Source organism: Streptomyces sp. H27-H5 (assembly GCF_026627505.1).
Lineage (GTDB): Bacteria > Actinomycetota > Actinomycetes > Streptomycetales > Streptomycetaceae > Streptomyces.
Genome location: NZ_JAPNLK010000022.1, coordinates 1 through 98,854, shown reverse-complemented (window position 1 = coordinate 98,854; position 98,854 = coordinate 1). Strand labels below are relative to the sequence as shown.

96 protein-coding genes and 2 pseudogenes are annotated in these 98,854 nt (G+C 72.2%); 54 read left to right on the top strand and 44 right to left on the bottom strand.

Annotated elements, in window-relative coordinates:
- Positions 1-328: 328 nt before the first annotated feature.
- The gene (locus tag OTB19_RS14065) at positions 329-1,003 is read right to left on the bottom strand and encodes a pyridoxine/pyridoxamine 5'-phosphate oxidase (protein WP_267798486.1); all 675 of its coding nucleotides are present in this window, start codon (positions 1,001-1,003) and stop codon (positions 329-331) included.
- A 126-nt stretch (positions 1,004-1,129) separates the two neighbouring features.
- On the bottom strand, positions 1,130-2,335 hold the full coding sequence (locus OTB19_RS14060) for a thiolase C-terminal domain-containing protein (protein ID WP_267798485.1): 1,206 nt from the start codon (positions 2,333-2,335) through the stop codon (positions 1,130-1,132).
- 135 nt (positions 2,336-2,470) lie between these two features.
- Here OTB19_RS14060 and OTB19_RS14055 point away from each other — a divergent pair, with 135 nt between their 5' ends.
- The 3 genes from OTB19_RS14055 (at position 2,471) to OTB19_RS14045 (ending at position 4,534) form a co-directional block, all read left to right on the top strand.
- On the top strand, positions 2,471-2,713 hold the full coding sequence (locus OTB19_RS14055) for a hypothetical protein (RefSeq protein ID WP_267798484.1): 243 nt from the start codon (positions 2,471-2,473) through the stop codon (positions 2,711-2,713).
- Between the two features lie 103 nt (positions 2,714-2,816).
- The gene (locus OTB19_RS14050) at positions 2,817-4,058 is read left to right on the top strand and encodes an acyl-CoA dehydrogenase family protein (RefSeq protein ID WP_267798483.1); all 1,242 of its coding nucleotides are present in this window, start codon (positions 2,817-2,819) and stop codon (positions 4,056-4,058) included.
- Positions 4,058-4,534 (top strand): nitroreductase family deazaflavin-dependent oxidoreductase, encoded by a 477-nt coding sequence (locus OTB19_RS14045; RefSeq protein WP_267798482.1) that lies wholly within the window; start codon positions 4,058-4,060, stop codon positions 4,532-4,534. Before OTB19_RS14050 ends, OTB19_RS14045 begins: the two co-directional genes overlap by 1 nt.
- A 176-nt stretch (positions 4,535-4,710) precedes the next feature.
- Here OTB19_RS14045 and OTB19_RS14040 read toward each other — a convergent pair whose 3' ends face one another.
- The gene (locus OTB19_RS14040) at positions 4,711-5,358 is read right to left on the bottom strand and encodes a TetR family transcriptional regulator (RefSeq protein ID WP_053681170.1); all 648 of its coding nucleotides are present in this window, start codon (positions 5,356-5,358) and stop codon (positions 4,711-4,713) included.
- Positions 5,359-5,764: 406 nt separating this feature from the next.
- On the opposite strand from OTB19_RS14040, the gene OTB19_RS14035 reads away from it, so the two are divergent.
- From OTB19_RS14035 to OTB19_RS14025, 3 genes are all read left to right on the top strand, one after another.
- Complete coding sequence (locus OTB19_RS14035; RefSeq protein WP_267798481.1) at positions 5,765-6,577, top strand: VOC family protein; 813 nt, start codon at positions 5,765-5,767, stop codon at positions 6,575-6,577.
- A 209-nt stretch (positions 6,578-6,786) separates the two neighbouring features.
- Complete coding sequence (locus OTB19_RS14030) at positions 6,787-9,219, top strand: PQQ-binding-like beta-propeller repeat protein (RefSeq protein WP_267798480.1); 2,433 nt, start codon at positions 6,787-6,789, stop codon at positions 9,217-9,219.
- Between the two features lie 56 nt (positions 9,220-9,275).
- Positions 9,276-9,770 carry a peptidylprolyl isomerase gene (locus tag OTB19_RS14025; RefSeq protein WP_053681176.1) on the top strand — a complete coding sequence of 165 codons (495 nt, stop codon included), beginning with the start codon at positions 9,276-9,278 and terminating at the stop codon, positions 9,768-9,770.
- Positions 9,771-9,871: 101 nt separating this feature from the next.
- Here the strand turns inward: OTB19_RS14025 and OTB19_RS14020 are convergent, their stop codons facing one another.
- Complete coding sequence (locus OTB19_RS14020; protein ID WP_267798479.1) at positions 9,872-10,714, bottom strand: NAD(P)H-binding protein; 843 nt, start codon at positions 10,712-10,714, stop codon at positions 9,872-9,874.
- Between the two features lie 126 nt (positions 10,715-10,840).
- Between OTB19_RS14020 and OTB19_RS14015 the strand changes: the two genes are divergently transcribed.
- Positions 10,841-11,344 (top strand): MarR family winged helix-turn-helix transcriptional regulator, encoded by a 504-nt coding sequence (locus OTB19_RS14015; RefSeq protein ID WP_267798478.1) that lies wholly within the window; start codon positions 10,841-10,843, stop codon positions 11,342-11,344.
- Positions 11,345-11,371: 27 nt separating this feature from the next.
- Here the strand turns inward: OTB19_RS14015 and OTB19_RS14010 are convergent, their stop codons facing one another.
- Both OTB19_RS14010 and OTB19_RS14005 read right to left on the bottom strand, forming a co-directional pair.
- Positions 11,372-11,998 carry a hypothetical protein gene (locus OTB19_RS14010; protein WP_267798477.1) on the bottom strand — a complete coding sequence of 209 codons (627 nt, stop codon included), beginning with the start codon at positions 11,996-11,998 and terminating at the stop codon, positions 11,372-11,374.
- 140 nt (positions 11,999-12,138) lie between these two features.
- Entirely contained in the window at positions 12,139-12,582 is a 444-nt protein-coding gene (locus tag OTB19_RS14005) for an SRPBCC domain-containing protein (RefSeq protein ID WP_267798476.1), read from the bottom strand.
- A gap of 632 nt (positions 12,583-13,214) precedes the next feature.
- On the opposite strand from OTB19_RS14005, the gene OTB19_RS14000 reads away from it, so the two are divergent.
- Positions 13,215-13,493 carry a hypothetical protein gene (locus tag OTB19_RS14000; protein WP_267798475.1) on the top strand — a complete coding sequence of 93 codons (279 nt, stop codon included), beginning with the start codon at positions 13,215-13,217 and terminating at the stop codon, positions 13,491-13,493.
- Between the two features lie 42 nt (positions 13,494-13,535).
- Here OTB19_RS14000 and OTB19_RS13995 read toward each other — a convergent pair whose 3' ends face one another.
- The 3 genes from OTB19_RS13995 to OTB19_RS13985 all read right to left on the bottom strand — a co-directional run bounded on the left by OTB19_RS13995 (position 13,536) and on the right by OTB19_RS13985 (position 15,999).
- A complete protein-coding gene (locus OTB19_RS13995; protein WP_267798474.1) occupies positions 13,536-14,312 on the bottom strand; it encodes an enoyl-CoA hydratase/isomerase family protein in 777 nt (258 codons plus the stop codon).
- Positions 14,309-14,728, bottom strand: a complete 420-nt coding sequence (locus OTB19_RS13990) for a Zn-ribbon domain-containing OB-fold protein (protein ID WP_267798491.1) — start codon at positions 14,726-14,728, stop codon at positions 14,309-14,311. The genes OTB19_RS13995 and OTB19_RS13990 overlap by 4 nt, the downstream gene beginning before the upstream one ends.
- A gap of 119 nt (positions 14,729-14,847) precedes the next feature.
- Positions 14,848-15,999: a lipid-transfer protein gene (locus OTB19_RS13985; RefSeq protein ID WP_053681191.1), complete on the bottom strand. Its 1,152-nt coding sequence runs from the start codon at positions 15,997-15,999 to the stop codon at positions 14,848-14,850.
- Positions 16,000-16,092: 93 nt separating this feature from the next.
- Between OTB19_RS13985 and OTB19_RS13980 the strand changes: the two genes are divergently transcribed.
- The gene (locus OTB19_RS13980) at positions 16,093-17,925 is read left to right on the top strand and encodes a FadD3 family acyl-CoA ligase (protein ID WP_267798473.1); all 1,833 of its coding nucleotides are present in this window, start codon (positions 16,093-16,095) and stop codon (positions 17,923-17,925) included.
- 72 nt (positions 17,926-17,997) lie between these two features.
- On the opposite strand, the gene OTB19_RS13975 is transcribed toward OTB19_RS13980, so the two are convergent.
- Positions 17,998-18,744, bottom strand: coding sequence for a class I SAM-dependent methyltransferase (locus OTB19_RS13975; RefSeq protein ID WP_267798472.1), 747 nt, complete (start codon positions 18,742-18,744; stop codon positions 17,998-18,000).
- Positions 18,745-18,853: 109 nt separating this feature from the next.
- On the opposite strand from OTB19_RS13975, the gene OTB19_RS13970 reads away from it, so the two are divergent.
- On the top strand, positions 18,854-19,636 hold the full coding sequence (locus tag OTB19_RS13970) for an IclR family transcriptional regulator (protein WP_267798471.1): 783 nt from the start codon (positions 18,854-18,856) through the stop codon (positions 19,634-19,636).
- A gap of 192 nt (positions 19,637-19,828) precedes the next feature.
- Here OTB19_RS13970 and OTB19_RS13965 read toward each other — a convergent pair whose 3' ends face one another.
- Positions 19,829-20,020 (bottom strand): hypothetical protein, encoded by a 192-nt coding sequence (locus tag OTB19_RS13965; protein ID WP_267798470.1) that lies wholly within the window; start codon positions 20,018-20,020, stop codon positions 19,829-19,831.
- Between the two features lie 173 nt (positions 20,021-20,193).
- Complete coding sequence (locus tag OTB19_RS13960) at positions 20,194-23,313, bottom strand: AfsR/SARP family transcriptional regulator (protein ID WP_267798469.1); 3,120 nt, start codon at positions 23,311-23,313, stop codon at positions 20,194-20,196.
- A gap of 143 nt (positions 23,314-23,456) precedes the next feature.
- On the opposite strand from OTB19_RS13960, the gene OTB19_RS13955 reads away from it, so the two are divergent.
- Positions 23,457-24,677 carry an amidohydrolase family protein gene (locus OTB19_RS13955; RefSeq protein WP_267798468.1) on the top strand — a complete coding sequence of 407 codons (1,221 nt, stop codon included), beginning with the start codon at positions 23,457-23,459 and terminating at the stop codon, positions 24,675-24,677.
- A gap of 226 nt (positions 24,678-24,903) precedes the next feature.
- Positions 24,904-25,794, top strand: coding sequence for a trypsin-like serine peptidase (locus OTB19_RS13950; protein WP_267798467.1), 891 nt, complete (start codon positions 24,904-24,906; stop codon positions 25,792-25,794).
- Positions 25,795-25,975: 181 nt separating this feature from the next.
- On the opposite strand, the gene OTB19_RS13945 is transcribed toward OTB19_RS13950, so the two are convergent.
- The 3 genes from OTB19_RS13945 to OTB19_RS13935 all read right to left on the bottom strand — a co-directional run bounded on the left by OTB19_RS13945 (position 25,976) and on the right by OTB19_RS13935 (position 28,503).
- Positions 25,976-26,416, bottom strand: a complete 441-nt coding sequence (locus OTB19_RS13945; RefSeq protein WP_267798466.1) for an NUDIX hydrolase — start codon at positions 26,414-26,416, stop codon at positions 25,976-25,978.
- 207 nt (positions 26,417-26,623) lie between these two features.
- Positions 26,624-27,235, bottom strand: a complete 612-nt coding sequence (locus OTB19_RS13940; protein ID WP_267798465.1) for an RBBP9/YdeN family alpha/beta hydrolase — start codon at positions 27,233-27,235, stop codon at positions 26,624-26,626.
- A gap of 152 nt (positions 27,236-27,387) precedes the next feature.
- Complete coding sequence (locus OTB19_RS13935; RefSeq protein WP_324290521.1) at positions 27,388-28,503, bottom strand: ABC transporter permease; 1,116 nt, start codon at positions 28,501-28,503, stop codon at positions 27,388-27,390.
- On the opposite strand from OTB19_RS13935, the gene OTB19_RS13930 reads away from it, so the two are divergent.
- Complete coding sequence (locus OTB19_RS13930; protein WP_267798492.1) at positions 28,502-28,666, top strand: hypothetical protein; 165 nt, start codon at positions 28,502-28,504, stop codon at positions 28,664-28,666. The genes OTB19_RS13935 and OTB19_RS13930 overlap by 2 nt on opposite strands.
- Here the strand turns inward: OTB19_RS13930 and OTB19_RS13925 are convergent.
- Together OTB19_RS13925 and OTB19_RS13920 are read right to left on the bottom strand one after the other, a co-directional pair.
- Positions 28,659-29,540, bottom strand: a complete 882-nt coding sequence (locus tag OTB19_RS13925) for an ABC transporter ATP-binding protein (protein ID WP_324290520.1) — start codon at positions 29,538-29,540, stop codon at positions 28,659-28,661. The genes OTB19_RS13930 and OTB19_RS13925 overlap by 8 nt on opposite strands.
- A complete protein-coding gene (locus OTB19_RS13920) occupies positions 29,537-30,235 on the bottom strand; it encodes an HlyD family efflux transporter periplasmic adaptor subunit (RefSeq protein ID WP_267798464.1) in 699 nt (232 codons plus the stop codon). The genes OTB19_RS13925 and OTB19_RS13920 overlap by 4 nt, the downstream gene beginning before the upstream one ends.
- Before the next feature lie 91 nt (positions 30,236-30,326).
- On the opposite strand from OTB19_RS13920, the gene OTB19_RS13915 reads away from it, so the two are divergent.
- Together OTB19_RS13915 and OTB19_RS13910 are read left to right on the top strand one after the other, a co-directional pair.
- On the top strand, positions 30,327-30,725 hold the full coding sequence (locus OTB19_RS13915) for an ATP-binding protein (RefSeq protein ID WP_420716838.1): 399 nt from the start codon (positions 30,327-30,329) through the stop codon (positions 30,723-30,725).
- 31 nt (positions 30,726-30,756) lie between these two features.
- A complete protein-coding gene (locus tag OTB19_RS13910) occupies positions 30,757-31,590 on the top strand; it encodes a L,D-transpeptidase family protein (RefSeq protein ID WP_267798463.1) in 834 nt (277 codons plus the stop codon).
- On the opposite strand, the gene OTB19_RS13905 is transcribed toward OTB19_RS13910, so the two are convergent.
- Positions 31,568-32,215 (bottom strand): hypothetical protein, encoded by a 648-nt coding sequence (locus tag OTB19_RS13905; RefSeq protein ID WP_267798462.1) that lies wholly within the window; start codon positions 32,213-32,215, stop codon positions 31,568-31,570. The two genes, OTB19_RS13910 and OTB19_RS13905, sit on opposite strands and share 23 nt — an antisense overlap.
- Before the next feature lie 233 nt (positions 32,216-32,448).
- Here OTB19_RS13905 and OTB19_RS13900 point away from each other — a divergent pair, with 233 nt between their 5' ends.
- The 5 genes from OTB19_RS13900 (at position 32,449) to OTB19_RS13880 (ending at position 38,939) form a co-directional block, all read left to right on the top strand.
- Positions 32,449-33,396, top strand: a complete 948-nt coding sequence (locus tag OTB19_RS13900; RefSeq protein WP_267798461.1) for an LLM class F420-dependent oxidoreductase — start codon at positions 32,449-32,451, stop codon at positions 33,394-33,396.
- 16 nt (positions 33,397-33,412) lie between these two features.
- Positions 33,413-34,198 carry an SDR family NAD(P)-dependent oxidoreductase gene (locus OTB19_RS13895; protein WP_267798460.1) on the top strand — a complete coding sequence of 262 codons (786 nt, stop codon included), beginning with the start codon at positions 33,413-33,415 and terminating at the stop codon, positions 34,196-34,198.
- 106 nt (positions 34,199-34,304) lie between these two features.
- Positions 34,305-35,432, top strand: coding sequence for an LLM class flavin-dependent oxidoreductase (locus tag OTB19_RS13890; RefSeq protein ID WP_267798459.1), 1,128 nt, complete (start codon positions 34,305-34,307; stop codon positions 35,430-35,432).
- A gap of 298 nt (positions 35,433-35,730) precedes the next feature.
- Positions 35,731-37,470 carry an N-acyl-D-amino-acid deacylase family protein gene (locus OTB19_RS13885; protein ID WP_267798458.1) on the top strand — a complete coding sequence of 580 codons (1,740 nt, stop codon included), beginning with the start codon at positions 35,731-35,733 and terminating at the stop codon, positions 37,468-37,470.
- Positions 37,467-38,939: an aldehyde dehydrogenase family protein gene (locus OTB19_RS13880; RefSeq protein WP_267798457.1), complete on the top strand. Its 1,473-nt coding sequence runs from the start codon at positions 37,467-37,469 to the stop codon at positions 38,937-38,939. Before OTB19_RS13885 ends, OTB19_RS13880 begins: the two co-directional genes overlap by 4 nt.
- 68 nt (positions 38,940-39,007) lie before the next feature.
- Here the strand turns inward: OTB19_RS13880 and OTB19_RS13875 are convergent, their stop codons facing one another.
- Genes OTB19_RS13875 through OTB19_RS13865 form a run of 3 tightly spaced genes read right to left on the bottom strand, consistent with a single transcriptional unit; the run spans position 39,008 to position 41,398 of the window.
- A complete protein-coding gene (locus OTB19_RS13875; RefSeq protein ID WP_267798456.1) occupies positions 39,008-40,864 on the bottom strand; it encodes a hypothetical protein in 1,857 nt (618 codons plus the stop codon).
- A complete protein-coding gene (locus tag OTB19_RS13870; RefSeq protein WP_267798455.1) occupies positions 40,861-41,169 on the bottom strand; it encodes a hypothetical protein in 309 nt (102 codons plus the stop codon). The genes OTB19_RS13875 and OTB19_RS13870 overlap by 4 nt, the downstream gene beginning before the upstream one ends.
- 40 nt (positions 41,170-41,209) lie before the next feature.
- On the bottom strand, positions 41,210-41,398 hold the full coding sequence (locus tag OTB19_RS13865; RefSeq protein WP_267798454.1) for a hypothetical protein: 189 nt from the start codon (positions 41,396-41,398) through the stop codon (positions 41,210-41,212).
- 271 nt (positions 41,399-41,669) lie between these two features.
- On the opposite strand from OTB19_RS13865, the gene OTB19_RS13860 reads away from it, so the two are divergent.
- Positions 41,670-43,229: an APC family permease gene (locus tag OTB19_RS13860; protein WP_267798453.1), complete on the top strand. Its 1,560-nt coding sequence runs from the start codon at positions 41,670-41,672 to the stop codon at positions 43,227-43,229.
- Positions 43,230-43,381: 152 nt separating this feature from the next.
- On the top strand, positions 43,382-43,678 hold the full coding sequence (locus tag OTB19_RS13855) for a hypothetical protein (RefSeq protein WP_267798452.1): 297 nt from the start codon (positions 43,382-43,384) through the stop codon (positions 43,676-43,678).
- Between the two features lie 15 nt (positions 43,679-43,693).
- Here OTB19_RS13855 and OTB19_RS13850 read toward each other — a convergent pair whose 3' ends face one another.
- On the bottom strand, positions 43,694-44,092 hold the full coding sequence (locus OTB19_RS13850; RefSeq protein WP_267798451.1) for a VOC family protein: 399 nt from the start codon (positions 44,090-44,092) through the stop codon (positions 43,694-43,696).
- A 133-nt stretch (positions 44,093-44,225) separates the two neighbouring features.
- Positions 44,226-44,744 carry an FBP domain-containing protein gene (locus tag OTB19_RS13845; protein WP_267798450.1) on the bottom strand — a complete coding sequence of 173 codons (519 nt, stop codon included), beginning with the start codon at positions 44,742-44,744 and terminating at the stop codon, positions 44,226-44,228.
- Positions 44,745-44,893: 149 nt separating this feature from the next.
- Here OTB19_RS13845 and OTB19_RS13840 point away from each other — a divergent pair, with 149 nt between their 5' ends.
- Positions 44,894-45,229, top strand: coding sequence for a hypothetical protein (locus OTB19_RS13840; RefSeq protein WP_053678895.1), 336 nt, complete (start codon positions 44,894-44,896; stop codon positions 45,227-45,229).
- A 12-nt stretch (positions 45,230-45,241) separates the two neighbouring features.
- Here the strand turns inward: OTB19_RS13840 and OTB19_RS13835 are convergent, their stop codons facing one another.
- Together OTB19_RS13835 and OTB19_RS13830 are read right to left on the bottom strand one after the other, a co-directional pair.
- Positions 45,242-45,484 (bottom strand): DUF397 domain-containing protein, encoded by a 243-nt coding sequence (locus tag OTB19_RS13835; protein ID WP_267798449.1) that lies wholly within the window; start codon positions 45,482-45,484, stop codon positions 45,242-45,244.
- Positions 45,481-46,317 (bottom strand): helix-turn-helix domain-containing protein, encoded by an 837-nt coding sequence (locus tag OTB19_RS13830; RefSeq protein WP_267798448.1) that lies wholly within the window; start codon positions 46,315-46,317, stop codon positions 45,481-45,483. Before OTB19_RS13830 ends, OTB19_RS13835 begins: the two co-directional genes overlap by 4 nt.
- Positions 46,318-46,444: 127 nt before the next feature.
- On the opposite strand from OTB19_RS13830, the gene OTB19_RS13825 reads away from it, so the two are divergent.
- Positions 46,445-46,885 carry an ATP-binding protein gene (locus OTB19_RS13825; protein ID WP_267798447.1) on the top strand — a complete coding sequence of 147 codons (441 nt, stop codon included), beginning with the start codon at positions 46,445-46,447 and terminating at the stop codon, positions 46,883-46,885.
- Between the two features lie 54 nt (positions 46,886-46,939).
- Positions 46,940-47,455 carry a DinB family protein gene (locus tag OTB19_RS13820; RefSeq protein ID WP_267798446.1) on the top strand — a complete coding sequence of 172 codons (516 nt, stop codon included), beginning with the start codon at positions 46,940-46,942 and terminating at the stop codon, positions 47,453-47,455.
- Positions 47,456-47,559: 104 nt separating this feature from the next.
- Here OTB19_RS13820 and OTB19_RS13815 read toward each other — a convergent pair whose 3' ends face one another.
- Complete coding sequence (locus OTB19_RS13815; RefSeq protein ID WP_267798445.1) at positions 47,560-48,111, bottom strand: hypothetical protein; 552 nt, start codon at positions 48,109-48,111, stop codon at positions 47,560-47,562.
- A gap of 108 nt (positions 48,112-48,219) precedes the next feature.
- A complete protein-coding gene (locus OTB19_RS13810; RefSeq protein ID WP_267798444.1) occupies positions 48,220-49,080 on the bottom strand; it encodes a TIGR03619 family F420-dependent LLM class oxidoreductase in 861 nt (286 codons plus the stop codon).
- Positions 49,081-49,226: 146 nt separating this feature from the next.
- Here OTB19_RS13810 and OTB19_RS13805 point away from each other — a divergent pair, with 146 nt between their 5' ends.
- Entirely contained in the window at positions 49,227-49,490 is a 264-nt protein-coding gene (locus tag OTB19_RS13805) for a hotdog fold domain-containing protein (RefSeq protein WP_267798443.1), read from the top strand.
- 90 nt (positions 49,491-49,580) lie between these two features.
- Here the strand turns inward: OTB19_RS13805 and OTB19_RS13800 are convergent, their stop codons facing one another.
- On the bottom strand, positions 49,581-50,891 hold the full coding sequence (locus OTB19_RS13800) for an ADP-ribosylglycohydrolase family protein (RefSeq protein ID WP_267798442.1): 1,311 nt from the start codon (positions 50,889-50,891) through the stop codon (positions 49,581-49,583).
- Positions 50,892-51,124: 233 nt separating this feature from the next.
- Between OTB19_RS13800 and OTB19_RS13795 the strand changes: the two genes are divergently transcribed.
- On the top strand, positions 51,125-51,802 hold the full coding sequence (locus OTB19_RS13795; protein WP_267798441.1) for a tyrosine-protein phosphatase: 678 nt from the start codon (positions 51,125-51,127) through the stop codon (positions 51,800-51,802).
- Between the two features lie 88 nt (positions 51,803-51,890).
- Here the strand turns inward: OTB19_RS13795 and OTB19_RS13790 are convergent, their stop codons facing one another.
- The 3 genes from OTB19_RS13790 to OTB19_RS13780 all read right to left on the bottom strand — a co-directional run bounded on the left by OTB19_RS13790 (position 51,891) and on the right by OTB19_RS13780 (position 55,697).
- A complete protein-coding gene (locus OTB19_RS13790; protein ID WP_267798440.1) occupies positions 51,891-54,482 on the bottom strand; it encodes a bifunctional FO biosynthesis protein CofGH in 2,592 nt (863 codons plus the stop codon).
- A 40-nt stretch (positions 54,483-54,522) separates the two neighbouring features.
- Positions 54,523-55,305 (bottom strand): SDR family oxidoreductase, encoded by a 783-nt coding sequence (locus OTB19_RS13785; protein ID WP_267798439.1) that lies wholly within the window; start codon positions 55,303-55,305, stop codon positions 54,523-54,525.
- Between the two features lie 134 nt (positions 55,306-55,439).
- Positions 55,440-55,697, bottom strand: a complete 258-nt coding sequence (locus OTB19_RS13780; RefSeq protein WP_267798438.1) for a hypothetical protein — start codon at positions 55,695-55,697, stop codon at positions 55,440-55,442.
- A gap of 243 nt (positions 55,698-55,940) precedes the next feature.
- Here OTB19_RS13780 and OTB19_RS13775 point away from each other — a divergent pair, with 243 nt between their 5' ends.
- Complete coding sequence (locus tag OTB19_RS13775) at positions 55,941-57,704, top strand: lytic transglycosylase domain-containing protein (RefSeq protein WP_267798437.1); 1,764 nt, start codon at positions 55,941-55,943, stop codon at positions 57,702-57,704.
- A gap of 189 nt (positions 57,705-57,893) precedes the next feature.
- Here the strand turns inward: OTB19_RS13775 and OTB19_RS13770 are convergent, their stop codons facing one another.
- Positions 57,894-58,097, bottom strand: a complete 204-nt coding sequence (locus OTB19_RS13770) for a cold-shock protein (protein ID WP_015610594.1) — start codon at positions 58,095-58,097, stop codon at positions 57,894-57,896.
- Between the two features lie 236 nt (positions 58,098-58,333).
- On the opposite strand from OTB19_RS13770, the gene OTB19_RS13765 reads away from it, so the two are divergent.
- The 4 genes from OTB19_RS13765 (at position 58,334) to OTB19_RS13750 (ending at position 63,168) form a co-directional block, all read left to right on the top strand.
- Positions 58,334-59,197 carry a menaquinone biosynthetic enzyme MqnA/MqnD family protein gene (locus tag OTB19_RS13765; protein ID WP_267798436.1) on the top strand — a complete coding sequence of 288 codons (864 nt, stop codon included), beginning with the start codon at positions 58,334-58,336 and terminating at the stop codon, positions 59,195-59,197.
- A gap of 294 nt (positions 59,198-59,491) precedes the next feature.
- Positions 59,492-61,204 carry a serine/threonine-protein kinase gene (locus tag OTB19_RS13760; protein WP_267798435.1) on the top strand — a complete coding sequence of 571 codons (1,713 nt, stop codon included), beginning with the start codon at positions 59,492-59,494 and terminating at the stop codon, positions 61,202-61,204.
- Between the two features lie 88 nt (positions 61,205-61,292).
- Positions 61,293-62,492 carry a cyclic dehypoxanthinyl futalosine synthase gene (mqnC, locus tag OTB19_RS13755; protein WP_053678921.1) on the top strand — a complete coding sequence of 400 codons (1,200 nt, stop codon included), beginning with the start codon at positions 61,293-61,295 and terminating at the stop codon, positions 62,490-62,492.
- Positions 62,493-62,505: 13 nt separating this feature from the next.
- Positions 62,506-63,168, top strand: a complete 663-nt coding sequence (locus OTB19_RS13750; RefSeq protein WP_267798434.1) for an imidazolonepropionase-like domain-containing protein — start codon at positions 62,506-62,508, stop codon at positions 63,166-63,168.
- On the opposite strand, the gene OTB19_RS13745 is transcribed toward OTB19_RS13750, so the two are convergent.
- Positions 63,134-63,454, bottom strand: a complete 321-nt coding sequence (locus OTB19_RS13745) for a helix-turn-helix domain-containing protein (protein WP_267798433.1) — start codon at positions 63,452-63,454, stop codon at positions 63,134-63,136. The two genes, OTB19_RS13750 and OTB19_RS13745, sit on opposite strands and share 35 nt — an antisense overlap.
- 44 nt (positions 63,455-63,498) lie before the next feature.
- Entirely contained in the window at positions 63,499-64,428 is a 930-nt protein-coding gene (locus tag OTB19_RS13740; RefSeq protein WP_267798432.1) for a DUF3152 domain-containing protein, read from the bottom strand.
- A gap of 244 nt (positions 64,429-64,672) precedes the next feature.
- Between OTB19_RS13740 and OTB19_RS13735 the strand changes: the two genes are divergently transcribed.
- Both OTB19_RS13735 and OTB19_RS13730 read left to right on the top strand, forming a co-directional pair.
- On the top strand, positions 64,673-65,365 hold the full coding sequence (locus tag OTB19_RS13735) for a demethylmenaquinone methyltransferase (protein ID WP_267798431.1): 693 nt from the start codon (positions 64,673-64,675) through the stop codon (positions 65,363-65,365).
- Positions 65,366-65,371: 6 nt separating this feature from the next.
- Positions 65,372-66,373: a glutaminase gene (locus tag OTB19_RS13730; protein ID WP_420716837.1), complete on the top strand. Its 1,002-nt coding sequence runs from the start codon at positions 65,372-65,374 to the stop codon at positions 66,371-66,373.
- 22 nt (positions 66,374-66,395) lie between these two features.
- On the opposite strand, the gene OTB19_RS13725 is transcribed toward OTB19_RS13730, so the two are convergent.
- Positions 66,396-66,914, bottom strand: a complete 519-nt coding sequence (locus OTB19_RS13725; protein WP_267798430.1) for a GNAT family N-acetyltransferase — start codon at positions 66,912-66,914, stop codon at positions 66,396-66,398.
- A gap of 97 nt (positions 66,915-67,011) precedes the next feature.
- On the opposite strand from OTB19_RS13725, the gene OTB19_RS13720 reads away from it, so the two are divergent.
- Complete coding sequence (locus OTB19_RS13720) at positions 67,012-68,295, top strand: geranylgeranyl reductase family protein (protein ID WP_267798429.1); 1,284 nt, start codon at positions 67,012-67,014, stop codon at positions 68,293-68,295.
- Positions 68,296-68,355: 60 nt separating this feature from the next.
- Here OTB19_RS13720 and OTB19_RS13715 read toward each other — a convergent pair whose 3' ends face one another.
- From OTB19_RS13715 to OTB19_RS13700, 4 genes and pseudogenes are all read right to left on the bottom strand, one after another.
- Complete coding sequence (locus OTB19_RS13715) at positions 68,356-68,805, bottom strand: DNA-binding protein (RefSeq protein ID WP_267798428.1); 450 nt, start codon at positions 68,803-68,805, stop codon at positions 68,356-68,358.
- Between the two features lie 102 nt (positions 68,806-68,907).
- A complete protein-coding gene (locus OTB19_RS13710; protein WP_267798427.1) occupies positions 68,908-69,261 on the bottom strand; it encodes a hypothetical protein in 354 nt (117 codons plus the stop codon).
- 46 nt (positions 69,262-69,307) lie between these two features.
- A pseudogene (locus tag OTB19_RS13705) lies at positions 69,308-69,901 on the bottom strand (ABC transporter permease); the annotation flags it as partial.
- A gap of 673 nt (positions 69,902-70,574) precedes the next feature.
- The gene (locus OTB19_RS13700; RefSeq protein ID WP_267798426.1) at positions 70,575-71,450 is read right to left on the bottom strand and encodes a C40 family peptidase; all 876 of its coding nucleotides are present in this window, start codon (positions 71,448-71,450) and stop codon (positions 70,575-70,577) included.
- Positions 71,451-72,252: 802 nt separating this feature from the next.
- On the opposite strand from OTB19_RS13700, the gene OTB19_RS13695 reads away from it, so the two are divergent.
- The 14 genes from OTB19_RS13695 to nuoN are packed head-to-tail and all read left to right on the top strand — an operon-like array spanning position 72,253 to position 88,209.
- On the top strand, positions 72,253-72,612 hold the full coding sequence (locus OTB19_RS13695) for an NADH-quinone oxidoreductase subunit A (RefSeq protein WP_053678945.1): 360 nt from the start codon (positions 72,253-72,255) through the stop codon (positions 72,610-72,612).
- 15 nt (positions 72,613-72,627) lie between these two features.
- On the top strand, positions 72,628-73,182 hold the full coding sequence (locus tag OTB19_RS13690; protein WP_053678947.1) for a NuoB/complex I 20 kDa subunit family protein: 555 nt from the start codon (positions 72,628-72,630) through the stop codon (positions 73,180-73,182).
- Complete coding sequence (locus OTB19_RS13685) at positions 73,179-73,919, top strand: NADH-quinone oxidoreductase subunit C (protein ID WP_267798425.1); 741 nt, start codon at positions 73,179-73,181, stop codon at positions 73,917-73,919. Before OTB19_RS13690 ends, OTB19_RS13685 begins: the two co-directional genes overlap by 4 nt.
- Positions 73,919-75,244 (top strand): NADH-quinone oxidoreductase subunit D, encoded by a 1,326-nt coding sequence (locus OTB19_RS13680; RefSeq protein WP_267798424.1) that lies wholly within the window; start codon positions 73,919-73,921, stop codon positions 75,242-75,244. Before OTB19_RS13685 ends, OTB19_RS13680 begins: the two co-directional genes overlap by 1 nt.
- Before the next feature lie 50 nt (positions 75,245-75,294).
- Complete coding sequence (gene nuoE / locus OTB19_RS13675) at positions 75,295-76,113, top strand: NADH-quinone oxidoreductase subunit NuoE (protein ID WP_266950650.1); 819 nt, start codon at positions 75,295-75,297, stop codon at positions 76,111-76,113.
- Positions 76,113-77,462, top strand: coding sequence for an NADH-quinone oxidoreductase subunit NuoF (nuoF, locus tag OTB19_RS13670; protein WP_267798423.1), 1,350 nt, complete (start codon positions 76,113-76,115; stop codon positions 77,460-77,462). The genes nuoE and nuoF overlap by 1 nt, the downstream gene beginning before the upstream one ends.
- Positions 77,459-79,966, top strand: coding sequence for an NADH-quinone oxidoreductase subunit G (locus OTB19_RS13665; RefSeq protein ID WP_267798422.1), 2,508 nt, complete (start codon positions 77,459-77,461; stop codon positions 79,964-79,966). Before nuoF ends, OTB19_RS13665 begins: the two co-directional genes overlap by 4 nt.
- On the top strand, positions 79,963-81,333 hold the full coding sequence (gene nuoH, locus OTB19_RS13660) for an NADH-quinone oxidoreductase subunit NuoH (RefSeq protein WP_267798421.1): 1,371 nt from the start codon (positions 79,963-79,965) through the stop codon (positions 81,331-81,333). Before OTB19_RS13665 ends, nuoH begins: the two co-directional genes overlap by 4 nt.
- Positions 81,326-81,949, top strand: a complete 624-nt coding sequence (gene nuoI / locus OTB19_RS13655) for an NADH-quinone oxidoreductase subunit NuoI (RefSeq protein WP_267798420.1) — start codon at positions 81,326-81,328, stop codon at positions 81,947-81,949. Before nuoH ends, nuoI begins: the two co-directional genes overlap by 8 nt.
- The gene (locus OTB19_RS13650; protein WP_267798418.1) at positions 81,946-82,758 is read left to right on the top strand and encodes an NADH-quinone oxidoreductase subunit J; all 813 of its coding nucleotides are present in this window, start codon (positions 81,946-81,948) and stop codon (positions 82,756-82,758) included. Before nuoI ends, OTB19_RS13650 begins: the two co-directional genes overlap by 4 nt.
- Positions 82,755-83,054 (top strand): NADH-quinone oxidoreductase subunit NuoK, encoded by a 300-nt coding sequence (gene nuoK / locus OTB19_RS13645; RefSeq protein WP_267798417.1) that lies wholly within the window; start codon positions 82,755-82,757, stop codon positions 83,052-83,054. Before OTB19_RS13650 ends, nuoK begins: the two co-directional genes overlap by 4 nt.
- 13 nt (positions 83,055-83,067) lie before the next feature.
- Positions 83,068-84,963: an NADH-quinone oxidoreductase subunit L gene (gene nuoL / locus OTB19_RS13640; protein ID WP_053678966.1), complete on the top strand. Its 1,896-nt coding sequence runs from the start codon at positions 83,068-83,070 to the stop codon at positions 84,961-84,963.
- Position 84,964: 1 nt separating this feature from the next.
- Positions 84,965-86,557, top strand: coding sequence for an NADH-quinone oxidoreductase subunit M (locus tag OTB19_RS13635; RefSeq protein WP_267798415.1), 1,593 nt, complete (start codon positions 84,965-84,967; stop codon positions 86,555-86,557).
- A gap of 23 nt (positions 86,558-86,580) precedes the next feature.
- Positions 86,581-88,209 carry an NADH-quinone oxidoreductase subunit NuoN gene (gene nuoN / locus OTB19_RS13630; RefSeq protein ID WP_267798487.1) on the top strand — a complete coding sequence of 543 codons (1,629 nt, stop codon included), beginning with the start codon at positions 86,581-86,583 and terminating at the stop codon, positions 88,207-88,209.
- A gap of 56 nt (positions 88,210-88,265) precedes the next feature.
- On the opposite strand, the gene OTB19_RS13625 is transcribed toward nuoN, so the two are convergent.
- The 3 genes from OTB19_RS13625 to fahA all read right to left on the bottom strand — a co-directional run bounded on the left by OTB19_RS13625 (position 88,266) and on the right by fahA (position 90,939).
- The gene (locus OTB19_RS13625) at positions 88,266-88,865 is read right to left on the bottom strand and encodes a Uma2 family endonuclease (protein WP_267798414.1); all 600 of its coding nucleotides are present in this window, start codon (positions 88,863-88,865) and stop codon (positions 88,266-88,268) included.
- A gap of 99 nt (positions 88,866-88,964) precedes the next feature.
- Positions 88,965-89,579 carry a hypothetical protein gene (locus OTB19_RS13620; protein WP_267798413.1) on the bottom strand — a complete coding sequence of 205 codons (615 nt, stop codon included), beginning with the start codon at positions 89,577-89,579 and terminating at the stop codon, positions 88,965-88,967.
- A 136-nt stretch (positions 89,580-89,715) separates the two neighbouring features.
- On the bottom strand, positions 89,716-90,939 hold the full coding sequence (gene fahA, locus OTB19_RS13615) for a fumarylacetoacetase (RefSeq protein WP_267798412.1): 1,224 nt from the start codon (positions 90,937-90,939) through the stop codon (positions 89,716-89,718).
- A gap of 141 nt (positions 90,940-91,080) precedes the next feature.
- Between fahA and OTB19_RS13610 the strand changes: the two genes are divergently transcribed.
- On the top strand, positions 91,081-91,887 hold the full coding sequence (locus OTB19_RS13610) for an HAD family hydrolase (RefSeq protein ID WP_267798411.1): 807 nt from the start codon (positions 91,081-91,083) through the stop codon (positions 91,885-91,887).
- A 43-nt stretch (positions 91,888-91,930) separates the two neighbouring features.
- On the opposite strand, the gene OTB19_RS13605 is transcribed toward OTB19_RS13610, so the two are convergent.
- Both OTB19_RS13605 and OTB19_RS43625 read right to left on the bottom strand, forming a co-directional pair.
- On the bottom strand, positions 91,931-93,934 hold the full coding sequence (locus OTB19_RS13605; protein ID WP_267798410.1) for a CocE/NonD family hydrolase: 2,004 nt from the start codon (positions 93,932-93,934) through the stop codon (positions 91,931-91,933).
- A 31-nt stretch (positions 93,935-93,965) separates the two neighbouring features.
- Positions 93,966-95,220, bottom strand: a pseudogene (locus OTB19_RS43625) (peptide MFS transporter).
- 190 nt (positions 95,221-95,410) lie between these two features.
- Here OTB19_RS43625 and OTB19_RS13585 point away from each other — a divergent pair.
- The 4 genes from OTB19_RS13585 (at position 95,411) to OTB19_RS13570 (ending at position 98,624) form a co-directional block, all read left to right on the top strand.
- On the top strand, positions 95,411-96,421 hold the full coding sequence (locus tag OTB19_RS13585) for a polyprenyl synthetase family protein (protein WP_267798408.1): 1,011 nt from the start codon (positions 95,411-95,413) through the stop codon (positions 96,419-96,421).
- Between the two features lie 252 nt (positions 96,422-96,673).
- The gene (locus OTB19_RS13580; protein ID WP_267798406.1) at positions 96,674-97,888 is read left to right on the top strand and encodes a LolA family protein; all 1,215 of its coding nucleotides are present in this window, start codon (positions 96,674-96,676) and stop codon (positions 97,886-97,888) included.
- 119 nt (positions 97,889-98,007) lie between these two features.
- Positions 98,008-98,211, top strand: a complete 204-nt coding sequence (locus OTB19_RS13575; protein WP_229886015.1) for a hypothetical protein — start codon at positions 98,008-98,010, stop codon at positions 98,209-98,211.
- A complete protein-coding gene (locus OTB19_RS13570) occupies positions 98,208-98,624 on the top strand; it encodes a hypothetical protein (RefSeq protein ID WP_267798405.1) in 417 nt (138 codons plus the stop codon). Before OTB19_RS13575 ends, OTB19_RS13570 begins: the two co-directional genes overlap by 4 nt.
- Positions 98,625-98,854: the final 230 nt, after the last annotated feature.

The following is a 98,854-nucleotide window of genomic DNA, read 5'->3' as shown; positions in this document are numbered from 1 at the left end:
ACGCGCCACACATCCCACTTCTACGTCCCGGCCAACACCCCACCCCGTCCCCGCCCCCGACCAACCGTCCGACCCCCGTCAATCCAGCCTCACCGGCCGGTCCGGCTAATCCAGCCCCGCCGGCGTTGGAGGCGCGGGTCCGGGCCACCCTCCCGGTCCGGGTCCGGCCAATCCAGCCTCGCCGGCCGGTCCCGCAACCCCAGCCTCGCCGGCGTTTGAGGCGCGGGTCCGGGCCACCCTTCCGGTTCGGGTCGGCAATCCAGCCTCGCCGGCGTTTGAGGCGCGCGGCGGAGTCCCGTTGGGCTCGGTGGGGGACGGGCCCGTCCCGTCAGGGCCAGAGGAGGGTTCGGGTCCAGGGGGTGGTGGGGGTGCGGCGGTAGTGGAGGCGGGTGTGGCGGCGGGCCGCGTCGCCCTGGAAGAACTCGGCCTCCGTCGCGTCGAGCACGTACCGCGTCCACGTCGGCGCCACCGCGTCCGGCTCGGCGCCCGCGCGCGCCCACGCCGCCGCCGAGGCTTCGGCCAGGTCCGCGAGGGAGGGCAGGACCTCGCTCTGGTGTCCCGTCAGCGCGGCGGCGAGCGCGCCGCGGGACCTGACCGCGAGGTCCGCGCGGCTTTCCTCGGGTCCGCACGCCGTGACCCGGCCGCGGAGGCGGATCTGCCGGCCCACCGCGGGCCAGTAGAAGCCGAGGGCGGCGTCCGGTCGGGCCGCGAGCTGTCGGCCCTTCACGCTGGTGGCGTGCGAGGCGAAGTGCCAGCCCCGCTCGTCGGCGTCGTGCAGCATCAACGTGCGCACGTCGGGGCGCCCTTCGGCGTCGACCGTGGCCAGGGTCATCGTGTGCGGTTCGAGCTGCCCGGCCTTGGCGGCGTCCACGAGCCACTCACGGAAGAGGGGGAGCGGGTCGGTCGGTGCCGTGTCCGGGTCGAAGGTGGGCAGCCGGGTGTCCCACACGCGCAGGGAGTGGAGGGTGGCGTGGAAGTCGGCGTCGCTCTTCTCACTGGTCATGGCGCCATCGAACACCATCGCATCAACGGGTGGATTGTCATCACACGGTGAACCTTTCCGGCCACAGCACCAGGTCGTCGGTGAGGGCCGCGGCCCCGGCACGATCCTCAAGAGACGGCCCGGGTCTCAGCCCCGGCCCAGGATGACCGTTCCCGAGGAGCAGAACCAGCCGCCCGTGCCCGAGGCCAGGGCCACCTCGGGGAGTCGGCCGCCCGCCTTGGTGACCTGGCCGGCGCCGGCCTCGCCGCGGAGTTGGCGTACGGCCTCGACCAGCAGGAAGAGGCCGCGCATGCCGGGGTGGCAGGCCGACAGCCCGCCGCCGTCGGTGTTGACGGGGAGTTCCCCGTCGCGCAGCAGTCGGCCCTTCTCGACGAACGCGCCGCCTTCGCCCTTCGCGCAGAAGCCGAGGTCCTCCAGGGTCACGAGGGTCATGTAGGTGAAGGCGTCGTAGATCTCGGCGAGATCGACGTCCGCCGGGGTGAGCCCGGCGCGTTCGAAGGCCTGGCGGCCGGAGACGGCGGCCGGGGAGACGGTGAAGTCCTCCCATTCCGACATGGTGGTGTGGGAGACCGAGGCGCCGGTGCCCAGGATCCAGACCGGGTCCTTCGCGGTGTCCGGTACGAGGTCCTCGGCGACCAGCAGCACCGCGCAGCCGCCGTCGGAGCGGATGCAGCAGTGCAGTTTGGTGAACGGGTCCGCGATCATGTCGGAGGAGAGGACCTCGTCCACGGTGAGCGGGGTGCGGAACATGGCGTCCGGGTTGGTGGCGGCGTTCGCCCGGGCCTGTACGGCCACCGACGCGAGCTGTTCCAGGGTCGTGCCGTACTCGTGCATGTGGCGGCGGGCGGCCATCGCGTACTTGGCGACCAGTGTGTGGCCGTACGGGACCTCGAACTGGAGGGGTCCGCGTGCGCCGAAGGAGAGGTTCGCGGTGCGCCTGCGGGCCTTGATGTCGGCGCGGGCGGTGGATCCGTAGACCAGCAGGACGGCCCGGGCGTGGCCGGCGGCGATGGCGTCGGCCGCGTGGGCGGCCATCACCTCCCAGGTCGAGCCGCCGACGGAGGTGGAGTCGACCCAGGTGGGGCGCAGTCCCAGGTACTCGGCCACCTCGATCGGGGCCAGGGTGCCGAGGCCGGCGGAGGCGAAGCCGTCGATGACGGATCGGTCGAGTCCGGAGTCGGCGAGGGCCCGGCGGGCGGCCTGCGCGTGCAGGGCGTAGGGGGTGGGGCCGTCCATCCGGCCGCAGTCCGAGAGGGCGACGCCGGCGACCGCGACCCGGCGGCGCGGCGCGGTGGCGGTGGGGGTTCGGGGCGGTCCAGACAGTCCAGGCATGGGGCGACGGTATATCTGACGCTGCGTCAGACGCTAGTGCGCGAGACGTGGTGCGGGTGGTTGTTCTCTTTCGTCGCGAGCGTGCGCGCCGGAAGTTCGATGCGGGCGCCGCGCCCCGGCTCCTACGGTGCCCCCATGGCCTCCTCACCCTCCGCCGACCACCCGCTCAAGGGGGTGGTGACCTTCCTCGGTGGTGTCCTCCTCGTCGGTGGCGTCAGCGCCCTGCTGCACGAGTGGTTCGGCTTCATCCGCTTCCTGGGCTTCCTGCGGTTGCTCGTCCCCGACGGCCGCGAGATCCTCGGCAACGCCGTCATGGCCGGCCTCGGCTGCGTGCTCCTCGCGGTCGCGGGACTCCTCGGCAGGCGGGGTCGCCGCTGACCGGCCCGTCGCGGGTCGTCGAACCCTCCTCGCCCGCCCCCTGTGCATCTGGCTCCCACCGCCCTAACATGACGGCTCGTCAGATACGGGGAGGAGCCCGACGATGGATGCCGCCTTCACCGCGGAGCAGCACGAGATGCGCCGCACCCTGCGCGAAATCCTGGGCAAACGCTGCGGCCCGGATGAGGTCAGGGCCGCCGTCCGCACCGCCGCCGGACACGACCACGAACTGTGGCGACAGCTCGCCCGGCAACTCGGCCTGCCGGGCATCGCCATCGCCGAGGAGTACGGCGGCGTCGGATGCGCCCCGGCCGACCTCGCCCTCGCCTGCGAGGAGACCGGCCGGGCCCTGCTGCCCTCGCCGCTGCTCGCCACCGCCGTACTCGCCGCGCCCCTGATCGCCGCCCTCGGGACGCAGGCCCAGCGCGCCGCGCTGCTGCCCCCGATCGCCGCCGGCGGGCTGACCGCCGCGCTCGCCGTACCCGGGACCGCCCTGGCCACGGCCCTCGCGCTGACCGGCGACAACGTGCCGGGGGAGTGGGCCGGCGGCGGTCGCGCCGGTGGGGTGCAGGCCACGTCGGGGGAGGGCGGCCGGCGGCTCTACGGGGAGGTCTCCCAGGTGCTGGACGGCCACAGCGCCGGGCTGCTCCTGGTCGCCGCGCACACCGGCGGCTTCGCCCGCAGCCGGACCCTGCTGTTCCTCGTACGGGAGGACGCGCCCGGACTCGTACGCGCCCGGCAGTCCACCCTGGACGAGACCAGGCCTCAGGGGCGGATCCAACTGCGCGACGTGCCCGCCGAGTTGCTCGGGGACGGGCGGGGGGACGTACCGGCGGCCCTCGCCGTCACCGGGCGCGCCGCCGCCGGCGTGCTGGCCGCAGAGGCGGTGGGCGCGGCGGAACAGGCGCTGGCCCGCACGGTGGACCACGTACGGCGGCGCGAGCAGTTCGGTCGCGCCATCGGGTCCTTCCAGGCGGTCAAACACCGCCTCGCGGACCTCTACGTCCAGGTGCAGGCGGCCCGCTCCGCCGCCTACTACGCCGCCTGGGACCCCGAGCAGGGCGGCCTCGCCCTCGCGCAGGCGCTGGAGGCGCTGCGGATCACCTCGGGCGAGGCGATCCAACTGCACGGCGGCATCGGCTTCACCTGGGAGCACGACGCGCACCTCTACTTCAAGCGGGCCGCGGCCGACGAGCTGCTCTTCGGCCCGGTGCACCGGCTGCGGGCGCACGCCGCCCGGCGGGCGGGCCTGTTCGGCCCGTCCGCGACCGGGTCCGCGTCCGCGACCGCGGTCCCCTCCACGACCGCGACCGAGTCCACGAGCACGGAGAGGATGGCCGTCTGATGGCTTCCGTCGGCGTCAGGCTGATGCAGAAGGTCTCCTCGACCATGCTGTTCGCCAAGATCGCACCACACGTCATCCCGGCCCTGGACAAGGCCGTGCACAGGCTGACCCGCGGCAAGGTCATCCTGAGCGCGCAGATGCTGCCCGGTGTGATCCTCACCGCCAAGGGAGCCAGGTCCGGCCTGCCGCGCACCACGCCGCTCGCCTGCATGCCGGAGGGCGACGGTGCGAGCTGGCTGCTGATCGGCTCCAACTTCGGCCGCCCCGGGCACCCTGCCTGGACCGGGAACCTGATCAAGTACCCGGACGCGGAAGTGAGTTGGCGCGGTCGGGACATCGCCGTACGGGCCCGGCTGTTGCAGGGCGAGGAACGCGCGGCGGCGTGGCAGGCGGCGCTGAGGTTCTGGCCGCCGTACGCGACGTACCAGGCGCGCATCGAGCGCGAGATCCGGCTGTTCCGCCTGGAGCGTCGCTGATCGCGGCGGAGATCCGGGTGAAGCCCGGCGGAGAGCCGGTGGAGGCCGGCGGGAAGCCGGTGGGGGACCGACGGGGTCGGGAGCGGGCGCCGGCGTGAGCCGGCGGGGTGGTGGGGGCTGCGGGAGCGGGCCCGGGCGGCGGACCAGGACCCCTGGCGGGGGCCCGGGGTCCGCCGCTACTTGGTCGGCTTCTTGCCGGTGATGCCGAGGTGGACGAGCAGCGCCAGGTTCGGCTTGAGCTCGGCCTGCTTGACGCCCCAGGTCTGGAAGCCCTTCTGGTGCGAGGCGACCGCGGCCAGCATCGCGACCAGCGAACCGGCCATCGCCGCCGGGCTGAGGTCCTTGTCGACCTTGCCCTTGGCCTGGAGTTCCTTCATCGACTCCGTGAGGGAGTTGGTGACGGAGTTGAGGATCTTCATGCGGATCTTGTAGAACCGCTTGTCGCCCTCGGCCGCGCCGAGGTCGACGACCCGGAGGATCGCGTCGTTGCGTCGCCAGAACTCCAGGAATCCCTCGACGAGTTCCTCGGCCGCCGCCCAGCCGGCCTTGCCGACCCAGTTGCGACCTTCGACGAGCGCCGTCAACTGCGCGCCCTCCGTGGCCATTTGTTCGGCGATCTCCAGGACGGCGCCCTCGACGTCCGGGAAGTACTGGTAGAAGGTCGCGGGGGAGGTCCCGGCCTTGCGGGCGACGTCGATCACCTTGACGTCGCGGTACGGCGAGGAGCTGAGCATCTCGCTGAGGCAGTCGAGCAGCTTCTGCCGCGTCGCCTGGCCGCGCCGGCCGGCGACACGCCCGTCGACGGTGCGTACTTGTCCTGTCATGCCGTCAGCTTACCGAGGGGTGATCGGGGCGCTATTCGGCCGCCTGCAAATGGGGTTACGGGGCCGCCGGCCTGCACGGGAGCGGCTGTCGGCCGGCTCCTCGACCGGGCCCGCGGGGCGGGATCCGTGCCCTGCGGCCGAAGGTTCGCGCCGGCGGTTTCCGGCCGGCACGCACCACCGGCGCCGCTCCCATGCCCCGCCCGTGCCCCGCCCGCGCTCGCGACCCGCCCCGGTCCCGCCCGCGACCCGCCCGAGACCGCCGCGGGGGCGTCGACCGGGACCCCGTGCGTATCGTGACGTATCCCCCGAATAGTCTTATCAACAGGCTGTGGACAAGTTTTCGGACACATCATGGCTGGGAGGTACGGAGGGTACACACCCCCGCACAACGGAAGGAACCGGGCTGATGGCCGCATTCGCGGAAGGCTCCCCCTGCTGGGTGGACGCCTCGCTTCCGGACGTCGAGGCGGGCAAGCGCTTCTACGGTGAGCTCTTCGGATGGTCCTTCGGCGACAGCGCGGGCGCCCAGTACGGCCACTACACGCAGGCCTACGCCCGGGGCCACAACGTGGCGGCCCTCGCCCCCAAGCCGGACGGCCGCATGCCCACCGTCTGGGGCGTCTACCTGTACACCTCCGACGCCTACGCCTGCGCCGCCCGCATCCGGGCCGCCGGCGGCCAGATGGTGATGGACCCCCAGCCCGTGGGCCCGTACGGCACCGCCGCCATGGCGGCCGACCCCGGCGGGGCCGTCTTCGGGCTGTGGCAGCCCGGCACCCACCACGGCTTCGAATCGCAGCAACAGCCCTACACCTACTGCTGGTCGGAGGTCTACACCCGGGCCCGCGACGCCGTGGACGTCTTCTACGACAAGGTCTTCGGCTACGTGCCCGAGGACCAGGACGACCCCGAGACCGGCATCGAGTACCGGGTCTGGTCCCCGCCCGGCAACCGGCCCGGATCCGACACCGCCGTGCTGGGGCGCAGTCTGATCACCGACGCCTTCCCGGAGATCATGCCCGCGCACTTCCTCGTCTACTTCGCCGTCCCGGACTGCGACCAGACCGTCGCCACGGTGCAGCGCCTCGGCGGCCGTGTCACCGCCGATCCCTTCGACACGCCGTACGGGCGGATCGCCGTCGTCGCGGACAATCAGGGGGCCGTCTTCGGCCTGCTCTCGGAGCCCCGTACCAAAGCCGCTCCCGAAAGCCACGCCTGACCCGGGGCCGGACCATGCGCGGGCCTGACAGAATCGGGCTTGCGCGACGTCCGGCTTCGCCGGGGTGAGACGCTGCACGGGTGCGGTGGGGCGAACCCCCGCACGTGGGACGCGCACGGGTTGCCCTGCGCGGAACCGACCGCCGTGCCGCTGTGCGTGCTGGTGGAAGCGGGTCCGGCGTGGGCCCGTACGGGGAGGTGTGGAGGCGAGTGGTGGAGCAGCTGACGCAGCACGACCCGAGACGGATCGGCCCCTTCGAGGTGCTGGGACGGCTCGGCGCCGGCGGCATGGGGCTGGTCTATCTCGCGCGGTCGGCGTCCGGACGGCGGGTCGCGATCAAGACGGTGCGGACCGAACTCGCCGAGGACCAGTTGTTCCGGGTGCGCTTCACCCGCGAGGTGGAGGCGGCGCGCGCCGTCTCCGGTTTCTACACCGCCGCCGTCGTCGACGCCGACCCGCGTGCGGCGGTGCCCTGGCTGGCCACCGCGTACGTTCCGGCGCCCTCGCTGGAGGAGATCGTCAACGAGTGCGGGCCCATGCCCGCCCAGGCCGTGCGGTGGCTCGCGGCCGGCATCGCCGAGGCCCTGCAGTCCATCCACGGCGCCGGACTGGTCCACCGCGACCTGAAGCCGTCGAACGTGCTCGTCGTCGAGGACGGCCCGCGCGTGATCGACTTCGGCATCGCCAGCGGGGTCTCCAACACCCGCCTGACCATGACGAACGTCGCCGTGGGCACCCCCGCCTACATGTCGCCCGAGCAGGCCAAGGACTCCCGCAGCGTCAAGGGCGCCAGCGACGTGTTCTCGCTCGGCTCCACGCTGGTCTTCGCCGCGACCGGTCATCCGCCCTACCACGGCGCGAACCCCGTCGAGACGGTGTTCATGCTGCTGCGCGAGGGCCCCAACCTCGAAGGGCTCCCCGACGAGCTGCGGCCCCTGATCGAGTCCTGCATGCAGATGGAGGCCGGCCGGCGCCCCAGTCCCGCCGACCTCCAGGCGCAACTGGCCCCGCACCTCTTCGACGGCGACGACGACAGCGGTACCGCCTCGGCGTGGCTGCCGGGGCGCGCCGTCGCGATGATCGAGGCCCGCCGCGCGGGTCTGCGTACGGCGGCCGTCCCGTCCGGGCGCTCCGCACCCGGTCGGCCGGCGCCGGGCCGGCCCGCCGCCGGGGACGGCCACGGACCGGTCTCCGGCCCCTCCACGCACCGCCGCCAGCGCGGCGCGGACCCCTGGGCGGACCCGCGGACCGGCCAGGCCGCCCCGCCGCGCCCGCACCACCCGCCGCAGCCGGGCCTGGTGCCCTCCGGTGATCCCGTCCGGCTCGGCGCCTCGCCGGTGCCGATCGGTCCCGGGCCGCGCGCCACGGCCGCCGCGTCCTCCGCGATGGTGGCCGACACGGCGACCGGTTGGATCCGGCCGCCCGGCGGCGGTACGGCCTCGGCGGTGGAGGCCGTACCGGCCGTGACCGGCGCGCCCGCCGTCCCCGGTCCCGGCCCGTCCCCGGACAGCGGCCGCTGGCGCCCGTGGCGCTTCCGCATGTCCAACGAGGTCTGGGGCACCCCGACCGTCGCGGGCGACCTGCTGTACGTCACCTCCTTCGAGGTGCACGCCCTGGACGTCGGCAGCGGTCGCCGGCAGTTCAAGACCCGCGACGTCGCCTGGTCGATGGCCGTCTCCGACGGGCGTATCCACGCCTCCGACGGCCCCTCCCTGTACGCGCTCGACTCCTCCGACGGCTCCGAGCGGTGGCGGCTGGCCACCGATGCCTGGGTGTACGCGCTGCGCGCCGACCGGGGCACCGTCATCACCGCGACCCGCGGTGGCGGCGTGCAGGGCTGGGAGGCCTCCAACGGCCAGAAGCTGTGGGAGCTCGCCGGCGCCCAGTCCGACTTCGAGACCCCCGAGGCGGCCCCCGTCCTGCACGAGGGCACCGTCTACGTGTGGCAGGACGCCCGACTGCGGGCCCTGGACGCGCGCAGCGGCCTGGAGGCCTGGTCGTATCCCGTCGGAGACGCCGCCGCGTGCGGCAACGTCCCCGTGCGCGTCACGCCGGCCCCCGACGGCAACGTGTACGTCGTCGCCGGCACCCGTGTGCTGTCCGTGGACCGGGCCTCGGGTCGGGTCCGCTGGCACTTCGAGGCCCCGGCGGTGTTCCTGGCGGCCCCGGCGTTCGCGCCGGGCGCGGCCGTGACCGGCGGCGGGGTCTACCTCGTCGACTACCTGGGCACCGTCTACGCCCTCGACGCGGTCACCGGCAAGGACCGCTGGCGCATCGCCACCGAGCCCCGGCAGTCGGCGGACCCGGTGGTCGTGGCCAACGGCAACGTCCACCTGGGCGCGGGCAGCGCCCTGTACACGCTCGACGCGGTCACCGGCACCCCGAAGTGGCGGTTCGCGGCGGGCGGCGAGATCACCGGTCTGCCGGCGGTCGCGGACGGCCGGGTGCACTTCGGCTCGGCGGACCACTGCCTCTACACCCTCGACGCGGCGGGCGGTCAGCTCCGCTGGAAGCTGGCGACCGGCGGCGAGATCACCGGGGCCCCGGTGGCGGAGGCGGGGGTGGTCTACGCGTGCAGCAAGGACCGCTGCGTGTACGCCCTGGACGCGGCGAAGGGCACGGGTACCCGTACCGGCACGTGACGGCGCCGCGGCCCCGCCGATTCGCGTACCGCACCGGGAGTGACAGGATGGACCCCATGAGCAACGTTTACTTCGACATCAACATCAACGGCGAGGCCGCCGGCCGCATCGTCTTCAACCTCTTCGACGAGGTCGTTCCGAAGACGGCGCAGAACTTCCGCGAGCTGGCCACCGGCCAGCACGGCTTCGGCTACGCGGGTTCGCCGTTCCACCGCGTCATCCCCCAGTTCATGCTGCAGGGTGGCGACTTCACCAACCAGAACGGCACCGGCGGCAAGAGCATCTACGGCGAGAAGTTCGCCGACGAGAACTTCGACCTGAAGCACGACCGCCCGTTCCTGCTGTCGATGGCGAACGCCGGCCGCAACACCAACGGCTCGCAGTTCTTCATCACCACCGTCGTCACCCCGTGGCTCGACGGCAAGCACGTCGTCTTCGGCGAGGTCGTCGAGGGTTCGGACCTGGTCCAGAAGATCGAGTCCCTCGGTTCCCAGTCCGGCGCCACCCGCGCCAAGATCGAGATCGCTGCCTCGGGCGTCGTCGAGAAGTGATCTGACCCACCCGCGTTCGCGCCGGACGGCCCCGCCCCCTTCGGGGGGACCGGGGCCGCCGCCATGTCCGGCCCCTTTCGCCGCGCCGCCCGGCGCGGCGGTCAGTGGCCGGCGAAGGCGGCGGCGTTCTCGCGGGCCCACCGGGCGAAGGTGCGGGCCGGGGTGCCGAACAGGGTCTCCGTGGTGTCGGCGAGGGCGACCGGGGTCACGGTGGCGGCGGCCCACAGGTCGAGCAGGGAGCCGACCACGGGGGCCGGCATGTACCGGCCCATCTCCCGCTCGGCCTCGGCGCGGCTGATCTCCTCCACGGGGATGTCCCGGCCGAGGACGTCGGAGAGGACGGCGAGCTGCTCGCGGAACGTCAGCGACCGGGGGCCGGTCAGGGTGATCGCGCGGCCGGCGAGGTCGTCGCCGGTCAGGGCGCGGACCGCGATGTCGGCGATGTCGTCGGGGTGGATGGGGGCGAGGGCGGCGTCGGGGTGGGCGAGCCGGACCGGCTGCCGACGCCCGATGGGGTGCGCCCAGCCCAGCGCGTTGCCGGCTAAGGCGTCCGGGCGCAGCAGCGTCACGGTGAACGGGGCGTCGGCCAGGGCGCGTTCGACCCGAAGGCTGTGCGAGGCGAGCGGATCCGTGTCGGCGCCCGGCGCGAGGACCGAGGCGGAGGACAGCAGGACGACGTGCTCCACCCCGGCGGACCCGGCGGCCTCGACCAGCTCGTGGATGCCGGCGGGCTCGGGGTAGAGGAACACCCGGCGGATCCCGGCGAGTGCGGCGGCGAAGGTCTCGGGGCGGTTCAGGGCCAGCTCGACGGTGTCGACGCCGGCCGGGACGGCCAGTTCGGCGGGTGTGGCGCTGGCGGCGCGGACGGCGGTGCCGGCCGCGTGGAGGCGGTCGACGACCGCCCGCCCGATCCTGCCGCGGGCTCCGGTGACGAGGATGGTCATACGGGGTCTCCTTTCACAGTGGTAGACCATGGTGACGTACGTGGTGACGTACATATGCATGCTTGCATGCACGTAATTTCACGTCAACACACATATGGTCGCAGTCATGAATGTACGATGCGCCACATGACGACGAACGAGCCGAACGAGCCGAAGACAGCCGAAGAGCTGCTGGACGCCGTGGGCCCGGCCTTCTCCAAGCTGCGCCGCACCTCACTGCTGGAGGTCGAGAACCCCATCTCGGCGAAGGACCTCAGCCGCACGCTGGTGCTCAACCACGTCATGGAGGCCACCCGGGACCCCGAGCGGGAGATCACCGTCGGAGGGGTCGCCGAACTCCTCGCGGTGGACCCCTCGGTCGCGAGTCGGATGGTCACCGACAACATCAAGGCGGGCTACCTGGTCCGCGGCGCCTCCCAGCAGGACGGCCGCCGCAGCGTGCTCCACCTCAGCCCGGCCGGGCACGAACTCATGGAACGCTTCCGCCGCCATCAGCGCTCGGCCTTCGAGTACATCACCGCCGACTGGCCGGAGGACGAACGCCTGGACTTCGCCCGTCTCATGCTCAAGTACGTCGACTCCCTCGGCGACCTGCACCGACGCGGCCCGACCGCCGACGCGCCGCGCTGAACCGACGCGCCGTGCAGAACCGACGGACTACGGCTGCTCGCGGTTCGGGGGCGGCCGGTGCCACGGCTCGGTCGCCGGGTCGGCCGGGCCCGAGGCCGGCGGGTACGAGGTGTCCGGGGGGTACGACCCGCTCGGCGGGTACGGATCGCTCGGCGGGTACGAGGTGTTCGGCGGGTACGGGGCGTCCGTGGCGTACGGGCCGTCCGTGGCGGGGAGGTCCCGCGGCCGGCGGCGCGTGGGACGCCCGCGCATCACGAACGCCGCGAGGATGAGCAGCGCGCCGCCCCCGAAGGCGTTGGCGACCCCGTCGCCGAGGCCCCCGCCGTCACCGCCGACCGAGAGGCTGCCCGCGGCCTGCCCCTGGCGCACCGTCCACAGCACCGCGAAGCCGAGGACGATCACCCCCGCGAGCGCCATCAGCAGCCGTGAGCGCAGCAGGATCGCCGTGAGGGTGAGCAGCGCGGCGAGCACGAAGGGCATCACGAACGAGGCGAGCAGCGCGCCCTTGGCGTCGGTCACCCCGGCGGACGAGAAGAGGTCCGCGAGGCGGTAGTCCCGCCCGTGGCGGCCCTCGTACCAGACGCGGAAGGGGCTCCACACGGCCACCGTCGCCCCGATCAGGCCCAGCAGGGAGCCGAGTACGTTGCGGATCAATGCCCGGCCCTCCGAGGTGGCGGTCCTGATCGAGCGGTCGTGATCCCGACGCTACGCCCTGTGCCCCCGACCCCGCACGCCGGACGGGGCGGGCGGGGTCGGGGCGGGCGCCGGCGGGGCGCCCGGCGGGTGCGGGCGGATCAGGGGGTGGTGCGCATGGATTCGACGCGGACGCGCAGGGCCTCGTTCATCGCCGCGAAGTCCCGGGCGTTCCTCGCCAGGAACCGGCCGAGGAAGGGGGCGGGCAGCCCGCGGACGCGTTCGCCGTGCTCCAGCCGGGTGGTGCGCGCCGGCCCCTCGGCCAGGTGGAAGACGTGCTCGGTGTCGAGGAGGCCGGGGACGAGGGTCCGGCGGACCCAGCGCAGTTCGGCGCCGGGCCGGGCCGCCACGACCCTCGGTCGCAGGGTGACCGGGTCGCCGGCCTCCGGGTACGTCCGCAGGGTCAGCCGCTGGCCCGGGACCGGTTCGCCGTACGCCTCGCGGATGTACGGGTTCCACGTGCAGTGGCGGGGCAGGTCGGACAGCGTCGCCCAGACCTCTTCCGGTGTCGCGTCGATGGTGATGGTGGTGGAGATGGTGCGCACTGGTGCGGTGCTCCTCGTGGTGGTCGGTGTGCACCGAAGGGACGCGGGGGTGTGCGGTTCCGCCACCGGGTTCGGTGGTCGGGATGGAACCACGGATTCCGTCCATCGTGGCCGGCGGTCCGGGGATCTTCGCCGGCGGCGGAGAGAGCGGAATCATTTGTTCCGGTCATGGGTGGACGAATGCCGATACGTCCGCCCGCCCCGGCGTCCCGGCCCCGGCCACCGGCCCGCACGGCTGGTAGCGTGACGCGCCGTTGCCCAGGGGAGGGGTCAGGCCATGGTGGCTGGACGTCGTGTCAGGTTCATCGCCGTCCTCGTGGGGGTGGTGCTCGCGCTCACCGGTTTCTCCTCGCACGGCGGGTCGAGCGGCAAGAGCGGGAGCAAGAGCAGCGGGGGAGGCTGCTCCAGCTCCAAGAGCGGCTCCAAGAAGAAGTCCTACAGCGGCAACAGCGGAAGCGGCAGCAGCGGGAGCGGGAGCAGCAGCGGGAGCAGCGGGAACTCGACGTCCTCGCCCACCCCGACCCCCAGCTCGGGCCGGCGCCCGCGCCGAAGTCGTCACCTGCGCCGCTCCGGGCCGCCCCCGGGCCACGCTCAAGGTCACCTCCGAGTCGGGCGTCGAGCGCACCTTCTCGGTGTCCGTGGTCTTCGAGGGCGCGAACGGGCGGGTCGATTCCGGCTCCGCCGAGGTGCGGCTGAAGGCCGGCGAGAGCCGCGCCGCGGACGTGCCGATGACGTTCCCGGACCGTGCCGCCGATGTCCTGCGGTGCGTGGTCGGGCGGGTCGAGACGGTCTCGTCCTCGACGGCCGGCCCGTCGTCGACCCCGACCTCCGGCTCCGGCGGCGTGTCGAGGCCCAAGTCCACGAGCAAGCCCAAGTCCACGACCAAACCGAAGTCGAGGTCCGCTCGCTGAGCCCCGGCCACCGCACCCGGCCACCGCCCCGCCGCCGCGCGGTCAGCGCACCCGCGGTTCCGGCGCCGATCGCCGGTTGGTGAACAGGGCCGCCTGGCGCTCCGGAGGCAGGTTCCCCAGGGTGATCAGCGCCGGCGCCTGGTCCAGGGCCTGGTGCAGCGCGGCCCGTTTCGCCGACCAGAGAGCGCGCACGGTGCCCTGTACGGCCTCCGTCGGGTGGCCGGCCAGGATTTCGGCCGACCGCAGCGCCGCCGGCAGCAGTTCCTCGGGGGCGGTCACTTCCGAGACGAGGCCGATCTCGTACGCCCGCCGCGCGGAGAGCCGTTCGGCCGTGCCCATCAGCGACATCCGGGCGACCTCGCCGAAGGGCATGCGCTGCGCCATGTACACGGCCTCGTAGGCGCTGACCATCCCGTAGCTGGTGTGCGGGTCGAAGTACGTCGCCGTCGAGGAGGAGACGATGAACTCCGACTCGCCCAGCAGGTAGAACGCCCCGCCGCACGCCATGCCGTTGACGGCGGCGACCACCGGTTTCCACAGGTCGGCCGCCTTCGGGCCGATGGCGATCAGAGGATCGTCCATCGCGTACGGGGACGCCGGCTGCGGCACCTCCACGGACCGGTCGACGCCGGTGCAGAAGGCCGCACCGCCCGCGCCCGTGAGCACCACCGCCCGCACGCCCTCGTCGAAGCGGAACTCCCGCCATGTGGAGGCCAGTTCGGCAGCCGTGGCCAGGTCGACGGCGTTGTGCCGGTGTTCCCGGTCCAGGGTGACGACCGCGACCCCGGTCGCCTTGTCCCGCTCGACCCGCACCGTCACGACTTCTCCAGGATCCAGCGCGGCACGGCGATCCCGCCGGTCTCGGTGAACACGACCTGGACGCGCGCCCCGATCCGCAGCCGGGCGGGGTCCACCGAGTCCAGGGGGGCGTCGGCCGAGGTCACGAGGTTGCCGGCCAGCCGGATGTGCGGGGCGTCGGCGAGCTCGACGAGGATCACGTTGTACGGGGCCTGCGCGGCGTAGGCGGGCAGCAGGGGCGGGTGCGGCCGGACGTAGGACCAGATGCGGCCCCGTCCGTTCGTCAGCCGCCACTCGGAGGCGAAGGACCGGCAGTGCGGGCAGCACGGGCGCGGCGGGAAGCGGAGCCGGCCGCAGTCGGAGCAGGCCTGGACGCGCAGTTCGCCCCGGGCGGCGTACTCCCAGAAGGGGGCGCCGTCCTCGTCCGGGACGGGCAGGAGGAGCGCGTCGGTACCGGGAACGGCCGCGTCCGGAGCCGGGGCGGAGGCGGGCGTCGCGGACGGGGTCGACGCGGCCGGGGGCGTCGCGGAGGGGGTCACGGCGGCGGTCACGGGGATCAGCTCCTCAGCAGGATCGCGGACGTCGGGACACCCTCGCCCGCCGTCACCAGGCAGGTCGCGGCGTCCGGCACCTGGGCGGTGGAGACGCCGCGCAGTTGCTTGACGCCCTCGTTGATCAGGTTGAAACCGTGGACGTAGGCCTCGCTCAGCCCGCCGCCCCCGGTGTTGATCGGGAGCCGGCCGCCCATCTCCAGCGCACCGCCCTCGGTGAACGCGGCGCCCTCGCCGCGCCCGCAGAAGCCGTAGCCCTCCAGGGAGAGCGGGATCAGCGGGGTGAAGGCGTCGTAGATCTGAGCGACGTGCACGTCCTCGGGGCCGAAGTCGGCCTGCTTCCACAGGTGTCGGGCGGCCGTCCAGGCGGGACCCGAGAGGGGGTCGTCGTTCCAGTAGTTGACCATCCCGTGGTGCTGGGCGGGCAGGCCCTGGGCGACGGAGTGCACGTAGACGGGTCTCTGGCGGCAATCGCGGGCCCGTTCGGCGGAGACGATCACGCAGGCGAGCGCCCCGTCGGTCTCCAGGCAGTTGTCGAAGAGGCAGAGCGGGTCGCTGATCATGCGGGAGGTCATGTACATCTCGCGGGTCAGCGGGCGCTCGTACATCATCGCGGCCGGGTTCTCGTTGGCCCGGTTGCGGCAGGCCATCGCCACGTTGAAGAGGTGGTCGCGGGTGGCCCCGTACTCGTGCATGTAGCGCCGGGCCAGCATGGCTATCTCGTCGGCCGGGCGCAGCAGCCCGAAGGGGCGGGTCCACTGTCCGGGCGTGGGCAGTTGCACGGCGGTGTTCTTCCACGGGCGCGGGCCGGAGCCGCGTTTGCGCGAGCGCCAGGCGACGCCGACGGAGGCCTGGCCGGTGGCCACGGCGGCGGCGAGGTGGCCGACGGTGGCGCAGGAACCGCCGCCGCCGTAGCCGACCTTGGAGAAGAAGGTGACGTCGCCGGCGCCGATGGCCTTGGCCACCTCCACCTCGTCGGTCTCCTCCATCGTGTAAGAGGCGAACGCGTCCACCTCGCCGGGGTCGATGCCCGCGTCCGCGAGCGCCGCGAGGATGGCCCGGCAGGCCAGTTCCTTCTCGGAGCCCGGCAGTCGTTTGGCAAAGGGGGTCTGGCCGATGCCGACTATTGCCGTAGCGTCCTTGAGCGTTGCCGCCATCGCCACCTCCGGGGCTGCACCAGTACTGACAGCCGCGAAGGCTACAGCTAATCTGACGGATAGTCAGCTACTGGGCATCGGGGAGGGCGCACGATGGGCGAACACCGGCGCGACGAGGGCACCACGCGAGGCACCCCGCGAGGCGACGCGCGAACCACCGGGCGAGGCGACGCGCGAACCACCGGGCGAGGCGACGCGCGAGGCGACGCGAACGACGGCTCGTACGGAACCGCCCACGCGGCCCCGGTCACCGCGACCACGCCCGACGGTCGTGCCGGGACCCTGCCCGACGGCCGTGCCGGGACCGTGCCCGACGGGGACGGAGACCCCCGCGGCGACCTGCGCTGGGGCAGCATCCCCCGCCTGGTGCGTGCCGCCGCCGCCCGGCACGCCGACCACGAAGCCGTCGTCGACGGCCGCGTCCGCGTCAGCTACGCCCAGCTCGGAGAGCGGGTCGAGCGTGCCGCGGCGGCCTGCATCGCCGCCGGCGTCGAACCGGGCGACCGGGTCGCCGTCTGGGCGCCCAACACCCTCGACTGGATCGTCTCCGCGCTCGGCGCCGTCTCGGCCGGCGCCGTGCTCGTCCCCCTCAACACCCGCTTCAAGGGCGCCGAGGCCGCGTACGTCCTCCAACGCAGCCGCGCCCGCCTCCTCTTCGTCACCGGCACCTTCCTCGGCACCTCCTACGTGGCCTCCCTGCGTCGTGCCACCTGCGAAGGCACCGGTACGGGCCCGCTGCCCGGGCTGCCGCACCTGGAACAGGTGGTCGTCCTCGCCGACGACGCCCCCGAGTCCTTCCGCACCTGGAAGGACTTCCTGGCGGGCGGCGACGGCGTCCCCGCCTCCGTCGTCCGCGAACGCGCCGACGCCATCGCGCCCGACGCCCCCTCCGACATCATCTTCACCTCGGGCACCACCGGCAGCCCCAAGGGCGCCGTCATCACCCACGCCCAGACGCTGCGCTGCTACGAGGTGTGGAGCGAGCTCGCCGGGCTGCGCGAGGGCGACCGCTATCTGATCGTGAACCCCTTCTTCCACACCTTCGGCTACAAGGCCGGGATCATCGCCTGCCTGATGCGCGGGGCCACGATGGTGCCCCAGCCCGTCTTCAACGTCGACACCGTCCTGGCCAACGTCGCCGCCGAACGGATCTCGGTGCTCCCCGGCCCGCCCACCCTCCACCAGTCCCTCCTCGACCACCCCCAGCGCGACCACCACGACCTGTCCGCCCTGCGCCTGGTCGTCACGGGCGCCGCCGTGGTCCCGCTGCGGCTCGTCGAACGGCTGCGGGGAGAACTGCGCATCGGGGTCGTCCTCACCGCGTACGGGCTCTCCGAGGCCGGCGGCATCGTCACCATGTGCCGGCGGGGCGACCCGGCCGAGGTCATCGCCGCCACCTCCGGCCGGGCCATCCCCGACACGGAGGTGCGCGTCGCCGGTCCCGACGGGGCGCCCCGACCGGTCGGGACCGCCGGCGAGGTGTGGGTCCGCGGTCACCACGTCATGCGGGGGTACTTCGAGGACCCGGCGGAGACGGGCCGCTCCATCACCCCCGAGGGCTGGCTGCGCACCGGTGACGTGGGGGTGCTCGACCGGGCGGGGAACCTGCGCATCACCGACCGGATCAAGGACATGTTCATCGTCGGCGGCTTCAACGCCTACCCCGCCGAGATCGAGCAACTCCTCGGCCTGCACCCGGACATCGCCGACGTCGCGGTGGTCGGCGTCCCGGACCCGCGGCTCGGCGAGGTGGGCAAGGCGTACGCGGTCCGCCGTCCCGGCTCCACCCTCACCTCCGACGACCTGATCGCCTGGTCCCGGCGGGAGATGGCCAACTACAAGGTGCCGAGGGAGGTGGAGTTCGTCGCGGACCTGCCGCGCAACGCGAGCGGGAAGGTCCTCAAGACGGAACTCCGCGCCCGCTGAGCCTGAGGCGCCTGGCCGGCGCCCCGCGCGGGGTCCGGGGTCCCACGGGGTCCGGCGCCCCGCGCGGGCCGGTCAGGCCGCGGGTGCCGGGCGGGCGGCCGGGCGTCGGGCCAGGGCGAGGCGCCAGTGGGGGGTGCCGTCGGGGCGGCGTCCGAAGGGTTCCAGCGGGGTCGTCTCCACGGTGAAGCCCGCTGCGCGCAGGTCCGCGCGGACCGGGCCCCAGGGGAAGGTGCGGTAGTACATGACGAACGGCGGCCGCCACACGGCGTTGCGCACCCGCATCGCCGCGTCGAAGCCGGCCGTCGCCCACCACAGCGGGGAACTCGGCGGCAGCGGGGCCCCGATGGGGAAGGCGAACACCCCGCCGGGGCGCAGCGCGTCGTGCACCGCGGCGAAGAGGGCGGGCCGCTCGGCCGGCAGGAAGTGACCGAAGGCCCCGAAACTGACCGCGAGGTCGTACGTGTCCCGGAGCGCGCCGGGGAGGGCCCGCGCGTCGGCCCGGAGGAGGTCGGCCCCCTCGGGGAGGCTCCGTGCCGCCTCCGCGAGCATGCCCGCGCTCAGGTCGACGCCCGTCACCCGGCCCCGGCACAGCCGGCGCAGCATGGGCAGCCCCGCGCCGGTGCCGCAGCAGACGTCCAGCCCGGCGTCGAAGGACCCCTCGTGCAGGGCGAGGGTCTCCTCGACGGAGTCGAGGATCCGGTCGGGGGTGCGGAAGGGCGTGCCGTCGAACTTGGGCGCGAGCAGGTCGTATCCGCGCTCGACGGACGAGAGGGCCTGTACGGCCAGTTCGCGGAGGCTTGGTCCCTGTGAGGTGAACACGCCCTCAGCCTAATGACCGGCGCCATCGGCCGTTCGGATGTCCCGAAAGCGGGCATGAGCTGTCGTACAGTAGGGAAAGTCCATTTTGCCCAACCTTGAGGTTTTCGTGGTGAGTGTCGTGCGGGACGGGGCGCCGGGCCGGAGCACGGCGACCGGCAGCGCCCTGGAGAAGACGCTGCGCGTCATGGAGGCGCTGAGCGCCCCCGGCGGACCGCGCCGACTCGTGGACCTGGCCGCCGGCTCCGGCCTCCCCAAGTCCACCGCGTGCCGGATCCTGACCTCCCTGGTCGAGCAGGGCTACGCCGTCACCGACGGCGAGGGCACCTACGGCATCGGGCTGCGGCTGCGCACGATGGCCGCCGACATCGGCGCCGAGGCGTCCGAGGGCATCGTCGAGCTGCTGGAGTTCCTGCGCCGGGGGACCGGGCAGACCGTCCACCTGGCCCTGCGCGGAGGGGACGGGCTGACCTGCGTCAGGAAGATCGACAGCGCGCAGTCCTTCCGGACCTCCTCACGCGTCGGCTCGCGATTCGCGATGCACTCGACCGCCCTGGGCAAGGCCGTGCTCGCGCACCTGCCGCCGGAGGAGGTCGACGCCGTGGTGCGCGCCGGCGGGCTGCCGCCGCTCACCGCGCGCACGCTGACCGACCGGGAGCGGCTCGCCGCGGACCTGGCCCGGGTCCGCGAACGCGGCTACGCGATCGACGACGAGGAGAACGAGCCCTCGGTCCGCTGCCTGGGCGCGCCCGTCTTCGACCGGGACGGGACCCCGGTGGGCGGAGTCAGCCTGACCGCGGCCGGCCGGACGAGCACCCGGGAGGAACTGGAACGCTTCGCCCCGCCCCTGCTCCAGGCCGCGCGGAGCGTGGAAGGACTGCTCCGGCGGGGCTGAGCGCGCGCCCCGCACCCGACGCGTGGCCCGCGCGTGTGGCCGAAGGCTTCCGGACGCGCACGTGCGGCGGCCGCGGTGGTCCCCCCGGGCCACCGCGGCCGCCGTCCCCCGTACGTTCCCCCGAGTCGTTCCCCGCGGGTCCCCCGTACGTCTCCCCCGTACGTTCCCCCGTACGTGTCGTGCTCGCCTCCGCTACGGACGCGGACCGGACGCGTGGTTGTCCAGCGTCACGATCTCCTCGTCCGCGGCCTTGTCTTCCTGCCCGAGCAGCGGCGTACCGCCCGAGGCATGGTTGTCCAGCGGTTTGATCTCGATGCCCGACGCGTGGTTGTCGAGCGGCTTGATGTCGCCTTCCTTCGGAAGGGCGTCCTCGTTCGTCGTCATCGGATCTCCTGATGGATGAGTCGGGCCCGTTCGGCGATTCCCCCGTGGACCGCCGAACGGGTAGTCCTCCAGTCGACCCGCGAGTCCCCCCGACGCGTCGAGTCGATGTACCCATCATGGCGTGCGGCGATAAACGAACGATGAACGTCCCGTTCATCCGGCGAAGACGCTGGTCAGGCCGCTACCTGTGAGGCGAGCAGGGAGCGGACTTCGGCCAGTTCCGAGGAACCGAGCCGCTCGAAGACCGTTTCGGCGTCCCGCCAGCACACCCGCGCCCGGTCCGTCTGCCCCAACCGCACCAGCGCCTTGCCGAGCACCGTCAGCACCGTGGCCCGCCGCCATTCGCCGCCGATCCCGCGCAGGGCGATGGCCTGCTCCGCGTGCGAGGCCGCCAACGTGGGCCGGCGTGCCGCGAGATGGGCTTCGGCGAGCCGGAAGTGGGTCACGCCCTCCCACAGCGGCTGCCGGTTGTCGTGGAAGAGCGTCAACGCCTCCGCGAGCTGCGCCAGGGCCTCGCCCAGCCGGCCCGCCCGGGTGAGCGCGATGCCCAGCGCGTACCGGCCGTTGGCCAGCCGCAGGGTCAGGCCCATCCGGTCGTAGATGTCGATGCCCTGCTGGGCGAGGTCTATGGCGCTGGTGAGCCGGCCCAGCATCACGTGGATCCGGGAGAGGTTGCACAGGGCGCTGGCCTCGCCGACGAGGTTCCCGTCGGCCCGGAAGTTCTCGATGGCCTCCAACAGGAACCGTTCGCCGTCCGCGTACCGGCTCTCGTACAGGGCGATGATGCCGCGGTCGTTGGGAGCCCAGCAGTTCGGCAGCGGGTCCTCGGCCTCGCGGGCCAGTGCCATGGCCCGGCTGGCCTCGTCGTCGGCCTCGGCGAACCGGCCCGCGACCAGGTGCACGATGGTGAGCGTGATCCGCGCCCGCCCCTCGGCGTGCGGGTCCCCGGCGGCGCGCGCGGCCTCGCACAGGGCGACGGCGGCCGACTCGTACTGCTTGGAGTTGGCCCCCGACTCGGTGAGGTCCTTGGCGGCCCACAGCAGGTCCACGGAACGGCGCAGCACGTCGACCAGGCCGCCGCGCCCGGTGGTGCGCACGGAGGCCTGTCGGACGCACGCCAGCAGCGGGTCCGCCTCGGCGAACAGCCAGTCCAGCGCGGCGCGCGGCTCGGTGAAGGCCAGGCCCGGGTGGTGGGTGGCGGCCATGTGGGCGGGCAGCCGGTCGCCCGGCCGTTCCAGGGCGTACACGCCGGCGGCGGTGGCCAGGTAGAAGTCCAGGAGCCGGTCGAGGGCGGCGTCGCGGCCGCTCGGCGGCTGTTCGTCGCGCTCCGCGCAGGCCCGCGCGTAGAGCCGGACCAGGTCGTGGAAGCGGTAGCGGCCGGGTGCGGCGGATTCCAGGAGGGAGCAGTCGACTAAAGCCTCCAGGAGGTCCTCGGTGTCGTGCTCGGGCAGGTCGAGCACGGCCGCCGCCGCGGCGAGCGAGATGTCCGGCCCGTCGGCGAGCCCGAGGAGTCGGAACGCCCGCTGCTGGGCGGGCTCCAACTGGCCGTAGCCCAGCTCGAAGGTGGCCTTCACGGCGAGGTCCCCGGCCTGGAGCTCGTCGAGGCGGCGGCGCTCGTCGGCGAGCTTGGCGGCGAGGACCGACACGGTCCAGGTGCGGCGGGCGGCGAGCCGGGACGCGGCGATGCGGATGGCCAGCGGCAGGAACCCGCAGGCCCCGACCACGTCGAGCGCGGCCTGACGTTCGGCGCCGACCCGTTCGGCGCCGACGATCCGGGTGAAGAGCTGGAGCGCCTCCTCCGGGCTCATCACGTCGAGGTCGACGAGGTGGGCCCCGGCGAGGCCCGACATCCGGACCCGGCTGGTGACGAGCGCGGCGCAGCCCGCGGTGCCGGGCAGCAGCGGGCGGACCTGGGCGGCGTCGCGGGCGTTGTCGAGCAGGACCAGGACGCGCCGGCCGTCGAGGATGGACCGGTACAACGCGGCCCGTTCGGCTGGGGAGTCGGGGATCGCGGTGTCGGGGGTGCCGAGGGCCCGCAGGAAGGAGCCGAGCACGGCGACGGGCTCGGCCGGTCGCGGTTCGGTGCCCTGGAGGTCGACGTACAGCTGGCCGTCGGGGAAGTGCGGGCGGGCGGCGTGCGCGACGTGCACGGCCAGGGTGGTCTTGCCGACGCCGCCGATGCCGGCGAGCGCGGACACCGCCATGACCTGGCCCTCGGCGCCGGACAGGATCTCGCCGAGCTCGGTGACGAACGGGGCGCGGCCGGTGAAGTCGGGTACGGTCGCGGGCAATTGGGCCGGCCTCACGAGAACGGGTGCGGCGGTCGGCGCCGGGTCCTCGGCGAGGGCCAGTTCGGCGTCCGCGCACAGGATCCGGTTCTGGAGGGCGGAGAGTTCGGGTCGGGGGTCGACGCCGAGTTCGTCCGCCAGGAGCCGGCGGGTGTCGGCGTACACGGCGAGTGCCTCGGCCTGCCGGCCGCTGCGGTACAGGGCGAGCATCAGCAGTTCGCGCAGCCGTTCCCGCAGGGGGTGGGCGGCGGTGAGTGCGGTCAGCTCGGAGACGGCCTCGGCATGGTGGCCGACCTCCAGGTCGAGGTCCAGGCGCGTCTCCAGCAGTTGGAGGCGCCATTCCGCGAGCCGGGTGCGCTCGGTGTCGGCGTGCGGGCCCGGCACCCCGGCGAGGGGTTCCCCGTCCCACAGGTCCAGGGCGCGGGTCAGGAGCGTACGGGCGAGGGCGCGGTCCCCGGCGACGCGGGCCTTCTCGGCGTCGCCGGCCAGGGCGCGGGCGATCCCGAGGTCCAGGGCGCCGGCGGGGGTGCGGATGGCGTAGCCGCCGGCGTCGGTGACGAGCAGCCCGGGGTCCAGGACCTTGCGCAGGCGGGAGGCGTACGTGCGGATGGTGGCGAGGGCCTGCTGCGGGGGGTCCTCGCCCCAGATGGCGTCGATGAGCTCGGGCGCGGTGGCGGTGCGGCCGTCGCGGAGCAGGAGCGCGGCGAGCAGGGCCCGCTGCTGGGGGCTGCCGGAGGGCAGCAGCTCGGGTCCGCGCCAGGCGCGGATGGGGCCGAGGACGGCGAAGCGGTTCCCGCAGGGGGCGGGTCGGGGCCGGTCGGTGTCCTCGACGGCGGCCCGCGGGGCGGTGGCGGCGCTCCCGGTGGCGGAGGTGTTCTCGGGGGCGGCCGCGGCGGTACTCCCGGCGACGGTTCGGGAGGAGGTTTCGGGCGGGGCGTCGTCCGTGGTGGTCCGGGCTGCCTCGGGGTGGTTCCGCTGGTGCGGGATGGCCGGTACGCCGTCCATCTGTCGTCCCCCCTGCCTTCCGTCGTTGTAAGGGTCAGTCTGCCCTGTCTTGCACGTACACGTCAGCCCGCAGCGGACTGATCGCTTCCCCGGTGCCGCACAACTGGCTGACGGTTCGTCAGATCAGCGCTACCGTAGTTCACATGGAGACCTTCCCGAAGATCATCTCGGTGGACGACCACACGGTGGAGCCCCCTCATGTCTGGCGGGACCGGCTCCCGTCCAAGTACCACGACGTCGGCCCCCGCGTCGTCCGCGCGCCCCTGAAGGAAATGACCTTCCTCGGCGGCAAGTTCGCCCCCGTCATGGGGGCCGAGGGCGACGACGGTCCGATAGGCGACTGGTGGGTCTACGAAGACCTGCACCGCCCGCTCACCCGCCTCGACACCGCGGTCGGGTACGACCGCGACGAGATCAAACTGGAAGTCATCACCTACGAGCAGATGCGCCCGGGGTCCTTCTCGGTTCCCGACCGGCTCGCGGACATGGACGTCAACCACGTCCAGTCGGCCCTGTGTTTCCCCACGTTCCCCCGCTTTTGCGGGCAGACCTTCACCGAGGCCAAGGACCGGGAACTCGGACTGCTCGGCGTACGCGCCTACAACGACTGGATGGTGGAGGAGTGGTGCGGCCCCGAGGCGGCGGGCCGGCTCATCCCGCTCACCCTCGTCCCCCTCTGGGACGCCCGCCTCGCCGCGGCCGAGGTCCGCCGCAACGCGGCCCGGGGCGTGCGGGCCGTCGCCTTCTCGGAGATCCCGCCCCACCTCGGGCTGCCGTCCATCCACACCGACGACTGGGACCCGTTCCTCCAGGCGTGCGACGAGACCGGCACGGTCATCGCCATGCACATCGGTTCCTCCTCGCGCATGCCCTCCACCTCAGCCGACGCCCCGCCGGCCGTCGGCTCGACCATCACCTTCGCCAACTGCTGCTTCTCGATGGTGGACTGGCTGATGAGCGGCAAGTTCGAACGCTTCCCCAACCTGAAGATCATGTACGCCGAGGGGCAGATCGGCTGGATCCCCTACATCCTGGAGCGCGCCAACGTGGTGTGGGAGGAGAACCGCGGCTGGGGCGGGGTGGCCGACAAGGTGCTGCGCCCGCCGTCGGAACTCTTCGCCGAGCACGTCTTCGGCTGCTTCTTCGACGACGCCTTCGGGCTGAGGAACCTGGACTCCATCGGCGTCGCCAACGTCCTCTACGAGACGGACTACCCGCACTCCGACTCCACCTGGCCCAAGTCCCGGGAGGTCGGAGAGGCCCAGATGGGGCACCTCGCCCCGGACGTGGTCGACCGCATCGTCCGCGGCAACGCCATCGACCTGCTGGGCCTCACCCCGGAAGGCCTCTGGCCGGGCGCGTGACCCCGGCCGCCGACGCCCCGCCCGGCCCGCGCGGCCCGCGACGATCGGCGGGGCCCGGCCCCCGGCACGGCGATCGGCCCCGGACGGAACGCGTCCGGGGTCGATCGCCGTGGCGCGCGCGGCACAAGGGGCGTGATCCGGCGCGCCCTTGGCGCACCCCCGCCTTGCGGGCGGCAGTGACCCCAGGGCATGATTCGCCAGAGCAAACTGGGGGAGGACGACTGTGGTGGACAAGCGGACCGTGGTGACCGTCGTGTTGTGCGCGGTGGCCGCACTGGGGGCATCCGCCGCGATGACGAAGGTGGTGCCGGCCACGGACCAGGCGGCGACCACACAGGCGAAGGGCTCCCCCTCCGGGGCGGCGTCGCCCAGCCCGTCATCGCGATCGCAATCACCGAAGCAACCGCAGCTGTCCACGTCTCCGGCGCCCCGGGCGACTGCCACGACCCCCGGCCCGGGCGGACCCGTCAAGTTCGCCGGTGCGCTGTTCGAAGGCAACCCGGAAGGCCGTGTGGACGGCGACCACTTCTGTACCGCGACCGTCGTGCACAGCCCCGGACGCAACCTGATCGTCACCGCCGGGCATTGCCTGGCCCCCGGCAAGCAGGGCGCCAACGGCCCCATATTCGCACCCGCGTACGCCGGTACCACGGCCCCGCTCGGAGCCTGGCGGCTCGAAGAGGTCTACGAGGACGAGCGCTGGACCGACGACGCGAACGACGACTACGACCTCGCCTTCGCCCGCCTCGCCCCCGACTCCTCCGGCCGCAACATCGAGGACGTCACCGGCGCGGCCGTCCTGGACACCACGGGCCGCACGGGCGAGCAGGTCACGGTGACGGGTTACCCGGCCGACCGCGGCGTGCCGCGCACCTGTACGGCGGTGGCGGTGCGCGAGAAGGCCTCGGAGCAGCGGTTCGACTGCGCCGACTTCCCCGGGGGCACCAGCGGCAGCGCGTGGATCGCCCGCGACGGCAAGATCGTCGGCGTGCTGACGGGCGGCGACACGGACGACGTCTCGACGAGCACCGTCCTGGGGGAGTACGCGGCCACCCTCTACCGCCGCGCGACCGGAGCCGCACCCGCGAGCACGCCCGCGAGCGCCCCGCCGCGCTGAGCCACCCGATCCGTGCGGCGCCGATCCGTGCGGCGCCGTGCGCGCGGTACCGGTCCGTACCGCGTCGACGTGCCGCACGACGCCGCGCCGCGCCGATCCGTATCGCGCCCGGTCGGCACGTCGGCGCGGTCGTCGCGCGCCGCGCCGCGTCCCGACGGGCCGGACCCGGGCCGGCCCCGGCTCACACCATCAGGCCGAAATGCACCGGCTCGGCGGACACGTCCGCGAGCAGGTCCGCCAACCGCGGCGGCCACAGCGGCTCCCCGAGCGTGGCCAGCGCGTCTCGCGAGAGCCAACGCCACTGGGCGTCGGGCGACTCCGGGACGGGATCGCGCAGCGGCCCCGTGGTGACGTAGATGTGCTCGTGCTGCCGGACGGGGATGCCCTGATGGGTGAAGTCGTGCTCCCAGGTGCAGAGCAGTCGCCGAGGTTCGAGATCGGTCCACCCGGTCTCCTCGCGCAACTCGCGCCGCACACATTCCTCGGGGCTTTCCCCGGGGTCGATTCCCCCGCCCGGGGGAAGCCAGTGGATGCCCACTTCCACATTGTTCTCCCGAAAGAGAAATACGGATCCCGTGGGCGACAGGACCACAATGCGCGCTGCCTGACGTGGAGTTCTCATCAGATCAGGGTACGACCGAGAGGGCCGGTGGGTAACTGTCGTGCAGCCGGGCGCATTTCCCGAATTCCCCGGAACGGAGAAGATTGAAACCGGCGAAATCGGGGGAGTCGGCTGATTCCCGGGGCCGTTGACGGAATCGGGATCGACGGTGGGCGGTACCCGCGCCCCCGAAGGGCGCGGGCCCGGTTCACACGCCGCGGGCCCGGTTCAGCGCGCGCGGGACCGGATCGGGGCGTCGTCGTCGCGGCCGACGCACCAGTCGAGGAGCGAGGGCCAGGGCCCGTATCCCGCGTCCTCGCCCAGGTGCCCCTGGCCGGCCAGGACGTCCACGGGCAGGCCGAGCGGCTCGGCGAAGACGGCGTCGGCGCCCTGCGGACAGCACGGGTCGTCGTCGCCGCCGACCATTCGGACGTACCCGGCCCCTGCGTACAACTGCGCCGCCGACACCCGGGGCGGCGCGAAGGCGGCGACCTCCGGGTACCGCCCCAGGTAGCCCGCCGACGGCGGGGCGACGAGGAGCACCCGGTCGACCGGGACCGCCACGTCGCCGCGGGCCGCCGCGTGGAGCCACAGCACGCAGGCCAGGCTGTGGCAGACGACCGTGCGCCGCCGACCGCGCAGCGCGCCGAGCCGCTCGCGCAGCTCGGCCAGCCACACCTCCAGGTCCGGATGGTCCGGGTCGGGGAGGGCCGGGTAGTCGACCGCGTGCCCCGCGGCCGTGAGCCGTTCGGCCAGCCAGTGCTCCCAGTGGCCGGCGGGCCGATGGTTCTGCCAACCGTGGAGTATCAGGAAGCCGTCCTCGGCCAGGGCGTCGGTCATCGTTCTCGCAATCGTGGGGAGACACCGGGAAGTTCGAAGCGATCATGACCGTGCCCCGTCCCCCGGGTCCAGTCCCTCCGGTCCGTCTCGTCCCTCCCGGGCCCTGTCGTCGAAGTCTCGCCCGGGCCGCGGCGAGACTTCGACGACAGGACCTACCCCGCCTGCAACGCCAGCGTCGGGGAGAGGCGGGCCGCGCGGACCGCCGGGTAGAGGCCGGCGAACGTCCCGATGGCCAGGGTGGAGGCGAAGCCGCCCGTGACGGCCCAGAGGGGGACGACCCAGGGCAGGTCGCCGGCCCGGGCGTAGACGGCCGTGGCCGCGCCGCCGAGGACGATGCCCGCCACGCCGCCGAGTCCGGACAGCAACAGGGACTCCGTGACGAACTGGATCCGGACCTGCCCCTTGGTCGCGCCCAGCGATCTGCGCAGGCCGATCTCGTGGCGGCGCTCCAACACGGAGATGATCATCGTGTTGGCCACCCCGACCCCGCCCACGAGCAGGGCGATGCCGCCCAGGCCGAGCAGCAGGGTGCTGAAAGCCCCTTCCGTGGCGGCCTTGGCCTGGAGCGCCGCGGAGGGGTCGGTGACGGAAACGGTGCCGGGACTCGACGGGTTGGCCGTCCGGGCGACCAGGTCGCGGACGGCGGTGACCCGGTCGTCCGCCGAGCGTTCGTAGACGGCCGTCGGGTGGCCGTCGAAGCCGAGCAGGCGTTCCGCCGCCTCCCAGCCGACCAGGGCGGAGCGTTCGATCTCGGGGGCCAGCGGAACCGGTTCCAGGATGCCGATCACCGTGAAGTACCGCCCGCCGATGAACACCTGCCGGCCCGGCTCCGTGATGCCGAGCCGGCGCGCGGAGACGTCGCCGAGCACGACGGAGGGATAGCGGCCGGTGGCCCCGTTGAGCCAGGTCCCCTTCGCCATCCGGGCGCGCAGCGTGTCGAGCAGTCGATCGCGGGCCGCCTTCACGGCGATGGCTCCCGTCTCCTCCTTCGGGATGTTCTCCGACCGGCGGACGGACTCCTTCACGTCACCCGTCGTACCGACCGACTCGACCCCCTCGATACGGGCGATCATGCCCGGGGCGTCCTTCGGCAGCTTCGTGTCCTGCCCGCTGAACATGGACTGCCCCGGCGTCACGACCAGCATGTTCGTGCCCAGCTTGTCGAGTTCGCGCAGCAGTTTGGCCTGGCTGGACGAGGAGATCCCGACGACCGCGATCATCGTCGCGATCCCGATGGCGATCCCGAGCGCCGAGAGGAACACGCGCATGGGCCGCGACCGCAGCCCCGCCGAACCGACGTGGAACACGTCGCGGGGGCTCAGCCGCGGCGGGACGAGCCGGCGCGCGCGGATCCTCGTACCGGTCCTCGTACGCGTACGGGCCCTCGTGCGGTCCTTCGCACGGGCCCTCGTGGGGGTGTCGCTCACGTGACCGCCCCCGACCGGTTCCGGTCCGCGCCCTGGACCGGGGCGGGGTTCCACACGTCCGCGACGATCTCGCCGTCGCGGATCCGTACCTGGCGGGGCAGGCTCGCGGCGATCTCCTGATCGTGGGTGATCACGGCGATGGTGGCCCCGTCCGCGTTCAGTTCGCGCAACAGCTCCATCACCGACTCCCCGGACGCCGTGTCCAGCGCCCCGGTCGGCTCGTCGGCCAGCAGCAGATCCGGTTCGCCCGCCACCGCCCGGGCGATCGCGACGCGTTGCTTCTGCCCGCCGGACAGTTCGTGGGGGCGGTGGTCCATCCGGTCCCCGAGGCCGACCCGCTCCAGGGCCCGCGCCGCCCGGCGGCCGCGCTCGGCCCGCGAGAAACCGCTGTAGAGCAGCCCCTCGGCGACGTTCGCCCGGGCGCTGATGCCCGGTACCAGGTGGAAGGACTGGAAGACGAAGCCGACGTGGCGGGAGCGCAGCGCGGACAGGGACCGGTCGGACAGGGCCGCGACGTCGTACCCGGCGATGGAGACCGAGCCGGCGGTCGGCCGGTCCAGGGTCCCGACGATGTGCAGCAGGGTGGACTTGCCGGAACCCGACGGGCCGACGAGGGCGAGGAGTTCGCCGCTCGTGACGGTCAGGTCGACCCCGCGCAGGGCCGCGACACCGCCCGGGTACTCCTTGGTGACGCCGGTGAGCTCCACGACGGTCGTGGCGGGCCGGTTCGCGGGCCGGTCTGCGGGCGGGTCCCCGGGCCGGTCCGCGAGACGTGCCGTCGTGGCGTGTGCCGCCGTGTCGTGTGCCGTCGTGTCGTGTGCCGTCGTGTCGTGCGGGGTCGGGTCGGGCGGGGCGTCGGGCGTGTCGTGTGCGGTCATGTGCCGGGGACCCCCACGTTCATGCCCTCCTTGAGGGCGCCGCCCTTGACCTCCACCCGGCCCTGCCCGAACATGCCCGGTTCGACCCGCACGTCGCGCACCGCGCCGTCCTCGACCACCTGCACGCCGAAGCCGCCGCCGGTCAGCGCCAGCAGCGAGTTGACCGGTACGGACAGCACTCCCGTCCGCGTCTCGCCGGTGAGCCGCACGGTGACCGGGGACCGGTCCGGGCCCTTGGCGCCGGCGGCGTCGTCGAGGGCCACGGCCACCTCCACCTTCGGCTTGTCGCCTCCGCCGCCCCCGCCCCCGCCCCCGCCGCCCGGGGGGTCGTCGGGATTGGCGGTGCTGCCCACCGACTCGATGATCCCGCCGGCCGTGCCGCCGCCCGGCAGGTCGACGGTGACCTTGTCCCCGGTCTTCACCGAGCCCGCCTTCGCCACGTCCAACGCGAAGCGGACCGAGCGCCGCGTCCCGGTCAGCGTCAGCACCGGCTTGCCCGGGGCCGCCTCGTCGCCGACCGCCGCGTCGTTCTTCTGCACCCGCTGCGGGCCGGAGGCGAAGGCGACGGCCTCCTTGGCGACCTCGCCCGTCTCCTTCTCCTTGTGGGCCTTCTGCCACCGCTTGACCGCGGCCGTCGTGCCCGCCGTGAAGGTGCCGTCCGACGCGTCCAGGCCCGTGCCGTACCCGAGGGCCACCAGGTTCTCTTGAGCTGCTTGACGTCCTCGCCCTTGTCCCCGCCCTTCAGCGGGCGGTACATCGGCGTGGCCCGTCGCCGGCGACCGTGCGTTGCTCGGGCACCTGGTGCGGAACCTGCTGGCCAACGCGGTCCGGCACAACCGGGCGTGCGGTCGGGTGAGCGTCACGACCTCCCCCGACGGCTCGTTGACGGTGTCGAACACGGGGCCGGTGATAGAGCCGGACGACGTACCGCGCCTGCTGGAGCCGTTCCGGCGCCGCGCCGAACGGTTGCACACGGCCGGCGAGGGCGCCGGGCTGGGGTTGTCGATCGTGGCCTCGATCGCGCGGGCCCACGGCGCGGAGCTGAGGGCCTGGGCCAACCCGGCACCGGAGGGCGGTCTCACGGTCCGCGTCGAGTTCCCCGCGCCCGGCCGCCCTACCCCCACCCCGGACCCCGTCCCCGCCTCCGCCCCCGTCTGCCGCGCCGAAGAGGTCCCCCTTCGGTGAATCCGAAGACCGGCTGTGTACGGTCGATTGAATGAGCAAGTACGTCCGAGCCCGTCCCGGTCGCCCCGTCCGCACGCGAGCCCCCCGGCAGCGCAACCTCCGGGCCCTCGCCGTCGCGGCGGGCCTCGGCCTGCTCCTCTTCACCGCCGGCTGGGTCCACGTCGCCCGTGACACCCCGGGCGCCGACCCCGGGACAGCCCACCCGGACTCCCGCCCGAGGACCGCCGCGGACCGCGCGGCACTCGCCGAGGACCGGGCCCGCCCGCGGGGCAACGACGCCCTCCCGGGGCTCGGCAAGGCCACCCGCGCCAGGATTCCCAAGGACTCCCGGCAGTTGATCGTGGTCACGGGCAAGTCCGCGGTCTCCTCCGAGTCCGTCGTGACCCTCTGGTCCCGCTCCGCGCCCGGCGGAGACTGGAACCGGGCGGACAGCTGGCCCGCCCGCAACGGGGCCAAGGGCTGGTCCGCGCCCGAGGAGCGGACCTACGGTGACCTGACCTCCCCGCAGGGCGTCTACTCGCTGACCGACGCGGGCGGTCTGCTGCCGAAGCCGCCGGGCACGAAGTTCTCGTACGACGAGGACGACGGCTTCGTCGCCACGGGCACCGGCGTGAACGGCGAGCCCCTGACCGGCGCCTTCGACTACGTCGTGGCGATCGACTTCAACCGTGAGCGGGGGGTGTCGCCGCTCGACCCGCGCAAGCCGCAGGGCGAGGAGCGGGGCGGCAACATCTGGCTGCACGTGGACCACGACGGCCCCTCGCAGGGCTGCGTCGGCATCCCCAAGGAGGCCATGAAGAAGCTCCTGCAGACCCTGGACCCGGCGGCGAAGCCCGTCGTCGTCATGGGGCCGCGGGGATTCTGACCGTCGCCTCCCGGCGATCGCCGCGGCCTCCCCGCGCGAGCAGCGCGATGTACGCGAGGTCGAACACCGAGCACAGCAACCCGAGCCCGAGGATGAACGGGGAGTCCTCGATCACCCCGAAGAGCACGGTCGGCGCCGCCGTCCCGAGCCACTTCGCGACGGCGATGACGAGGGACTGCCCGCGCGGCCCGCGCCGGCCCGCGTACAGGGCGATGAACAGGCCGGACATCAGCAGGTTCTGCAGGAACGCGGAGTAGCGCGACGCGTCGTGCGTCCCGAAGTGCGCCACGAACAGCCACTGCACGGCGAAGGCGCTGCCGAAGACGAGCGCGCTCCATCCGGCGAACAGCGGCCGGGTCACGAACTCCGGCAGCTCCGCCCGCCCGAACCGCAGGTAGGTGCCGATGATGACGACATCGGCGGCGGCCCACACCACGTTGACCACGCCTTGGGCGGACACCCCCGCGAGGAAGTCGGTCGCGGCGTACGTAAATTCCCAGGCGAAGTTCAACGCGAGGGCGGCGACCGGCATGGCGTACGTCCGGTCCCGCAGTCCGACGCGGATCGCCTCCGCGTACACGAGCGTCCACGCCACCGCGCTGAACAGGGTCAGGAACAGTTCCACCCGCGTCTCCCGCGCTCGCGTCTCCTCGGTCGCCCGCACCCTAGGCCCCGGCCGCCCGATCACGCCAGGCCCGATCCCGCCGGGCCCGCACCCGGGCCGGTCCGGTCGAACCCCTTGCCTGACGGACCGTCAGCTATGACGATGGCCCCCGGTGCCGGCCTTCCGAACAGGTCGGCCTCCCGAACAGGACGAACTCCGCACAGGTCGACGTCGAAGGCGAGGTGGGGACGGTCATGGCGCGCGTGTTTCCCGAAGGCCGGCTGGTGTACGGGATGCAGCTCCCGATCCAGTCGCAGAGCACCATCTACGCCGAGCCCTGGGAGGCGACGGCCGGCGCCGTCGAACTCGCCGAGGTGGCCCGGGCCGCCGACCGGGCCGGCTTCGGCTACGTGGCCACCTGTGACCACGTGGCCATCCCGCGCGGGATGGCCGGGCCCATGAGCACCGTCTGGTACGACCCGGTGGCCACCCTGTCCTTCCTCGCCGGGATCACCGAACACGTCCGGCTGCTGAGCCACGTCGCGATCGTCGGCCTGCGACATCCGCTGATCACCGCCAAGCAGTACGCCACGCTCGACCACCTCTCCGGCGGTCGCCTGATCCTCGGGGTCGGCGCGGGGCACGTGCGGGAGGAGTTCGAGGCCCTCGGCGTCGACTTCGAGCGGCGCGGGGCCGTGTTGGACGAGACCCTGGACGCGTTGCGGGTGGCGCTCGGGCCCGAGGAGTACCCGGAGTTCGAGGGCGAGTCGTTCTCGTTCCGGGACCTGGGCCAGCTGCCCCGGCCCACGCAGACCCGCGTCCCCGTCTGGGTCGGCGGCTCCTCGCCGGCCGCCGTGCGCCGCGCCGCGGTGCGCGGCGACGGCTGGCTCCCGCAGGGGGATCCGCGCGACCGGCTCCCGGAGCGGATCGCCCGGATCAGGGAACTGCGCGAGGCGGCGGGGGTCACCCGCCCCATCGAGATCGGCGCCATCACCGAGCCCCTGTACGTGGGCGAGCCCGGCTGGGACACCGGCCGGCGGGCCCTCACCGGCAAGGCCGAGGCGCTCGCGGAGTCCCTGCGGGAGTACCGGGCGCTGGGCGTGGACCAGATCCAGGTCCGGTTCCGCAACCGCGACGTCGCCGAACTGACCGACCAGATCGCCGCCTTCGGGGCCGAGGTGGCCCCCCTCCTCAACGACTAGGGCAGGAGCACCCGCCATGGGCAAGCTGGACGGACGCGTCGTCGTCATCACCGGTGCCGCGCGCGGTCAGGGCGAGCAGGAGGCCCGGCTGTTCGCCGCGGAGGGCGCCAAGGTGCTCCTGGGCGACGTGTTGGACGAGCAGGGCGCCGCGGTCGCCAAGGAGATCGGCGAGGACCGGGCCCGGTACGTGCGGATGGACGTGAGCCGCGAGGAGGACTGGGCCGCCGCGGTCGAGGCGGCGAAGGAGGCGTTCGGCCGGATCGACGGGCTGGTCAACAACGCGGGCATCCTGCGCTTCAACGAGCTGACCGCGACCCCGCTGGAGGAGTTCCAGCAGGTGATCCTGGTCAACCAGGTCGGGGCGTTCCTCGGCATCAAGGTCGTGGCGCCCGAGATCGCGGCGGCCGGCGGGGGCACGATCGTCAACACCTCCTCGTACACGGGCCTGACGGGCATGGCGTACGTCGGCGCGTACGCGGCGACCAAGGCCGCGATCCTGGGCCTGACCCGGGTGGCGGCGCTGGAGCTGGCGGGGAGGAACATCCGGGTCAACGCCATGTGCCCGGGCGCCGTGGACACGCCGATGTCCAACCCGGCGCTGCTGGATCCGGCGGGCGTGAGCGACGAGGCCAGGGACGCGATGGCCGAGCTGTACAAGCGGGTCGTGCCGATGGGGCGGGTCGGCCGGCCGGAGGAGATCGCGCGCCTGGCGCTCTTCCTGACCGGCGAGGACTCCTCGTACATCACCGGACAGCCGTTCGTCATCGACGGCGGCTGGATGGCCGGCGTCAGCATCCTCTAGACGTCATCTGATGGGGCGTCAGGTATTGACGCTCCGGCCCCGGCGGTGGAACAGTCGGGACATCGAATCTGACGCAACGTCAGAAACCAAAGGACGGTGAACCCCCTTGGAATTCGGGCTCTTCGTGCAGGGATACGTGCCTGAGGCGCGGTCCAAGGTCGACCCCGAGGCAGAGCACAAGGCGCTGATCGAGGAGACCGAGTACGTCATCCAGGCCGACAAGTCCGGCTTCAAGTACGCCTGGGCCTCCGAGCACCACTTCCTGGAGGAGTACTCGCACCTCTCCGCGAACGAGGTGTTCCTCGGCTACCTCGCCCACGCCACCGAGCGCATCCACCTCGGCTCCGGCATCTTCAACCCGCTGGCCCCCGTGAACCACCCGGTCAAGGTCGCGGAGAAGGTCGCCATGCTCGACCACCTCTCCAAGGGGCGCTTCGAGTTCGGCACCGGCCGCGGCGCCGGCAGCCACGAGATCCTCGGCTTCCTCCCGGGCATCGAGGACATGAACGGGACCAAGGAGATCTGGGAGGAGACCATCGCCGAGTTCCCCAAGATGTTCCTCCAGGAGGAGTACGAGGGGTTCAGCGGCAAGCACTGGTCGCTGCCGCCGCGCAAGATCTTCCCCAAGCCGTACGGCAAGGCCCACCCGGCCATGTGGTACGCCGCCGGATCCCCCACCTCGTACGCCATGGCCGCCAAGAAGGGCCTCGGAGTCCTCGGCTTCAGCGTTCAGAAGGTCTCCGACATGGAGTGGGTGCTGGAGCAGTACAAGACGGCCATCCAGGAGGCGAAGGCCATCGGCGCCTTCGTCAACGACAACGTCATGGTCACCTCCACCGCGATCTGCGCCGAGACCCACGACAAGGCGGTCGAGATCGCCGTCAACGCCCACATGAACCGCTTCCAGTCGCTGGTCTTCCGCTACCACGACACCTTCCCGCGGCCCGAGGCGATCCCGCAGTGGCCCGAGACGCTGCCCGAGTACAACGCGGAGATCATCGAGCTGCTGATCGCCGAGGAACTGCTGATCTGCGGAGACCCGTCCGAGGTGCTCCGGCAGTGCAAGCGCTGGGAGCAGGCGGGTGCCGACCAGCTGTCCTTCGGCCTGCCGACCGGGGTGTCCTACGAGGACACCATGACCACCGTGAAGCTCATCGGGGAGCACGTCATCCCGAAGATCGACACGGACCCGGTGCACCGCACCACCCGCTTCCGCGAGGCCTCCGGGCCCTGACCGGACACCCGACCCGGGCGGCGTCTTCCCGGACCGCCGCCCCGGAAAGGGGCCTCGGGGACCGAGCCCCCGGGCCCCACGCGGAACCGGCCGGAGCGCGCACGGGCCGCGGCCGACCCCTGCGCCCTCCGGCCGTCCCGGCCGAGCCAACCCACCCTCACCGGCCAATTCAGCCTCGCCTCAAACGCCGGCAGGGCTGGTGTTGCCCGGCCGCGCCTCAAGCGCCGGCAGGGCTGGGCGCGACGCCCCGGCCCCCGTAAGACCGCGTCAGCGAACTCGTCAGGGAAGAAGGGACGTCATGCTCGACCATCTGATCAGGGGAGCCACCGTCGTGGACGGGACCGGCGCCCCCGCCTTCGTCGCCGACGTCGGTACGAGGGACGGCCGGATCGCCTTCATCGCCCCGCCGGGCACCGTCACCGAGGAGGCCCGGACCAGCGAGGACGCCTCCGGGCTCGTCCTGACCCCCGGGTTCATCGACCCGCACACGCACTACGACGCCCAACTGTTCTGGGACCCGTACGCCACGCCCTCCATGAACCACGGCGTCACCACCGTCGCCGGCGGCAACTGCGGTTTCACGCTCGCCCCGCTCCACCCCGACCGGCCCGAGGACGCCGACTACACCCGGCGCATGATGAGCAAGGTCGAGGGGATGGCCCTCAAGGCCCTCGAAGAGGGCGTCGACTGGACCTGGTCCTCGTTCGGCGAGTACCTCGACGCCCTGGAGGGCCGGATAGCCGTCAACGCCGGTTTCATGGTGGGGCATTGCGCGTTGCGCCGGTACGTGATGGGCGAGGACGCCGTCGGCGGGCAGCCCACGCCGGAGCAGATGCAGGAGATGCTCGACCTGTTCCACGACGCGATGAACGCGGGCGCCTGGGGCCTGTCCACCACCCAGTCCTCCACGCACTCCGACGGCGCCGGCTCCCCGGTGGCCTCCCGCCACGCGAAGCCGGAAGAGCTGCTCGCGCTCTCCCGCGCGGTCTCCGAACACGAGGGCACCCAGCTCGAAGCGATCGTCGCGGGCTGCCTCGACCAGTTCTCCGACGAGGAGATCGACCTGTTCGTCGAGATGAGCGCCGCCGCCGGCCGGCCCCTGAACTGGAACGTCCTCACCGTCGACGCGTCCGTCCCCGAGCGCGTCCCGCGCCAGCTGATCCCCAGCGAGCGCGCCCGCAAGGCGGGCGGCCGGATCGTCGCGCTCACCATGCCGATCCTGACCCCCATGAACATGTCGCTCGGCACGTTCTGCGCGCTGAACCTCATCCCCGGCTGGGGCGAGGTCCTCGGGCTGCCCGTCCCTGAGCGGATCGCGAGGCTGCGCGACGCCGACGTGCGCGCCGAGATGCTGCGCCGCGCGGACAGCAGGGAGGCGGGCGTCTTCCGGCGCCTCGCCGACTTCGGGCGCTACGTCATCGGCGACACGTACAGCGAGGAGAACGAGGGCCTCTCGGGCCGGGTCGTCGGCGACATCGCCGCCGAGCGGGGCCAGGACGCCTTCCACTGCCTGGTGGAGATCTGCGCCAACGACGACCTGCGCACCGTCCTGTGGCCGATGCCCACCGACAACGACCCGGCGAGCTGGACCCTGCGCCAGGAGACCTGGCAGCACGAGGACGTGATGCTGGGCGGCTCCGACGCGGGCGCCCACCTGGACCGGATGTGCGGCGCCCCGTACACGACCCGCTTCCTCGGGGACTGTCTGCGCGGACGCCGGCTCCTGCCGCTGGAACAGGCCGTACGGATGCTCACGGACGACCCGGCCCGACTGTTCGGGCTGCGCGAGCGCGGCCGGATCACCGAGGGGTTCCACGCGGACCTGGTGCTCTTCGACCCCGAGCGGATCGAGGCCGGGCCGGCGACGCTCGTGCACGATCTGCCCGGGGACAGCCCGCGGTTGGACGCGCGGGCGATCGGGATCGTGTCCGTGCGCGTCAACGGCGTGGAGACCATCCGCGACGACGAGGTGACCGGCGCGATCCCCGGCATCGTGCTGCGCTCCGGCCGCGACACGAGGACGGTGAGCACCCGATGACCTCCGCCGGACCGCAGCGGCTGTACATCGCAGGCGAGTGGGTCGAACCGGCCGCCGGCCACTACGAGGTGGTCAACCCGGCAGACGAGTCCGTCGTCGGACTCGCCCCGGAGGCCACCCGCGCCCAGGTCGAGGAGGCGGCGCGCGCGGCGGCGGAGGCCTTCGAGGGCTGGTCGCGGACGACGCCCGAGGCACGGGCCGCGATCCTCGACCGGGCCGCCGACGTCATGCAGCGCGAGTACGAGCCGTGGGCGGAGCTGGCCCGCGCCGAGACGGGCGCGCCCACCGGCATCGCGCGCGGCATGCAGGTCGGCGTGGGCGTGGCCCGCTTCCGGCGGTACGCGAAGGGCGCCCTGGAGCCGGTGGAACGCGGTCTGCCGCCGCAGGTCACCGACGCCGGCCCGATGGGGCGGGCGAGCATCCTGGGCGCGCTGGAGGTGCGCCGGCCGGTCGGCGTGGTCACCTGCGTGACCTCGTACAACAACCCGTGGGCGAACCCGGCGGGCAAGGTGGCCCCGGCGCTCGCCATGGGCAACACGGTGGTGGTCAAACCGGCCCCGCAGGACCCGCTGTCGGTGTTCCGGATGGCCGAGGCCCTGCACGAGGCCGGGGTCCCGGCGGGCGTGGTGAACGTGGTCTGCGGCACCTCCGTCGAGGTCGGCGAGGCGGCCGTCGACTCCCGCCACGTGGACATGGTGTCCTTCACCGGCTCCACGGCCGTCGGGCAGCGCATCGCCGAGGTGTGCGGCCGGACGATGAAGCGGCAGTTGATGGAGCTGGGCGGCAAGGGCGCGGCGATCGTGCTGGAGGACGCCGACCTCGACGCGGCGGTGGCGGGCATCGGCACCACCTTCTCCTTCTACTCCGGTCAGATCTGCACCGCCCCGACCCGGGTGATCGTCCACCGGTCGGTGTACGAGCCGCTGGTGGAGAAGCTGACCGGCTACCTGGCCTTCATGAAGGTCGGCGACCCGGGCGAGCGCGGCACCGTGGTCGGCCCGGTGATCTCGGCGGCGCACCGCGACCGCGTGGAGTCGTACGTCGAGCTGGGGAAGAAGGAGGGCGCGCGGATCGCGTACGGCGGCGAACGCCCGGTCGTCGGGGCGGGCCGCGGCTTCTACGTCGCGCCGACCCTTCTCGTGGACTGCACGAACGACATGCGGGTCGTCCGGGAGGAGATCTTCGGGCCGGTCGTGGTGGTCGTCCCCTTCGACGGTGGCGAGGACGAGGCCGTGGCCCTGGCCAACGACAGCGACTTCGGGCTGCTCTCCTACGTGTGGTCCGGGGACTCGGCGCGGGCCTTCCGGGTCGCCCGGCGGCTGCGCGCCGGCGGCGTCGGCATCAACACCATCGGCCGGAACATGGAGGCCCCGTTCGGCGGCTTCAAACGGTCGGGGGTGGGCCGGGACGTCGGCTCGTACGCCCTGCACGCCTACAGCGAGATCCAATCGATCGTCTGGCCGGGCTGAGGACCGGGCGGGGGCCGTCGCGGCGCGGCCGGGCCGGGAGCGCCCCGAGCCCGGCCGCGCCACCGGCCCTACCCGCGCTCCGGCCAGGGGTGGCCGAGGGCCTCGGCGTGTTCCCGGCTGCCGCCCCGGACCTCCGCGAAGGACTTCGGGTCCGTCGAGGCCAACCGGTCCAGCACGGCGGCGGCCTGCTCCTCGATCGGGGTCCCGTCTGCCGGGATCCGCCACCCGAACTGGAGCCACGGCCCCACGCGGTCCCGGTTCCCGGCCGCGAGGCCGGGCCAGTACGTGAAGGACACGTCCACGGTGTCGGGTTCGTTCCAGACGGTGCCGACCCAGTCCCGCAGGGCGTCCCAGCGGGCCAGCAGATCGGGGCGCTCGCGCAGGCCGTCCGAGACGAGCCGCGCCACGCTGCGGGCCGGCCAGGACCAGGGGCGGTCCCGGTCGGCGCGCTCCAGCTCGGCGTCGTAGGCGACGGCGTCGAAGCGGTACTCCGGTGGGGTCGGCCCGACCGCCCCGCGCCAGTCGCCCCACACCACCTCCTCGCCCTCGCGGCGGATGGTCACGTACAGCGCACCGCAGCAGCCCTCGGTGCAGTACGCCTCGGCGAGCCGCACCTCCCGGGGCTCGGCGCCGGCCCGCAACAGCCCGGTGTCGAGGAGCCGTTCCGGGCTCTCGCCCGGCCCCTTGCCGAACAGGGCGGGTACCAGCGGGCGGCCGTCGACCAGGATCCGGGTCTCGACGCCGCCCCGGTCGCCGGGGTCCTCGGCGACCACCTCGATCCGCAGCCGTTCCCCGTCCGGCGGGACGCGGAACGGCTGCCGTCCGGTCCGCGCCGTCCAGTCGGCGCGCCGGCGTTCGGCGGGGTCGTCGGGCGCGTCGTCGGGGGGCGGCGGGGCGGCCGGCAGCCGCCCCAGCGCGTCCAGCAGCACCTCGCGCCGGCCGGGACGCCAGTCGAGCAGTGCGGCGGGACCGCTGTGCAGGTCGAGGGCGATCGACAGGAGCACCGCCCGGTGCCCGGGGGTCGACGCCAACAGGTCGGCGTGCCCGATCAGCGTCTCGTACGTCTCCATCGCGGGCCCGTAGTCGAGGATCTCGGCCCGGACGTCGTACTGGTCCGCCATCCGGCGCAGCAGCCCGGCGGCCCGCAGGAGCAGCGCCGGGTCACGCGGGTGCGCCCGGAGCAGCCGGTGGAGGTCGGTGGCCTCCGCGATCCGCCGGGCGTATCCCATCGTCCGGAAGTCGGGCGGCAGCCCGGTCAGGGCGGCGAGCGTGGCCGTGTCGTCGCCCGCCTCCACGGCGTCGAGCAGCGGGTACAGCGCGGTGTCGCGGACGCGGGTGCGCAGCATCAGCAGGCCGGCGGCCTGCCGGTCCAGGCGGTCGAGCGCGGCGACGGCGGGCCGCTCGAAGCCCCGGAGCGTCCCGAGGACCGTGAGCCAGGGCACGTCCTCCGGTTCGCCCAGGCGGATCAGCAGCCCCAGGCCGACCTGGACGGCGGCCGGGGTGGTGCCGGTGCGCACCAGCCGTCGGCCGGTCCGCCGGGCGGCTGCCTCGTCGGTCAGGGGCAGCCGCACGACACAGGCGCGGACGGTGCGGTGGGGCATGACGAGCGAGCGGACCCGCAGGTGGACGGCGGCCGCCGCCCGGACCGGGTCGGGGTCGGCCAGGGTGTCGGCGAGGGCGGAGGCGACTTCCTCCTGTGCCTCGCGCAGGGTCAGGCCGGGCCGGCCGGGCTCCGGCGGCCCGTCGGGCAGCGGGTAGCCGCGCGCGGGGACCCGGCCGTCCGGCTCGATGCCGCGGCGGAAGAGCGCGTAGTCGTGCAGGGAGGTCTCGTGCGGAGAGGTTTCCCGTGGTGCGCTCTCGTGTGGAGACGTCGCGGGGGGAGAGGGCCGGGAGGTGGGCGCGGTGCGCTCCTCGGGGGCGCTCAACGGGCGGGGTGGTGCTCGATTCCGTGAGTCATGGGCCCGAGCCTGCCAGGTGGGTTCAGGGGACGTCCAGTGAAATGCGGCCTCGCGCGCGGGGTGCTCACCCGCGGGCCGTCGACGGTGACCGGGACGTCGGGGGAGTGGCCCAGCAGGGTGAGCGTCTCGGGGTGGCCGGCCTTGATCAGGGTGCGCAGGCCGTGCCGGACGACGCGATCCGTCGTGGTGTCGGCGTCGGTGCGCCACTTCGCGGCGATCTCCATGGCGAGCCCGGGGTGGTCCCGGCTGATGTCGTTGAGATGGTTGGACACGGAGCGGCGTAGCGGTGCGCAGCACGGCCTCGAAGGCGGGTCAGTCCTCGGGCAGGTCGGCGAGGACGGCGTCGCGGACCGCGGCCACGCGGGCGCTGAAGCCGAGTCCGTCGAGGGATCCGGCGCGGGCGGTGAGGGCTCGGGAGCGGCGCGTGCGGGCCGCGCGGGCGAGCAGACCGGCCAGGTTACTGACGGTATCCGCGCTGAGGAGCTCGTCGGCCGTGGGCATGGGGCCAGTCTGGCGGGCGGCGCCCCGGTATTGGGGGCCCGAAAATTTGCACGGGAAAGTTTTGAAACGGGCATAACGGGCAAGGCTGCGGTTTCCGCATTCCGGAAGCTTTGCCCCCGAGCCTTCCGAAACATGAATAGATGCCCGAGTGAACCTTGTATTGCCAGAGTGTGAACTGTCTCGGCCTCAAGATTCCAAGGAATTTGGACCCACGCGGTAACGGACCTTGGTCCTCCGGATGAGGAAACCGCAGCATCTAACGTCCCTACCCATGACACAGCTGGACGTTCGGCCGCGGGTCGGAGACACGGTAAGCGGCGTCGCCGAGGGCGACGTTCGTGGCAAGGGCCTCGGCAAGGGGTCCGTCGGACTGGTGGGAAGCGCCGTCATCGGCATCTCCACCGTCGCCCCCGTCTACTGCCTGACCTCGACCCTCGGCTCCACCGCCGGGGAAGTCGGCGTCCAGATGCCGGCGGTCTTCCTGGCCGGCTTCCTCCCGATGCTCCTGGTCGCCTTCGCGTACCGCGAGCTGAACAAGGCCATGCCGGACTGCGGCACCTCGTTCACCTGGACCGTGAAGGCCTTCGGCCCGCGGATCGGCTGGATGTGCGGCTGGGGCCTGGTGATCGCCACGATCATCGTCCTGTCCAACCTGGCCGGCGTCGCCACCTCCTACTTCTGGCTGCTGGCCGGCGAGATCACGAACAATCCGTCGATCTCCGCCCTGGACGACAACAAGCTCGTCCACATCGCCACCTGCCTCACCCTCATCGCCACCGCGACCGCCATCAGCTACCGCGGCATGACGGCCACCAAGGGCGTCCAGTACGCCCTGGTCGGCCTCCAGCTCGCCGTCCTCGCCATCTTCGTCGCCATGGCCTTCCAGAAGGCTTCCGCCGGTTCCTTCGACACCGGCCTGGACTTCTCCTGGCAGTGGATGAACCCCTTCGCGGTCGAGTCCATGGCCGCCTTCACCGCCGGACTCTCGCTCTCGATCTTCATGTACTGGGGCTGGGACGCGTGTCTCGCCACCAACGAGGAGACCACCGGCTCCGCCAAGACCCCGGGCCGCGCCTCGCTCATCGCGATGATCGTCCTCGTCGGCTCGTACCTGGCCACCGGCATCGCCGCCCAGATGGCCGTCGGCTCCGGCACCTCCGGCCTCGGCCTCGGAAACCCGGAGACCTCCGACAACGTCTTCGCCGCTCTCGCCGGCCCCGTCATGGGCCCGATGCTCGGCATCCTGCTCTTCGTCGCCGTCCTCGCCTCCGCCACCGCGTCCCTGCAGACCACCTTCATCCCGGTCGCCCGCACGGTCCTCGCGATGTCCACGTACGAGGCGCTGCCGTCCTCCTACGCCAAGGTCCACCCCCGGTTCAAGACCCCCGGCCGCGCCACCGTCATGGCGGGCGTCGCCACCGGCGTCTTCTACACCGTGATGACGCTCGTCAGCGAGAACGTCCTGACCGACACGATCTTCGCGCTCGGCCTGATGATCTGCTTCTACTACTCGCTGACGGCCTTCGCCTGCGCCTGGTACTTCCGCAAGGAACTGCGGAACTCGGCCCGCGACCTGTTCTTCAAGGGCGTCTTCCCGGTCCTCGGCGGCCTGCTGCTCGCCACCGTCTTCTTCAAGACCCTCATCGACATGTGGAACCCGTCCTACGGCTCCGGCTCCACGGTCCTCGGCGTCGGCAGCGTCTTCATCATCGGCGTCGGCCTGCTGGCCCTCGGCCTGGTCGTCATGTTCGTCACCGAACGCCGCAGCCCCGCCTTCTTCCGCGGCCAGGTCCTGACGAAGGCCACGCCGGCCCTGGTGGTCGAGGACTGACCCCGGCGGGCCCCGCGGCCCGCCCCGCCACGCCGCCGTGTCATCCCCGGGGCCCCGGATCGTTCCCCACGGTCCGGGGCCCTCGGCGTCCGCCGGCCCCCGCGAGCGGCGAGCCGCGGTGACCCCGGCCGAGCGGCGTCGTTGTTCCGGCCATGAAGAAGACCATGAAGCGCAATCTCGCCGCCCTGGTTCTTTCCGGCGGCGCCGCCCTCGCCCTCACCCCGGCCGTCGCGCACGCCGACGGACCGGTCGTCCAGGGGGACACCCCGATCACCAAGCGGGTGGTGGAGATCGCCGACCACCCCGCGCAGACCGTCACCGACGCCAAGACGGCGGTCAACGTCACCGCCTCGGCGGCCGGCAGCGCCACCAAGGCCACCGACGCCTCCCTCTCCGGAGCCGGCACGGCCCTGACCGCCGGCCTGCCGAAGGCCCCCGGCGTCGGCTGACCCCCGGGGCGTGCCTCAGCCCCAGGCGCGGGAGCAGAGCACCAGGCGGTAGCCGTCGGGGTCGGCGACCGTGACCCCGTGCTCGTCCCAGTAGGGGTTGTGCGAGGAGACGCGGGTGCCGCCGTGCTCGATCAGGCGCTGGACGAGGGCCGGCTCGGGCTCCCGGCCGAGGTAGACGACGAACAGGTCGTCGACCGTCGGGGACGGCGCGATCGGGTCCTCCGGGTCGTGCGTCAGCTCGAAGTGCCAACCGCCCCCGGGGAGTCCGACCATCACCAGATCGTGCTCCCCCGACACGTGACCGCTGGTGCGCCACAGGACGTCCAGGCCGAGCCCGTCCACGTAGAACCGCTCGGCGGCCTCCAGGTCGAGCGAGGGGCGGGCGACACGAACGTGCGTACGTGAATCGATCATGCGGGGCAGGGTACGCCGCCGTGCGCCGGGGAGCCGGATCGCGCGGGGAGATCCGTCAGATGGGGGCGGACGGGTGGCCGGGCGGGCGGATGGGGTGGGCAGACGACTGCCGGCCGGGCCGTGCGCGGAGCGCTCAGGCGCCCACGCGCGCGCCGGTGACCTTCGCCGTGAACGCGTCGAGGTTCCCGAGCGCCCGCTCGATCCGCTCCTCCAGGCTCAGGGTCTCCACGTAGGCCCCCGTCGCCCGCTTGGACCGCCGCTTGCCCCGCAGGTACAGCGAGCAGGCCAGGTCGGCGCACAGGTAGATGCCGACGGTGTTGCCCTCCCGGCCGCGGGCCCCGGCGAGGGGAGCGGACAGCAGCGCCACGTCGGACGAGGCGTGCCCGGTCAGGCAGACCATGCAGATGCTGGACTTCAGGGCACTGGCGCCGTTCGACGCGGGCACGCGCAGGGTGATGCCCACGGGCACGCCGTCGGGGCCGGTCCGCACGAGGTGGGCGCGCAGCGGGGCACCCGGGTCCACCCAGCCGAGGAAGTCCAGGTCCTCCCAGGGCAGGTCGCCGAAGTCCAGCGGCAGCCGGAGGCGGGAGGCCTCGCCCTTCGTGCAGTTCACGAAGGAGCCACGGATCTGTTTCTCGGTGAGCGGGTCCATGCGGGGGACGATACGCCGATATGCGTGCCCGCTGCACGTGCTTTGTCCCGCGCTGCCGACCGCCGGAGCCCGCGCCCGGCGAGACGATCACGTGAAGCGGCGGTGAAAAGCAGGTGCGGGCGGTCGGGGGCCCGCCCTAGCGTGAGGCGGTGAGCAGCGACTATCCATTCGCCGACGGGCACAATCTCGTCTGGGACCTGACCGGCTTCGGGCCGGACGAGGAGATGGTCGAGTCCTGCTCGCTCTCGCGGGAACAGTTCCTCGTGGTCCGGCACCTGTTCGTGCTGGGCGACGATCCGTGGATGGTGACGGGGGAGTACCGGGTGGTGCCCGGCATATGGCCCCACCTGCGGCGCATCGTCCCGGGTCTCGGTTTCCAGCGCGACGCGGACTACTTCCTCGGCGCCCGTCAGGCCCTGCCTGACGGGCGCTTCTGGCGTCCGGCGATCGGCGTGACCGCGCCGGGACCGATACCCCCGCCGTAGTCGTACGGAGCGCTAGCCGGTGACGCCGCCGAGGAACGCCGTCCACACGGCGGGCGCGACGGCGAGCTGGGGACCGGCGGCGACCTTGGAGTCCCGGACGTGCACGGTGTCGGCGCAGGCGGCGACCTCGACGCAGTCGTCGCCTTCGCTGCCGCTGTAGGTGGACTTGTGCCAGGAGAGGGCGACCTCGACGCAGTTGTCCCCGTCGCCACTGCTGTAGCTGCTCTTGAACCACCGCAACTCGGAGCCGTTCACAGAGAACCTCGCATTCGCATCAACAGGCCCGCGCTGTCAGCCGGATTGAGGGCCTGGATGCGAAGTTTGGCATACCGCTGGTGAAGGACGCTGACGGCTTTGGGGTCGGTGATCACATGGCCCGTCTTCTGTCCCTCGCTGTACCCCAGCCACTCGTGTTCCCAGGTTTCGAGGAGCCGGAAGGGCCCGTCGGCGCCCGCGTGCACCGGCTGGACGAGCGGCATGATCTGGATGTCCACGTTCGGCAGCAGCGAGCACTCCAGCAGGTGGCCGATCAGCTCGCGGGTGACCTCCTTCCCGCCCGTCTGCCGCTCGATCAGGCTCTGCTCGACGATGAAGCTGAACATGATGTACGGGACGCGCAGCAGCAGCTTCTGTCGCTCCGACCGCGCCACCATCCGCGCTTCCAGGTCGCTCGCGGTGGGCAGCGGCGGCACCGTCTCGAAGAGGGCCCGCGCGTACGGCTCGGGCTGCAACAGGCCCGGGACGGCCCGGCATTCGTACGTGTTGAGGGCGATCGCGCCGTCCTCGTGCTCCGCCCACCGGCGGAACCACGACGCCAGCCCCCGCCTGCGCTGCAACTGCTTCGCCGCGAGCCGGATGACGCCGAAGGCGTCCAGCACCTCCTCCGCCTTCTCCACGAACTTCGTGGACGGGTGGCGGCGGCCCTGCTCCACCGAGCCGATGTACTGCACCGAGTAGCGGATCAGGGGGTGCAACTGTTCCTGCGTCAGGCCCGCGCGTTTGCGGAAGGCCTTGACCGTCTCGCCGAAGTGGCGCAGGTCGCCGTCCGGCTCGGGACCGCTTTCACCGTTGTCGTCGACACTCGCCATGGAGGTCACCTCCCGGCCATCAGGCTCACCGACGGTGACCGCGCCTGTCCAGCGCGTGGACTCGTACAGATGAAAAGTAGCGGTCGGATTGCTGGGAACCCCCTTGCCCGCACGGGACGTTGATCTCATGACCGCACCCGCCGGGTCCGCCGGCCACCTCGTACGTGTGTTCACTCAGCGTTTCAGCTCGACCCCTCGCGGCGCCCGCCTCGGCCGCCGGTTCGCCCTGCTGACGCTGCACGACTGGGGCATCCCCCACCGCTCCGAACTGTCCGACGACGCCGCGCTGCTCGTCGCCGAACTCGCCGGGAACGCCGTCACCCACGGCCGGGTCCCCGGGCGGGACTTCGAGCTGCGGATGGCCCTGCTCGAAGGGGTGCTCCGCATCGAGGTGTCCGACGCGCGGGCCGGCGGCCGGCCGGCCGTGAGCCCGTACGTGCACCATGCGGAAGGCGGTCACGGTCTGCGGCTCGTCGCGGCCGTCGCCCACGACTGGGGGGTCGTGTCGAGGACGGTCGGCAAGACGGTGTGGGCGGAACTCGTCACGCCGACATCCGCCGCCCCCTGATCCGTTCCGCTAATTCGTTCGACACGGGTTGCCCGCCGTACGACACTGCCCGCGATGACACGACGAACCGATACGCCCCCCGCCTGGGACGAGCGTACGCAGCTGACCACCTTCCTCGAATACGCCCGCGACACGGCCCGCGCCAAGTGCGAGGGGCTCTCCGCGGAGGACGCCCGCAAGGCGCCGCTCCCCGGCTCGCCCCTGATGACGTTCTGCGGACTGATCGGCCACATCCGGTGGGTCGAGTACCACTGGATCCAGGTCGTGTTCCTCGGCGAGGAGGTCGTCGGGCCCTTCGCCGAGTTGACCGAGGAGGACCCCGACCCCGAGATGCGGCAGTCGCTCGACGTCCCGCTGCCCCGCCTCCTCGCCGAGTACGAGGAACAGAGCGCCCGCTACCGCGCCCTGCTGGCCGAGCACGACCTGGACGCGAAGGCGGTCCGTCCCATCCGGGACGGCCGCCACGTGGACCTCCGCTGGATCCTCCTCCACCTCATCGAGGAGACCTCCCGCCACAACGGCCACCTCGACATCCTCCGCGAACTCCTCGACGGCCAGACCGGCGTCTGAGCCGGGCGGGCGGGGGCGCGTCGGACGCGGCGACGGCCTCCGGCAGCGCCCTTCGCGAGGGGGGGAGGCTCCGACGGGGCCTGACGGCGGCCCCCGGGCGCGGGCTACGGCGTGGGCGGAAGCTTCGGCAGGTCGGTCGGGAGGTCGGTCGGGAGGGCGGTCGGGAAGCGGTCCGACGCGTACCGGTCGAAGGTCTCCGTCGCCCCGCCGGCCCAGGCGACCTTCAGCTTCTTGGCGTCCACGGACTCCACCCGCCCCTTCGTCCGCTTGCTGCCCGCCGGGCACGCCAGGTCGATGGTCGCGCCGGTGGCGGAGCCCTCGCAGACGATGCCGGTCGCGGACTCCGACAGGAAGGCCGACTTGCCGTTGACGGTGAAGACGACGCCCATGCCCGGCGTGGCCGAGGCGATCCAGGCCCCGTCCAGGCTGCCGGCCGCCGAGTCCTTGCCCGTGCCCCCGGCCGTGGATCCGGCGGCCGGGCTCGAAGGTGAGCCCGAGGCCGCCGGGGAGCCGGATGCGGGCGCCGGGGACTTCGACTGCTCCCGCTTCGCGTCGTCGCCCTTGTCCGCACCGCCGCCGCCACAGCCGGTGAGCGTGAGCGCGAGGGCGGTCGCCGCGCCGGCGGCGACGAGGCGGACGCGCTGGTTCGTGTGCATGAGTGATCCCCCGGTGGACGCGACCCGATCGGTCGAACGCGTCAACGTACCAGGGGTCCCCCGTCCCCGCGCCGGGGAGGCGGGCCGGTCAGGGGCACGGCGGGCCGGTCAGAGGTACGGGGCGAACTCGTCCAGGGTGGACAGCACTTCGGCCTCCCCCGCCGACGGGAGTTGCAGCACCACCTCCTCGATCCCGAGGCTCTCGTAGTACGCGAGCTTGCCCGCGTTCGGGCGGACCGCGTACGGGACCACCTGGAGGTCCTTCGGGTCGCGGCCCGCGTCCTCCCACACCTGCCGCAGCACCGGGACGGACTCGCTCAGGCCGCCGCCACCGATCGGGAGCCAGCCGTCCGAGTGGTCGGCGACGGCCGCGAACAGCTTCGGGCCGGCCGCGCCGCCGATCAGGGTGCGGGGGCCGTGGAGGGTGCGCCCGGGACCGAGGTCACGCGCGGGCCGCACCGGCTTGGGGTACGCCCGGCTGGCCTGCACGGAGCCGTACACGCCCTCGTACGCGGTGGGTTCCGGAGCCCACAGGGCCCGCATCAACGCCATCCGGTCCCGCACCAGTTCGCGCCGCCCGGACCACTCGACGCCGTGGTCGGCGGCCTCCTCGACGTTCCAGCCGTAGCCGATCCCGAGCGTGAACCGGCCGCCGCACAGGTGGTCCAGCGTCGCGACCTGCTTCGCGAGGGCGATCGGATCGTGCTGGGTCACCAGGGTGATGCCGGTGCCGAGGTCGAGGCGCTCCGTCACGGCCGAGGCCTGGCCGAGGGCCACGAACGGGTCGAGGGTGCGCCCGTACTCCTCCGGGAGGTCCCCGCCCATGGGCGCCGGCGTGGCCCGACTCACCGGGATGTGGGTGTGCTCGGGCAGGTAGAGCCCGGAGAACCCGCGCTCCTCCAAGGCACGGGCGAGGCCGGTGGGGGAGACGGTGAGGTCGGTGAGGAAGATGGTGACGGCGATCCGCATGGCTGAGGCACCTCCGAGACGTGGGGCGGCCAACGTACGGGGTTCGGCGTGCGGGTGGCAGACGTTCGACACAGTGGTTCGACACGTGGTTCGACACGACGGGGTGACGACATGGGCGAGGACGGGATGTTGCCGCCCGAACTCGTGTGGGGCGCGCTGGACTGCCCCGGCAACGCGGCGGGCCGCCCGCTCGCCTGCTCGCCCACCGGCCGGCCGGCGCGGTCACGGCGGCCCTGACGGCCCGCCTGCTGCGGCCCGTGCCGGTCGGGGGCGCGGGCCTGATCTCGTACGCCTGGCTGCTCGGTGGGGAGGGCCGCAAGTACACGGCGGGCACCGCGCTGACCACGGCGGACGGTGACCTGTGCGCGGTGGCCGAGGCCCTGTGGATCGAGCCGCGCCCCCGGACCTGACGGGGCGCGGGTCCGGGTCCCGTCCGTCGGTCCCGGGCCCGACCCGACCCACGGTCCGGCCCCGGCCCCGGGTCCCGCCGGAGGCGCCGGTCAGCCGCGCGGGTAGCGGGCCAGCCAGCCGGGAGCCGAGACCGAGGGGCCGTGCAGGGCGGGCCCCTGCGTCATCTCCAGGGCGAAGTCGTCGGAGAGCTCCAGCATCGTGGACCGCCCCTCCAGGTCGGCCAACCAGGCCGCCGGCAGGGCGGTCTCCCCGTGCAGGGCGCCCAACAGCGCGCCGCACAGGGCGCCGGTGGCGGTGGAGTCCCCGCCGTGGTTGACGGCGAGGCGCAGCCCGTGCGGGACGTCCTCGGCCACCAGGGCGCAGTACACGGCCACGGCCAACGCGTCCTCCGCGTCGCGGCCGTCGCCCGGGGACAGCGACTCGACCATCTTGGGGCTGGGTTCGCCCAGGGTGACGGCCGAGACGGCCCGCTGGAGGGCGTCCGTGACCGGCTGGTGTTGGGCGCGGGCGCCCAGCAGGCCCAGGGCCCGCTGGATCGCGGCGTCGAGGGACTCGCCCCGGGTCAGCCCGTGGACGATCACGGCGAGCGCCCCGGCCGACAGGAACGCGGTGGGGTGCCCGTGGCTCTGCGCCGCGCACTCCACGGCGAGTTGCAGCACGAGCGCCGGTTCCCAGCCGACCAGCAGACCGAAGGGGGCCGAGCGGACGGTCGCCGCCGCGTCCCGGGCGGTGGGATTCTTCGGCTGTTCCAGGGTGCCGAGCGTCTCGTCGGCGAAGCCGGTCATGCAGGCCCGGTCCGGGCCGCGGCGGGCGTAGAGCCACTCCTCCTGCGCGAGCCAGCCGTTGTCCTTGCGCCGCTCGTCGGGCCCCCAGTCGTGCTGGGTCGCGGCCCAGCGCAGGTAGGCCCGGTGGACGTCGGTCGGCGGGTGCCAGCCGCCGGTGTCCCGGCGCACGTGGGCCCGTATCAGGCCGTCCACGGTGAACAGCGTGAGCTGGGTGGACGCGGTGACCGTGCCCCGACGGCCGTAGGCGGGGGCGAGTTCGGTCAGCCCCGCCAGGCCGTACGCCTCGCGGATGCCGTCGAGGGAGAGACCGGCGACGGGCGCGCCGAGCGCGTCCCCGATGGCGGCGCCGAGCAGGGTGCCGCGCACCCGGCTGCGGAAGTCCTGCTGCTCGACCCGACCCCAGAGCGCCGGGCGCACGTTCGCGGGCGCCTGGTCCGGGACCTGCGCCTGCGGGACCCGCGTCCCCGCCTCCCCCGCTTCCTGCGCGGCGGGCTCTGCCGGCGCGGCGGACACGGGCGTGGTCGGCGCCGGTTCCTCCCCCTCCACCGACGTCGCCGCCCCGTTCGTACCGGCGGTTCCCGTGCCGGCCGCGGTCGCGGTCGTCATCGTGTCCATGTCGTCCCCCCAAGCTCTGGCGCGCACTGTAGTGGACAGGTTCGGTCGAATCCGGAAGGAGTAAGTCACGCCGCCCATAAGTGGCCGTAGAACGGCCGGAATATGAATGGTTCCGGACAGGATCTCGCCGAATGACACAATCGTGGCACGTTTTGCCACTGGCCTCGGGTCCGGTTGTTTTCGGCCACACCGCGTTCACCCGGCGTTGTCCGCGGGCCCACGGCCTCGACGACATGAAGAAGGCACTCCTCGCCGCGACCGTCGTCGCCTCCACGCTCACCGCCTCCCTGGTCGCGGCCCCCGCCGCGACCGCCGCGGGCTGGGACTCCCCCCGGGACGGCCGGCACCAGAACCGTTCCGCCATCCCCTTCACCGAGGCCTCCGTCACCGCCGGCGCCGACGGTGCGTTCACCCTCCGGTGGAGCGCCCGCGGCACCGGGCACGTCGAGATCAGGGCGAACGGCAAGGTCGTCGCCCAGGGCGGCTCCCGAGGCCGGACCGTGGTCAGGGGACTGCCCGCCGCCGACCGCCAGTGGTTCGACTTCAAGCCGGAGCGAGGCCAGGGCCTGCGCCTCGCCGACCGCCTCGTGCGACTGGAGGGAACGGCCAACTTCCGCGACGCCGGCGGCTACCGCACCACCGACGGCCAGTGGGTCAAGATGGGCGAGATCTACCGCTCCGACGCCCTGGCCAAGCTCACCGACAACGTCTTCGACCTGCGCATGACCGACGAGCGCACCAAGGACGTCGACCGCGTGCCGGTCGGCGCGAAGTACGTCGTCGCCGACGTCTTCGCCGGCTACGACGAGGTCCGGGCCGCGTACGGATCCTTCGACCGCTACCTCGACAAGGGCCTCGGCATCGACCGCCGCGAACTGCGGGAGCTTCGCGAGGACCTCCTCGTCGGCTGAGCCCGCACCGAGCCCGGCAGCGCCGCGCGCAACGGGGCCGGATCGATCCCGGTCGGGCCCCGCGCCGCGTCGTCGTCCCCGCTCCGGCCTACTCCGCGATCGGCAGCAGCTCCGGCAGGTGCCCGTCCGAGGCCCCGGCCGCCCGCTGCCGCTCCTCGGGCACCTCCCCGTACAGCGTCGTACGGGCCTTCGCCGGCCGGCCGGCCGCCTCCGCGACCGCGATCAGGTCCCGCACCGACTTGTACGAGCCGTAACTCGACCCCGCCATGCGGGAGATGGTCTCCTCCATCAGCGTCCCGCCCAGGTCGTTCGCACCGGACCGGAGCATCTCCGCCGCACCCTCCGCACCCAGCTTCACCCAGCTCGTCTGGATGTTGGTGATGTGCGGGTGGAGCAGCAGCCGGGCCATCGCCGTCACCGCCCGGTTGTCGCGGACCGTCGGACCGGGCCGGGCGATCCCCGCCAGGTACACGGGCGCGTTGGTGTGGATGAACGGGAGCGTCACGAACTCCGTGAACCCCTCCACGCCCTTGGCCACCGCGTCCTGCTGGATCCGGGCCAGCGTGCGGAAGTGCCCCAGCCAGTGCCGAGGCTGGTCCACGTGCCCGTACATCATCGTCGACGAGGACCGGATGCCCAGCTCGTGCGCCGTGGAGACGACGTCGATCCAGTCCGCCGTCGGCAGCTTGCCCTTGGTGAGCACCCAGCGGACCTCGTCGTCCAGGATCTCCGCCGCCGTCCCCGGAATGGAGTCCAGCCCGGCCTCCTTGGCCGCCGTCAGCCAGTCCCGCACCGACATTCCGGTGCGGGTGGCGCCGTTGACGACCTCCATCGGCGAGAAGGCGTGCACGTGCATGCCGGGGACCCGCTCCTTCACCGCCCGCGCGATGTCGAAGTACGCCGTGCCGGGCAGGTCCGGGTGGATGCCGCCCTGCATGCAGACCTCGACCGCGCCCACGTCCCAGGCCTGCGCCGCCCGGTCCGCGACCTGGTCCAGCGAGAGCGTGTACGCGTCCGCGTCCGTACGGCGCTGCGCGAACGCGCAGAAGCGGCAGCCGGTGTAACAGACGTTGGTGAAGTTGATGTTCCGCGTGACGATGTACGTGACCTCGTCACCCACCACCGACCTGCGCAGGTCGTCCGCGATCCGGCACAGCGCGTCCAACGCCGGGCCGTCCGCGTGCAACAGGGCGAGGGCCTGCTCGTCGGTCAGCGCCGTCGGGTCGTCCGCCGCCCGGGCGAGGGCCGCCCGGACGTCCGTGTCGATCCGCTCCGGGACCATTCCGGGCGCCGCGGCCTCCCGCAGGGCGTCCCAGTCCCCGTAGACGTGGTCGAAGTCCTCGCGCCGGTCGCCCGTGCGCCCCTCGGTGTCGATCGCGGTGTGCAGGTCGGTGCGCCCGTACGCGGCGAAACCCTCGTCGGGCTCCTGCCACGGCCGGCCCTCGACCGCGGCCGTCTCGTCCGCCAGCCCCGTCCCCGCGTCGGCCAACGCCCGTACGTGCGGCAGCAACCGGGGATCGAGCCACGGCTCCCCGCGCTCCAGGAACTCCGGATAGATCGTGAGGCGCTCGCGCAGCTCGAAGCCGGCGGCGGCCGTCCGCGCGGCCAGCTCCTCGATGTGCGGCCAGGGGCGCTCGGGATTCACGTGGTCGGGCGTCAGCGGCGACACCCCGCCCCAGTCGTCGATGCCCGCCCCGATCAGCAGCGCGTACTCCTCGTCGACCAGGTTCGGCGGAGCCTGGATGCGGGCCGACGGGCCGAGCAGGTGCCGGGCCACCGCGATCGCGGCCGCCAGCTCCTCCAACTCCGCGTCGGGCATGCCGCGCATGGCCGTGTCCGGCTTAGCCCGGAAGTTCTGGACGATCACTTCCTGGATGCCGTGGTAGCTGCGCTGGATCCGCCGCAACTCGAAGAACGCGTCGGCGCGCTCCTCGTAGGTCTCTCCGATGCCGATCAGCACCCCGGTCGTGAACGGGACGTTGGAACGCCCCGCGTCCTCCAGCACCCGCAACCGGACCGCCGGCTCCTTGTCCGGGGAACCGTGGTGCGGGCCGCCGGGCTCGGACCACAGGCGGGTCGCGGTGGTCTCCAGCATCATCCCCATCGACGGCGCGACGGGCTTCAGCCGCTGGAGCTCGGACCACGACAGGACACCCGGATTGAGGTGCGGGAGCAGACCCGTCTCCTCCAGGACCCGGATCGCCATCGCCCGCACGTAGGCCAGCGTGTCGTCGTAGCCGTGCGCGTGCAGCCACTCACGGGCCTCGGGCCAACGGTCCTCGGGGCGGTCCCCGAGGGTGAACAGGGCCTCCTTGCAGCCCATCGCGGCACCCTTGCGCGCGATGTCGAGGACCTCGTCGGGCGAGAGGTACATCCCGTGGCCGTCCCGGCGGAGCTTGCCGGGCACCGTGACGAACGTGCAGTAGTGGCACTTGTCGCGACAGAGCCGGGTGAGGGGGATGAACACCTTGCGCGAGTACGTGATGACACCGGGCCGCCCGGCGGCGTCGAGCCCGGAGTCCCGCACTCGCGCGGCGGAGGCGGCGAGGTCCTTCAGGGACTCGCCGCGCGCCTGGAGGAGCACGGCCGCCTCGGTCGCGTCGAGCGCGACGCCGTCGCGGGCCCGCCGGAGCGCGCGGCGCATCGCGTTGTCGGTCGGAGCGTCACTCGGAGTGGTCATGGCCCGAGCATACGATCCACCGATCCGGCGGTGGAGGGGGTCATCGCATCAGCTCACCGGCGTTGACCAGCAGAGACTGGCCGGTTATCGCCCGTGCCCGGTCCGAGGCCAGGAACGCGGCGGCGTCCGCGACGTCCCCGTCCGTCGCGAGATCGGGCAGCGCCATCCGCTCGGCGAGCCGGGCCCGCACCTCCTCCTCGGGGACCCCCTCGCCGTGCGCGGTGAACGTGACGAACGCCTGCACCGGCGGCCCCCACATCCAGCCCGGCAGCACGGTGTTGACCCGGATCCGGTACGGCCCGAGCTCCCGGGCCATCGAGTACATGGCGGAGGTCAGCGCCCCCTTGGAGGCGGCGTACGCGGCCTGCTGCACCTGCGACGGACTCGCCACCGCCGACTGCGTCCCGATGATCACGACGGAGCCGCCGGCCCGCTTCAGCGCGGGCAGGCAGGCCCGCGTCATGCGCAGGGTCCCCAACAGGTTCACGTCCAGGATCTGCTGCCAGGTCCCGAAGTCGGCGTCCTCCAGACCACCGAAGTGCGAGTCCCAGGCGGCCACGTGCACCACCGCGTCCACCCCGCCGAACCGCTCCTCGGCGAGGGCCACCAGGGCCTCGCAGCGGGCTTCGTCGGTGATGTCGGTCGGCAGGTACGCGGTGTGCGCCCCGTCCGGGTCGATCTCGGCGGCGGACTTGACCAGGTTCGCCTCGGTCCGCGCCCCGAGCACGGCGTTCCCGCCGTCCCGCACCACGGTGGCGGCCACCTGGTGCCCCAGCCCGGCGCCGACCCCGGACACGATGACGGTCTTCCCTCGCAGCAGCATGGCGCGCCCTCCAGGCCGGTGATGCCGGCTCAGCAGATCTGACGGGGCGTCAGAGTAGGGCGTGGGGCCGGGGATGGGAAGAGAGGGAGGGGGGGTGCCCTCCGGACCGTCCTCCTCGTCCACGGGGCGCGCCGTCAGGGCCTCGTGTTCGCCGCCACCAGGTCGCGGAAGGCCCTCGGGTCGATCGAGGCGATGCCCTTCCCGGAGGACATGTCCACCTCCCTGCCGTCGGACCGCCCGTCGGGCGCTCCCGAGGCCTGCGCCGACCCCTTCCGCGCGTCCGTCCCCGTCGCCATGGCGTGGACACCGCCCCCCACCGCCACGCCCAGGACGGCGATCAGCGCGCCGCCGAGGAGCAGGGGGCGCCGGTGCATCGTGTTGCCGACTGTCATGCAAACCAGGCCAAAGAGCGAAGAAGCCACCCACACCGGGTCATTGGGGTGTTTCGGGCAGGGTCGAAGGGCCCGCGCCGACCCTGCCGGTCGTCCCGACCGAACGAGCGACGAAACCGAGACGAATGGTGTGTCATATCTGCCCGGGCCCCGGTGAGTCGCGTCCGAATACCTGATAGACAGAAGATTCACGGCTCGACCAGCCGCACGTACTGACGGCCGCCTCGGGGGGATCGCCGCACTGTGAAGCCGCTTCACCGTCATGTAGTCAACACCTCACGCAAGGTCCTGTGCACGGCCGCGCTCGCGGCCAGCCTGACCACCGCCGCCGTCGTGACCAACCCGTCGACCGCCGGCGCGGGCGAATCCGAACCGACACCGGACAGCCCCCAGGCCGCCGACCGCGGCGACGCCCGGCTGGACCTGCCCGAAGACCTCGCGAACCCGCAGCCACCCGCGACCGCGGGCGCCCCCGAGAGCGCGAGCGGCATACCGGGAACGGCCCTCGACGCCTACAAGCGCGCCGAGGTGGCCGTGGCCGCCGCGCTCCCCAACTGCAAGCTGCCCTGGCAGCTGGTGGCGGGCATAGGCCGGGTCGAGTCCGTGCACGCCTCCGGCTACGGGCTCAAGTCCGACGGGTCCACCGAACGCCCGATCCGCGGTCCCCGCCTGGACGGCAACGGCTTCGCCCAGATCAAGGACACCGACAAGGGCCAGTGGGACGCGGACACCGAGTACGACCGCGCGATCGGCCCGATGCAGTTCATCCCCGAGACCTGGAAGACGTACGGCGCCGACGGCAACGGCGACGGCCAACGCGACCCCAACAACATGTACGACGCCGCGCTGGGCACCGGCCTCTATCTGTGCGCGGGCGACAAGGACCTCTCGGACCCGGCCAAGCTCGACGCGGCGCTCCTCAGCTACAACAGTTCCCGCGAGTACGTGAACACCGTCCTCGGGTACATGCGCCAGTACCAGGAAGGCGGCGTCGCCGGGGTCCCGAACCCGCCCGTCGGCACCTACCCGACCCCGCCCGCGACGGGCACCCTGCCCATCCCGCGGCAGCCGGTCACCCGGCCCCCGGCCACGAGGCCGCCGACGGGCGGCACCCCGCAGAAGCCGCCGACCAAGCCCACGACCCCGCCCACCAAGCCGACGACCCCGCCGACCAAGCCGCCCACCAAGCCGGAGCCGCCGGTCGCGCGCCTCGCGAAGCTGTCGCTGATCGGCGAGGCGGAACTGAAGGCCGAGGTCGGGAGCGCCTTCACCCCGACCCTGAAGGTCAAGGCGCTGCTCACCGACGGCAAGCCGGCCGCCGGCCGCCAGGTCGTGCTCGCCGTGGAGCCGGACGACACCACGGGCGGCACCGTCTTCCGGGCCGCCAAGAAGAACTCCGTGGTCGTCACCACCGACGCCCAGGGCATCGCGACCGTCCCCGAGCTGACGGCCGGTCCGAAGCCGGGCACGTTCTCCTTCCGGGCCACGGCGTACGACATGACGAGCCAGTTCACGGTGATGCTGAAGGGCACCGTCCTGGCGAAGCCCGCGGCGGACCTGCTGGTTCGCGTGGACAGCGGCGCCGACAAGCCGCTGGAAGTCGTCACGGGCACGAGCTTCAAGGGCGTGGAGCTGCTGGCCACCGCCAAGGGCAAGCCGATCGCCGGCACCAAGGCCGTCGCGGGCCTGGTCGTGAAGGACGAGGCCACGGGCGCGTGGGTGCCGGTGGACCCGAAGACCGCGAAGGGCCCGTACTTCAAGGGCAAGGACGGCGAGAAGCTGACCACCCTGGACCTGGCCCCGACGGGCGCCGACGGCAGGATCGCCCTGCCGGAGCTGTTCACCGACGGCGTGGCCCCGGGCACCTACCAGCTGCGCGTGCTCACCCCGGAGAAGGTCGAACTGGTCCTGACGCTCAAGGTCGACGCCTCTGCGACGGTGCCGCCCACGACGCCGACGACGCCTGCGAACCCGACGCCCACGACCCCGACGACGGCGAAGCCGTAGCAACGGGCCCCCCGAACAACGCCGCTGCCCCGGTCACCGTCGAACGGCGACCGGGGCAGCGGCGTTCCCCCCTCGCACACACCGGAGGGGAGAGGGGAAAGGCAGGAGCCCCGCCGCCTCCGCTCGCACGGAGGAGGCAGGGCTCCTTGGGTACTGCTTAATCCAACCGCGATCCGGTCGGCCAGGCGACTAGGCCGGGATGACGTTCTCCGCCTGCGGGCCCTTCGGACCCTGCGTGACGTCGAAGGTGACCTGCTGGTTCTCCTCGAGGGAGCGGAAGCCAGAGGCATTGATCGCGGAGTAGTGGACGAAGACATCCGGGCCGCCGCCGTCCTGGGCGATGAAGCCGAAGCCCTTTTCAGCGTTGAACCACTTCACGGTTCCGGTAGCCATGAGCCCTCCTATGGGCCAAAGGGTCGCCCTGCTCCAGAACCTGCTAAGAAGTCTGAAAACTACAAAAGCCTGCGGGTCACATTCTCCGCAGGCCTCGTACTGCAAGGGAAACCAAACTGCAACTTGCGTCGAGCCTAGCATGCACCCTGCGGCCGAGACCAGAGGGAAAGATCACGTCACCCGGACGTTTGAGACCCGCCCGATCGCTGACGCGGAGCCGGGGCTAGTCTCGCGATGTGGACGTCTATCGCAGCCGGCCCCGCGTCGGCCACATCCAGTTCCTGAACTGCCTGCCCCTCTACTGGGGGCTGGCCAGAACCGGCACGCTGCTGGACCTGGAGCTGACCAAGGACACCCCCGAGAAACTGAGTGAACGGCTCGTCCGGGGCGACCTGGACATCGCTCCGATCACGCTCGTCGAGTTCCTCCGCAACGCCGACCAACTCGTCGCCTTCCCCGACCTCGCGGTCGGCTGCGACGGCCCGGTGATGTCCTGCGTGATCGTCTCGCAGGTCCCGCTCGACCGGTTGGACGGAGCCCGCGTGGCTCTCGGATCGACCTCCCGGACGTCCGTACGGCTGGCCCAGCTGCTGCTCGCCGAGCAGTACGGAGTACGGCCCGACTACTACACCTGCCCCCCTGACCTGGGGGTGATGATGCAGGAGGCCGACGCGGCGGTGCTGATCGGGGACGCCGCGCTGCGCGCCTCCCTGCACGACGCGCCCCGGCTCGGCCTCGCCGTGCACGACCTGGGGCTGATGTGGAAGGAGTGGACCGGGCTGCCGTTCGTCTTCGCCGTCTGGGCCGCCCGCAAGGACTACCTCGCACGCGAACCCGTCGTCGTGCGCAAGGTCCACGAGGCGTTCCTCGCCTCCCGGGACGTCTCCCTGGAGGAGGTCACCAAGGTCGCCGAGCAGGCCGCCCGCTGGGAGGCGTTCGACGCCGACCTGTTGGAGCGCTACTTCACGACGCTCGACTTCCGCTTCGGTCCGGAGCAACTCGCCGGCGTCCGGGAATTCGCGCGCCGTACGGGATCGGCGTCGGGGTACGCGGCCGATGTCGAGGTGGAGCTCCTGAAGGTGGCCGTACCGGAGCATTGACGCGCCTTATGCCCCCGGCGCGAGTTCCGCATCCCGGAAAGGGGAATGTTCCGTTTACCGGGAATTCGTTCCCCTTTCGCATTTCCGTCCGCCGACGGAACGGCCGACGGAACGGCCTGCGGAACAAAGGGGCCGAGACCGGTGCGCCGGCGCATTCGGCGGGGATCGAACCACCCGTCCCCGCCGTGGTGCCGTAGTACTCCGGACACGATGGAAGCTCCCCGGCCGGCGGTGGACACCCCTAAGGTGCTGGTTGACCGTCAGCGATCCACGAACCTCGGGGAGGGGGACGCGATGCAGCCGCTCGAAGCGGGCGAACCGCGGACCATCGGCGCCTACCGGCTGCTCGGACGCCTCGGCGCGGGCGGCATGGGTCGGGTCTACCTGGGGCGCAGCGCGGGCGGCCGGACCGTCGCCGTGAAGATCGTCCACCCCCACTTCGCCTCCGACGAGGAGTTCCGCGCCCGCTTCCGCCGCGAGGTCGCCGCCGCGCGCCGGGTGGGGGGCGAGTGGACCGCGCCCGTCCTGGACGCGGACCCGGAGGCCCCGGTGCCGTGGGTGGCCACCGGCTACGTCGCGGGCCCGTCGCTGGACCGGGCCGTGGCGGGCTACGGGCCGCTGCCCGAGCATTCGGTACGGGCCGTCGGGGAGGGGCTGGCCCGCGCGTTGGTGGCGGTGCACGGGCTGGGGCTCGTCCACCGGGACGTGAAGCCGTCGAACGTGATGCTCACCCTCGCGGGCGGCCCGACGGGCGGCCCGCGCCTGATCGACTTCGGGATCGCCCGCGCCTCGGACGGCGCCGCCGCGCTGACCTCCACCGGCGTCTCCGTGGGCTCGCCCGGCTACATGTCGCCGGAACAGATCCTCGGCAACCCCGTCACCGGGGCGGCGGACGTGTTCTCGCTGGGCGCGGTCCTGGTCTTCGCCGCGACCGGCCGGGCCCCCTTCAGCGGGGACAACTCCGCGACCCTCCTCTACAAGGTGGTCCACGAACCGCCGGACCTCGGCGGGATCGGGCCCGGACCGCTGCGGGACCTGATCGCGGCCTGCCTGGCGAAGTCGCCGGCCGCTCGACCCGCGCCGGCGGTGATCGCGGCCGCGCTGGACGGCGCCCTGGGGGTGTCGGGCTGGTTGCCGACCCCGCTGGTCGAGGAGGCCAACCGCGCCGCGGTGGCCCTGCTGGACCTGGACGAGGCGTTGCCGGAGTACCCCTCGGGCCCGGTGCCGTTCACCTCGCCCTCTTCTTACGGCGAGCAGCGGGTGGCCGTCGGGGCACCGGACGGCTTCCCCGGCGGCGGCACCACTCCGTACGGGCCGGCGTACGGCGCGGAGGCCGGCGCGGGCGGGGCGGGGTACGGCGGCGGCGTGCCCGGGCCGCGCACCGCGTCCGACGCCGACGGGCGGCGGGTCTCCGTGCGCGCGGCCGGCCGGCGGTTCAGCTGCACCGTGGTCCTCGCCGCGGCGGCCGTGCTGGCCGTGCTGTCGGGCGGGCTGTACGGACTGGACCTGCTGCCCTGGCAGTCGGGCGGGAACCGGGACCTGGCGACCGGTCCGCCGCCCTCCTCCTCCCCGCGTACGGCCGATTCGGCGCCCGCCACGGGGCCCACCGCGAGCACGGGCGGCGCGACCCCGTCCCCGGGGGTCCGGGACACCGTGCCCCAAGGCCTGGCCGGCACCTGGAAGGGCACGGTCACCACGGCCCGCCTGGGCGTGTCCAACGCGTTCGAGATCACCATCAGCGGCGGCCGGATCGGCCAGGTCGTCGCCCGGGACAAGTCGGTCCTGCCCGTCCTCGGCACCGATTGCAGCGGGGACTGGAAGCTGCGCGCCGCCACCGACCGTTCGCTGGTCCTCGACACGACGGACGGCCCCAACCCGGCGCCCGGCGTGTGTTCCGACGGCTCCGCCGACGAACGCTTCACCCTGAACGCGAACGGGACCCTGCACTACCGGTCCGGGGACGCGGCGGCCGGCAACCCCGAAGGCGATCTGACCCGAGAGCGTTGACCCGCGCACCCCTGAACGGACCCGAGGACCGCCGGCGTACGCTGGATCGGTCCGGACCCTTGACACACCGCCGAAAGGTGACGCACCGGTGACCGACCAGGCCGCTCTCCAGTCTGTCCTCGACCGAGCCGCCGCAGGGGGCCGGATCACCCAGGACGAAGCGCTCGACCTCTACCGGCACGCCCCGCTGCACGCGCTCGGCCAGGCCGCCGACGCCGCGCGCCGGCTGCGCTACGCGGGTACGGAGCACATCGCGACGTACATCATCGAGCGCAACATCAACTACACCAACGTGTGCGTCACGGCGTGCAAGTTCTGCGCGTTCTACGCCGCCCCGAAGGACACCAAGAAGGGCTGGTCCCGCGGCCTCGACGACATCCTGCGCCGCTGCGCGGAGACCGTGGAGCTCGGTGGCACGCAGATCATGTTCCAGGGCGGTCACCACCCGGACTACGGCGTCGAGTACTACGAGGAGCACTTCTCCGCCATCAAGAAGGCGTACCCGCAGCTGGTCATCCACTCCCTCGGCGCGTCCGAGGTCGAGCACATGGCCCGCATCTCGGGCGTCTCGGCGGAGGAGGCCATCCAGCGGATCCACGCCGCCGGCCTCGACTCCTTCGCGGGCGCCGGCGCCGAACTGCTGCCGGCCCGCCCGCGCAAGGCCATCGCCCCGCTCAAGGAGTCCGGCGAGCGTTGGCTGGAGATCATGGAGATCGCCCACAAGCTGGGTGTCGAGTCCACCTCCACCATGCTGATGGGCACGGGCGAGACCAACGCCGAGCGCATCGAGCACATCGCGATGATCCGCGACACGCAGGACCGCACCGGCGGCTTCCGCGCCTTCATCCCGTACACGTACCAGCCCGAGAACAACCACCTCAAGGGCCGGACCCAGGCGACGATCTTCGAGTACCTGCGCATGATCGCGATCGCGCGGCTCTTCCTCGACAACATCGCGCACATCCAGGGCTCCTGGCTGACGGTCGGCAAGGAAGCGGGCCAACTGTCGCTGCACTACGGCGCGGACGACCTCGGCTCGATCATGCTGGAGGAGAACGTGGTCTCCTCGGCCGGTGCCAAGCACCGCTCGAACCGCATGGAGATCATCGAGCTGATCCGCAAGGCGGGCCGCACGCCGGCGCAGCGCGCGACGACGTACGAGCACCTCGTGGTGCACGACGACCCGGCGAACGACCCGGTCGACGACCGCGTCGTCTCGCACATCTCCTCCACCGCCATCGAGGGCGGCACCGCGCACCCCGAGCTGAAGCTCATCTCCTCGAACTGACGCCGCCGAACCGATGCTGACGCTGCACACCGCCGAACTCCTCGTCGCCGGGCCGGGTTCGACCCCGCTCCCCGGCGGCGCGGTGCTCGTCGAGGGCGACCGGATCGCCGGCGTGGGCCCGTACGAGGAGCTCGGCGCGGCCCGCCCGCACGCCCGGGTCCGTTGCTGGCCCGGGGTGTTGACCCCGGGACTGCTGGTGCGCGGCGCGGACGAGCTGTTGGAGCGCACGTACTACCCGGACGACCCGTACGAGGTCGCCGAACTCGGCGCGGACCCGATCGGCGGGCAGGCCCTGGCCGGTCTCACCATGACCGAGTCCCGGTGGGGCAACAGCGCCCGGCGCGGGACGCAGAAGCTCCTGGCACGCGGGGTGGTGGCGGTCACCGGCCGGTTCACGATCCCGTCGGTGCGGACCGCCGTGGTGCGGTCGGGTCTGGCGGTCCTGCCGCCGGCGGCGCGGCCCCAAGGGTCGCCGGGTGCGGAGCGGGAGGCGTCCCTGGACCCGTTCGCCGGGTGGGACGCGGCCGAACAGGCCTTCCACGGCGCCCTGGAGCCGGACGCCCCGGCCCGGTTCGCGGTCTTCGCGGCGGCCGACCCCGGGGAACTGCTCACCCTGGGCGCGACGAGTTGTGTGGCCACGGTCATCGGGGGACGGCTGCTGCACCGCCGTCGCTGAGGTCCCCGGGCACGTCGTCGTCGGGCCGGCCGCCCTCCCGGGCGAGGGCGGCCAGCAGGCAGACCTGGAGGCGGCTCACCCCGCCGAGCTTGTTCCGGATGTTCAGCACGTGGAACTTGACGGTGCTGACGGACAGTTGCAGCGTCGCGGCCAGCTCCGCGTTCGAGGCGCCGGTGGCCAGCCACAGGAACACCGCCGACTCCTGGTCGGTGAGGTGGACCCGCGCAGGCGCCTGCGGGTCGTGGGCGGGGAACCACGACGGGACGCTGAAGCTGACGCTGCGCACGGCTTCCACCCCTTGCCCCCCGGCCGACGCGCTCGGCCCCCTGCCTAAGGGACGTTCGGGCCGGCCAGGTAGGTTCCGGCGGCGTTGAACGGCCAGGCGTTCGCCGTACAGCCGAGCAGTCCCTTGATCTGTTGCATCATCGCCGGTGCCTGCTTGCCGGGACCGGGGCAGGTCTCGTGCTCGCGACCGATCTCGTGGCCCACCTCGTGGTTGACGATCAGGGCCCGGTACTCCTCGACGGGACCGTCGAACTGCGGTGATCCCTCCTGCCAGCGCTTGAGGTTCACCACGACCGTGTGACCGGCGCGACAGTTGGTCTCGCCGATCAGCTCGGGGGTGACGACCTCGCACAGCCGGTCGGTGGTGGTGGGGGTGGCGATCTTCACGGTGAAGTCCACCGGTTGGCCGGCGCCGACGAGGCGGAACCCGTACGCGGGATCACGGGTCCAGCCGCGCGGGTCCCCGAGGATCGCCTCGACGGACCGGGCCGCGGCCTCCGGGTCGACCCCGCTGCCCTGCTCGACCTCGACCCGCCAGCGCAGCGCGCGCCCCTTGCCCTGCGGCGAGCCGGAGGCGGTGGACGCGGCGAAGACCCCGGGACCGGAGGCCGGAACCGACGGGGTCGGCTTCGCCGGGGTCGAGGCCTTCGGCGTGGCCTTCGCCCCGGGCTTCGGCGCGGCCGGCGGGGAGGCGGCCGGCGGCTTCGTCCGCCCGCCGTCCGGGGCCGGCTCGGAGCCGCCGTCGGGCGTGGGACCGCCCGCGTCGGCCTCCCGGGTGGGGGCGGCCGCGGCCGGTCGGTCGTCCGCGACCGCGGCGGTCCCGTCCTGCGGGCGCAGGGTGTAGGCGGTCACGCAGGCGACGGCGATTGCCGCGGAGCCGATGAGGGTACGGTGCAGTCGTCGCCGCCGTTCGGCGGCCCGGCGCAGGGCGCGCACGTCACCGCGGGAACGTCTGGTCGGATGGCCTTCCGGCATGCAGGAGCTTTCTGTTCGCGTGGTCCACGTCGCACACGAGCGGGCATTTCATGCGCTTCGCCGACGAACGTGGCTTTTGTCCGACCCGTTTCGGGCCACACGCGCACCAGTCAAAGCCGATCCGGCCGTCCCGCGTAACTGTCCTTCGGGTCAGTTGTGCCCGCGGCGGCCGGCCCCGGGTCCGCCTGCGAGAATGGCGGACAGACCCGCACCGCACCGCATCGCACCCGAGGGGCCCACGCCAGTGACCAGCGCTTCCCTGGACAAGCAGCCGCACGAAGTCGCCTCCATGTTCGACGGGCTGGCGGCGAACTACGACCTCGTCAACGACGTGCTCTCGCTCGGTCAGGCCCGCCTGTGGCGCAAGGAGGTCGCCAAGGCGGTCGGCGCCCGCCCCGGACACACGATCCTCGACCTGGCCGCCGGGACCGCGACCTCCTCGCTGCCCTTCGCCGCGACCGGCGCGTACGTCGTCCCCTGCGACTTCTCCCTGGGCATGCTCCAGGAGGGCAAGAAGAGGCACCCCTGGCTGCCGCTGACCGCCGGCGACGCGACGAAGCTGCCGTTCAAGGACGACACCTTCGACACCGTGACGATCTCCTTCGGGCTGCGCAACGTCCAGGACACCGACACCGCCCTGCGCGAGCTGTACCGCGTCACGAAGCCCGGCGGCCAGGTCGTCATCTGCGAGTTCTCGCAGCCCACCTGGGCGCCGTTCCGGACGGTCTACACCGAGTACCTGATGCGCGCCCTCCCGCCGGTGGCCCGCGCCATGTCGCCCAACCCCGACGCGTACGTGTACCTCGCCGAGTCCATCCGCGCATGGCCCGACCAGCCGGAACTCGCCGCGCTCCTGCAGAAGGCCGGCTGGTCCAAGGTCGCGTGGCGCAACCTCAGCGGCGGCATCGTGGCCCTGCACCGCGGCGTCAAGGCGTAGGACGCGATGCCCGCCGCGCCCGTCGACGACGCGCCCCCGGGCGCCGCGCCCTCCGGCCCCGCGTTCCTCGGCCCGGAACCCTCCGAGACCGTGCGCTTCGACTACCAGGGACTGCTGGAGCGGATCGCGGCCGACATCGCGCCGGTGATCGGCCGCGGCACCCCGGCCGAGTACATCCCGGCGCTGGCGTCCGTGGACCCGACGCAGTTCGGGATGGCCGTCGTCGACCTCGAAGGCAACGCGTACGGGGTGGGGGACTGGCAGGTCCCCTTCTCCACCCAGTCCATCACCAAGGTCTTCGCACTCGCCCTGGCCCTCGCGGAGGGCGGCGACAGCCTGTGGGAACGAGTGGGCCGCGAACCCTCCGGCAACCCGTTCAACTCGCTCGTACAGCTGGAGTACGAGAACGGCATCCCCCGCAACCCGTTCATCAACGCGGGCGCCCTCGTCGTCACCGACCGCCTCCAGACCCTCACGGGCGACGCGAGCAGCGAACTCCTGCAGTTCCTGCGGGAGGAGAGCGAGAACCCGGCCATAGGGTTCGACGCCGAGGTGGCCGCCTCCGAGCAGGAGCACGGCGACCGCAACGCGGCCGTCGCCCACTTCATGGCCTCGTACGGCAACATCGACAACCCCGTACCGGCCCTGCTGGAGCACTACTTCTGGCAGTGCTCCATCGAGATGACCTGCGCCGACCTGGCCCGCGCCGGACGCGTACTGGCCCGGCACGGGCTGCGCGCCGACGGCACGCGCCTGCTGACGCGCAGCGAGGCCAAGCAGATCAACGCGGTGATGCTGACCTGCGGCACCTACGACGCGGCAGGCGAGTTCGCCTACCGCGTCGGCCTGCCCGGCAAGAGCGGGGTGGGCGGCGGGATCGTCGCCGTCGTTCCCGGCCGGTGCTCGATCGCGGTGTGGAGCCCCGGGCTCGACGCCCAGGGGAACTCGGTCGCGGGTGTGGCGGCCCTCGACCGCTTCACGACGCTGACCGGCCTGTCGGTCTTCTGACCGGCGGATCCGGGTCCGCGGTCTACAGCGACAGCGCGTAGCGGCGGGCCGGGTTGCCGTCCGGCATCGTGGACTCCTCGTCCAGGTCCATCCCGAGCCGCTCCGCGACCGCCACCGAACGCACGTTCCGGGCGTCGATCATCGCCACCACGCGCGTCACGCCGGCCGCCCGTACCCGCTCCAGCGTCGCCAGCGCGGACGCGTACGCGTACCCCCGGCCCCAGGCGGAGCGCCCCAGCCGCCAGCCGATCTCGATCTCCCCGACCGGCCCCCACTCCTTCTCCGCGGGCCACGGCTGCGCACCGGTGAAACCGATCACGGCGCCCGCCTCGTCCAGCAGGGTCCACAGGCAGTAGCCGAGCCGGGCGTCGTGCAACCGCTGGCGGGCGGTGAACTCCTCGTACATGGACAGCTCCGCGGGGCCACCGAGGAACTCCATCACCTCCGTGTCGGCGAAGACCTGGTGCCAGGCACGGGCGTCCTCGTCGATGGGCACGCGCAACTGCACGGTGGGAAGCGGCCGGGCGGGCGAGGTGGTCATCGGAGGCACCCTTCGGATCGTGATCTCTCTCGCTGCATAGACTGCACGTGTCCGGTGCCGTTGGGCACCCTTTATCGAGCCTTCGGGAGACCCCGCAGTGACCGAGCCCCTCTCCGAACACTCCGCGGACGTGATCGTCGTCGGGGCCGGGCCCGCCGGCTCGACCACCGCGTACTACCTCGCCAAGGCCGGATTGGACGTCCTGCTCCTGGAGAAGACCTCCTTCCCCCGCGAGAAGGTCTGCGGCGACGGCCTGACGCCGCGCGCCACCAAGCAGCTGGTCGCCATGGGCATCGACGTCTCCGAGGAGGCCGGCTGGCTCCGCAACAAGGGCCTGCGGATCATCGGCGGCGGGCAGCGGCTCCAGCTCGACTGGCCGGAACTCGCCTCCTATCCGGACTACGGGCTCGTCCGCAAGCGCGACGACTTCGACGAGACCCTGGCCCGCCAGGCCCAGAAGGCGGGCGCCCGCCTCTACGAGCGCTGCAACGTCGGCGAGCCCGTCCGCGACGCGCGCACCGGCCACATCACCGGCGTGCAGGCGAAGCTGGGCGAGGAGAAGACCCCGGTCACCTTCAGCGCCCCGCTGGTCGTCGCGGCCGACGGCAACTCCTCGCGGATCTCCCTCGCGATGGGCCTGCACCGCCGCGAGGACCGCCCGATGGGCGTCGCCGTCCGGACGTACTTCACCTCGCCCCGTCACGACGACGACTACCTGGAGTCCTGGCTGGAGCTGTGGGACCGGCGCGGCGCGCAGGACCGGCTGCTGCCCGGCTACGGCTGGATCTTCGGCATGGGCGACGGCACGTCCAACGTCGGCCTCGGCATCCTCAACTCCTCCTCCGCCTTCAAGGAGCTGGACTGGCGCGAGGTCCTCAAGGCCTGGTGCGCGTCCATGCCGGAGGACTGGGGCTACACCCCCGACAACATGACGCAGCCGATCCGCGGCGCGGCCCTGCCGATGGCCTTCAACCGCCAGCCCCACTACACCAAGGGCCTGCTGCTCGTCGGCGACGCCGGCGGCCTCGTCAACCCGTTCAACGGCGAGGGCATCGCCTACGCGATGGAGTCCGGCCAGATCGCCGCCGACGTCATCGTCCAGGCGCACGCCCGCGCCACCCCGGCCCAGCGCGAACTGGCCCTGCACAACTACCCGAAGGTCCTCAAGGAGACGTACGGCGGCTATTACACGCTGGGCCGCGCCTTCGTGAAGCTGATCGGCAACCCGAAGGTCATGAAGATCGCCGCACAGCGCGGTCTGACCCACCCGGTGCTGATGCGCTTCACGCTCAAGATGCTGGCCAACCTGACCGACCCCACGGGCGGCGACGCGATGGACCGCGTCATCAACGGCCTCTCGAAGGTGGCGCCCCGCGCTTGACCGGTCAAGGCCGGGCCGCTCGTCGGGTGGTCGAGCGGCTCGGCTCGTGACATTTGGCCGTCACACGTTGACGATCTTCACCTTCGGTGAGCCGGGAAGTTCCTCGGCGGCCTTGCACAGCGCCGGGATGTGCGACTTGTCGGAAGTGACGAGTAGGACCGGGGGGGTGCAGAGTGCGGCCGTGGCCACCACGAGTGCGTCCACGAGGCATTCGTGCCCGTCGAGGCCCGAGGCGTCCAGCAGCTTCGCTGCGGCGTCCGTCACCGCGTCGTTGACCGGTTTCACGTCGAACCGGGACAGTGGGAACTGGAGTCGCTTGGCGGCTTCCCCTGTCCGGCGCACCTCCAAGGGCGTCAGCGCGGACAGCGCCACGCGTCGGCCGCTCTGCTGAGCGACTTCGATACGCGCACGCATCCCCTCGTCACCGTCGACGTGCAGTGAAAGTCCTTGGGCGTCCAGGACGAGCGTGCCCTCGCTCTTTGCCTTGATCTTGAGGCGCTTGCTTACCACTCCTGCTCCGCCTGCCGCCGTGCTTCAGCGGAGACGGGGCCGAACGCCGTCCGGTCCGTCCGTCGCGCAGGTGCGACGGACGGACCGGACGGCGTTTCGCGGTCAGTCGGCGGGGGGTGGTGCGGGGCGGGCCGGTTCGTCGGGGGAGTCTCCGCTCCGGGCCGCGGAGGTCCGGTCCGGGTGCCCGTCCGCGCACCCGTCCTCGTACGGAGCGCCGTGCACGGTCCGCACACAGCGGGCCAACAGCACCATCCCGCACACCAGCAGGGCGAGCGAGGCCGTCCAGCCGAGCCCGAGCGTGACGGGGTGCCCCGGCTTCGCCCAGGGGCGGGCGGTGGTCAGCAACCAGCCACCGACCGCGAGCAGGGCCAGACCCGCCGCGGCGGGCAGTGCGGTGGGGTCCCCGGTGCCGCGGTCGGCGACCTCGGCGTCCTCGGCGGGCCGTCGGGTGAGCACGGGACCACCACCTCCAGGGTCGTTGACGGTCGGGCGAGCGCCCCGACTATCTTCGCAGGGCCTCGACGGGTTCGATACGGGCCGCCCGCCAGGCCGGATGGAGCCCGGCCGGCAGGCCGGTGACGAGCCCGGTGAGCGGGGCGGCCGCGACGGTGGCGGGATGGATCACCGGAGTCCAGTCGCGGGCCAGCGAGACGGCGACCACCGTCAGTTCGCCCAACGAGGTGCCGACCAGCCCCCCGAGCGTGCCCAGCGTCGCGGCCTCGGTGAGGAACTGGGCCGCCACGTGCCGCCCCCGGGCGCCCAGCGCACGGCGCAGCCCGATCTCCGACGTCCGCTCCAGCACCGCGACGAGGGTGGTGTTGGCGATGCCGACCGCGCCGATGACCAGGCAGATCCCGGCGAGCAGGTTCTCCGGTTTGCGTTCCACGTCGGCGATGACGCCCGCCACGGTGAACGGCTCCTCGCCGATGCAGAGCGGGGGGCGGGTGCTCAGGGTGCTGATGCCGAGGCGTTCGGCGCCCCCGCTGCCGATGAGCACGACGCGCTGCCGGCTCCGCTCGGCGAACTCGTCGTAGAGCCGGCCCTCCCGGAGGGTGGGCACCAGGGCGGCGACGGCCCCCGGGGAGGCGGCGACGACCGGGGTGCCGGTGATGGTGCCCGTGGCGGTGCCGGTGGTGGCGCGGCCGCCGGTGGGCAGGACGCCGATCGTCGTCCCCGGATCGAGCCGTACGGTCCACAGCGTTCCGGCGTTGCGGATGCCCGCGACCTCGCGCAGCCGCTCCTCCGCGTCGGCGGGGAAACCGGAACCGGCGAACTCGTTCACCACGGGGGCCACGTCCTCGATGGTCACCTCGGTGGCGGTGAGGACACGGATTCAAGTTCAGTCGCGCTCTACGGGAAACAGCGCGACGCCCGTTTCAAACTGGCGGCCTCGCTCGTCTGACACGGCACGCCCCGCATTCCGTACGGAATTCCGCATTTCCGCGACGGGAAACAAGGGCACCGTCCGCCCGCGCACCCGCACTTCGGCCAGGCGCGCGTGAAATCGACCCGGCGACGGCGTGTTCCGTTCCCCTCTCGGGCACGGGCACGGGCGCGCGAAAGGGCCGGTACTCCACCCCCGAGCGGGGGAGTACCGGCCCTTTCCGTGCACGCGCGGTCAGCCGCGGGCTGTCCGAAGGTGCCTGAAGGCTCCTCAGGGCGTCCGAGAGCGGCTCGGACGGCCCGGAGGGTCCCGCACGAGGCCCCAGGCACCTCTGGACGCCCGGTAAGGCTTCAGAGGCCGCGACGGTTCACGAGGACGCGACGACTCAGAGGACGCGGACCGCGCCCGTCGGCATGTCGTAGCTCAGGCTGCGCTCGACGACACCGGTGCTGGGGTTCTGCGCACCGACGAACTTGCCGCCGCCGACGTAGATGGCGACGTGGTACGCGCTGCCCTTGGCACCCCAGTACAGGATGTCGCCCGGCTGGAGGTTGCTCAGCGACACCGAGGTGCCGGCGTTGGACTGCGCCTGCGACACGCGGTCGAGGGTGATCCCGGCCTGGCGGTACGCGGCCTGGACGAGGCCGGAGCAGTCGTACGCCGAGGAGCCGGTGGCGCCACTGACGTACGCCTTGCCGACCTGCGCGCGGGCGAAGTCGACGATGGCGGCGGCGGAGCCGGTGGCCGGCCTCGACGTGCTGCCGCTCTCGTCGGAGTTGCCGCCGCCGGAGCTGCTGCCGGGCGAGAAGGAATCGTCGTCCGAGGCGGAGGCGTTCGCCAGCGAGGAGCGGGCGGAGCTGCGGTTGGCGCGGTCGGCCTCGGCCTTGCGCGCCTGCTCCTCCTTGGCCTTCTTCTCGGCGTCGGCCTTCTGCTGGGCGTCTTCCTTGGCCTGCTTCGCCTCGGCGGCGGCGCCCGTGCGGGCGTGCTCCTCCTGGACGTTCAGCTCGCCTTCGACGGCTGCGGCGCGGGTGTTCTCGGCGGCCGTGGTGACGGCCGTCGCCACGTCGGCGCTCAGGTCCAGGTCGAGGACCGGCATTTCGAGCGTCGTCTCGGCCACGGGCTCTGGGGACGGGGACGCGCTCGCGGTGCCGGCCATGGCGAGGGTGCTGAGGACGCCACCGGCAACGCCGGCGCGGACCGCGAGCTTGGAGACGCTGCGGCGGGGCTTCCGGTGGCTGGGTGTGTGAGCGGTGTGGGACATGGGACTAACCGCTATCAGGGGGCGGCCGGTCGCTTCAAGAAACGTGGTGTGCGCCACAGTTGCGCGCGAAGGCCGCGAACCGGACGCGTCGCGCCCGTTATTGACGCGGTAACGGGCGAAACGGACACACCCTCACAAGCCTGTGATCATGGGGTTTCCGCGATAAGTCCCAATTGATCCGGCGCCTACCATTCCGCTCGACAGTTGGCCAAGCCCCCTTTCGGTGGCGCGGAGTCCACGTGACGCAGGTCACAGTTACCTACCGCTGTGCGGGCACTGTGGCCGCTCCGTGACCCGGCTGTGAGGTTCCCGTGTGGTTCGTGAACGGATGCACGCGATCCGCGCGGCCCTCGTCCCGCCGCCCCTCCCCCTCGGATCGGCTCGGCCCGACGTCCACCCGAGTCCTCCCGAACCCCTCGTTCGGGGGGTATGGATCCCCTTACCACCGCTACGGCAGTGGTGCCAATTTGCCTGCATGATCCAACGTTTGATAGTGCGGACCCCCTTCCACCTGCGGCGAAGGGCCCGGATGTCACCTTTGGTGATCATGTGGATGCCTTGCGTACGAAGATCACCACTCATCGGACTTCATGATCGTTCGTCAGGTGGTGGAGATCACAAACTCGGTGTTGTTACCCGTGTCGCAGATCACAGACCGGCAGGCATAAGATGCGCACCAGTCCGGCTTGTGAACTGCCTCACATGCAATCCCCTCCGATTCGGGTGATCTTCACGGGAGGCGGGTCACTCGGCGCCGGCACAGCGGTCCAACGGTCAAGGACGACTGGAAGGAGCGAGGAGCGTGAATGCGTACGCGCCCATCCTCGTGCTCGGCGCCCTCGGCGCAGGGTTTGCGATCTTCTCCGTGGTCATGGCCACGCTGATCGGCCCAAAGAGGTACAACCGGGCAAAACTTGAAGCGTACGAGTGCGGCATCGAGCCCACTCCGGTACCGGCCGGTGGCGGTCGCTTCCCCATCAAGTACTACCTGACGGCGATGCTCTTCATCGTCTTCGACATCGAGATCGTCTTCCTCTACCCCTGGGCGGTCACCTTCGACTCCCTGGGGATCTTCGGGCTCGTCGAGATGTTGCTCTTCGTGCTCACCGTCTTCGTCGCCTACGCCTACGTGTGGCGCCGCGGCGGCCTGGAATGGGACTGAGGGGCTGAATTTTCCATGGGACTGGAAGAGAAGCTGCCGAGCGGCTTTCTGCTGACGACCGTCGAACAGGCCGCGGGCTGGGTGCGCAAGTCATCCGTCTTCCCGGCCACGTTCGGCCTGGCGTGCTGCGCCATCGAGATGATGACCACCGGAGCGGGCCGGTACGACCTGGCCCGCTTCGGCATGGAGGTCTTCCGCGGCTCACCGCGCCAGGCGGACCTGATGATCGTGGCCGGCCGGGTCAGTCAGAAGATGGCGCCGGTGCTGCGGCAGGTGTACGACCAGATGCCCGCTCCCAAGTGGGTCATCTCCATGGGCGTTTGCGCCTCTTCGGGCGGAATGTTCAACAACTACGCGATCGTCCAGGGCGTCGACCACATCGTCCCCGTGGACATCTACCTGCCCGGTTGCCCGCCCCGCCCCGAGATGTTGATGGACGCGATCCTCAAGCTCCACCAGAAGATCCAGGGCGGAAAGCTCGGCGTGAACCAGGAAGAGGCGGCGCGCGAGGCGGAGGAGGCGGCCCTCAAGGCCCTCCCCACCATCGAGATGAAGGGGCTCCTTCGGTGAGCGACGACCCGGCCGTGCAGAACGGCAACGGCAACGGGGACGGGAACAACGTTCCCGCCCCCAGGGGCACCACCGGCCCCGAGGTGATCGGCGTCCGCAAGGGCATGTTCGGCGCCGCGGCCGGCGGGGACACCAGCGGCTACGGCGGCCTCGTCCGCACCGTGGCCATGCCCGGCGCGACGAGCCGTCCGTACGGGTCCTGGTTCGACGAGGTGGCCGACGAGTTCGAGGGCGCCCTGGAGGAACAGGGCCTGGTCCCCGAGCACGCCATCGAGAAGACGGTCGTCGACCGCGGCGAGCTGACCTTCCACGTGGCCCGCGAGCACCTCGTGCGCGTGGCACGGACCCTGCGCGACGACCCGGCCCTGCGCTTCGAGCTGTGCACCGGCGTCAGCGGGGTGCACTTCCCCGGGGACAAGGGCCGCGAACTGCACGCCGTCTACCACCTGCGCTCGCTCACCCACGGGCGGATCCTGCGCCTGGAGGTGTCCGTCCCGGACGCCGACCGGCACCTGCCGTCGCTCGTCGAGGTCTATCCGACCAACGACTGGCACGAGCGCGAGGCGTACGACTTCTTCGGCCTGATCTTCGACGGCCACCCGGCCCTCACCCGAATCATGATGCCGGACGACTGGCAGGGGTTCCCGCAGCGCAAGGACTACCCGCTCGGTGGCATCGCCATCGAGTACAAGGGCGCCCAGATCCCGGCTCCCGACCAGCGGAGGTCGTACAGCTGATGTCCACGTCCCACCACGCCTCCTCCAGGGAGACCACCGAGGGCCTCGTCTACACCGTCACCGGCGGTGACTGGGACGAGATCGTCCAGTCGGCGGCCCGCGCGGACGACGAGCGGATCGTCGTCAACATGGGTCCCCAGCACCCGTCCACCCACGGCGTGCTCCGCCTGATCCTGGAGATCGACGGCGAGACCGTCACCGAAGCCCGCTGCGGCATCGGCTACCTGCACACCGGCATCGAGAAGAACCTCGAATTCCGGAACTGGACGCAGGGCACCACCTTCGTGACGCGCATGGACTACCTGACGCCGTTCTTCAACGAGACGGCGTACTGCCTGGGCGTCGAGAAGCTGCTCGGCATCACCGACCAGATCCCGGACCGCGCCACCGTCATCCGCGTCCTGCTGATGGAACTCAACCGGCTCTCCTCCCACCTGGTGTGCATCGCCACCGGCGGCATGGAGCTGGGCGCGACCACGATCATGATCTACGGGTTCCGCGACCGCGAGCTGATCCTCGACATCTTCGAGCTGATCACCGGCCTGCGGATGAACCACGCGTTCATCCGCCCCGGCGGCCTGGCCCAGGACCTGCCCCCGGGCGCCGTGGACCAGCTGCGCGACTTCGTGAAGACCATGAAGAAGAACCTGCCGGAGTACGACAAGCTCGCCACCGGCAACCCCATCTTCAAGGCCCGCATGCAGGACGTCGGCTACCTCGACCTGACCGGCTGCATGGCGCTCGGCGCCACCGGCCCGATCCTGCGCTCCGCCGGCCTCCCGCACGACCTGCGCAAGACGGACCCGTACTGCGGCTACGAGAACTACGAGTTCGACGTGCCGACCACCGAGTCCTGCGACTCCTACGGCCGGTTCCTGGTCCGCCTGGAGGAGATGCGCCAGTCGCTGCGGATCGTCGAGCAGTGCCTGGAACGCCTGGAGCCGGGCCCGGTCATGGTCGCCGACAAGAAGATCGCCTGGCCGGCGCAGCTGGCCATGGGCCCCGACGGGCTCGGCAACTCGCTCGACCACATCAGGAACATCATGGGCACCTCCATGGAGGCCCTCATCCACCACTTCAAGCTGGTGACCGAGGGCTTCCGGGTGCCGGCCGGGCAGGCGTACGCGGCCGTCGAGTCCCCCAAGGGCGAGCTCGGCGTCCACGTCGTCTCCGACGGCGGCACCCGCCCCTACCGGGTCCACTTCCGCGACCCGTCCTTCACCAACCTGCAGGCCATGGCCGCGATGTGCGAGGGCGGCCAGATCGCCGACGTGATCGTCGCCGTCGCCTCCATCGACCCCGTGATGGGAGGCGTCGACCGATGACGACCGCGTTTTCCGGCGGGGACACCCCTCCGGCCCCCCTCAGCCTGGGCATGCCCCAGCTGCCGGCCCCCGACTACCCGGCGGAGGTGCGCGAGCGGCTCGCGGCGGACGCCGCCGAGGTCATCGCCCGCTACCCCGACAGCCGCTCCGCGCTGCTGCCGCTGCTGCACCTGACCCAGTCCGAGGAGGGCTACGTCTCGCGCACCGGCATCCGGTTCTGCGCCGAGGTGCTCGGCCTGACCACCGCCGAGGTCACGGCCGTCGCGACCTTCTACACGATGTACCGGCGCAAGCCGTCCGGCGACTACCAGGTGGGCGTCTGTACCAACACCCTGTGCGCGGTGATGGGCGGCGACGCGATCTTCGACGAGCTCAAGGAACACCTGGGCGTCGGCAACAACGAGACCACCCCCGACGGCAAGGTCACGCTGGAGCACATCGAGTGCAACGCGGCCTGCGACTTCGCCCCCGTGGTGATGGTCAACTGGGAGTTCTTCGACAACCAGACCCCCCAGTCCGCCAAGGCCCTGGTGGACGACCTGCTGGCCGACCGCCCGGTCGAACCGACCCGGGGCGCGCCGCTGTGCACGTACAAGGAGACGGCCCGGATCCTGGCCGGGTTCCCCGACGAGCGCGAGGGCGCGGTCGAGGCGACCGGCGGCGCGGGTCCGGCCTCCCTGATCGGGCTGCGGCTCTTCCGCGGCGAGGCCCCCCAGCAGGGCGGCCGGGTGGTCGCCCCGCGCGGCGAGGCTCCGCACGACGCGCCGATGCCCGGCTCGCGGCACCTCAGCTCGCACGACGCGCCACAGGAGACGTCGGCGTCCGACCCCGACCACCCGGCCGGACCGGCAGCCGAGGAGGGGGAGTGATGACGATGGCACCCGAGATCAGCGAGAACGGCACCAGCCCGGAGAAGCTCCTGGCACCCGTGCTGTCGGCGTTCTGGGACGAGCAGCGGTCCTGGACGCTGGAGACCTACCGGCGTCACGAGGGGTACGAGGGCCTGCGCAAGGCGCTCGCGATGACCCCGGACGACCTGATCGCCTACGTGAAGGACTCCGGTCTGCGCGGGCGCGGCGGCGCGGGCTTCCCCACCGGGATGAAGTGGCAGTTCATCCCGCAGGGCGACGGCAAGCCGCACTACCTCGTCGTGAACGCGGACGAGTCGGAGCCGGGAACCTGCAAGGACATCCCCCTCCTCTTCGCGAACCCGCACTCCCTCATCGAGGGAATGATCATCGCCTGTTACGCGATCCGGTCGACGCACGCCTTCATCTACCTGCGCGGCGAGGTCGTGCCGGTGCTGCGGCGCCTGCACGAGGCCGTGCGCGAGGCGTACGAGGCCGGCTACCTCGGCAAGGACGTCCTCGGGAGCGGACTCGACCTCGACATCACGGTGCACGCGGGAGCGGGCGCGTACATCTGCGGCGAGGAGACGGCACTGCTCGACTCCCTCGAAGGCCGGCGCGGTCAGCCCCGGCTGCGTCCCCCCTTCCCCGCCGTCGAGGGGCTCTACGCCTGCCCCACTGTCGTCAACAACGTCGAGTCCATCGCCTCGGTTCCCGCGATCCTGAACAAGGGCAAGGACTGGTTCAAGGCGATGGGGACCGAGAAGTCCCCCGGCTTCACGCTGTACTCGCTCTCCGGACACGTCTCCGGCCCCGGCCAGTACGAGGCCCCCCTCGGGATCACCCTGCGCCAGCTCCTCGACATGAGCGGCGGGATGCGCCCCGGGCACCGGCTGAAGTTCTGGACCCCGGGCGGTTCCTCCACCCCGATGTTCACGGACGAGCACCTCGACGTCCCCCTCGACTACGAGGGCGTCGGCGCCGCCGGCTCGATGCTCGGCACCAAGGCGCTCCAGTGCTTCGACGAGACGACCTGCGTGGTGCGGGCCGTCACCCGCTGGACCGAGTTCTACGCCCACGAGTCCTGCGGCAAGTGCACCCCCTGCCGCGAGGGCACGTACTGGCTCGTCCAACTGCTCCGCGACATCGAGGCCGGCAAGGGCGTCATGTCCGACCTCGACAAGCTGAACGACATCGCCGACAACATCAACGGCAAGTCGTTCTGCGCGCTCGGCGATGGCGCCGCCAGCCCGATCTTCTCCTCGCTCAAGTACTTCCGCGAGGAGTACGAGCAGCACATCACGGGCAAGGGCTGCCCCTTCGACCCCAGGAAGTCGACCCTCTGGGCTGACACGGAGGTGAACGCATGACCGTCACCACTAACGCCCCCGCCGGTGGCGGCGAGGCGGCGGTGCCGCCGCAGAACACGGTGTCCCTGACCATCGACGGCATCGAACTGTCCGTGCCCAAGGGCACGTTGGTCATCCGGGCCGCCGAGCAGATCGGCATCGAGATCCCCCGGTTCTGCGACCACCCCCTCCTTGACCCCGCCGGCGCCTGCCGCCAGTGCATCGTCGAGGTGGAGGGCCAGCGCAAGCCGATGGCCTCCTGCACCATCACCTGCACCGACGGCATGGTCGTCAAGACCCAACTGACCTCCCCGGTCGCCGACAAGGCCCAGCGCGGTGTGATGGAGCTGCTGCTCATCAACCACCCGCTGGACTGCCCGGTCTGCGACAAGGGCGGCGAGTGCCCGCTGCAGAACCAGGCGATGTCGCACGGCAACTCCGACTCCCGGTTCGACGGGCACAAGCGGACCTACGAGAAGCCGATCCCGATCTCCACGCAGGTGCTGCTCGACCGCGAGCGGTGCGTGCTGTGCGCGCGCTGCACCCGCTTCTCCAACCAGGTGGCCGGCGACCCGATGATCGAACTGATCGAGCGCGGCGCGCTCCAGCAGGTCGGCATCGGCGAGGGCGACCCCTTCGAGTCGTACTTCTCCGGCAACACCATCCAGATCTGCCCGGTCGGCGCGCTCACCTCCGCCGCCTACCGGTTCCGCTCCCGCCCCTTCGACCTCGTCTCCTCCCCGAGCGTGTGCGAGCACTGCGCGGGCGGCTGCGCGACCCGGACCGACCACCGCCGCGGCAAGGTGCTGCGCCGACTGGCCGCCGAGGACCCCGAGGTCAACGAGGAGTGGATCTGCGACAAGGGCCGCTTCGGGTTCCGCTACGCCCAGCGCCCCGACCGGCTCACCACCCCGCTGGTGCGCGGCACGGACGGGGTCCTCGCCCCGGCGAGCTGGCCCGAGGCCCTGGAGGCGGCGGCGAACGGTCTCGCGGCCGCCCGCGGCCGGGCCGGGGTGCTGACCGGCGGACGGCTCACCGTCGAGGACGCCTACGCGTACGCCAAGTTCGCCCGGGTCGTCCTCGACACCAACGACATCGACTTCCGGGCCCGGGTGCACAGCGCGGAGGAGTCCGAGTTCCTGGCCTCCTCGGTGGCGGGCACCGGCCGGGACCTCGACGGCAAGGGCGTCACGTACTCCGCGCTGGAGGCGGCGCCCGCCGTCCTGCTCGTCGGCATCGAGTCCGAGGAGGAGGCCCCCGGCGTCTTCCTGCGGCTGCGCAAGGCGCACCGCAGGCACAAGCAGCGGACGTTCGCGCTGGCCCCCTTCGCCACGCGCGGCCTGGAGAAGGCGGGCGGCACCCTGCTGGGCGCCGCCCCCGGCACCGAACCGGCCTGGCTGGACGCGCTGGCCTCCCGCTCCGGTCTGGAGCAGGGCGGCCACGCCGCGGCCGACGCGCTGCGCGAGTCCGGTGCGGTCATCGTCGTCGGCGAGCGCCTCGCGGCGGTGCCCGGCGCCCTGACCGCGGCCGTCCGGGCCGCGGCCGCCACCGGCGCGAAGCTGGTGTGGATCCCGCGCCGGGCCGGGGAGCGGGCCGCCGTCGAGGCGGGCGCCCTCGCGTCCCTGCTGCCGGGCGGCCGCCCGGCCACCGACCCGCGGGCCCGCGACGAGGTCGCCACGGCCTGGGGCCTGGACGAACTCCCGCACCGCTACGGCCGCGACACCGGCCAGATCGTCGAGGCGGCCGCCGGGCGCGAACTGTCCGCCCTGCTGGTCGCCGGCGTCGAGGTCACCGACCTGCCGGACCCGGCCCGCGCCCGGATCGCCCTCCAGGAGGCCTTCGTGGTCTCCCTGGAACTGCGGCCCGGCGAGGTCACCGACCACGCCGACGTGGTCTTCCCGGTGGCCGCGGTCGCCGAGAAGGCGGGCGCGTTCATCAACTGGGAGGGCAGGGTCCGGCCGTTCGAGGCCGCGCTGAAGCCCGACCAGATGACGCGCCGGCTCGCCCCGGCCGACGGCCGCGTGCTGCACATGCTGGCCGACGCCGCCGACCGGCCGATCGCCCTGCCCGACGTGCACGCCGTACGCCGGGAGATCGACCGGCTCGGCCCCTGGGCCGGGGAACGCGCCACGGCGCAGTCCGCGGACACCGTGCAGCTGCCCCGCCCCGCCGCGGGCGAGGCCGTGCTCGCCGGCCACCGGCTGCTGCTCGACCAGGGCCGCCTCCAGGACGGCGACGAGGCCCTGGCCGGCACCCGGCACGAGGCCAGTGCCCGTCTGTCGGCCGCCACGGCCGCCGAGACGGGCGTCAAGACCGGCGACGTCCTCGCGGTGACCGGCCCGACCGGCAGCGTGGAACTGCCGCTGCGGATCACGGAGATGCCCGACCGGGTGGTCTGGCTCCCGATGAACTCCACCGGCGCCGGCGTCCTCGCCGACACCGGCGCCCGTCCGGGCACCCTCGTACGCATCGGCCCGGCGACCCCGGCCGCCGCGGACGACACCACTGCGGAGGTGGGCGCGTGAGCACCCTGCACATCGCTGCCGAGGACCTGTCCCTGTTCGGTCGGGACGTCTGGTGGCTCGTCCTCCTCAAGGCGGTCTTCTGCTTCGCCTTCCTGATGGTGACCGTGCTGTTCTCCATCGTGTGGGAGCGCAAGGTCGTCGCCTGGATGCAGCTGCGCATCGGCCCGAACCGGCACGGCCCCTGGGGCATGCTCCAGTCGCTCGCCGACGGCGTGAAGCTGATGTTGAAGGAAGACATCGTCGTCAAGCGGGCCGACAAGGTCGTCTACGTCCTCGCCCCGATCATCGCGGCGATCCCGGCGTTCATGGCGATCGCGGTGATCCCCTTCGGGCCCGCGGGCAACGAGGTCTCGATCTTCGGCCAGCGCACCACGATGCAGCTGACCGACCTGCCCATCGCGATGCTGTACATCCTCGCGGTGGCCTCGGTCGGCATCTACGGCATCGTCCTCGCCGGCTGGTCCTCGGGCTCCACGTACCCGCTGCTCGGCGGCCTGCGCTCCTGCGCGCAGATGATCTCGTACGAGATCGCGATGGGCGCGGCCTTCGCCTCGGTCTTCCTCTACTCCGGGTCGATGTCGACCTCGGCGATCGTGGAGGCGCAGGCGGATCGCTGGTACATCATCCTGTTGCCGGTCTCCTTCATCATCTACGTCATCACGATGGTCGGCGAGACGAACCGCGCCCCCTTCGACATGCCGGAGTCCGAGGGCGACCTGGTCGGCGGCTTCAACACCGAGTACTCGTCGATCAAGTTCGCGCTGTTCATGCTGGCCGAGTACGTCAACATGGTCACCGTCTCCGCCGTCTCGGTCACCCTCTTCCTGGGCGGCTGGCGGGCCCCCGCGCCGATCTCCACCTACTGGGAGGGCGCGAACCACGGCTGGTGGCCGATGCTCTGGTTCGTCCTCAAGGTCCAGCTGCTGCTGTTCTTCTTCATCTGGCTGCGCGGCACGCTGCCACGCGTGCGCTACGACCAGCTGATGAAGCTCGGCTGGAAGGTGCTGATCCCGGTCTCCGTGGTCTGGCTGATGCTGGTCGCGACCGTCCGGGCCCTGCGGAACGAGAACTACGACTTCCAGCAGATCGTGCTCTACGTCGGCGGTGGGGTCATCGCCCTCCTGCTGCTGTCCTTCGTCGCCGACCTGTTCCGCGACAAGAAGCACAAGACGGCGGCGGAGGCGGCCGAGAAGGCCGCGGCGACCGAGCCCTTCGACCCGCTGGCGGGCGGGTTCCCCGTACCGCCCAAGCCCGGCCAGCACCTGGCACCCGTACCGCGCAGGCGACCTCGCGGTGATCGGGAGCTCATCGGCAGTGGCGCGGCGCATTCCGACAGTGACCGAGAGGAGGGTGCAGAGAATGTCTGACGCGGACCAGAACGAGAAGTGGCAGAACCCGGTGGCCGGCTTCGGCGTGACCTTCAAGGCCATGTTCAAGAAGCGGCTCACCGAGCAGTACCCGGAGCAGCAGAAGACGACCGCGCCCCGCTTCCACGGACGGCACCAGCTCAACCGTCACCCCGACGGTCTGGAGAAGTGCATCGGCTGCGAGTTGTGCGCCTGGGCCTGTCCCGCCGACGCGATCTACGTGGAGGGCGCGGACAACACCGAGGAGGAGCGCTACTCCCCGGGCGAGCGGTACGGCCGCGTCTACCAGATCAACTACGCCCGCTGCATCCTGTGCGGGCTGTGCATCGAGGCGTGCCCCACGCGGGCACTGACGATGACGAACGAGTTCGAACTGGCCGACTCCAGCCGCGAATCGCTGATCTACACCAAGGAGCAGCTGCTGTCGGGGCTGACGGAGGGCATGGTCGAGGCCCCGCACTCGATCTTCCCCGGGACCGACGACACCGACTACTACCAGGGCCTGGTGACCGGGGCCGCTCCCGGAACGGTCCGACAGGTCGCCGTCTCCAAGGGCGAGGTCGCCGAGGAAGGCGCCGGCGAGGAGAGCGACACGCACGAGGGGGTGGGGGCATGAGCGCCATCGCCGCCGCGGCCACCGTCACCTCCACCGGCGAGGCCGTCCAGTTCTGGGTCCTCGGCACGGTCGCCGTGATCGGCGCGCTGTGCACGATCCTGATGAAGAAAGCCGTGCACAGCGCACTGTGCCTGGCCGGAACCATGATCATCCTGGCGGTCTTCTACCTCGCCAACGGTGCCTACTTCCTGGGCGTCGTCCAGGTCGTCGTCTACACCGGCGCCATCATGATGCTGTTCCTCTTCGTGGTCATGCTCGTCGGCGTCACCGCCGCGGACTCGCTCACCGAGACCCTCAAGGGGCAGCGCTGGCTGGCCGTCCTGTGCGGGCTCGGCTTCGGCATCCTGCTGATCGCCGGCATCGCCAACGCGGGGATCACCCACTTCAACGGGCTCGGACGGGTCAACTCCGCCGGGCACGTCGAAGGCCTCGCCGAGCTGATCTTCACCCGGTACATCTTCGCCTTCGAGATCACCGGCGCCCTGCTGATCACCGCGGCCGTCGGCGCGATGGTGCTGACGCACCGCGAGCGCACCGAGCGGGCCCCCAGCCAGCGCGAACTCGCCGAACAGCGGGTGCGCGGGGGCGTACAGCTCCCGCCGCTGCCCGCCCCCGGCGTGTACGCCCGACACAACGCGGTGGACGTCGCCGGTCTGCTGCCGGACGGTACCCCGTCCGAGCTGACCGTGAGCAAGACGCTGCGCGCCCGCGGCCAGATCCGCGACGTGTCCAGCGAGGCGATCGGCGACCTCAAGGCGCTGGAGCAGCGTTCCTCGGAGCGCCTCGGCCGTGAGGAGGCCTCGAAGTGAACCCGGTCAACTACCTGTACCTGGCCGCCCTGCTGTTCACCATCGGCGCGGCCGGCGTACTCGTCCGGAAGAACGCGATCGTGCTGTTCATGTGCGTGGAGCTGATGCTCAACGCCTGCAACCTCGCCTTCGTCGCCTTCTCCCGGATGCACGGCAATCTCGACGGCCAGATCATCGCCTTCTTCACGATGGTCGTCGCCGCCGCGGAGGTCGTGGTGGGCCTCGCGATCATCGTGTCGTTCTTCCGTACCCGCCACTCGGCCTCGGTCGACGACGCCAACCTGATGAAGCTGTAAGGGGCGTTCAACAGTGGAGAATCTGATTGCGCTGCTGGTGGCGGCGCCCCTGCTCGGGGCGGCGGTGCTGCTGTGCGGCGGCCGCCGCCTCGACAAGGCCGGCCACTGGCTCGGCACACTGCTCGCCGCGGCTTCCTTCGGCATCGGCGTGGCCCTGTTCAGCGACATGCTGAGCCGGCCCGGCGACGACCGGGCCATGTTCCAGCGGCTGTACACCTGGATCCCGGTGGAGGGCTTCCAGGCCGACGTCGCGTTCCAGCTCGACCAGCTGTCGATGACGTTCGTCCTGCTGATCACCGGGGTGGGCACGCTCATCCACGTGTACTCGATCGGGTACATGGAGCACGACGAGCGGCGCCGCCGCTTCTTCGGCTACCTCAACCTCTTCCTCGCGGCGATGCTGCTGCTGGTCCTCGCCGACAACTACCTGCTGCTGTACGTCGGGTGGGAGGGCGTGGGCCTGGCCTCGTACCTGCTCATCGGCTTCTGGCAGCACAAGCCCAGCGCGGCCACCGCCGCGAAGAAGGCCTTCCTGGTCAACCGGGTCGGCGACATCGGCCTGTCGATCGCCATCATGCTGATGTTCACCACGTTCGGGACCTTCGCCTTCGGGCCGGTGTTCGGCGCGGTGGACGAGGCGGGCGAGGGCACGCTGACCGCCATCGCCCTGATGCTGCTGCTGGCCGCCTGCGGCAAGTCGGCCCAGGTGCCGCTGCAGTCCTGGCTCGGCGACGCGATGGAGGGCCCGACTCCGGTCTCGGCCCTGATCCACGCCGCCACCATGGTCACCGCCGGCGTGTACCTCATCACCCGGTCCGGGGCGATCTTCAACGCCGCTCCGGACGCACAGACCGCGGTCGTCGTGGTCGGCGCCGTCACCCTGATCTTCGGTGCGATCGTCGGTTGCGCGAAGGACGACATCAAGAAGGCCCTGGCGGGCTCCACGATGTCGCAGATCGGCTACATGATCCTCGCGGCGGGCCTCGGCCCCATCGGCTACGCCTTCGCGATCATGCACCTGGTGACGCACGGCTTCTTCAAGGCCGGACTCTTCCTCGGCGCGGGTTCCGTGATGCACGGGATGAACGACGAGGTGGACATGCGCCGCTTCGGCGGCCTGCGGAAGTTCATGCCGGTCACCTTCGTCACCTTCGGCCTCGGCTACCTGGCCATCATCGGCTTCCCGGGCCTGTCGGGCTTCTGGTCCAAGGACAAGATCATCGAGGCGGCTTTCGCGAAGGGCGGCACCGAGGGCTGGATCCTCGGCGCGGTCACCCTGGTGGGCGCGGCACTCACCGCGTACTACATGACCCGCGTGATGCTCCTGACCTTCTTCGGCGAGAAGCGCTGGCAGCCCGACGCGGCGGGCCACGAGCCGGACCCGCACGAGTCCCCGAAGTCCATGACGATCCCCATGATCGTCCTCGCCTTCGGATCGGTCTTCGCCGGCGCCCTCTTCAGCTTCAACGAGTCCTTCGTGAAGTGGCTGGAGCCCGTCACGTCCTTCGAGCACGGCCACTCCCCGCTCAGCGCCGGCGTCATCACCGCCGCGACGGTCGTGGTCCTGATCATCGGCGTGGGCATCGCGTACGCGCAGTACGGCAGGAAGCCCGTACCGGTGGTCGCCCCGCGCGGCTCGCTCCTCACCCGGGCGGCCCGACGGGACCTGCTCCAGGACGACTTCAACCACGTCGTGCTGGTGCGCGGCGGGGAGCACCTGACCCGCTCCCTCGTGTACGTCGACCACAGTCTGGTCGACGGGGTGGTCAACGGGACGGCCGCCTCGGTCGGCGGGCTGTCGGGCCGGCTGCGCAAGCTGCAGAACGGCTATGCCCGCAGCTACGCGGTCTCGATGTTCGGGGGCACGGCGATCCTCATCGCCGCGACCCTGCTGATGAGGGCGGTGTGAGATGAATGTCCCGCTTCTGACGGTGACGGCGGCCGTGCCCGCGGTCGGCGCGATCCTGACGGCGGCCGTCCCGGCCGCCCGCAGGACCGCCGCCAAGTGGCTCGCGCTGCTGTTCTCGCTGGCGACACTGGCCCTGGCCGTGCTCGTCGCGATCCGCTTCGAGCCCGGTGGCGACCGCTACCAGCTCACCGAATCCCACGCGTGGATCGCCGACTTCGGCGTCCGCTACGAGCTCGGCGTCGACGGCATCGCGGTGGCGCTGATCGCGCTCACCGCGCTGCTGATCCCCTTCGTGATCGGCGCCGGCTGGAACGACGCCGACCCGCTGGAGACCCATTCCTCGCGGTGGCGGCCGACCCAGGGCTTCTTCGCCCTGATCCTGCTGGTCGAGGCGATGGTGATCATCTCCTTCGAGGCCACCGACGTCTTCCTCTTCTACATCTTCTTCGAAGCCATGCTCATCCCGATGTACTTCCTCATCGGCGGCTTCGGGGACCGGGCGCACGCCGGGTCCGAGGAGAACGCGGCCGCGCAACGCTCCTACGCCGCGGTCAAGTTCCTCCTCTACAACCTCGTCGGCGGTCTGATCATGCTGGCGGCCGTCATCGGGCTGTACGTGGTCGCCGGGAACTTCTCGCTCCAGGAGATCGCCGCCGCCCGCGCCGCGGGCACGCTCGACATGGCGACCAACACCGAGCGGCTGCTGTTCCTCGGCTTCTTCTTCGCCTTCGCGGTGAAGGCCCCGCTGTGGCCGCTGCACACCTGGCTGCCGAACGCGATGGGGGAGTCCACCGCTCCGGTGGCCGTCCTCATCACCGCGGTCGTCGACAAGGTCGGCACCTTCGCGATGCTCCGCTTCTGCCTCGGGCTGTTCCCCGACGCCAGCAAGTGGGCCACGCCCGTGATCCTCGTACTCGCCCTGATCAGCATCGTCTACGGCGCGCTGGTCGCGGTCGGGCAGCGGGACATCAAGCGGCTGGTCGCCTACGCCTCGATCTCGCACTTCGGGTTCATCGTCCTGGGCATCTTCGCGATGACCTCGCAGGGACAGTCGGGCGCCACCCTCTACATGGTCAACCACGGGATCTCGACGGCGGCGCTGATGTTGGTGGCCGGCTTCCTGATCTCGCGGCGCGGCTCCCGGCTCATCGCCGACTACGGCGGCGTGCAGAAGGTGGCCCCGGTGCTCGCCGGCACCTTCCTGATCGGTGGTCTGGCCACCCTGTCGCTGCCCGGACTCGCCCCGTTCGTCAGCGAGTTCCTGGTCCTGGTCGGCACGTTCGCCCGCTACCCGGTGGTCGGCATCATCGCCACCGTGGGCATCGTGCTCGCCGCGCTCTACACCCTGGTGCTCTACCAGCGCACGATGACCGGCCCCGTGAAGGAGGAGGTCCGCACCATGCCGGACCTGCGCCTGCGCGAGGTGCTCGTGGTCGCGCCGCTGATCGTGCTCCTGATCGGCCTCGGCGTGTACCCGAAGCCGCTGACCGAGATCGTCAACCCGGCGGTGAAGCACACCATGTCGGACGTGAAACAGACCGACCCGAAGCCAGAGGTCGTGGTCGACGCCAAGAACGGGGAGGCGGCGAAGTGAGCACCGTGACTGCTGCCCAGGGGTTGTGGGCGCTGGCGGCCGGGGACCCGGCCACCCGCATCCCGACCCCGCACATCGAGTACGCGCAGCTCTCGCCCACCCTGATCGTGGTGGGCGCGGCGATCCTCGGAGTCCTCGTGGAGGCCTTCGTCCCGCGCAAGTCCCGCCACTACGTCCAGGTGTTCCTGGCCGTCGCCGCACTGGCCGCGGCCTTCGCGGCGGTCGTCGGCCTCGCGGCCGGCGGGTACGGCTCCACCAAGGCCCACACCGCGGCCATGGGCGCCATCGCCGTCGACGGGCCGGCGCTGTTCCTTCAGGGCACCATCCTGCTGGCCTCGATCGTGGCCGTGTTCACCTTCGCCGAGCGTCGCCTCGACCCGGCGGCGCACGGCAACCGGGTGGACTCCTTCGCCGCGCAGGCGGCGTCCGTACCGGGCAGCGAGAGCGAGAAGGCGGCCGTCAAGGCGGGCTTCAGCACCACCGAGGTCTTCCCGCTGATGATGTTCGCGGTCGCGGGCATGCTGATCTTCCCGGCGGCGAACGACCTGCTGACGCTGTTCATCGCCCTGGAGGTCTTCTCCCTCCCGCTGTACCTGCTCTGCGCCGTCGCCCGCCGCCAGCGGTTGATGTCGCAGGAGGCCGCCGTCAAGTACTTCCTGCTGGGCGCGTTCTCCTCGGCGTTCCTGCTCTTCGGCATCGCGCTGCTGTACGGGTACGCCGGCTCGGTCTCGTACGCGGTCATCGCGGACGTGGTCGACGGCACCGTCCAGAAGATCGACCCGGCGCTGGCCGGCACGATGGGCAACGACGCGCTGCTGCTGATCGGCGGCGCGCTGATCCTGATGGGCCTGCTGTTCAAGGTCGGCGCGGTCCCGTTCCACATGTGGACCCCGGACGTCTACCAGGGAGCCCCGACCCCGGTCACCGGCTTCATGGCGGCGGCGACGAAGGTGGCCGCCTTCGGCGCCCTCCTGCGCCTGCTGTACGTGGTCCTGCCGGGCCTGCGCTGGGACTGGCGGCCGGTGATGTGGGGCGTCGCGATCGTCACGATGCTCGCGGGCGCCGTGATCGCGGTGACCCAGACCGACGTCAAGCGGCTCCTGGCCTACTCGTCGATCGCGCACGCCGGGTTCATCCTGGCCGGTGTGATCGCCACCTCGGCGGAGGGCGTCCAGTCCGTCCTCTTCTACCTGGCGGCGTACTCCTTCGTGACGATCGGCGCCTTCGCCGTGGTCACCCTGGTCCGCGACGCGGGCGGCGAGGCCACGCACCTGTCGAAGTGGGCCGGCCTGGGGCGGCGTTCGCCGCTGACGGCGGCCGTCTTCGCGGTGTTCCTGCTGGCCTTCGCCGGCATCCCGCTGACCTCCGGCTTCTCCGGCAAGTTCGCCGTGTTCAAGGCGGCGGCGGAGGGCGGCGCCGGGGTGCTGGTCGTGGTCGGTGTGCTCTCGTCCGCGATCGCCGCGTTCTTCTACATCCGGGTGATCGTCCTGATGTTCTTCAGCGAGCCGAAGGCCGACGGCCCGACGGTCGCGGTGCCCTCGCCGCTGACGATGACGACCATCGCCGTCGGCGTTGCGGTGACGGTGGTCCTGGGCGTGGCCCCGCAGTACTTCCTGGACCTGGCGGGCCAGGCGAGCACGTTCGTCCGCTGACGCCGGCCTCGACGCGACAGGGCCCGGCCCCCTTCGGGGGGGCCGGGCCCTGTCGCCTACTCGGGCCGTGCCCGCTTTGCCGTGATGGCGGTGAGGTCGAGGTCGATGGAGAAGGGGACGGAGACCTTCAAGCGGTCGTGGAAGATGCCGGTGGCGACGTAGCCGCCGCCGGCCGGCTCCCGTTCGAAGACGTAGACGACTGCCCGGCCGTCCTTGTTCTCCACGCGCCAGTAATGGGGGATCCCCGCCCGCGCGTACTTCAGGGGCTTGGTCTCGCGGTCGCGGTCGACGGACTCCGGAGACACCACCTCGATCGCCAGCAGGACCGTCTCGGCCGGAAGGCGCGTCTGAGCCCAGTCGTCCACGACGTCCTCACGACACACGATGACATCGGGTTCGGGGCGGTTGCGCCGATCGATGTCGATGGTGAACTCCCGGAGGACCTCAAGGCCTTCCGGGACCAGCGAATCCAGTTGCCGGTCGAAGAAGTTCACGGCGCGCATGTGGAACCGAGTCTGCGGACTCACGAAAACCAAGCTCCCGTCGATCAGCTCCGTGTGCGGAGGCAGATTCGAAAGCGTGTCCAGGTCGTCCGCGGTCCAGCCGCCCTCGGGGGGGACCGGCCAGCTGTGTTCCGGGTTCATCAGTGCTCCCATGAGCCGGAGTCTCGCGAGTGCGACCAGCGTATCGCCGGGGATCCGCAGAACGCCGCCCTTCCGGGTGAGTCATGTGCGTTCGGCACTTGACGACAGGGCCTAGTGGCCGTGCGCGTGTCCGGAGTTCTCCGGCATGGTCTTGGAGCCGGCCTTCTTCGGGCAGGACAGGGCCGTGTTCCAGTTGTGGAAGCGGCCCGCAGGGTTCTTCTTGTACGCCCACATGTGCAGGTCGTAGTGCTTGGGCATGCCCGCCCAGTGGCCCGGCATCGGTCCGTCGAAGGGGAGCCCGAACATGCTCGGCCGGTCGTCCTTGGTCTTCAGGTCCTGGTCCCGGTCGGTGGACATCCACTCGACGGTCTCCAGCCGGCGGCGGCCGTTGCGGTCCTTCTCGCTGCTGTAGAGGAGCGCGGTCGGCCGGGCGGGGTCCTTCGAACCCCAGTTGGCCTGCTTGACGTAGTGATAGCCCATCGCGCCCGCCCCGAACGGGTTGTTCATGCAGCTCTCGCCGTGCGGGACGTACCCGTCCTTGAGGGCCTCCCGCTCGTCCACGTACTTGGCCGTCACCCGGATCGCCGTCGCCATGTCCCTCATGGCCTGCCGGTTGCGCGGGTCGGGCGCCGGGCCGTCGACGCCGTGCGCCGGGGCCACGGCGGCCAGCCCGAGCGACACGGCGGCCGCGCAGGTGAGAACGGTCTTCCGGCGGCGTGCATGCATGGCGGCTCCTCGCGGTGGCGGTACGGAGGCACGGTTGTCCCGTCCCGTGCGTCCACCCTCGCGGGGCGTCCCGGGGCGCGCACGCGGGCCGCACCCAAAGGGGTGGGTGCGGCCCCGGCCGGCCCGGGGGCGGGACCTACCGGCCGGCCACGACGCGGCCGGTGACCTCGCCGAGGCCCACCCGGGTGCCGTCGGCCCCGGGGGCCCAGGCGGTGAGGGTGACGACGTCGCCGTCCTCCAGGAACGTGCGCTTGCCGTCGGCCAGTTCGATGGCGTCGCGGCCGTTCCAGGTGAGCTCCAGCAGCGAGCCGCGCTGGTCGAGGTCCGGGCCGCTGACGGTGCCGGAGCCGTACACGTCGCCGGTGCGCAGGGAGGCACCGTTGACGGTCATGTGGGCCAGCTGCTGGGCGGCGGTCCAGTACATCGAGGAGAACGGCGGCCGGGCCACCTCCTGCCCGTTGAGGGCGACGCTGATGTGCAGGTCGAAGCCGCCGGGCCGGTCGCTGTCGGCGTCGTCGAGGTAGGGCAGCAGCGGGAAGTCCCGAGCGGGCGGGGCGACGCGCGCCGAGTCGAGGGCCTCCAGCGGGGTCACCCAGGCGGAGACGGAGGTGGCGAAGGACTTGCCGAGGAACGGGCCGAGCGGCACGTACTCCCAGGCCTGGATGTCCCGCGCGGACCAGTCGTTGAGCAGGAACAGCCCGAAGACGTGGTCCTCGAAGTCGGCCAGCGGCACCGGGCGGCCCAGTTCGGACGGGGTGCCGACGACGAATCCGACCTCGGCCTCGATGTCCAGCTTGACGCTCGGCCCGAAGACGGGCGCCGGGTCGGCGGGCGTCTTGCGCTGGCCGGAGGGACGCACCACGTCGGTGCCGGAGACCACGAGGGTGCCGGCGCGGCCGTGGTAGCCGATCGGCAGGTGCTTCCAGTTGGGGGTGAGGGCGTCGCCGTCCGGACGGAACATCTGTCCGACGTTGGTGGCGTGGTGCTCGCTCGCGTAGAAGTCGACGTAGTCGGCGACCTCGTACGGCAGGTGCAGCTCCACGGCGTCCAGCGGCAGCAGGTGCGGCTCCACGGCGGGCCGGTGGCCGGGATCGGTGACCCAGGCGGTCAGCGCCCGGCGCACGTCGCGCCAGGCCGTGCGGCCGGCGGCGAGCAGCGGGTTGAGGGAGTCCCGGCCGAGGAGTTCGGCGTACGGGGAGCCGAGCGCGACGGCGGCCGCCCCGGCGTCGAGCACGTGCCCGCCGATCCGTACCCCGATCCGCCGGCGCGGGTCCCCGGAGGTGGAGAACACGCCGTAGGGGAGGTTGTGCGGCCCGAACGGGTCGCCCTCGGGAACATCGAGGGGGCTCTGCTGGGGCATGGGTTACTGCCTCGCTTTCGACGCGGTCCGGGGGTGTCCCGGGGGCTGGTTGACACGTTACGTGGCCGGTGGGGCGGGCGGGAGGCCGGATTCGGGCGCTATTTGTAGGACTTGTCCGAGGGGGTCCGTATCCTTGGCGGGGTGACTTCCGCCCTCCCCTATGCACTTGTGGCCACCGACCTGGACGGGACTCTGCTGCGCGCCGGAGACACCGTCTCGGCCCGCTCCCACAAGGCCCTCGCGACCGCCCGAGCGGCCGGCGCCCAGCACATCATCGTGACCGGCCGCCCGGTCCCGCAGGTTCGCCACGTACTCGACGGTCTCGGCTACACGGGGCTCGCGGTGTGCGGGCAGGGAGCGCAGGTGTACGACGCGGCGCGCGGGCGCCTGCTGCACTCCGTGTCCATGGACCGGGGCCTCGCCGAGGTGGCCCTCGGGAAGATCGAGGCGGAGATCGGCGAGGTCTACGCCGCCGTGAACCAGGAGGGGGTGGACGCGGAGATGTTGATAGGGCCCGGCTACCGGATGTGGCACCCGCACCTGCCGACGGTCCGCGTCCACAGCCGCGCGGACCTGTGGTCCGCCCCCATCAACAAGGTGCTGCTCCAGCACCCGCGTCTGGACGACGACGAACTCACCCGGGTCGCGCGGGGAGTGGTCGGCGACCTCGTCAACGTGACGATGGCCGGGGAACACACCGTGGAGCTCCAGCCGCCGGGCATCGACAAGGCGAGCGGCCTGGCCCGGGCGGCGGAGGTGCTGGACCTGCCGGCGTCCTCGACGATCGCCTTCGGGGACATGCCCAACGACGTCCCGATGTTCGCGTGGGCGGCCCACGGCGTGGCCATGGCCAACGCGCACCGCGAGCTGGTGGCCGTCGCCGACGAACTGACGCTGTCGAACGAGGACGACGGCATCGCGGTGGTGCTGGAGCGCCTCTACGGCTGACCCGGCCGGGCGGCCGGCGGGCGGCCGGTGCGTCAGCCCGCCGTCAGCCCGCCGCCCTCGGCAGGCGCCGTTCCCACGTCCGGTGGAAGACCACCTCGTCGCCCTCCCGGCACACCACCTCGTTCGACGTCAGGAACCCGCCCTCGTCGCACGAGATCTCCGACCGGGTCTCCACCCGCGTGTCCCAGCCCAGGTCCGGCCGGTGCAACCGGATCCGCCAGTCCGACCGGGTGTGGGCGGACAGCGGGTCGCGGGAGTCGATCTCGTACACCTCCACCGCGTCCTCGGAGAACTCCAGCCCGTCCGGGTACACCCGCGTCCCCCCGTACCGGGGATCCACCTCCAGCCGCCAGGTGCCGGCCGCGACGTCGCGTACGACGACCCGCTCCGGCCGGGGCTCCTCCAGGGTGTCGGGGTACACCACGCGCAGCGGCTCGGACTGCTCCGGGGCCTCGAAGACGATGCCGTGGTCGGCCGGGCCGGGCGTGCGCAGGGGGAGTTCGAGGGTGCTGCCGGCCGGGTCCAGCGTCCACCCGGCCTCGGAGCCCGCCCGCGGCCAGATCCAGGGCCAGTACGCGGAGGACACGGCCAGCCGGATCCGGTGCCCCGGCGGGAAGGCGTGGCCGATGCCGTTCAGCTCGAAGGTGACGTCCTCGGTCGCGCCCACCGGCCACGGCACCGCCCTGTCCCGCCCGCGCCGCGCGGACAGGTTCAGCACGCCGCGCGTGACCAGGGTGGAGGACCCGTCCGGGGCCACGTCGCACAGCCGGGCGATCACCTGCCCGTACGGGACGTCCATCCGCAGCCGCAGGGTGACCGAGGGCCGGCCGAGGATCTCCACCGGTTCGCCCGGCGCCACGGGGAACTCGAAGCACGCCGACTTGGCGTCCTCCTCGCGCTGGTCCGGCGGCAGGTCCGCGTCGTTGCCGAAGGGGAAGAACCGCCCGGCGTCCAGGCCGGTGTGCTGCGGCGAGGCGACGGCCACGGGCGGGCCCTGGAGCCCGTACGAGACGGGGACGACCGAGGGCGAGGGCCAGGCCGTGTCGCCGACCCAGCGGCCCTCCAGGCGCTCGTAGACGGTGGCAGGGGGGTGCGACTCGCTGATCCAGGAACGCAGCAGCGGCTCGTCCATGACCCCGTTGTCCTCGCCCCGGAGCCAGTGGTCCCACCAGCGCAGCGTCTCCTGGAGGAAGCCGATCGCCGGGCCCGGCGGCAGACCGCGGTCGGGGTACTGGTGCGACCAGGGGCCGATCAGCCCCCGCACCCGGCCCGCCGGCAGGTGCTCGACCAGGCGCAGCACCGTGTCCCGGTACGGGTCGTGCCAGCCGCCGACGGCCAGCACCGCCGCGCCGATGGCGGAGTAGTCCTCGCAGACGCTGCCGTGGCGCCAGTAGTCGTCCCGGGTCTGGTGCCCGAGCCAGGTGTGGACGAGCGGCTCCACGGCGTCCAGCCGGGCGAGCCACTGCTCCCGCCAGCCCTCGCCCGCGTACAGCGGGTCCGGCGGGCGGGAGGCGAAGGCCAGCATCGTCGAGGCCCAGGCGTGCATGTCCACGGCCAGCACCGAGCCGCCCATGTAGTGGACGTCGTTGTCGTAGCGGTCGTCGGTGGAGCAGACGGTGACGACCGCCTTCAGCGCCTCGGGGGCGAGCGCGGCGATCTGGAGGCTGTTGAAGCCGCCCCAGGAGATCCCGAACATGCCCACCGCGCCCGTGCACCACGGCTGCGCGGCGAGCCACTCCACCACCGCGACGCCGTCGGCCAGCTCCCGGGCGTCGTACTCGTCGCCGGGGTCGCCGCCGCTGCACCCGTGGCCGCGCACGTCGACCCGTACGGAGGCGTAGCCGTGCCCCGCGTACCAGGGGTGCCGCTGCCAGTCGCGGGGCGCCGTCCAGTCGGTGAGCCGGTACGGGAGGTACTCCAGCAGGGCGGGCACGGGCTCGCCGGTGACCGGGCGCCAGATCCGGGCGTACAGCTCGACCCCGTCGGACAGCGGGATCCGGACATCCTCGCGGGTGGTCGCGTACGGGAAATCGGTGCGGATGATCATGCGGAAACCAATCTCCGATCGCCGGTCGGCCTCAGTGGACGGGGTGCATGGTGCGCTTGAGCCAGGGCGCCAGGGCGACCACGACGAGGCCCGCGGCCACCGCGACGGCACCGTTCACGCCGAAGTAGACGGGGTTCGAGACCTGCCCGTAGACCTTCACCACCTGGGCCTGGATGCCGTTGGCCAGGGCCAGGGAGAGGAACCACAGGGCCATCGTCTGGCTGGCGTACGCCTTCGGGGCGAGTTTGGTGGTGGCCGACATGCCGGAGGTCTCCAGCAGCACGTCGCCGAGGCCCAGCAGCAGGTACGAGACCCTGATCTCGGTGATCGCCCCGATCGTCTACTTCGTGGTGATGTTCCGCAGTCCCAGGGTGACGACCGCGGAGCGCGGGCGGCTGCGCCCGTACGTGGTCCTCTTCCTGGCCTCGGTCGCGTTCAACTTCATCCTCTTCCAGGCGTACTCGACGATGATGCTGCAGCAGGTCCACGAACCGGCCCATGGTGAGCCACCCGGCCAGGGCCAGCGCGGTGGCCGCGACGGCCACCGGGAGCAGTCCGCCGACGATCCGCCACACCGCGGTGCGCATCGCGTCGGGGGCGAGCGCGAACTCGGCCGAGTGCTTTCGTCCGGCCAGATGGCGGCGTCCCAGGACGTACTGGATCAGACCCGCGGTCATGCCGATGGCGGCGGCGGAGAACCCCCAGTGCCAGCCCTTGTTCTCGCCGAGCCACGCGGTGATCAGGGGGCCGGCGAACGCGCCGATGTTGATCCCCATGTAGTACAGGGCGAATCCCGCGTCGCGCCGCTGGTCGTCGGTCCGGTAGAGCCTGCCGACCATGCTGGCCACGTTGGGCTTGAGCAGACCGGTGCCCGCGCTGATCAGGCCGAGGCCCACCCACGTCATGACGGCGGTCGGCACGGCCATGCCGTAGTGGCCGCAGGCGATCAGGATGCCGCCGTAGAGCACCGCTCGATAGGAACCGAGGATCCGGTCGGCGAGCCATCCGCCGGCGACGGAGACGAGGTAGACCATGGTCCCGTAGGCCGCCGAGACGGAGGCCGCGGTGCCCGGGCTCATCCCCAGGCCGCCGTTCGCCACCGTGTCCGCGAAGTAGAGGACGAGAATGGCCTGCATGCCCAGGAACGAGAAGCGCTCCCAGACCTCCAGTCCGGAGAGCGTGGCCAGACCCCTGGGGTGTCCGAGGAAGGCGTGGTCGTCCTCCGGTGGCGACTGGTCCGCCTCCGGGTCGTTCGCCTCGTCTCGATCGGCTGTGGTTCTGGACAAAACGCCTTCTCTGGTTGTTTCGGCTCCTCCAGAACATACCGGTGCGCATCGGGCGGTGCGCGCGCGGCGGCCGGGCAGGCGCTCTGGGTGATCGAAAACAGACCGGATACGCTGGCTTGAGTGATGGCAGCGACACATCGACAATCCATGTGATCGTCAAGGTGATCGTCAGCAGACAGGAGTACCCCTCGTGACCGTCGTCGGGCCGTTCGGACTGAGCGTGCGGGACCAGGCTCTTGAGACCGATGTCCAGGCCGGACTGGCCGCCGTCGAGGCGGGTCTGCTGGAGGCCACCAAGAGCGAAGTCCCCTTCATCACCGAGGCCGCGCAGCACCTGGTGCGCGCCGGAGGCAAGCGGTTCCGGCCGTTGCTGGTGATGCTCGCGTCCCGTTTCGGGGATCCGTACGCCCCGGGCATCGTGCCGTCCGCCGTGGTGGTGGAACTCACCCACCTGGCCACGCTCTACCACGACGACGTCATGGACGAGGCGGACGTGCGTCGCGGCGTGGAGAGCGCGAACGCCCGTTGGGGCAACTCCGTGGCCGTCCTCACGGGTGACTTCCTGTTCGCCCGCGCCTCGCACATCCTGGCCGACCTCGGGCCCGAGGCCGTCCGCATCCAGGCGGAGGCCTTCGAGCGCCTGGTGACGGGTCAGATCCTGGAGACCGCCGGTCCCCGCGACGGCCGCGACCCGGTCGCCCACTACCTCGACGTCATCGCCGGCAAGACCGGCTCGCTGATCGCCGTCTCCGGCCGCTTCGGCGCGCTGATGTCCGGCGCCGACGAGTCGGTGGTCGACATCCTGACCCAGTACGGAGAGCGGCTCGGCACCGCCTTCCAGCTCGCCGACGACGTCCTCGACATCGCCTCCGACTCGCACGAGTCCGGCAAGACCCCCGGCACCGACCTGCGCGAGGGCATCCCCACGCTGCCCGTGCTGCGGCTGCGCGAGATGGCGGAGCGGGACGGGAACCCGGACGACCTGGAGCTCGTGGGGCTGCTGGACGGCGACCTCACGGACGACGCCCGACACGCCGAGGTGCTGTCCCGGCTGCGCGTCCACCCGGCCCTGGAACAGGCCCGACGGGACACCATCCGGTACGCGCAGGAGGCGCGGGCGACGCTCGCGCCGCTGCCCGAGTGCTTCGCCAAGTCGGCGCTCGAAGAGCTGTGCGACGCGGTGGTGCACCGCGCGGGCTGAGCCCCGCGACGCACACCCCCGCGACCGCGGACCGGGCTCGGCAACCCCTACGGGTGGGGGATGCCGGGCCCGTGTCGTGTCATCCCTGGGAGGTACGCCAACTTGAGTCCGGGGAGTGACGCCCCACCGCCCTCTTCTTTGGTCAGATAGAGGCACATCCCCACCAGATCGGGTGAGAGTGGCGGCGCGGGGTGGACGTGTACACGAATGACGGGTAGGTCGCCGCCGTACACACAGAGGTAGGGCAGACACATGGCAACGAACACGAAGACCCACAAGGCCGCTCGGTACGCCGTACCGGTCGCGGTGTTCGGGGTGGCCGCGGCGACCATCGCGATGGTCCCGGCCTTCGCGAACGCCGGAGGACCGGACCTGCCGAAGGTGACGGCCCAGCAGCTGATCGAGAAGATCGCCGCCTCGGACGTCCAGGAGCTGTCCGGCAGCGCCCGCATCAGCACCGACCTCGGCCTGCCGACCCTGGCGAGCGGCCTGCTCGGCGGCGGGGGCGTCGCGGGCGGCTCGGCCGACCCGCAGGACAAGGTCGCGCAGCTGGCCAACGGCACGCACACCTTCCGCGTCGCGGCCGACGGCCCGGACCGCCAGAAGCTCACGTTCCTGGACGGCAAGGACGAGTACAGCCTCATCCACAACGGCACGGACGTGTGGGGCTATGACAGCCAGTCCAACGAGGCCTGGCACGAGAAGCACGAGGAGGCGGCCGCCCGGGGCAAGGACGGCCACAAGACGGCCGACCGGCTCGGCGCCTCGCCCCAGCAGCTGGCCCAGGACGTCCTGAAGGCCGCCGGCACGACCACCGACGTCAGCGTCGGCGACACCGCGCAGGTGGCCGGCCGCGACGCCTACCAGCTCGTGCTCAAGCCCAAGCAGTCCGGTTCCACCGTCGGCTCCGTCCAGATCGCGGTCGACGCCAAGAACGGCGTGCCGCTGCGCGTGCAGCTGCTGTCCAGCCAGGGCGGCAAGCCGATCGTGGACGCCGGCTTCACCAAGGTGGACTTCGCCAAGCCGGCCGCCGACGTCTTCGCCTTCAGCCCGCCCAAGGGCGCCAAGGTGACCGAGGGCGCCGCCGAGGCGGACAAGGGCGCCAAGGGCGAGCACGGCAAGGAGTGGAAGGGCCTGGACGCCTTCCCGGGCCTCGGTGCCCTGACCGGCGGCGCGGGCGACGGCGACGTGAAGGTGCTCGGCGAGGGCTGGGCGACGGTCGCACAGATCTCCGTACCCGGCGGCAAGGGCCTCAAGGACGCCGAGGCCGCGGCGAACGGCAAGGACGCCCCCAAGGAGGCCAAGCAGTTCATCGACTCCCTCGGTGACAAGGTCAACGGCTCGTTCGGTTCCGGCCGGGTCTTCTCGACCCGCCTGGTCAACGCGCTGATCACCGACGACGGCAAGGTCTACGTCGGCGCCGTCACCAAGGACGCGCTGGTGAAGACGGCCAACGCGGCGAAGTAGCCCGGCCGGCTCCGTCAAGGGGCCGCGCGAGAGCGGAGGGTGGCCGGGGACCTGTGTCCCCGGCCACCCTTGTGTCGTTCCCCTCCTGCGTACAGCACGACCGCTGTACGGTGAACGCCATGTCGAGACACGTCACCATCCGCCTGGACGAAGAGTTCCACGAGCGCCTCAAGGCGCGCGCGGCGGCTTTGGGGACGACGGTGACCGCGCTGATCACCGAGGTCACCGAACGCGAACTGGACGAGGACCGGAAGTCGTTCCTCTCCGGCATCGAGGAATTCGCCGACCACTGGAGCTACTTCCAGGAGCGGTTCGGCAATTGAAGATCACCATGGAGTGGGCCTGGACGGCCCTGGCCCATCACCTTCCGTCGGATCCCGCCGTGTGGGATCCCTCCGGGGTGGCCGCCGCGGTCGCCCGGCACCAGAACGACCTCGTCCTGGTACCCGAACAGCCCGCCCCGGACACCGCGTGGCGGGCCGCCGCGTTTCTGCACACCCTCGCGGTCTGCCCGGCGCTGGAATCCCCGATGAACGAGTTCTACGCGGCCGCCGCGACCCGCTCGTACCTGCGGGTGGCCGGGGCGAAGCACCTGCCCTCCCCGGAGGACCTGGGAGACCTCGTCGAGGCGGCGAAGCTGGGCCGGTTGGACATCGGCGCGGTCGCCGACGAACTGCGCAGCCTCATCAGCGAACCCCTGCCGGCCTCGCTGCGGGGCCACGCGGAGGACGCGTAGCACGGTGCGGCGAGGCCGGCGGGGATTCCCGGAGGCGGCAGGGTCCGGAGAGCCCGGAGGCCCGATCCCGGGGAACAGAACCCGGAGGCCCGAGCCCGGTGGTCCTAGTGCAGCGCGTTGCAGGTCCTTTTCCGGTTGGGCGGGTTGGGTGCGGTCACGCCTCGTGGTCGGCGAGGTGGACGATGGCGGCGGTGTCGAAGGCGTCGTTGGGGTGGCCGATGTCGGTGCCG

Excerpts from the sequence above, each read along its gene's own strand:
- OTB19_RS14065 (WP_267798486.1), bottom strand. The coding sequence starts at position 1,003 with ATGACCAGTGAGAAGAGCGACGCCGACTTCCACGCCACCCTCCACTCC.
- OTB19_RS14060 (WP_267798485.1), bottom strand. The coding sequence starts at position 2,335 with ATGCCTGGACTGTCTGGACCGCCCCGAACCCCCACCGCCACCGCGCCG.
- OTB19_RS14055 (WP_267798484.1), top strand. The coding sequence starts at position 2,471 with ATGGCCTCCTCACCCTCCGCCGACCACCCGCTCAAGGGGGTGGTGACC.
- OTB19_RS14050 (WP_267798483.1), top strand. The coding sequence starts at position 2,817 with ATGGATGCCGCCTTCACCGCGGAGCAGCACGAGATGCGCCGCACCCTG.
- OTB19_RS14045 (WP_267798482.1), top strand. The coding sequence starts at position 4,058 with ATGGCTTCCGTCGGCGTCAGGCTGATGCAGAAGGTCTCCTCGACCATG.
- OTB19_RS14040 (WP_053681170.1), bottom strand. The coding sequence starts at position 5,358 with ATGACAGGACAAGTACGCACCGTCGACGGGCGTGTCGCCGGCCGGCGC.
- OTB19_RS14035 (WP_267798481.1), top strand. The coding sequence starts at position 5,765 with ATGGCCGCATTCGCGGAAGGCTCCCCCTGCTGGGTGGACGCCTCGCTT.
- OTB19_RS14025 (WP_053681176.1), top strand. The coding sequence starts at position 9,276 with ATGAGCAACGTTTACTTCGACATCAACATCAACGGCGAGGCCGCCGGC.
- OTB19_RS14020 (WP_267798479.1), bottom strand. The coding sequence starts at position 10,714 with ATGACCATCCTCGTCACCGGAGCCCGCGGCAGGATCGGGCGGGCGGTC.
- OTB19_RS14015 (WP_267798478.1), top strand. The coding sequence starts at position 10,841 with ATGACGACGAACGAGCCGAACGAGCCGAAGACAGCCGAAGAGCTGCTG.
- OTB19_RS13985 (WP_053681191.1), bottom strand. The coding sequence starts at position 15,999 with ATGGCGGCAACGCTCAAGGACGCTACGGCAATAGTCGGCATCGGCCAG.
- OTB19_RS13980 (WP_267798473.1), top strand. The coding sequence starts at position 16,093 with ATGGGCGAACACCGGCGCGACGAGGGCACCACGCGAGGCACCCCGCGA.
- OTB19_RS13965 (WP_267798470.1), bottom strand. The coding sequence starts at position 20,020 with ATGACGACGAACGAGGACGCCCTTCCGAAGGAAGGCGACATCAAGCCG.
- OTB19_RS13960 (WP_267798469.1), bottom strand. The coding sequence starts at position 23,313 with ATGGACGGCGTACCGGCCATCCCGCACCAGCGGAACCACCCCGAGGCA.
- OTB19_RS13955 (WP_267798468.1), top strand. The coding sequence starts at position 23,457 with ATGGAGACCTTCCCGAAGATCATCTCGGTGGACGACCACACGGTGGAG.
- OTB19_RS13945 (WP_267798466.1), bottom strand. The coding sequence starts at position 26,416 with ATGAGAACTCCACGTCAGGCAGCGCGCATTGTGGTCCTGTCGCCCACG.
- OTB19_RS13940 (WP_267798465.1), bottom strand. The coding sequence starts at position 27,235 with ATGACCGACGCCCTGGCCGAGGACGGCTTCCTGATACTCCACGGTTGG.
- OTB19_RS13930 (WP_267798492.1), top strand. The coding sequence starts at position 28,502 with ATGGGCCGCGACCGCAGCCCCGCCGAACCGACGTGGAACACGTCGCGG.
- OTB19_RS13935 (WP_324290521.1), bottom strand. The coding sequence starts at position 28,503 with ATGCGCGTGTTCCTCTCGGCGCTCGGGATCGCCATCGGGATCGCGACG.
- OTB19_RS13925 (WP_324290520.1), bottom strand. The coding sequence starts at position 29,540 with ATGACCGCACACGACACGCCCGACGCCCCGCCCGACCCGACCCCGCAC.
- OTB19_RS13910 (WP_267798463.1), top strand. The coding sequence starts at position 30,757 with ATGAGCAAGTACGTCCGAGCCCGTCCCGGTCGCCCCGTCCGCACGCGA.
- OTB19_RS13900 (WP_267798461.1), top strand. The coding sequence starts at position 32,449 with ATGGCGCGCGTGTTTCCCGAAGGCCGGCTGGTGTACGGGATGCAGCTC.
- OTB19_RS13895 (WP_267798460.1), top strand. The coding sequence starts at position 33,413 with ATGGGCAAGCTGGACGGACGCGTCGTCGTCATCACCGGTGCCGCGCGC.
- OTB19_RS13885 (WP_267798458.1), top strand. The coding sequence starts at position 35,731 with ATGCTCGACCATCTGATCAGGGGAGCCACCGTCGTGGACGGGACCGGC.
- OTB19_RS13880 (WP_267798457.1), top strand. The coding sequence starts at position 37,467 with ATGACCTCCGCCGGACCGCAGCGGCTGTACATCGCAGGCGAGTGGGTC.
- OTB19_RS13865 (WP_267798454.1), bottom strand. The coding sequence starts at position 41,398 with ATGCCCACGGCCGACGAGCTCCTCAGCGCGGATACCGTCAGTAACCTG.
- OTB19_RS13860 (WP_267798453.1), top strand. The coding sequence starts at position 41,670 with ATGACACAGCTGGACGTTCGGCCGCGGGTCGGAGACACGGTAAGCGGC.
- OTB19_RS13855 (WP_267798452.1), top strand. The coding sequence starts at position 43,382 with ATGAAGAAGACCATGAAGCGCAATCTCGCCGCCCTGGTTCTTTCCGGC.
- OTB19_RS13850 (WP_267798451.1), bottom strand. The coding sequence starts at position 44,092 with ATGATCGATTCACGTACGCACGTTCGTGTCGCCCGCCCCTCGCTCGAC.
- OTB19_RS13845 (WP_267798450.1), bottom strand. The coding sequence starts at position 44,744 with ATGGACCCGCTCACCGAGAAACAGATCCGTGGCTCCTTCGTGAACTGC.
- OTB19_RS13830 (WP_267798448.1), bottom strand. The coding sequence starts at position 46,317 with ATGGCGAGTGTCGACGACAACGGTGAAAGCGGTCCCGAGCCGGACGGC.
- OTB19_RS13825 (WP_267798447.1), top strand. The coding sequence starts at position 46,445 with ATGACCGCACCCGCCGGGTCCGCCGGCCACCTCGTACGTGTGTTCACT.
- OTB19_RS13820 (WP_267798446.1), top strand. The coding sequence starts at position 46,940 with ATGACACGACGAACCGATACGCCCCCCGCCTGGGACGAGCGTACGCAG.
- OTB19_RS13815 (WP_267798445.1), bottom strand. The coding sequence starts at position 48,111 with ATGCACACGAACCAGCGCGTCCGCCTCGTCGCCGCCGGCGCGGCGACC.
- OTB19_RS13810 (WP_267798444.1), bottom strand. The coding sequence starts at position 49,080 with ATGCGGATCGCCGTCACCATCTTCCTCACCGACCTCACCGTCTCCCCC.
- OTB19_RS13800 (WP_267798442.1), bottom strand. The coding sequence starts at position 50,891 with ATGGACACGATGACGACCGCGACCGCGGCCGGCACGGGAACCGCCGGT.
- OTB19_RS13795 (WP_267798441.1), top strand. The coding sequence starts at position 51,125 with ATGAAGAAGGCACTCCTCGCCGCGACCGTCGTCGCCTCCACGCTCACC.
- OTB19_RS13790 (WP_267798440.1), bottom strand. The coding sequence starts at position 54,482 with ATGACCACTCCGAGTGACGCTCCGACCGACAACGCGATGCGCCGCGCG.
- OTB19_RS13785 (WP_267798439.1), bottom strand. The coding sequence starts at position 55,305 with ATGCTGCTGCGAGGGAAGACCGTCATCGTGTCCGGGGTCGGCGCCGGG.
- OTB19_RS13780 (WP_267798438.1), bottom strand. The coding sequence starts at position 55,697 with ATGACAGTCGGCAACACGATGCACCGGCGCCCCCTGCTCCTCGGCGGC.
- OTB19_RS13770 (WP_015610594.1), bottom strand. The coding sequence starts at position 58,097 with ATGGCTACCGGAACCGTGAAGTGGTTCAACGCTGAAAAGGGCTTCGGC.
- OTB19_RS13760 (WP_267798435.1), top strand. The coding sequence starts at position 59,492 with ATGCAGCCGCTCGAAGCGGGCGAACCGCGGACCATCGGCGCCTACCGG.
- OTB19_RS13750 (WP_267798434.1), top strand. The coding sequence starts at position 62,506 with ATGCTGACGCTGCACACCGCCGAACTCCTCGTCGCCGGGCCGGGTTCG.
- OTB19_RS13740 (WP_267798432.1), bottom strand. The coding sequence starts at position 64,428 with ATGCCGGAAGGCCATCCGACCAGACGTTCCCGCGGTGACGTGCGCGCC.
- OTB19_RS13730 (WP_420716837.1), top strand. The coding sequence starts at position 65,372 with ATGCCCGCCGCGCCCGTCGACGACGCGCCCCCGGGCGCCGCGCCCTCC.
- OTB19_RS13725 (WP_267798430.1), bottom strand. The coding sequence starts at position 66,914 with ATGACCACCTCGCCCGCCCGGCCGCTTCCCACCGTGCAGTTGCGCGTG.
- OTB19_RS13700 (WP_267798426.1), bottom strand. The coding sequence starts at position 71,450 with ATGTCCCACACCGCTCACACACCCAGCCACCGGAAGCCCCGCCGCAGC.
- OTB19_RS13690 (WP_053678947.1), top strand. The coding sequence starts at position 72,628 with ATGGGACTGGAAGAGAAGCTGCCGAGCGGCTTTCTGCTGACGACCGTC.
- OTB19_RS13680 (WP_267798424.1), top strand. The coding sequence starts at position 73,919 with ATGTCCACGTCCCACCACGCCTCCTCCAGGGAGACCACCGAGGGCCTC.
- nuoE (WP_266950650.1), top strand. The coding sequence starts at position 75,295 with ATGCCCCAGCTGCCGGCCCCCGACTACCCGGCGGAGGTGCGCGAGCGG.
- nuoF (WP_267798423.1), top strand. The coding sequence starts at position 76,113 with ATGACGATGGCACCCGAGATCAGCGAGAACGGCACCAGCCCGGAGAAG.
- OTB19_RS13665 (WP_267798422.1), top strand. The coding sequence starts at position 77,459 with ATGACCGTCACCACTAACGCCCCCGCCGGTGGCGGCGAGGCGGCGGTG.
- nuoI (WP_267798420.1), top strand. The coding sequence starts at position 81,326 with ATGTCTGACGCGGACCAGAACGAGAAGTGGCAGAACCCGGTGGCCGGC.
- OTB19_RS13650 (WP_267798418.1), top strand. The coding sequence starts at position 81,946 with ATGAGCGCCATCGCCGCCGCGGCCACCGTCACCTCCACCGGCGAGGCC.
- OTB19_RS13635 (WP_267798415.1), top strand. The coding sequence starts at position 84,965 with ATGAATGTCCCGCTTCTGACGGTGACGGCGGCCGTGCCCGCGGTCGGC.
- OTB19_RS13625 (WP_267798414.1), bottom strand. The coding sequence starts at position 88,865 with ATGGGAGCACTGATGAACCCGGAACACAGCTGGCCGGTCCCCCCCGAG.
- OTB19_RS13620 (WP_267798413.1), bottom strand. The coding sequence starts at position 89,579 with ATGCATGCACGCCGCCGGAAGACCGTTCTCACCTGCGCGGCCGCCGTG.
- fahA (WP_267798412.1), bottom strand. The coding sequence starts at position 90,939 with ATGCCCCAGCAGAGCCCCCTCGATGTTCCCGAGGGCGACCCGTTCGGG.
- OTB19_RS13605 (WP_267798410.1), bottom strand. The coding sequence starts at position 93,934 with ATGATCATCCGCACCGATTTCCCGTACGCGACCACCCGCGAGGATGTC.
- OTB19_RS13580 (WP_267798406.1), top strand. The coding sequence starts at position 96,674 with ATGGCAACGAACACGAAGACCCACAAGGCCGCTCGGTACGCCGTACCG.
- OTB19_RS13575 (WP_229886015.1), top strand. The coding sequence starts at position 98,008 with ATGTCGAGACACGTCACCATCCGCCTGGACGAAGAGTTCCACGAGCGC.